Origin of the sequence: Streptomyces sp. Tu6071, assembly GCF_000213055.1 — a bacterium.
Taxonomy (GTDB): Bacteria; Actinomycetota; Actinomycetes; order Streptomycetales; family Streptomycetaceae; genus Streptomyces; species Streptomyces evansiae.
Genome location: NZ_CM001165.1, coordinates 5947579 through 6062014, shown reverse-complemented (window position 1 = coordinate 6062014; position 114436 = coordinate 5947579). Strand labels below are relative to the sequence as shown.

The 114436-nt window shown below is 73.6% G+C and carries 99 protein-coding genes and 2 riboswitches (1 of these 101 cut by a window edge); of the genes, 46 read left to right on the top strand and 53 right to left on the bottom strand.

Annotated elements, in window-relative coordinates:
* The first annotated feature begins 356 nt into the window (after window positions 1-356).
* The 4 genes from STTU_RS25635 (at window position 357) to STTU_RS25620 (ending at window position 6298) form a co-directional block, all read left to right on the top strand.
* The gene (locus STTU_RS25635) at window positions 357-887 is read left to right on the top strand and encodes a beta-class carbonic anhydrase (protein ID WP_007828224.1); all 531 of its coding nucleotides are present in this window, start codon (window positions 357-359) and stop codon (window positions 885-887) included.
* Between the two features lie 325 nt (window positions 888-1212).
* Complete coding sequence (locus STTU_RS25630; RefSeq protein WP_043256343.1) at window positions 1213-2226, top strand: AAA family ATPase; 1014 nt, start codon at window positions 1213-1215, stop codon at window positions 2224-2226.
* 101 nt (window positions 2227-2327) lie between these two features.
* Entirely contained in the window at window positions 2328-3920 is a 1593-nt protein-coding gene (locus STTU_RS25625; RefSeq protein ID WP_007828221.1) for a DUF58 domain-containing protein, read from the top strand.
* Complete coding sequence (locus STTU_RS25620) at window positions 3917-6298, top strand: transglutaminaseTgpA domain-containing protein (RefSeq protein WP_043256342.1); 2382 nt, start codon at window positions 3917-3919, stop codon at window positions 6296-6298. Before STTU_RS25625 ends, STTU_RS25620 begins: the two co-directional genes overlap by 4 nt.
* Before the next feature lie 225 nt (window positions 6299-6523).
* Here the strand turns inward: STTU_RS25620 and STTU_RS25615 are convergent, their stop codons facing one another.
* From STTU_RS25615 to STTU_RS35685, 3 genes are all read right to left on the bottom strand, one after another.
* Window positions 6524-6940 carry a DUF3040 domain-containing protein gene (locus STTU_RS25615; protein WP_029396617.1) on the bottom strand — a complete coding sequence of 139 codons (417 nt, stop codon included), beginning with the start codon at window positions 6938-6940 and terminating at the stop codon, window positions 6524-6526.
* A gap of 253 nt (window positions 6941-7193) precedes the next feature.
* A complete protein-coding gene (locus tag STTU_RS25610; RefSeq protein ID WP_010264455.1) occupies window positions 7194-7946 on the bottom strand; it encodes a methyltransferase in 753 nt (250 codons plus the stop codon).
* Between the two features lie 199 nt (window positions 7947-8145).
* Window positions 8146-8829: an SAV_6107 family HEPN domain-containing protein gene (locus STTU_RS35685; protein ID WP_234019319.1), complete on the bottom strand. Its 684-nt coding sequence runs from the start codon at window positions 8827-8829 to the stop codon at window positions 8146-8148.
* Window positions 8830-9445: 616 nt separating this feature from the next.
* Between STTU_RS35685 and STTU_RS25600 the strand changes: the two genes are divergently transcribed.
* The 3 genes from STTU_RS25600 to STTU_RS25590 are packed head-to-tail and all read left to right on the top strand — an operon-like array spanning window position 9446 to window position 12942.
* Window positions 9446-10168: an ATP-binding cassette domain-containing protein gene (locus STTU_RS25600; RefSeq protein ID WP_007828212.1), complete on the top strand. Its 723-nt coding sequence runs from the start codon at window positions 9446-9448 to the stop codon at window positions 10166-10168.
* A complete protein-coding gene (locus tag STTU_RS25595; protein WP_043256339.1) occupies window positions 10140-12281 on the top strand; it encodes a YhgE/Pip family protein in 2142 nt (713 codons plus the stop codon). Before STTU_RS25600 ends, STTU_RS25595 begins: the two co-directional genes overlap by 29 nt.
* Window positions 12282-12318: 37 nt before the next feature.
* Window positions 12319-12942 carry a TetR/AcrR family transcriptional regulator gene (locus STTU_RS25590; protein ID WP_007828207.1) on the top strand — a complete coding sequence of 208 codons (624 nt, stop codon included), beginning with the start codon at window positions 12319-12321 and terminating at the stop codon, window positions 12940-12942.
* 37 nt (window positions 12943-12979) lie between these two features.
* Here the strand turns inward: STTU_RS25590 and STTU_RS25585 are convergent, their stop codons facing one another.
* Window positions 12980-13513: a hypothetical protein gene (locus STTU_RS25585; RefSeq protein WP_043256338.1), complete on the bottom strand. Its 534-nt coding sequence runs from the start codon at window positions 13511-13513 to the stop codon at window positions 12980-12982.
* Window positions 13514-13904: 391 nt separating this feature from the next.
* Here STTU_RS25585 and STTU_RS25580 point away from each other — a divergent pair, with 391 nt between their 5' ends.
* Window positions 13905-15398: a phytoene desaturase family protein gene (locus STTU_RS25580; protein ID WP_199785047.1), complete on the top strand. Its 1494-nt coding sequence runs from the start codon at window positions 13905-13907 to the stop codon at window positions 15396-15398.
* Between the two features lie 217 nt (window positions 15399-15615).
* Here STTU_RS25580 and STTU_RS25575 read toward each other — a convergent pair whose 3' ends face one another.
* From STTU_RS25575 to STTU_RS25555, 5 genes are all read right to left on the bottom strand, one after another.
* Complete coding sequence (locus STTU_RS25575) at window positions 15616-16788, bottom strand: hypothetical protein (protein WP_199785046.1); 1173 nt, start codon at window positions 16786-16788, stop codon at window positions 15616-15618.
* Between the two features lie 43 nt (window positions 16789-16831).
* The gene (gene metF / locus STTU_RS25570; RefSeq protein WP_007828198.1) at window positions 16832-17752 is read right to left on the bottom strand and encodes a methylenetetrahydrofolate reductase [NAD(P)H]; all 921 of its coding nucleotides are present in this window, start codon (window positions 17750-17752) and stop codon (window positions 16832-16834) included.
* 57 nt (window positions 17753-17809) lie between these two features.
* Complete coding sequence (gene thiE / locus STTU_RS25565) at window positions 17810-18517, bottom strand: thiamine phosphate synthase (protein WP_007828196.1); 708 nt, start codon at window positions 18515-18517, stop codon at window positions 17810-17812.
* Window positions 18518-18595: 78 nt separating this feature from the next.
* A complete protein-coding gene (locus STTU_RS25560) occupies window positions 18596-18961 on the bottom strand; it encodes an Rv2175c family DNA-binding protein (protein WP_007828188.1) in 366 nt (121 codons plus the stop codon).
* Window positions 18962-19049: 88 nt separating this feature from the next.
* Window positions 19050-20267: an NAD(P)/FAD-dependent oxidoreductase gene (locus STTU_RS25555; RefSeq protein ID WP_007828185.1), complete on the bottom strand. Its 1218-nt coding sequence runs from the start codon at window positions 20265-20267 to the stop codon at window positions 19050-19052.
* Window positions 20268-20504: 237 nt separating this feature from the next.
* Window positions 20505-20615: riboswitch (TPP riboswitch) on the top strand.
* Between the two features lie 16 nt (window positions 20616-20631).
* Between STTU_RS25555 and thiO the strand changes: the two genes are divergently transcribed.
* Genes thiO through STTU_RS25540 form a run of 3 tightly spaced genes read left to right on the top strand, consistent with a single transcriptional unit; the run spans window position 20632 to window position 22777 of the window.
* Window positions 20632-21768: a glycine oxidase ThiO gene (gene thiO / locus STTU_RS25550; protein ID WP_043256334.1), complete on the top strand. Its 1137-nt coding sequence runs from the start codon at window positions 20632-20634 to the stop codon at window positions 21766-21768.
* Window positions 21765-21977, top strand: a complete 213-nt coding sequence (gene thiS / locus STTU_RS25545) for a sulfur carrier protein ThiS (protein WP_009064436.1) — start codon at window positions 21765-21767, stop codon at window positions 21975-21977. The genes thiO and thiS overlap by 4 nt, the downstream gene beginning before the upstream one ends.
* Window positions 21978-21982: 5 nt before the next feature.
* The gene (locus STTU_RS25540) at window positions 21983-22777 is read left to right on the top strand and encodes a thiazole synthase (RefSeq protein WP_007828181.1); all 795 of its coding nucleotides are present in this window, start codon (window positions 21983-21985) and stop codon (window positions 22775-22777) included.
* 92 nt (window positions 22778-22869) lie between these two features.
* Here the strand turns inward: STTU_RS25540 and STTU_RS25535 are convergent, their stop codons facing one another.
* Window positions 22870-23280, bottom strand: coding sequence for a hypothetical protein (locus tag STTU_RS25535; RefSeq protein WP_043256332.1), 411 nt, complete (start codon window positions 23278-23280; stop codon window positions 22870-22872).
* Window positions 23281-23416: 136 nt separating this feature from the next.
* Between STTU_RS25535 and pknB the strand changes: the two genes are divergently transcribed.
* The 3 genes from pknB to STTU_RS25520 all read left to right on the top strand — a co-directional run bounded on the left by pknB (window position 23417) and on the right by STTU_RS25520 (window position 26744).
* Window positions 23417-25321, top strand: a complete 1905-nt coding sequence (gene pknB, locus STTU_RS25530) for a Stk1 family PASTA domain-containing Ser/Thr kinase (RefSeq protein ID WP_007828176.1) — start codon at window positions 23417-23419, stop codon at window positions 25319-25321.
* Window positions 25322-25481: 160 nt separating this feature from the next.
* A complete protein-coding gene (locus STTU_RS25525) occupies window positions 25482-25835 on the top strand; it encodes a hypothetical protein (protein WP_007828175.1) in 354 nt (117 codons plus the stop codon).
* A gap of 45 nt (window positions 25836-25880) precedes the next feature.
* Complete coding sequence (locus STTU_RS25520; RefSeq protein WP_007828174.1) at window positions 25881-26744, top strand: deoxyribonuclease IV; 864 nt, start codon at window positions 25881-25883, stop codon at window positions 26742-26744.
* Window positions 26745-26751: 7 nt separating this feature from the next.
* Here STTU_RS25520 and STTU_RS25515 read toward each other — a convergent pair whose 3' ends face one another.
* Window positions 26752-27417 carry a sulfite oxidase-like oxidoreductase gene (locus STTU_RS25515; protein WP_007828173.1) on the bottom strand — a complete coding sequence of 222 codons (666 nt, stop codon included), beginning with the start codon at window positions 27415-27417 and terminating at the stop codon, window positions 26752-26754.
* 196 nt (window positions 27418-27613) lie between these two features.
* Between STTU_RS25515 and bfr the strand changes: the two genes are divergently transcribed.
* On the top strand, window positions 27614-28132 hold the full coding sequence (gene bfr, locus STTU_RS25510) for a bacterioferritin (protein WP_007828172.1): 519 nt from the start codon (window positions 27614-27616) through the stop codon (window positions 28130-28132).
* A 43-nt stretch (window positions 28133-28175) separates the two neighbouring features.
* On the opposite strand, the gene STTU_RS25505 is transcribed toward bfr, so the two are convergent.
* Together STTU_RS25505 and STTU_RS25500 are read right to left on the bottom strand one after the other, a co-directional pair.
* On the bottom strand, window positions 28176-28511 hold the full coding sequence (locus tag STTU_RS25505; protein ID WP_007828171.1) for a (2Fe-2S)-binding protein: 336 nt from the start codon (window positions 28509-28511) through the stop codon (window positions 28176-28178).
* Window positions 28512-28709: 198 nt separating this feature from the next.
* Window positions 28710-30065 carry a class II 3-deoxy-7-phosphoheptulonate synthase gene (locus STTU_RS25500; protein WP_007828169.1) on the bottom strand — a complete coding sequence of 452 codons (1356 nt, stop codon included), beginning with the start codon at window positions 30063-30065 and terminating at the stop codon, window positions 28710-28712.
* 255 nt (window positions 30066-30320) lie between these two features.
* Between STTU_RS25500 and STTU_RS25495 the strand changes: the two genes are divergently transcribed.
* Window positions 30321-32243 carry a phenazine-specific anthranilate synthase component I gene (locus STTU_RS25495; protein ID WP_007828168.1) on the top strand — a complete coding sequence of 641 codons (1923 nt, stop codon included), beginning with the start codon at window positions 30321-30323 and terminating at the stop codon, window positions 32241-32243.
* Between the two features lie 31 nt (window positions 32244-32274).
* Here the strand turns inward: STTU_RS25495 and STTU_RS25490 are convergent, their stop codons facing one another.
* The 4 genes from STTU_RS25490 to STTU_RS25475 all read right to left on the bottom strand — a co-directional run bounded on the left by STTU_RS25490 (window position 32275) and on the right by STTU_RS25475 (window position 36041).
* The gene (locus STTU_RS25490) at window positions 32275-33279 is read right to left on the bottom strand and encodes a 2-hydroxyacid dehydrogenase (RefSeq protein ID WP_007828165.1); all 1005 of its coding nucleotides are present in this window, start codon (window positions 33277-33279) and stop codon (window positions 32275-32277) included.
* Between the two features lie 33 nt (window positions 33280-33312).
* Complete coding sequence (locus STTU_RS25485) at window positions 33313-33993, bottom strand: response regulator (RefSeq protein ID WP_043256331.1); 681 nt, start codon at window positions 33991-33993, stop codon at window positions 33313-33315.
* Window positions 33990-35186 (bottom strand): MacS family sensor histidine kinase, encoded by a 1197-nt coding sequence (gene macS, locus STTU_RS25480; protein WP_007828160.1) that lies wholly within the window; start codon window positions 35184-35186, stop codon window positions 33990-33992. Before macS ends, STTU_RS25485 begins: the two co-directional genes overlap by 4 nt.
* 126 nt (window positions 35187-35312) lie before the next feature.
* A complete protein-coding gene (locus STTU_RS25475; protein ID WP_007828158.1) occupies window positions 35313-36041 on the bottom strand; it encodes a lysophospholipid acyltransferase family protein in 729 nt (242 codons plus the stop codon).
* A 251-nt stretch (window positions 36042-36292) separates the two neighbouring features.
* Between STTU_RS25475 and STTU_RS25470 the strand changes: the two genes are divergently transcribed.
* Both STTU_RS25470 and STTU_RS25465 read left to right on the top strand, forming a co-directional pair.
* Window positions 36293-37090 carry an alpha/beta hydrolase gene (locus STTU_RS25470; protein ID WP_043256329.1) on the top strand — a complete coding sequence of 266 codons (798 nt, stop codon included), beginning with the start codon at window positions 36293-36295 and terminating at the stop codon, window positions 37088-37090.
* Window positions 37047-37658, top strand: coding sequence for a hypothetical protein (locus STTU_RS25465; RefSeq protein ID WP_399047672.1), 612 nt, complete (start codon window positions 37047-37049; stop codon window positions 37656-37658). The genes STTU_RS25470 and STTU_RS25465 overlap by 44 nt, the downstream gene beginning before the upstream one ends.
* A gap of 93 nt (window positions 37659-37751) precedes the next feature.
* On the opposite strand, the gene STTU_RS25460 is transcribed toward STTU_RS25465, so the two are convergent.
* From STTU_RS25460 to STTU_RS25435, 6 genes are all read right to left on the bottom strand, one after another.
* On the bottom strand, window positions 37752-38504 hold the full coding sequence (locus tag STTU_RS25460) for an endonuclease/exonuclease/phosphatase family protein (protein WP_007828147.1): 753 nt from the start codon (window positions 38502-38504) through the stop codon (window positions 37752-37754).
* Between the two features lie 136 nt (window positions 38505-38640).
* Entirely contained in the window at window positions 38641-39582 is a 942-nt protein-coding gene (locus tag STTU_RS25455) for an ROK family glucokinase (RefSeq protein WP_007828146.1), read from the bottom strand.
* A gap of 56 nt (window positions 39583-39638) precedes the next feature.
* Window positions 39639-40106, bottom strand: coding sequence for a DUF5304 family protein (locus STTU_RS25450; RefSeq protein ID WP_007828144.1), 468 nt, complete (start codon window positions 40104-40106; stop codon window positions 39639-39641).
* A 109-nt stretch (window positions 40107-40215) separates the two neighbouring features.
* Complete coding sequence (locus tag STTU_RS25445; protein ID WP_007828143.1) at window positions 40216-41316, bottom strand: ArsA family ATPase; 1101 nt, start codon at window positions 41314-41316, stop codon at window positions 40216-40218.
* 8 nt (window positions 41317-41324) lie between these two features.
* Window positions 41325-41780, bottom strand: a complete 456-nt coding sequence (locus tag STTU_RS25440; RefSeq protein ID WP_007828142.1) for an SRPBCC family protein — start codon at window positions 41778-41780, stop codon at window positions 41325-41327.
* Window positions 41781-41880: 100 nt separating this feature from the next.
* Window positions 41881-42651, bottom strand: coding sequence for a metallophosphoesterase family protein (locus STTU_RS25435; protein WP_007828141.1), 771 nt, complete (start codon window positions 42649-42651; stop codon window positions 41881-41883).
* Window positions 42652-42910: 259 nt separating this feature from the next.
* On the opposite strand from STTU_RS25435, the gene STTU_RS25430 reads away from it, so the two are divergent.
* Window positions 42911-44704: an AMP-dependent synthetase/ligase gene (locus STTU_RS25430; protein ID WP_043256320.1), complete on the top strand. Its 1794-nt coding sequence runs from the start codon at window positions 42911-42913 to the stop codon at window positions 44702-44704.
* A gap of 73 nt (window positions 44705-44777) precedes the next feature.
* Here STTU_RS25430 and STTU_RS25425 read toward each other — a convergent pair whose 3' ends face one another.
* Window positions 44778-45920, bottom strand: a complete 1143-nt coding sequence (locus STTU_RS25425; protein ID WP_007828139.1) for a glycosyltransferase family 4 protein — start codon at window positions 45918-45920, stop codon at window positions 44778-44780.
* 176 nt (window positions 45921-46096) lie between these two features.
* Between STTU_RS25425 and STTU_RS25420 the strand changes: the two genes are divergently transcribed.
* Window positions 46097-47353 (top strand): glycosyltransferase 87 family protein, encoded by a 1257-nt coding sequence (locus STTU_RS25420; RefSeq protein ID WP_199785045.1) that lies wholly within the window; start codon window positions 46097-46099, stop codon window positions 47351-47353.
* 73 nt (window positions 47354-47426) lie between these two features.
* On the opposite strand, the gene STTU_RS25415 is transcribed toward STTU_RS25420, so the two are convergent.
* The 5 genes from STTU_RS25415 to STTU_RS25395 form a co-directional block, all read right to left on the bottom strand.
* On the bottom strand, window positions 47427-48647 hold the full coding sequence (locus STTU_RS25415; protein ID WP_007828137.1) for a hypothetical protein: 1221 nt from the start codon (window positions 48645-48647) through the stop codon (window positions 47427-47429).
* 89 nt (window positions 48648-48736) lie between these two features.
* Window positions 48737-49801: a C40 family peptidase gene (locus STTU_RS25410; RefSeq protein WP_007828136.1), complete on the bottom strand. Its 1065-nt coding sequence runs from the start codon at window positions 49799-49801 to the stop codon at window positions 48737-48739.
* Between the two features lie 343 nt (window positions 49802-50144).
* Complete coding sequence (locus tag STTU_RS25405; protein ID WP_175417863.1) at window positions 50145-51191, bottom strand: C40 family peptidase; 1047 nt, start codon at window positions 51189-51191, stop codon at window positions 50145-50147.
* Between the two features lie 327 nt (window positions 51192-51518).
* Window positions 51519-52973, bottom strand: a complete 1455-nt coding sequence (locus tag STTU_RS25400) for an NYN domain-containing protein (protein ID WP_007828134.1) — start codon at window positions 52971-52973, stop codon at window positions 51519-51521.
* Between the two features lie 33 nt (window positions 52974-53006).
* Window positions 53007-53246, bottom strand: coding sequence for a hypothetical protein (locus tag STTU_RS25395; RefSeq protein WP_007828133.1), 240 nt, complete (start codon window positions 53244-53246; stop codon window positions 53007-53009).
* A 177-nt stretch (window positions 53247-53423) separates the two neighbouring features.
* Here STTU_RS25395 and STTU_RS25390 point away from each other — a divergent pair, with 177 nt between their 5' ends.
* Window positions 53424-53705 carry an Lrp/AsnC family transcriptional regulator gene (locus STTU_RS25390; protein ID WP_007828132.1) on the top strand — a complete coding sequence of 94 codons (282 nt, stop codon included), beginning with the start codon at window positions 53424-53426 and terminating at the stop codon, window positions 53703-53705.
* 94 nt (window positions 53706-53799) lie between these two features.
* Here STTU_RS25390 and STTU_RS25385 read toward each other — a convergent pair whose 3' ends face one another.
* From STTU_RS25385 to STTU_RS25360, 6 genes are all read right to left on the bottom strand, one after another.
* The gene (locus tag STTU_RS25385) at window positions 53800-55164 is read right to left on the bottom strand and encodes an aminotransferase class V-fold PLP-dependent enzyme (RefSeq protein WP_007828131.1); all 1365 of its coding nucleotides are present in this window, start codon (window positions 55162-55164) and stop codon (window positions 53800-53802) included.
* Window positions 55165-55407: 243 nt separating this feature from the next.
* A riboswitch (SAM riboswitch) is annotated at window positions 55408-55525 on the bottom strand.
* Between the two features lie 114 nt (window positions 55526-55639).
* Complete coding sequence (gene trpD, locus STTU_RS25380) at window positions 55640-56704, bottom strand: anthranilate phosphoribosyltransferase (RefSeq protein ID WP_007828130.1); 1065 nt, start codon at window positions 56702-56704, stop codon at window positions 55640-55642.
* 159 nt (window positions 56705-56863) lie between these two features.
* A complete protein-coding gene (locus tag STTU_RS25375) occupies window positions 56864-58513 on the bottom strand; it encodes a cytochrome b (RefSeq protein WP_009064489.1) in 1650 nt (549 codons plus the stop codon).
* A complete protein-coding gene (locus STTU_RS25370) occupies window positions 58510-59562 on the bottom strand; it encodes a ubiquinol-cytochrome c reductase iron-sulfur subunit (RefSeq protein WP_043256313.1) in 1053 nt (350 codons plus the stop codon). The genes STTU_RS25375 and STTU_RS25370 overlap by 4 nt, the downstream gene beginning before the upstream one ends.
* Window positions 59559-60368 carry a c-type cytochrome gene (locus tag STTU_RS25365; protein WP_007828124.1) on the bottom strand — a complete coding sequence of 270 codons (810 nt, stop codon included), beginning with the start codon at window positions 60366-60368 and terminating at the stop codon, window positions 59559-59561. Before STTU_RS25365 ends, STTU_RS25370 begins: the two co-directional genes overlap by 4 nt.
* 62 nt (window positions 60369-60430) lie before the next feature.
* Window positions 60431-61051: a cytochrome c oxidase subunit 3 gene (locus STTU_RS25360; protein ID WP_007828123.1), complete on the bottom strand. Its 621-nt coding sequence runs from the start codon at window positions 61049-61051 to the stop codon at window positions 60431-60433.
* Window positions 61052-61226: 175 nt separating this feature from the next.
* Here STTU_RS25360 and STTU_RS25355 point away from each other — a divergent pair, with 175 nt between their 5' ends.
* Window positions 61227-61628, top strand: coding sequence for a chemotaxis protein CheY (locus tag STTU_RS25355; protein WP_007828121.1), 402 nt, complete (start codon window positions 61227-61229; stop codon window positions 61626-61628).
* A gap of 101 nt (window positions 61629-61729) precedes the next feature.
* Here the strand turns inward: STTU_RS25355 and STTU_RS25350 are convergent, their stop codons facing one another.
* The 4 genes from STTU_RS25350 to coxB all read right to left on the bottom strand — a co-directional run bounded on the left by STTU_RS25350 (window position 61730) and on the right by coxB (window position 66208).
* The gene (locus STTU_RS25350) at window positions 61730-62983 is read right to left on the bottom strand and encodes a L,D-transpeptidase (protein WP_043256312.1); all 1254 of its coding nucleotides are present in this window, start codon (window positions 62981-62983) and stop codon (window positions 61730-61732) included.
* 131 nt (window positions 62984-63114) lie between these two features.
* On the bottom strand, window positions 63115-63513 hold the full coding sequence (locus STTU_RS25345) for a cytochrome c oxidase subunit 4 (RefSeq protein ID WP_009064497.1): 399 nt from the start codon (window positions 63511-63513) through the stop codon (window positions 63115-63117).
* Window positions 63510-65246, bottom strand: a complete 1737-nt coding sequence (gene ctaD / locus STTU_RS25340; protein ID WP_043256310.1) for a cytochrome c oxidase subunit I — start codon at window positions 65244-65246, stop codon at window positions 63510-63512. Before ctaD ends, STTU_RS25345 begins: the two co-directional genes overlap by 4 nt.
* Window positions 65243-66208 carry a cytochrome c oxidase subunit II gene (coxB, locus tag STTU_RS25335; protein ID WP_029397150.1) on the bottom strand — a complete coding sequence of 322 codons (966 nt, stop codon included), beginning with the start codon at window positions 66206-66208 and terminating at the stop codon, window positions 65243-65245. Before coxB ends, ctaD begins: the two co-directional genes overlap by 4 nt.
* 579 nt (window positions 66209-66787) lie before the next feature.
* Here coxB and STTU_RS25330 point away from each other — a divergent pair.
* Complete coding sequence (locus STTU_RS25330) at window positions 66788-68170, top strand: cysteine desulfurase/sulfurtransferase TusA family protein (RefSeq protein ID WP_007828114.1); 1383 nt, start codon at window positions 66788-66790, stop codon at window positions 68168-68170.
* 45 nt (window positions 68171-68215) lie between these two features.
* On the opposite strand, the gene STTU_RS25325 is transcribed toward STTU_RS25330, so the two are convergent.
* Window positions 68216-69193 (bottom strand): carbohydrate kinase family protein, encoded by a 978-nt coding sequence (locus STTU_RS25325; RefSeq protein WP_007828113.1) that lies wholly within the window; start codon window positions 69191-69193, stop codon window positions 68216-68218.
* A gap of 547 nt (window positions 69194-69740) precedes the next feature.
* Here STTU_RS25325 and STTU_RS25320 point away from each other — a divergent pair.
* The gene (locus STTU_RS25320; protein WP_007828112.1) at window positions 69741-70907 is read left to right on the top strand and encodes a hypothetical protein; all 1167 of its coding nucleotides are present in this window, start codon (window positions 69741-69743) and stop codon (window positions 70905-70907) included.
* Between the two features lie 622 nt (window positions 70908-71529).
* Here the strand turns inward: STTU_RS25320 and STTU_RS25315 are convergent.
* Window positions 71530-71886: a HesB/IscA family protein gene (locus tag STTU_RS25315; protein WP_008748399.1), complete on the bottom strand. Its 357-nt coding sequence runs from the start codon at window positions 71884-71886 to the stop codon at window positions 71530-71532.
* 284 nt (window positions 71887-72170) lie between these two features.
* On the opposite strand from STTU_RS25315, the gene nadA reads away from it, so the two are divergent.
* Complete coding sequence (gene nadA, locus STTU_RS25310) at window positions 72171-73361, top strand: quinolinate synthase NadA (protein WP_007828108.1); 1191 nt, start codon at window positions 72171-72173, stop codon at window positions 73359-73361.
* A gap of 165 nt (window positions 73362-73526) precedes the next feature.
* Here nadA and STTU_RS25305 read toward each other — a convergent pair whose 3' ends face one another.
* The 5 genes from STTU_RS25305 to STTU_RS25285 form a co-directional block, all read right to left on the bottom strand.
* On the bottom strand, window positions 73527-76667 hold the full coding sequence (locus tag STTU_RS25305) for an efflux RND transporter permease subunit (protein WP_007828106.1): 3141 nt from the start codon (window positions 76665-76667) through the stop codon (window positions 73527-73529).
* Window positions 76668-76970: 303 nt separating this feature from the next.
* Complete coding sequence (locus STTU_RS25300; RefSeq protein WP_009064514.1) at window positions 76971-77651, bottom strand: response regulator; 681 nt, start codon at window positions 77649-77651, stop codon at window positions 76971-76973.
* The gene (locus tag STTU_RS25295; RefSeq protein WP_007828102.1) at window positions 77648-78943 is read right to left on the bottom strand and encodes a sensor histidine kinase; all 1296 of its coding nucleotides are present in this window, start codon (window positions 78941-78943) and stop codon (window positions 77648-77650) included. The genes STTU_RS25300 and STTU_RS25295 overlap by 4 nt, the downstream gene beginning before the upstream one ends.
* A 264-nt stretch (window positions 78944-79207) precedes the next feature.
* Window positions 79208-79489, bottom strand: coding sequence for a PspA-associated protein PspAA (pspAA, locus tag STTU_RS25290; protein WP_007828100.1), 282 nt, complete (start codon window positions 79487-79489; stop codon window positions 79208-79210).
* A 130-nt stretch (window positions 79490-79619) separates the two neighbouring features.
* Complete coding sequence (locus tag STTU_RS25285) at window positions 79620-80423, bottom strand: PspA/IM30 family protein (RefSeq protein WP_007828098.1); 804 nt, start codon at window positions 80421-80423, stop codon at window positions 79620-79622.
* Window positions 80424-80726: 303 nt separating this feature from the next.
* On the opposite strand from STTU_RS25285, the gene STTU_RS25280 reads away from it, so the two are divergent.
* The 3 genes from STTU_RS25280 (at window position 80727) to STTU_RS25270 (ending at window position 83446) form a co-directional block, all read left to right on the top strand.
* A complete protein-coding gene (locus STTU_RS25280) occupies window positions 80727-81350 on the top strand; it encodes a DUF3043 domain-containing protein (protein WP_009064523.1) in 624 nt (207 codons plus the stop codon).
* A gap of 170 nt (window positions 81351-81520) precedes the next feature.
* Window positions 81521-82333, top strand: coding sequence for a class I SAM-dependent methyltransferase (locus STTU_RS25275; protein WP_007828092.1), 813 nt, complete (start codon window positions 81521-81523; stop codon window positions 82331-82333).
* A gap of 51 nt (window positions 82334-82384) precedes the next feature.
* On the top strand, window positions 82385-83446 hold the full coding sequence (locus tag STTU_RS25270; RefSeq protein WP_007828091.1) for a S1C family serine protease: 1062 nt from the start codon (window positions 82385-82387) through the stop codon (window positions 83444-83446).
* Window positions 83447-83573: 127 nt separating this feature from the next.
* Here the strand turns inward: STTU_RS25270 and STTU_RS25265 are convergent, their stop codons facing one another.
* Window positions 83574-83915: a hypothetical protein gene (locus STTU_RS25265; RefSeq protein WP_007828090.1), complete on the bottom strand. Its 342-nt coding sequence runs from the start codon at window positions 83913-83915 to the stop codon at window positions 83574-83576.
* Window positions 83916-83995: 80 nt separating this feature from the next.
* On the opposite strand from STTU_RS25265, the gene STTU_RS25260 reads away from it, so the two are divergent.
* Both STTU_RS25260 and cobT read left to right on the top strand, forming a co-directional pair.
* On the top strand, window positions 83996-85237 hold the full coding sequence (locus STTU_RS25260) for a bifunctional adenosylcobinamide kinase/adenosylcobinamide-phosphate guanylyltransferase (RefSeq protein WP_007828089.1): 1242 nt from the start codon (window positions 83996-83998) through the stop codon (window positions 85235-85237).
* 76 nt (window positions 85238-85313) lie between these two features.
* On the top strand, window positions 85314-86390 hold the full coding sequence (cobT, locus tag STTU_RS25255) for a nicotinate-nucleotide--dimethylbenzimidazole phosphoribosyltransferase (protein ID WP_007828088.1): 1077 nt from the start codon (window positions 85314-85316) through the stop codon (window positions 86388-86390).
* Window positions 86391-86399: 9 nt separating this feature from the next.
* On the opposite strand, the gene STTU_RS25250 is transcribed toward cobT, so the two are convergent.
* Window positions 86400-87158, bottom strand: a complete 759-nt coding sequence (locus STTU_RS25250) for a hypothetical protein (protein ID WP_007828087.1) — start codon at window positions 87156-87158, stop codon at window positions 86400-86402.
* A 90-nt stretch (window positions 87159-87248) separates the two neighbouring features.
* Between STTU_RS25250 and STTU_RS25245 the strand changes: the two genes are divergently transcribed.
* The 8 genes from STTU_RS25245 (at window position 87249) to STTU_RS25210 (ending at window position 98781) form a co-directional block, all read left to right on the top strand.
* Complete coding sequence (locus STTU_RS25245; protein WP_007828086.1) at window positions 87249-88016, top strand: adenosylcobinamide-GDP ribazoletransferase; 768 nt, start codon at window positions 87249-87251, stop codon at window positions 88014-88016.
* Between the two features lie 248 nt (window positions 88017-88264).
* Entirely contained in the window at window positions 88265-89770 is a 1506-nt protein-coding gene (locus tag STTU_RS25240; protein WP_007828085.1) for a leucyl aminopeptidase, read from the top strand.
* A 375-nt stretch (window positions 89771-90145) separates the two neighbouring features.
* A complete protein-coding gene (gene lpdA / locus STTU_RS25235) occupies window positions 90146-91534 on the top strand; it encodes a dihydrolipoyl dehydrogenase (RefSeq protein WP_010279769.1) in 1389 nt (462 codons plus the stop codon).
* A 52-nt stretch (window positions 91535-91586) separates the two neighbouring features.
* A complete protein-coding gene (gene sucB, locus STTU_RS25230) occupies window positions 91587-93407 on the top strand; it encodes a 2-oxoglutarate dehydrogenase, E2 component, dihydrolipoamide succinyltransferase (RefSeq protein WP_007828079.1) in 1821 nt (606 codons plus the stop codon).
* A 174-nt stretch (window positions 93408-93581) separates the two neighbouring features.
* Window positions 93582-94205, top strand: a complete 624-nt coding sequence (locus STTU_RS25225; protein ID WP_007828077.1) for a GntR family transcriptional regulator — start codon at window positions 93582-93584, stop codon at window positions 94203-94205.
* Window positions 94206-94459: 254 nt separating this feature from the next.
* On the top strand, window positions 94460-97156 hold the full coding sequence (gene aceE, locus STTU_RS25220; protein WP_007828075.1) for a pyruvate dehydrogenase (acetyl-transferring), homodimeric type: 2697 nt from the start codon (window positions 94460-94462) through the stop codon (window positions 97154-97156).
* 181 nt (window positions 97157-97337) lie between these two features.
* Window positions 97338-98123 carry a VOC family protein gene (locus STTU_RS25215; protein WP_043256305.1) on the top strand — a complete coding sequence of 262 codons (786 nt, stop codon included), beginning with the start codon at window positions 97338-97340 and terminating at the stop codon, window positions 98121-98123.
* A 130-nt stretch (window positions 98124-98253) separates the two neighbouring features.
* On the top strand, window positions 98254-98781 hold the full coding sequence (locus tag STTU_RS25210) for a DUF4240 domain-containing protein (RefSeq protein ID WP_029396840.1): 528 nt from the start codon (window positions 98254-98256) through the stop codon (window positions 98779-98781).
* A gap of 165 nt (window positions 98782-98946) precedes the next feature.
* On the opposite strand, the gene STTU_RS25205 is transcribed toward STTU_RS25210, so the two are convergent.
* Together STTU_RS25205 and STTU_RS25200 are read right to left on the bottom strand one after the other, a co-directional pair.
* A complete protein-coding gene (locus STTU_RS25205) occupies window positions 98947-100176 on the bottom strand; it encodes a PP2C family protein-serine/threonine phosphatase (protein ID WP_007828069.1) in 1230 nt (409 codons plus the stop codon).
* Window positions 100177-100290: 114 nt separating this feature from the next.
* The gene (locus STTU_RS25200; protein ID WP_007828067.1) at window positions 100291-100845 is read right to left on the bottom strand and encodes a GNAT family N-acetyltransferase; all 555 of its coding nucleotides are present in this window, start codon (window positions 100843-100845) and stop codon (window positions 100291-100293) included.
* A 70-nt stretch (window positions 100846-100915) separates the two neighbouring features.
* Between STTU_RS25200 and STTU_RS25195 the strand changes: the two genes are divergently transcribed.
* Both STTU_RS25195 and STTU_RS25190 read left to right on the top strand, forming a co-directional pair.
* Complete coding sequence (locus tag STTU_RS25195) at window positions 100916-101896, top strand: TIGR01777 family oxidoreductase (RefSeq protein WP_007828064.1); 981 nt, start codon at window positions 100916-100918, stop codon at window positions 101894-101896.
* Between the two features lie 285 nt (window positions 101897-102181).
* Window positions 102182-103498: an NAD(P)/FAD-dependent oxidoreductase gene (locus tag STTU_RS25190; RefSeq protein WP_164990849.1), complete on the top strand. Its 1317-nt coding sequence runs from the start codon at window positions 102182-102184 to the stop codon at window positions 103496-103498.
* Window positions 103499-103868: 370 nt separating this feature from the next.
* Here STTU_RS25190 and STTU_RS25185 read toward each other — a convergent pair whose 3' ends face one another.
* Window positions 103869-105455, bottom strand: coding sequence for a hypothetical protein (locus STTU_RS25185; RefSeq protein WP_007828051.1), 1587 nt, complete (start codon window positions 105453-105455; stop codon window positions 103869-103871).
* Window positions 105456-105935: 480 nt separating this feature from the next.
* Between STTU_RS25185 and lipB the strand changes: the two genes are divergently transcribed.
* The 4 genes from lipB to STTU_RS25165 all read left to right on the top strand — a co-directional run bounded on the left by lipB (window position 105936) and on the right by STTU_RS25165 (window position 109168).
* Entirely contained in the window at window positions 105936-106721 is a 786-nt protein-coding gene (gene lipB, locus STTU_RS25180; protein WP_007828047.1) for a lipoyl(octanoyl) transferase LipB, read from the top strand.
* Between the two features lie 248 nt (window positions 106722-106969).
* Complete coding sequence (lipA, locus tag STTU_RS25175) at window positions 106970-107938, top strand: lipoyl synthase (RefSeq protein WP_009064559.1); 969 nt, start codon at window positions 106970-106972, stop codon at window positions 107936-107938.
* A gap of 304 nt (window positions 107939-108242) precedes the next feature.
* Window positions 108243-108443: a hypothetical protein gene (locus tag STTU_RS25170; protein WP_043256304.1), complete on the top strand. Its 201-nt coding sequence runs from the start codon at window positions 108243-108245 to the stop codon at window positions 108441-108443.
* Between the two features lie 29 nt (window positions 108444-108472).
* Complete coding sequence (locus STTU_RS25165; RefSeq protein ID WP_007828045.1) at window positions 108473-109168, top strand: DUF4191 domain-containing protein; 696 nt, start codon at window positions 108473-108475, stop codon at window positions 109166-109168.
* 225 nt (window positions 109169-109393) lie between these two features.
* Here STTU_RS25165 and STTU_RS25160 read toward each other — a convergent pair whose 3' ends face one another.
* The gene (locus STTU_RS25160) at window positions 109394-109861 is read right to left on the bottom strand and encodes an RDD family protein (protein ID WP_175417745.1); all 468 of its coding nucleotides are present in this window, start codon (window positions 109859-109861) and stop codon (window positions 109394-109396) included.
* Between the two features lie 266 nt (window positions 109862-110127).
* On the opposite strand from STTU_RS25160, the gene glnA reads away from it, so the two are divergent.
* Window positions 110128-111537 carry a type I glutamate--ammonia ligase gene (glnA, locus tag STTU_RS25155; protein ID WP_007828043.1) on the top strand — a complete coding sequence of 470 codons (1410 nt, stop codon included), beginning with the start codon at window positions 110128-110130 and terminating at the stop codon, window positions 111535-111537.
* Window positions 111538-112790: 1253 nt separating this feature from the next.
* Here glnA and STTU_RS25150 read toward each other — a convergent pair.
* Window positions 112791-113567 carry an alpha/beta fold hydrolase gene (locus STTU_RS25150; RefSeq protein ID WP_031033694.1) on the bottom strand — a complete coding sequence of 259 codons (777 nt, stop codon included), beginning with the start codon at window positions 113565-113567 and terminating at the stop codon, window positions 112791-112793.
* A gap of 94 nt (window positions 113568-113661) precedes the next feature.
* Between STTU_RS25150 and STTU_RS25145 the strand changes: the two genes are divergently transcribed.
* Window positions 113662-114436, top strand: partial view of a helix-turn-helix domain-containing protein gene (locus STTU_RS25145; protein ID WP_234019317.1) — the 5' portion only. The gene runs 71 nt beyond the window's last position; 775 of the gene's 846 nt are visible here — the first part of the coding sequence; the start codon lies at window positions 113662-113664; the stop codon falls past the right edge of the window.

Genomic DNA, 114436 nt, shown 5'->3' with positions numbered 1-114436 from the left:
CCCCTTGCGCGGCGGGACGCGCGGCCTGGTCCCCTCCCGCTCGGAAGGGGAGTGACCCGCCGGCGCCTCGCGGCACCGGCCGGCCGGAACGGGAGGGGGCCGGGTCGTACGTGTCCGCCGCGCGTCGTGGAGAAGCGGCCCCGGGACGCGGGGCCGCGGCGGGCACGGGACCGCGACAGTCTCCGGCGGGGTGTCCGGGGTCCCGCTTCGCGTCACTTTAGTCCACCCTGTCGCCCGGTCAATCAACGACCCTGCGCGTCGCGGAGCCCGTGAAACCCGGGCCCGCGCGCCATGATCACGTTCGTACGGATACGCGCGCGACGGGCCCGCCGCCGCGGTTCGGTACCGTCTGGAGCATGACTTCCGCCCCCATCACCCCCAACACCTCGGTCACCGACCGGCTCGTCGCCGCGAACGAGGCGTACGCGAAGACGTTCACCGACCCCGGCATGGACGCCCGGCCCGTGCAGAAGGTCGCCGTCGTGGCGTGCATGGACGCCCGTCTCGACCTGCACGCCGCGCTCGGCCTCGACCTCGGCGACTGCCACACGATCCGCAACGCGGGCGGTGTGGTGACCGATGACGTGATCCGGTCCCTGACCATCAGCCAGCGCGCGCTGGGCACCCGCAGCGTCGTCCTCATCCACCACACCAACTGCGGCCTCGAATCGCTGACGGAGGACTTCCGCCACGAGCTGGAGCGCGAGGTGGGCCAGCGTCCCTCGTGGGCGGTCGAGGCGTTCACGAACGCGGAGCAGGACGTGCGGCAGTCGATGCAGCGGGTGCGCACCTCGCCGTTCCTGGTCGAGGCGAACGACGTGCGCGGCTTCGTCTTCGACGTGCACACGGGGCTGCTGCACGAGGTCGACCCCGCCCCGGCGGCCTGAGCCGGTCCCTCCCCCGGCCGCGCGGCGTCCGGACCCGTGCCCAGGGTCCGCTGGCCGTCGCGGCCGGGTACCGGCGGTCGCGCTGGTCGCAGCGGCCGGGTACCGGCCGGATCCGGCGGACAAATGCCGCAAGGACTGACAAGCGGTGAGCTGTTGTCCGCGGGCGAGTGACACGAACCGATAACGGCAACAAGAATGCGTGGGGAGCCCGCGTGGAGTGGTCCGCGCGGGGTCCAGGACATGTCGGGTGCCGGCTCGCCGCGAGCCGGGCGCAACCCGGTGGACGGGGTGGCCCCGCTCGGGGCCGTGGGCCGAGGAGGGCCGGGTGACGACCTTTGACGAGCGCGCCGACGCGCGGGGGGACCTGAGAGAGCTGAGCGGGACGGCGGGCCGGGTGCGGAGCGCCGTCGAGACGGTCATCGAGGGCAAACCGGACGTCGTCCGGCTCGCGCTGACCGTGCTGCTCGCGGAGGGGCACCTGCTCATCGAGGACGTGCCGGGGGTCGGCAAGACGATGCTCGCGCGGGCGCTCGGGCGTTCCGTGGACGCCTCCGTGCGCCGTATCCAGTTCACGCCGGACCTGCTGCCCTCGGACATCACCGGCGTCTCCGTCTACGACCAGGTCTCCGGCACCTTCGACTTCAAGCCCGGGGCCGTCTTCGCGCAGATCGTGATCGGCGACGAGATCAACCGGGCCTCGCCGAAGACGCAGTCGGCGCTCCTGGAGGCGATGGAGGAGGGGCAGGTCACGCTCGACGGCGAGACCTTCCCGCTGCCGCGTCCCTTCATGGTCGTCGCGACGCAGAACCCGGTCGAGATGGAGGGCACCTACCCGCTCCCCGAGGCGCAGCGCGACCGCTTCATGGCGCGCGTCTCGATGGGCTACCCCTCCGCCGAGGCCGAGTTGAAGATGCTCGGCTCGCACGGCGCCGCCTCGCCGCTCGACGCGCTCGTCCCCGTCGCGCACGTCGACGAGATCGCCAAGCTCGTCGAGGCGGTGCGCGGCGTGCACATCGCGGAGGACATCGAGCGGTACGCGGTCGCGCTCACGCAGGCGACCCGGGCCCACCCCGAGCTGCGGCTCGGCGCCTCGCCGCGCGCCACGCTCCACCTCGTCCGGGCCGCGCGCGCCTCGGCCGCGCTCGCCGGGCGGGACTTCGTGCTCCCCGACGACGTGCAGGCGCTCGCGGTGCCGGTGCTCGCGCACCGGCTGCTGCCGACGACGCAGGCCCAGCTCGGGCGGCGCAGCGCCGAGGCGATCGTCGTCGAACTGCTCCAGCAGGTGCCGATCCCGGACAGCGGCGGTCGCGGGGGCCGCCCCGCGAGCGGCGGCCGGTGAAGGGCCGGGGGGCCGGGCGGGGCACGGCCGTACGGGGTCCCGAGGACGAGGCCGTACGGACGTCCGGCGGTCCCGTCCCCCCGCAGCGGTCCGGGGGCCCCGTGCCCCCGGGCGGGCAGCCCGCGCTCGCGCCGGTCGCCGAGGACCAGGAGGAGGGCGCGGCGCGCGGGCCGTTGCGGACCGCGTTCGCGGGGCTGACGACGCGCGGCCGGTCCTTCCTCGCCGCCGGGGTCGCCGCCGGGATCTGCGCGTACGTCCTCGGGCAGGGCGAACTGCTCCGGGTCGGGGTGCTGCTCGCGGTGCTCCCGCTCGTCGCCGCCGCCGTCCTCTTCCGCACCCGCCACCGCGTCACGGGCAGCCGCAGGCTCAGCCCGCTGCGGGTGCAGGCGGGCGAGGAGGCCCGCGTGCACCTGCGCGTCGAGAACGTCTCGCGGCTCACGACCGGACTGCTCATGCTCCAGGACCGGGTCCCCTACCAGCTCGGGCCGCGCCCGCGCTTCGTCCTGGACCGCGTCGAGGCGGCCGGGCGCCGCGAGGTCTCGTACCGGGTGCGTTCCGACATGCGGGGGCGCTTCCCGCTCGGTCCCCTGCAACTGCGGCTCAGCGACCCCTTCGGGATGTGCGAGCTGAGCCGTTCCTTCAGCGCGCGCGACACCCTCACCGTGCTCCCGGCCGTCGTCCCGCTGCCCGCGGCGGGGCTCGGCGGGCAGGCCCCCGGCGAGGGCGGCGGGCGGCAGCGCGCGCTCTCGTTCACCGGCGAGGACGACGTCATCCCGCGCGGCTACCGGCACGGCGACGACCTGCGCCGGGTCCACTGGCGCTCGACGGCGCGGTACGGGGAGCTGATGGTGCGGCGCGAGGAGCAGCCGCGCAGGTCGCGCTGCACGGTGCTGCTCGACACGCGGCGCGCGGCCTACGCGGGCGGCGGCCCGGACAGCGCCTTCGAGTGGGCCGTCTCGGGAACCGCCTCGGTGCTCACGCACCTCCTCGAACGCGAGATGGACGTACGCCTCCTCACCGACGAGGGCGCGCTCGACGCCGTCCCGGGCAGCGACGGCTTCGCGACCGCGCGCCACGAGGCCGCCGAGGCCGCGGGCGCGCTCCTCGACGTCCTCGCGGTCATCGACCACTCGGCGGGCACGGGCCTCGCGGCGGCCCACGACGCCCTGCACGGCGGTACGGAGGGGCTGCTCGTCGCCTTCGTCGGCGCGCTCGACGCGGAGCAGACCGCGCTGCTCGCGCGGGCGCGCGGCCGGGGCGCGAGCGCGGTCGCCTTCCTCCTCGACGGCCCCGGGTGGGGCCGTCCCGCGGACCCCGAGCAGGCGGAACCGGGACCGGAGGAGTGCGCGCGGGCCCTGCGCGAGGCGGGCTGGACGGTGCTGCGCGTCCCGCGTGGCGCCGCGCTCGCCGAGCTGTGGCGCCAGGCGGGCGCGCTCCACGCGGGACACGAGCCGGAGAGCGCGGGGCCGTACGGGGGCGGCGGCACGTACGGGAGCAGTGGCACGTACGGGGAAAGCGCCCCGCGCGGCGAGAACTTCGGGGGCGGTGCGTACGGGGGCGGGGGCGCCCCGGGCGCGTACCTTCCGCCTCCCGATCCCCCGGGGCCCCGCACGCCCTCGTCCTACGAGCGGATCGAGCGTGTCGCGCGGTGGGAACGGGACCGGCGGCCGGACGACAGGGAGCGGGAGTCATGAGCGGGCGGGGTCGGGTCACTCTCGCGGCGACGGTGGCGACGGCGCTCTCCGCCGCCGCGCTGCTGCCGCTCGTGGAGAGCGCGACGTGGTTCGCGCTGTGCCTCCTGCTGCTCGCGCTCGTGGCCGGGGCGGGGGCGCTCGCGCGCCGGGCGCAGTTGCCGCGCCCGCTCGTGGTGGCGATCCAGGCGCTCGTGGCGCTGCTCCTGCTGACCGTCGTCTTCGCGCGCGCGCAGGCCCTGGCCGGTTTCGTCCCCGGGCCGGAGGCGATGCGGCACTTCGGGCAGCTCTTCGAGGCCGGGCAGCACGACGTGCGCGGGTACACGATCCCCGCGCCGCTCACCGACGGCATCACGTTCCTGCTGATCGGCGGGGTCCTCGTGGTGGGCCTGCTCGTCGACACGCTCGCGGTGACGTTCCGCGCGGCCTCCGCCGCCGGGCTGCCGCTGCTCGCGCTCTACTCGGTCGCCACCGGGATCGCCGAGGAGGGCTCGGGCTGGCTCCTCTTCCTCCTCGCCGCGGGCGGCTACCTGCTCCTGCTGCTCGCCGAGAGCCGCGACCGGGTCGCGCGCTGGGGGCGGGTCTTCGGCGTGCGCGGCGCGGACGGGCGGGGGAAGCCGCCCCAGCTGTCCCCGGTGCGCAACGGCCGCAGGATCGGTGTCCTCGCGCTCGGCGTCGCGCTCGTCGTACCGCTCGCGCTGCCCGCGCTGGACGGCGGGCTGCTCGACGGCAGGGGCGGCGGCGGCACGGGCGGCGGGGGCGGCACGATCTCGGCGGTCAACCCGCTCGTCTCGCTCCAGGACGCCCTCAACCAGCCCGACGACCGCGAGGTCCTGCGCTACCGCACCGACGCGGCGAACATCTCCGACCTGTACCTGCGGATCGTCTCGCTCGACAGGTTCGACGGCACCTCCTGGTCGCCGTCCGAACGCCGCATCACCGAGGTCCCCGACCAGCTCCCGCAGCCCACCGGGCTCTCCCCCGACGTCGCCACCGGGACCGTCACGACGTCCGTGCAGGTCGCGGGCGACTACGGGCAGGACTGGCTGCCGCTCCCCTACCCGGCCAGCTCCGTGGACATCAACGGGCGCTGGCGGTACGAGCCGGAGGGGCGCACCCTCGTCGGCGAGCGCGGCCAGACGACGCGGAACGCCTCGTACCGCGTTGAGAGCCTCGACGTCCGTCCCACGGCCCGCCAGCTCGCCAACGCCCGGCCGGCTCCCGAGGACATCCGCCGCGCGTACACCTCCGTGCCGGGCAATCTGCCCGACGTCGTCGCGGCGACCGCGCGGAAGGTCACGAAGGGCGCCGCCAACGACTACGAGCGCGCGGTGCGGCTCCAGGACTGGTTCGCCTACGACGGCGGCTTCACGTACAACACGCGGGTCGGCGCGGGCAGCGGCCCGCAGGCGATCGCCCGGTTCCTGCAGCAGAAGGAGGGCTTCTGCGTCCACTTCTCCTTCTCGATGGCGGCGATGGCCCGCACGCTCGGCATCCCGGCGCGGGTCGCGATCGGGTTCACGCCCGGCACGCAGACCGGGGACGAGGGCACGATGTCGGTGGGCCTGCGGGACGCGCACGCGTGGCCGGAGCTGTACTTCCAGGGGGTGGGCTGGACTCGTTTCGAGCCGACCCCGAGCCGGGGCACGACCCCGGAGTACACGCAACCGGAGGCGCCCGAGGGGGGCGCGGCGAGCACGGCGCCCGAGCAGCCCGAGACGAGCGAGTCGGCCGCGCCCTCGACCTCGGCCTCGACGGACGCCACCTGCCCGGCGGCCGACCGGCGCCTCGGCGAGTGCGGCGGACCGAGCCCGCAGGCGGTCGTGGCGCACGGCGACGACGGACCGCCCACGGGCACGCTCATCGGGGTGGGGCTTCTCGTGCTCGTGGTCCTCGCGGTGCCGCTCCTGCCGGTGCTGTGGCGGCGCAGGCTGCGCGCGCGGCGGCTCGGCGGGGGCCCGGGGCGCGACGTCTCCGCGCTCGGGGAGCGGGTGCGGGCGGCGTGGGCCGAGGTGCTCGACACCGCCTGGGATCTCGGCATCCCGCCGGACGAGACGCTCAGCCCGCGCGCGGCGGCGGCACGGCTGGTCCGCGCGGGTCACCTGGACGAGGAGTCCGCCGCCGCCCTGGGCCGACTGGTCGACGCCCTGGAGCACGTGCGGTACGCCCCCGCGGCGACCCCGCCGCCGGTCGCCGCCGACGTCCGCCGGGTACTGGCGGGGCTGCGGGCGGGCTCGGGCCGCACCGACCGGCTCCGCGCCCTCTTCACCCCCCGCTCCTCGGCGGGCCGCCTGGGCCGCGCCCTGTCGGCGCGGAGCGCGGCGGTACGGGAGCGGCTCGCGGGGTGGCGGCGGGTGCGCGGGACGCGCGAGGCGAGCTGAGGAATCACCCGCGGATACGCGGGTACGCGGAAGGGGCGGACCCGAGCGGGGTCCGCCCCTTCCGAGGCTTGCGGGGACGAGCGGCGTCGGCCGAGTCCGGGGAGCGCGACGGCGCCGGGACACCCGTCGCGCGGGCGGGTGAGGAACGAGCCCACCGATCACGTCAGGTCCCCCGACACCGGCACCGGCGCTCCCGGAGGCGAAGCCGACGCGACAGGAAAGCTGCTACTGGCCGGATTCGTCGCGGCGCCGTTGCCAGCGCTGTTCGATGCGGTCCATCATTCCGCGCTTCTGGCGGGCGGTACGGCCGCGTGGGGCCGTCGCCTCGCCGCCGGGCGCCGGGGCCTGCTGCTCGCCGGGCTTGGGAGCCTTGCGCCAGCCGGTGATCGCGAGTACCGCGCAGACGAGCATCACGAGGAAGCCGATGACGCCGAAGACGACGCTGCTCACACCGCCCTGGCCGACTCCGCCGACGAGGAGCGCGATGCCGACCAGGAAGCCCACGACCGACAGGTACACCCGGCGACGGGTGTACGTGCGCAGCTTGCTTCCCTCAAGCGCTGTCGCGAATTTGGGATCTTCGGCGTACAGCGCTCGCTCCATCTGCTCGAGCATTCGCTGCTCGTGCTCTGAGAGCGGCACGGGAGTCCTCCTCATCGTGCAGTCGCCGGAGCGACCGGGGGTCCCCTTCAGGATAGGCAGGGAATCGCCCCCGTGAAACCCGCCCCTCTCCGCCAATTCACCGGACGCGACCGGCCGGACACCGAGGGTCCGCCGGCACACCGGTTGTCACCAGCATTCCCGCGAACCCCGACGCCATGCCGGGCGGCCTCCTCCGATCATACGGCGCCTGTGCCGAGGACGGCGGGTCGAGGAATGCCGATCCCCCGGCGGCTCAGTCGCGGGCCGGGCTCTTGCGGCCGAGCACGTGCAACTGGGTGGCCACCGCATGGAACTCGGGGCGGGCCGCGGCGGCGGCTTCGAGGCGCAGGAGGGCGTCGAGCGCGCCGGGTTCGGTGTCGACGAGGACGCCGGGCACGAGGTCCGAGAAGACCCGTACGCCGTGCACGGCGCCGGCCTCGACACCGGCGTCCGCGACGAGCGCGGTGAGCTGCGCGGCGGTGAAGCGGTGCGGTACGGGGTCGGCCGCGCCCCAGCGCCCCTCGGGGTCGTCGAGGGCTTCGCGGGCCTCCGAGAAGTGCCCGGCGAGCGCGCGCGCGAGGACGGCGCCGCCGAGCCCGGCGGCGAGGAGGCTCAGCGTGCCGCCGGGCCGCAGCGCGGCGACGACGTTGCCGAGCCCGGCGGCGGGCTGGTCGAGGTATTCGAGGACGCCGTGGCACAGCACGACGTCGAAGCTCTCGCGGCCGACGACGTCGAAGAGCCCGTGGACATCGCCCTGCACCCCGTGCACGCGAGCGGCGACCCCGGCCTCGGCGGCACGGCGTTCGAGCGCGAAGAGCGCGTTGGGGCTGGGGTCCACGACGGTGACCCGGTGGCCGAGCCCGGCGACGGGCACGGCGAAGTTCCCGGTGCCCCCGCCGGTGTCGAGCACGTCCAGGGTCTGCCCCGCACCGTCGACGGCGTCTTTGAGGACGTCCCAGACGACGGCGGTACGAAGGGCGGCGCGGGGGCGCATCGGGTCGGACACGGTGCTCCTGCGGAGGGGTGGGCGGAGTGGTGGGGCCACCTTATTCCCTGGTGAGCCCTTCCCGCGGGGTGGGCCTCGCGGCGGCTCCGGCCCCGCGCCCCCGCTCCCGATCGGCGCGGGGGTCGGAGGTGCGGGGCGAGCGGGTTGCCGTGGGCGCGGGGGCGTCGAGGGCTGGGCGGGGCTTCGGGGAGCCGGTGGGTCAGGGGATCGTGTGGGGTTCGGGGAGGGCCAGGAGGGTGGTCGCCTTGTGCGTGAAGTCCTCCGCCGCGCGGAGGAGTTCGTCGGCCTGGTCGCTGCTCGCCGGGTCGTGGAGGCCCGCCTCGGCGCGGGCGCGGTGGGCGGCGCTCGCGGTGAAGAGGAGGGTCCACGGGGCGAGGTCCGGGACCGCCTCGGCAAGGGTCTCCCAGGCGCTGCGGATGCCCCGGCGGCCACGCGGCCGGGTGCCCGGCGGCGGTCCGTGCACGGCGAGTACGGCCGAAGCGGCCCGCAGCGCGGCCCGGTGCGCGGCGGCGTAGCGCTCCGGGCCGGTCCCGTCCCGCGCCACCGCCAGTTCCTCGCGGGCCCGTTCGAGCAGGTCCCGCGCGGCGGGCGGTGCCCCGGCCTTGCGCAGCACGGGGTGCACGTCCTCGCCGGGCGGCGTGGGCTGCCGGGGGATGACGGCCGGGGGGACGGGCACGGGACCGGGCGCCACGGCTTCGGGCGCACCGGCAGGGGGGCCGGAGGCCGGGACGTCCCCCGCCTCCCGCGCGGACTCCTTCGCCGGGCCGGGCTCCTCGCGAGGGGGCTGGGCCTCGGCGGGCCGCACCTCGACACGTCGCGGGCGCTCCGCCTCGGCGGGGCGCACCTCGGCACCTCCCGGGCGCTCCGCCTCGGCGGACCGCACCTCGCCACCTCCCGGGCGTCCCGCTTCGCCGGGGGACCCGGCCGAACGGGCCTCCTCCGCAGGCGTACGGGGCTCTTCGGCGAGTACGTCCCGGGAAGGCGCGCCCGCCCGCGTCGCCGCCGGGCGGTCGCGCTCGCCGGGGCGCGGGGTCCTCGCCGCCGGGCCGCGCGGTCCCGGGCGCACGGGCTGGGCGGGAGCGACGGGGAAGGCGAGCTGACGGGCGACGCGGCGGGGCGTGCGGGGAGAGCGGGGCGCCGTGGGAACGACAGTCGTCTGGGCGGGCTCCGGGAGCCGCAGTTGCTCCGGCGGCTCACCCCGCTCCTCACGGACGCCGCGACCGCGCCTCCCCTCCTCGCGGGCTCCGCTCTCCGGTCGAGGGGTTGCGGCGTCACCGCTGGGCGTGTGGGCCATGGCGTACCTCCTCCGTCCTGGAGCGCGCTCCGCTCCCTGTCACCGTGACCGCGTGTGCCCCCATCCTCGCTTCCCGCACTGACAATCGGCCCTGAGCTGGACATTCGCCCCGATCGGCGGACTCTCTCGCGCGGATGTGCATACTGGTGGGGGTTTTTTGTACTGACTGGTCAGAACAAGAGAGAGCGAAGGAAAGGGGTCCCGCATGGAGACGGAGCACCGCGGTGCCGCTCTCGACGTCCTCGGTCTCGGGCTAAAAGGGCCCCGCGGCTGGGTCTTCCGCGGGATCGGGTTCCACGCGGAGCCGGGGGCGCTGCTCGCCGTCACGGGGGCCTCGGGCAGCGGGCGCACGTGTCTCCTGCTCGCCCTCTGCGGCCGTATGCGCACGCACGAGGGCTCCGCGCGCGTCGCGGGGCTGCCGCTGCCCCGGCGGCTCGGGGCCGTGCGGCGGATCGCGGCACTCGCCCACGTGCCGGGCGTCAGCGAGCTCGACCCCGCGCTCACCGTCGCCGAGCACGTGCGCGAACGCGCCCTCCTCGAAAGGGGGTTCGCGCTGCTCCCCCGGCGCCGGGCCGAGCGCGGGGCGCGGGCGGAGGCCGCCCTCGCCGCCGCGGGGCTCGATCCCGGCGCGCTGCCGAAGGGGCCCCGTACCGCCGTGCGCGACCTGGAGCGGGTCGAGGCGCTGCGCCTCGCCCTCGCGCTCGCGCTCTTCGGGCGGCCCCGGCTGCTCGCCGTGGACGACGTCGACCTCAAGCTCTCCGACGACGAACGCGCCGAGGTCTGGGCGCTGTTGCGGACGCTCGCCGCCTCCGGCGTCACGGTGCTCGCGGTGTGCGGCGAACCTCCCGAGGACGCCCAGGTGATACGTACCGACTCGACAGGGAACGAGGTGGACGACCGTGCGGTCCCCGCGACTCGCGGCGCTTGAGCTGCGGCGGTTCGGGCGCGGGCGGCTGCCGCGCGCGGCGCTCGTGGCGCTCCTGCTGCTCCCGCTGCTCTACGGAGCCCTCTACCTGTGGTCGTTCTGGGACCCGTACGGGCGGCTCGACAAGATCCCCGTCGCCCTCGTCAACGAGGACACCGGCGCGAAGGCCAAGGGCCAGGAGGTGGACGCGGGGCGGCAGATCGTGCGGGGGCTGCGCGACAGCGACACCTTCGACTGGCAGGAGACCGACGCGCGCCACGCCCGCGAGGGCGTCGAGAACGGCACGTACTACCTCTCGCTCACCCTCCCCGCCGACCTCAGCTCCCGCATCGCGTCGAACGCGGGCGACAAGACCGGGACCGGCACGCTCGACGTCCGGACCAACGACGCGAACAACTACATCGTCGGGCAGATCTCGCGCACCGTCTTCTCCGAGGTCAGGTCCGCCGCCTCGACGCGCGCGACCCGCTCCTTCCTCGACCGGATCTTCGTCTCCTTCTCCGACCTGCACGACCAGACGTCGAAGGCCGCGAGCGGCGCGGACAAGCTGAAGAACGGCAGCGACGAGGCGGGGAGCGGCGCGGGGAAGCTCGTGTCCGGGCTCGCCGACGCGCAGGACGGCGGGGACGGGCTCGTCCGCGGTCTCGGCACGCTCGACGCGGGCGCGGCCGACCTCGCGAGCGGCGCGGGGAAGGTCGCGGACGGGACCGGGGAACTGGCCGGGAAGGTGAACAAGGCCGCCGGGCAGCTCGGGCCCTTCCTCCGCGAGAACCAGAAGTCCCTGGGCGAGGCCGCCGGGCTCGTCGCGGACGGCGCGGGCACGGTCCGCGCGCACCTCGACGACCTGGTGAAGGCCGCGCCGGAGGCGGCGCGCGAGGCCCGTACCGCCTCGGCGACGCTCGACAAGGTGTACGCCGAGCAGTGCGGCGCGCGACGGTCCGCGAGCCCCGCTCCCGGCGCCACGCCCTCCGGAGCGCCGTCGCCGTCCGGCGCCACCGACCCCTCCCCCGCCTGCCCCGCCCTCGCGGAGGCGAAGAAGGCGGCGGCCCAGGTCGCGACGGTCTCCGGCGACCTCGACACCCTGATCGGCGAGCGCGGCGGCGTCGACGGGCTCGACCACGACCTCGCCACGCTCACGACGCAGGCCCGCGCCCTCCAGAAGCAGGCTCCGCACCTCGCCGACGACCTCGACACGGCGGTGGCGAGAATCAACGCGCTCGACAAGGGCGCGCAGCGCGTCGCGGACGGCGCGGACCGGCTCCGGACCGGTCTCGGCACGGCGCGCACGGGCGCGACGACGCTCGACGAGGGACTCGGCGCGCTGCACAGCGGCGCGGGCGACCTCTCCGCCGGGCTGCGCCGCCTCTCAGACGGCTCCGGGACGCTCGCGAACGGGCTGCACGAGGGCGCGGGCAAGATCCCCGACTACGGCGACGACGCGCGCGCCGCGCACGCCGGGGCGATGGCCGACCCGGTCCGGCTCGCCTCGCACGACCTGCACAAGGCGCCCAACTACGGGACGGGCTTCGCCCCGTACTTCATCCCGCTCGCCTTGTGGGTCGGCGCGATGGTCGCGTACATGCTCATCGCCCCGCTCAACCGGCGGGCGCTCGCGACGGGTACCGCCGCGGCGCGCGCCACGCTCGCGTCCTGGCTGCCGGTCGTGGCGCTCGGCTTCGCACAGGCCGGGGCGCTCATGGCCGTACTGCACTGGGGCATCGGGCTCGACCTGGAGCGACCGGTGGCCACCATCGCGTTCCTCTTCCTCGTCACGGCGTGCTTCGCCGCGCTCGTGCAGTGGCTCAACGCGCAGTTCGGCGCCGCGGGGCGCATCCTCGTGCTCGCGCTGCTCATGCTCCAGCTCACCTCGGCGGGCGGGACGTACCCGGTCGAGACGAGTCCCGCCTTCTTCCACGCGCTCCATCCCTTCCTGCCCATGAGCTACGTCGTCGAGGCGCTGCGGCGGCTCGTGACGGGCGGCGGGCTCGGCCCGGTGTGGGAGGGCTGCGCGGTGCTCGGCGGCTTCACCCTCGCGGCGCTCGCGCTGACGGCGTGGCGGGCGCGGCGGGCGCAGGTGTGGACGGTGGAGCGGCTGCACCCGGAGCTGAGCCTGTGAGCGACGGGTGGGGGGCGGGCCTGTGAGAATCGGGGGTATGGACAGCAGCAGCACCGGCGGCGACCGGCGGCAGGCGACGCGGCAGAAGCTCTACGAGGCGGCGGTCACGCTCATCGCGGAGCAGGGTTTCTCCTCGACCACCGTCGACGAGATCGCGGAGCGGGCCGGCGTCGCCAAAGGCACCGTCTACTACAACTTCCAGAGCAAGGCGGGGCTCTTCGAGGCGCTGCTGCGGCACGGCGTCGGGCTGCTCACGGCGGCACTGCGCGAGGCGGCGGAACGGACGGCCGCGGCGGGCGACGGCCCGGTCGTCGCGCTGGACGCGATGATCCGGGCGGGGCTCGTCTTCATCGACCGCTATCCCGCGTTCACCCAGCTCTACGTGGCGGAGCTGTGGCGCACGAACCGGGCCTGGCAGGCCACGCTCGGCGTCGTGCGGCAGGAGGTCGTGGCGGTCGTCGAGGAAACCCTCACGGAGGGGGTCGCGGCCGGGGAGCTGAGCGAGGAGATCGACGTCCCGCTCACGGCGGCGGCACTCGTCGGCATGGTCCTCGTCGCGGCACTCGACTGGCAGGCGTTCCAGCCGGAACGCTCACTCGCCGAGGTGCACGGGGCGCTGTCGCTGCTGCTGCGGGGGCGGGTGGCGGGACGACCGGGGTGAGGGGGCGGTCGCGTCGGGAGGACGAGGACCCGGGGAATCAGCGCCGGGGCGCAGGGGGCCGCACCCCAGCCGGACCGGTGTCCGCCTCGTGCACTTCGCGGGTCAGCCAGTCCAGCCACTCCTCCACGCCGCGCCGGGCCCAGATGCTGAGGCCCGTGGCGGCGCTGTTCGCCCACCAGACGAGCGCGAGGAACCAATTGCCGCCCAGCGCCCACACCAGGCCGAGGACGACGTAGAACGCAGGCAGGCCCCACCGCCAGCGCCCGCGCGGCCACTGCTCGCGCACCGGCCGCCGCTGGTCCTCCTGGAGCACGAACCAGGCGACCCGGTGCCCGGCACTGTCCCGGGGCGGGTAACCGCACATCAACCGGCGGCGCGTCCTCAGGAAGGCGAGCGGCCCGAGCCCGGTGGTCCGCACGGCTCGACGGAGGCGGAAGAGCACCACGACGGCCATCCCGGCCGCGAGAACGCCGCAGCACGGAAGCCAGAAGATCAGCAGGTTGTCCCCGCCCGCCCACAGAGCCGTACTGAGCAGGAGCGCGAGACCGCACGCGGTGAGGGCGAGGCGCATCCACCGCGGCTGAGCGCGCGGACCGGTCGGCCGCTCCACTTCCGCCGGTACCTCTTCTCCCCGCGCGCCCTGTCCCACCACGGCCACCCCCGTCGTCCGTCCGCCGTCATGCGCGGTTCCGGGTACCCGTACAGCGGCGAGGTAACGGGCGCTCTTGGGCCAAGGAGCCCACCGCGCCGTTCCGCCGCCCCGTGCCGGCGGTACGGGGCGGCAGGCCCCGATCCGTGCACCACTGTGCCGTCCGCGCAGGTCGGGGCCCATCCGTCGCCGTACTCAACCCGGGGTCTGAGTAGCGGTACTCAGGGCCTGGGGGCGGGGGCCCGGTCGGGTCCGCGCGGGGGACGCGGGACGGGGCGCGGGGCGGGTGTGAGGGGCGGATAAAGTCGCTGGCATGGCACGGATTGTGGTGATCGGCGCGGGGCTCGGCGCCATGGCGGCGGCGGCGCGGCTCGCGATCGCGGGGCACCGGGTGGTGGTGCACGAGCGGGGCGCGACGTACGGGGGCGCGCTCGGCGAGTACGCGCGGGACGGGTTCCGCTTCGACACGGGGCCGGGGCTCCTGACGCTGCCCGCCGTGTACCGGGACCTGTTCGTGAAGACGGGCCGCGCCGAGCTGGAGGACCGGGTCGTCCTGGAACAGGTGGACCCCGCGGCACGCCACGTCTTCGCCGACGGTACGGAGTTCGCGCTGCCGAACGCCTCGCGCGGCGGCGTCGCGCAGGCGCTGGACGCCGCCCTCGGCGCGGGTACCGGCGCGCGGTGGACGGACTTCCTCGGCCGGGCGCGCGAGGCGTGGGACCGTACCCGCCGCCCGCTCCTGGAGGAGACCCAGTGGCCCAACTGGCAGGTTCTCGCCGCGCGCGAGCCGTACCCGGCGCTCCCCGTGCGCAGGCTGCTGCGCCGCGAGCGGCGCGCGACGACGCTCGCCGAGGTGGGTGAGCTGGAGCTGCGCGAGCCGCGGCTGCGGGCGCTCCTGGAGAGCTACGCGCTCGCCGCCGGACTCGACGCGGAGCGGGTCCCGGCGAGCGCGGCCGTACTGCCGTTCATCGAGCACACCTTCGGGGTGTGGGCGGTACGGGGCGGCCTGCGCGCGCTCGCGGACGCGGTGCACGCGCGGTGCGTCGAGCGGCGCGTGGAGTTCGTGTTCGGCTCCGAGGTGACGCGGATCGTCGAGAAGGACGGGCGTGCGGCCGGTGCCGAACTCGCGGACGGCTCGGTCGTGGAGGCGGAGCACGTCGTGGCGGGGGTCGCCCCGGCAGTGCTCGCGCGGCTGCTGGGCGGTACCGCGCCGTGGCCGGCGGACGGCGTGCCGCCCCGTACGGAGGGTGCGGCGCGTCTCCTCGTACTGCTCGCGCTGCGCGGGGAGCGCCCCGAGGGGACCGTCGTGCGCACGGTGCTGCACAGCCCCGACGCGGCGGCGGAGCGCGCGGCGCTCGCGGCGGGGAGGCTGCCGGACCGGCCGACCGTGACGGTGCTGCGCCCCGACGACCCGGACCGGGTCCCCGGCGCGGGGCACGAGGCGGTGACGCTGACGGTGACGGTCCCGGCGGGCGCCGAGGTGCCGGAGGGGTACGTGGCGGAGCTGATCGACCGGGTCGGGGCCGCCGTCGTACCGGAGCTGCGCGCGCGTCTGCTGTGGCACGAGACGCTGACCCCGGCGGCGGCCGAGGAGGCGACGGGCACGCCGGGCGGCGCGGTTCCCGCCCCGGCGCTCGCCGCCGGCGGCGGCCGGTGGCTCCACCCGGCCAACTCGACGGCGCTGCCGGGCCTCCACGCGGTGGGCGGCTGGTCCCACCCGGGCGGCGGACTGCCGCACGCGGGGATGTCGGGAGCGCTCGTCGCGGGGCTGATCGTGGAGGGGGCGGGGTTCACGGGGTCGACGTGAGGGGGTGGTGCCCCTCGCAGGGGGCGTGGCCTTCGCGCGGGGGGGTGAACAGCCCCCTCCCGCCCGGGGGGCGACCCCAATACCATCCTCCCCCAACCCCACCCCCCACCCGCGCCATCCACGAACATCTGTGGATAACTCGGGGAAACCCGCACAACGTCTCACCCGAAAGCGTGAGCGCTTTTCCCGGAAGCTCTGGGCAGGGCCGAGGCTGCCCTCACCCCCGGTACCCGTACCCCTCGCTCCCCTCGTACGAGCCCGCCGGCCACGCCCCGCCCTGCTCCTCGCCCTCGCCGCGCTGGCGCGGCACCCACACCCCGCCGGGCGGGGTCTCCTGCGGGGAGGGTTCCTGCACGGGGTAGCCGTAGCCGGATGTCGCGTACGGGTCGGCGTAGGGATCCGCGTACGGGACCGCGTAGGGGTCCGCCGCGGGCTGCTGGTACTGCTCCTGGGGGGCCGCGTACTGCTGCTGCCCGTACTGCTGCCCCCAGCCGTCCGTCGTGGTGCCCCACGTTCCGGTGGCGTCGCCCTGGACGAGCCCCGCCCACGTGCCGCTGGGGTCCTGGGGCTGTTGCGCGAACGCGCCGCCGAAGGGGGACGCGTGCGCGAAGGAGCCGGTGTCGTACGCACCCGCACCCGCACCCGGGTCGTACGCGCCCGTGCCGTACGCCCTCGCTTCGTACATCCCGGCCGGACCCGTGCCGTACGCGACGGCGCCCGCCCCCGCGTCGTCGTAGGCGGGCTGCTGCTGCGCGCCGTTGGGGTCCCACGCGGCGGGCGGCGCCTCGGGGGCGTAGCCGTGGGCGGTGTATGGGTCGTACCCGGACTGGTAGCCGGGGGTGTGGTCGGCGGCCGGGGCCCGCCAGTCGGCCTCCGCCGGTGAGGACGACTCGCTCAGGACGCCCCGGCCCTCCGCGACGTTGACCGCGTCGAAGACCGCCGAGGTGGCGGCCTCCCCGGCTTCACCGGACTCACCGGCACCCGCGGCGCCCCCGGTCGGCGCGGAACCCGTGGAACCCGCCGCCCCCGGCGCGACCGCGTCGCTCTCGTCGCGCAGGTCCGAGACCTCCAGCGCGGGGCCCCGCTCCCGCTCGCCGCGCACGCGGTCGCCGAGCGCGCCGAGCTTCTCGCCCGCCTTGCCCTTGAGGGCCCAGCCGGCCGCGAAGCCGCGCCGGAAGGAGAGCGTGACGAGGGTCTGTCCGGCCGCGAAGGCGAGCGCGCCGAGGACGATCACGAAGACCGAGGCCATGAGCACGCCGAGCACGACGCCGAGGAACCCGGCGAAGGCGAGCAGGCGCCAGCGCAGCCGCGCCTTGTACTGGAGCAGCACCTCCCCGAGGAGCCACAACGCCACTACGGCAAAAGCGAAATAGAGGACCGCCCAGCCCATGTACGCCCCTCTCGCCCCGGCATGGGGGCCGGGGTCCGTCGGATCAGGGCCTGTGGTGGGGCAGGCCCAGATTCTCGTGGATCTCCAGTGTCGCCGTGGAGTTGTTGAGCGTGATGAAGTGCAGCCCCGGGACATCCTCGGCCAGCAGTCGCGCGCAGAACTCTGTGGCGAACTCGATTCCCAAGGAGCGTACAGCCGCCGGGTCGTCCTTCGCCGCGAGCATGCGTTCTTTCACCGTCTCGGGGAAGACGGCGGTGCTCAGCCGCGAGAGCCGTTCGAGCTGGCGCACGCTCGTCACCGGCATGACCTCGGGAATCACCGGGGTCTCGCACCCGGCGGCGGAGAGCCGGTCGCGCAGGCGCAGGTAGGAGGCCGGATCGAAGAACATCTGCGTGATCGCGTAATCCGCCCCGGCACGGCACTTGTCGACGAAGTACCGGACGTCGGAGTCCCAGTTCTCGGAGCGCGGATGCATGTCGGGGAAGGCCGCGACACCCACGCAGAAATTTCCCGATTCCTTGATGAGGCGGACGAGTTCGGCGGCGTAGGTCAGTCCGTCCTCGCGCGCCACCCAGTCCCCGAGCGGGTCCCCGGGCGGGTCGCCGCGCACGGCGAGGATGTTCCGGACGCCGCCGTCCGCGTACTGCCCGATCATGTGGCGCAGTTCGGCGACCGAGTGCTCGACGGCGGTGAGGTGGGCGACCGGGACGAGGGTGGTGTTCTCGGCGATCGCCTGCGTGGCGCGCACGGTGCCGGTACGGGTGCTGCCGCCCGCGCCGTACGTCACCGAGACGAAGCTCGGCGCGACGGCCTCGACGCGGCGCAGCGCGTTCCACAGGTTGCGCTCGCCCTTCGGGGTCTTCGGCGCCCAGAACTCGAAGGAGTAGGAGCGTTTGCCGCTCGCGAGCACCTCCGCCACGGTCGGGTGCTCGGAGGTCCAGGTGGATGCGGTGCCGGAGGCCATACGGGCAGGGTAGCCAGTAGCCGCCGGTCAGGGCGCTACGGAAGGGCGTTATGCCCGTTACGCGGACTTCTTGTCCACGCTTTGGACGGAGGGCGTCCCCAGGGGCAGCGCGCGCAACCGGCGGGCGAGCTCGCGGGCCGCGTGCTCCGGGTCCTCGGCCTCGGTCAGCGCGCGTACGACGACGACGCGGCGCGCGCCCGCGTCGAGGACCTCGTCGAGGCGGGCCGCGTCGATGCCGCCGATCGCGAACCAGGGGCGCGTGGTGCCGAGGGCGGCGGCGTACCGCACGAGGGGAAGGCCGGGCGCCGGGCGGCCCGGCTTGGTGGGGGTCGGCCAGCAGGGGCCGGTGCAGAAGTAGTCGACGCCGTCCTGCACGGCCGCCGCCGCGGCCTCCGCCTCGCTGTGGGTCGAGCGGCCGATGAGCGCGTCGGGGCCGATCAGGGCGCGCGCGGCGGGGACGGGGAGGTCGCCCTGGCCGAGGTGGAGCACGTCGGCGCGGGCGGCGTGGGCGACGTCGGCGCGGTCGTTCACGGCGAGGAGTTTGCCGTGGCGGCGGCAGGCGTCGGCGAAGACCTGGAGCAGTTCCAGTTCCTCGGCGGCTTCCAGGCTCTTGTCCCGCAGCTGGACGATGTCGACGCCGCCGGAGAGGACGGCGTCGAGGAAGGCGGGGAGGTCGTTCCGGTGCTTGCGGGCGTCCGTGCAGAGGTAGAGACGGGCGTCCGCGAGTACGGTGCGCGCCGCCGCGTGCGGTGTCCGGTCCGGCATGTCCCACCCCTGTTCGTATGACCTGACGATCATGCCACTCGCCCAGGGGTGGGCGTCACCGTGGTCCCGCGGCCCGGCTCAGACGGCCAGGGCCTGGGCGCGGCGCTTCACCTCCGTGCCACGGTTCTCGCTCATGGCCTGGGCGGGGGTGCCGGGAAGCGTCGGGTCGGGGGTGAACATCCACTGGATGATCTCCACGTCGTCGAAGCCGTCGTCGCGCAGCAGGGTCAGCAGCCCGGCGAGTCCCCGCACGGTGCGGTTGCCGTCGAGGAAGGCGGCGGGCACGTAGAGCGCGTTGTTCTCGCCCCGGCGGACGGCGACGAGCTGGCCCTCCTTCACCAGCTGGCGCACCCGGGTCACCTCGACGTCGAACCGTTCGGCGATGTCGGGGAGGCTGAGCCACTCGGGGACGAGCGCTTCGGTCTTGGCATCAATCTGGGTCACGGGACAAGCGTGCCATCCCGGGCGGCCGGGCGGTAGCGGGAGGGTCCCCGCGGGCGACGGGCCCGGGGAACGGGGCCCGGTGAGCGGCTCAGCGCACGGCCGTCTTCAGGGGTCGCGCCGGGTCCGCGAGGAGCGCGGGGTCGAGCGTCGCGCCCGAGGCGATGAGCTTGCGGCCCTGGGCGAGGTCGCGGGGGCGGCCGACGGCGAGCACGGCGGCGAGCCGCCCGTCCTCCTCCAGCCAGCACACGGACCAGGCGGGCCCGTCCGGGGCGCCGCGCCACACGAGGCGGCTCGCGCCCGCGTGGTCGCCCGCGTACTGCACGAAGCGGCCGAACTGCTCGGACCAGAAGTAGGGCACCGGGTCGTAGGGCTCGGCGCGCTCGCCGGTGAGGACGCCGGCCAGGGTGTGCGGGCCCTGGAGGGCGTTGTCCCAGTGGTGGACGAGGAGGCGCCGCCCGTACCGCCGCGACGGGAAGGAGGCGCAGTCGCCGACGGCGTGGACGTCGGGCAGCGAGGTGCGCAGCCAGGCGTCGGTGCGGACGGAGCCGTCCGGGGCGAGGTCGATGCCGGAGCCTTCGAGCCAGCCGGTGACGGGGCGGGCGCCGATGCCGACGAGGACGGCGTCGGCGGGTACGCGCTCGCCGCCCTCCAGCACGACGGCCGTGTCCTCGACGGCGGCGACGCGGGAGCCGGTCCGCAGCCGGGCGCCCGCCTCGGCGTACCACTTCGCCATCGGCGCGGCGACCTCGGCGGGCAGCGCGCCGCTGAGCGGGTGCCCGGTGGCCTCCAGGACGGTGACGGCGCAGCCCGCCTCGCGCGCGGCGGTCGTGAATTCGGCGCCGATCCAGCCGGCGCCGACGACGGCCACCTCGGCGCGGCGCGCGAGCACCTCGCGCAGGGCCCGCACGTCGTCGAGGGTGTGCAGGAGGTGGACGTGGGGGTGCTGGGCCGTGCCGGGGAGCCGTACGGGCGCGGCGCCGGTCGCGAGCACGAGGTGGTCGTAGCCGAGCGGGCCCTCGCTCGTGTCGATCTCGTGCGCGGCGGCGCGCAGTCCGCTCGCGCGGACCCCGAGGCGCAGTTCGGTGCCGAGCGCGGCGAAGTCGACGTCGAAGGCGGAGGTCTCGGCGCTGCCGAGGAGCACGGACTTGGAGAGCGGCGGGCGGTCGTACGGGGCGTGCGGCTCCTCACCGAGCAGTACGACGTCCCCGCCGTACCCCTCCTCGCGCAGCGCCACGACGGTCCGCACGCCCGCCATCCCGGCGCCGACGACAACGACCCGCCCCTGCTGCTCCCGGTCTCCGCTCACGCCCGCAACTCTAGGCCGCCCACCCCACCCCCCGGGCCCGAGCCCGCAAGAGATCCCGCCCACACCGACCCTCCGCCCACGATCCGGGACCGGGGACCGGGGGCCATCGGGACCGGGGCCGGGGCCTCCCGGCGGAGGCCGTACGACCGGGGCCGAGGGGCCGGGACGGGACGGCCCGTGGCCCGGGTGGAGCGGGGACCGCCGCCGGGGGCCGCGCCCGCACCGCCTAAGCTGTGCCGCGCACACCGCGGGAGTCCGGGCGGACCGGGCTGAGAGGGGGGCTGCGGCCTCCGACCGTATGAACCTGATCCGGGTCATTCCGGCGAAGGGAGGGGGCTTGGTGGCCAGTGGTGGGGATGTCCTCGTGGTCGGGGGCGGGATCGTCGGGCTCGTGACGGCGTGGCGGGCCGCGCTCGGCGGGGCGCGGGTGACCGTGGTCGATCCGGAGCCGGGGGGCGGGGCGGCGCAGGTCGCCGCCGGGATGCTCGCCGCCGTCACCGAACCGCACCACGGCGAGGAGGCGTTGCTCGCGCTCGGGCTCGCCTCGGCGCGGCGGTGGCCGGAGTTCGCCGCCGAACTGGGCGAGGCGAGCGGGCGGGACCTCGGGTACCGGACCTGCGGGACGCTCGCCGTCGCGCTGGACGCCGACGACCGCGCCGAACTGCGCGAACTCCACGCCCTGCACACGCGTCGCGGGCTCGACGCGCAGTGGCTGACGGGGCGTGAGTGCCGTCGTCTGGAGCCGATGCTCGCGCCGGGGATACGGGGCGGGCTGCGTGTCGAGGGCGACCACCAGGTCGATCCGCGCCGGGTCGTGGGGGCGCTGCTCGTCGCCTGCGCGCGGGCCGGGGTGGAGTTCCGGCGGGCGAGGGCGGCGCGGCTCGTGGTGGAGGCGGAGCGGGCGCGCGGGGTCGTCCTCGCGGACGGCGCGCGCCTCGACGCGGCGCGCACGGTGCTCGCGGCCGGGTGCTTCAGCACGGACCTGGAGGGGCTGCCGCCCGAGGTCGCCGTGCCCGTACGGCCCGTGAAGGGGCAGGTCCTGCGGCTGCGGATGGACGGCGCGTACGCGGACTTCCTGCGGCGCACGGTGCGCGCGGTCGTGCGGGGCGGGAGCCTCTACCTCGTGCCGCGCGAGAACGGCGAACTCGTGGTCGGCGCGACGAGCGAGGAGCGGGGCAGGGACACGACGGTCACGGCGGGCGGCGTGTACGCCCTGCTGCGCGACGCGCACGAACTGCTCCCCGGCATCACGGAACTCGCCCTCACCGAGACCCGTGCCGGGCTGCGCCCCGCCTCGCCCGACAACGCGCCCCTCCTCGGCCCCACGGCGCTCCCCGGGCTGCACCTCGCGACGGGCCACGGCCGCAACGGTGTCCTGCTCGCCCCGGAGACGGGCGCCGTCATGGCGCACGCGCTGGCGCACGACGCGCTGCCCGAGGCGGCGCTCCCCTTCAGTCCCCGGCGATTCACGCGTACCCACACCCCGGAGCCCGTGCTGTGAACCTCGACCTGACCGTGAGAGTCAATGGCGCCGAGCGTGCCGTTCCGCCGGGAACGACGCTCGACGCGCTCGTCGCCGGGCTGAGCCGGGCCCGTACGGGCGTCGCCGCCGCCGTCAACGAGACGGTCGTCCCGCGCGGCGACTGGCCCGCGACCGTGCTCGCCGCGGGGGACCGCGTCGAGATCCTGACCGCTGTACAGGGAGGCTGAGCACCATGGCCGACGATCCTTTCGTCCTCGGCGGCACCACGTACGCCTCGCGCCTGATCATGGGGACGGGCGGGGCGCCCAGTCTCGACGTCCTGGAGCGCGCGCTGACCGCCTCGGGCACGGAGCTGACGACGGTCGCGATGCGCCGCCTGGACCCGGGCACGCAGGGTTCGGTGCTCTCGGTGCTCGACCGGCTCGGCATCCGCGTGCTGCCGAACACGGCGGGCTGCCACACGGCGGGCGAGGCGGTGCTCACGGCGCGTCTCGCGCGGGAGGCGCTCGGCACGGACCTCGTGAAGCTGGAGGTCGTCGCGGACGAGCGCACGCTGCTTCCCGACCCGGTGGAGCTGCTCGACGCGGCCGAGGTCCTCGTCGACGACGGGTTCACCGTGCTCCCGTACACGAACGACGACCCGGTGCTCGCGCGGAAGCTGGAGGACGTGGGCTGCGCGGCCGTCATGCCGCTCGGCTCGCCGATCGGCTCCGGGCTCGGCATCCGCAATCCGCACAACTTCCAGCTCATCACGGAGCGGGCGCGGGTCCCGGTGATCCTCGACGCGGGCGCCGGAACGGCCTCGGACGTGGCGCTCGCGATGGAGCTGGGCTGCGACGCGGTGATGCTCGCCTCGGCCGTGACGCGGGCGCGCGAGCCGGAGCTGATGGCGCGCGCGATGCGGCACGCGACGGAGGCGGGGCGCCTGGCCCGCCGCGCGGGCCGCATCCCGCGCCGCCACTTCGCCGAGGCGTCCTCCCCGCTGGAGGGCCGCGCCGAGCTGGACCCGGAGCGTCCGGCGTTCTGAGGTACGGGGACGGGGCTGCGGTCCACGGACGGGGCTGCGGCGCGCGGGCGGGGCTGCGATCCGCGGACGCGTCGGCCCCGCCCCGTCCCGCCTCACCCCCCGCTCCGCACCCCCGTCAGGTGGTCCCGGAACTCCTGGAAGGCGTGCCACCCCGACGTGTCGCCCGCCTCGGTGAGCACCCAGCCCGCCGGGTCGCAGGCGCGCGCGCCCAGCGCCTCCGCGATGCGCAGGACGACGGGGAGGACGTCGTCCCCGCCGCCGCGCACGTGGAGCATGACCGCGTCGACCGGCTCCGCGTCCCCGATGTTCAGCTCCATGGACCAGCCGGGCCCCTCCAGTTCCCCCCAGGCCGGGTCGGAGAGGTCGGCCTCGGGCACGGCCCCCGCGAGCGCGGCGAGCACGTCGGCGCGCGGGCCGAGGGGAAGCCCGGGGGAGCCCTCGGGCAGGTCCTCCACCGAGGCGCAGCCCTCGGGCAGCCGCAGCACCAGCACGTCCCAGCTCATGTCCAGTTCCTTCCGTCCGGCCACGTGGGGGGGCGGGCGAGCGCGCCCGGTGACCGCCTCCACCGTGCCACCCGCCACTGACACCGCGTGACACGGCCGCCCCGGACGGCTCCGGTCGGCCCCGTAGACTCGCCGGGTGGACACAAGGCCGGCCGATCACAACGCCCCGCTCGTCGGGAAGGTCCTCGACGGGCGGTACCGGGTGGACGCGCTCATCGCGGCCGGGGGCATGTCGACCGTGCATCGCGCGGTCGACCTGCGCCTGGACCGGGTGGTCGCGCTCAAGGTCATGCACCCCGAACTCGCGACGGACGCGCTGTTCGTCGAGCGGTTCATCCACGAGGCGAAGTCGGTCGCGCGGCTCGACCACCCGAACGTGGTGGGCGTCTTCGACCAGAACGCGGACGGCGCCTCGGTCTACCTGGTCATGGAGTACGTGCCCGGCTGCACGCTCCGCGACGTGCTGCGCGAGCGCGGGGCGCTGAGCCCGCGCGCCGCGCTCGACATCCTGGAGCCGGTCCTCGCGGGCCTCGGCGCCGCGCACCGCGCGGGCCTCGTGCACCGCGACATGAAGCCGGAGAACGTCCTGATAGGGGACGACGGCCGGGTCAAGGTCGCGGACTTCGGTCTCGTACGGGGCGTGGGCACCACCTCGCGGTCGACGGGCGCCGTCCTCGGCACCGTCTCGTACCTCGCCCCCGAGCAGATCAGCGACGAGGCGGTCGACGAGCGCGCCGACGTGTACGCGTGCGGCATCGTGCTCTTCGAGATGCTGACCGGCGGCAAGCCGTACCACGGGGACTCGCCCGCGCAGGTCCTCTACCAGCACCTGAACACCGACGTCCCCGCCCCCTCCCACTTCTTTCCCGGCCTCGACCCGGCCTTCGACGCGCTCGTGGCCGCCGCCGCCGCGCGCGAGCCGGCCGCGCGTCCGCGCGACGCGGTGGCCCTCCTCGCGGCGGTACGCGACACGACGGCGCACCTCGACGGGGCGGCGCTCGACGCGGAGCCCCCGGCGGCGCGCGCGGGCGGGCACGACAACGCCGAGGACCGTACGAGCGTGCTGCCGCGCGCGCTGACCCTGCCGCGCCCGGGGGCCGCGGCCGAGGACGTGGGGCACACGAGCGTCCTGCCCACGCCCGCGCCCGCCCGCACCGGGCGGCCCCGGCGCAGGCTGTGGTCCGCGCTCGTCGTCGCCGTCGTCGTGCTGTGCGGCGGCGCGGGCGTCTGGTACGTCAACGCGGGGCAGTTCACCGAGGTCCCGCGCGTGCTCGCGAAGAGCGAGAAGGAGGCGAAGGGGCGCCTCGACGAGGCGGGGCTGCGGGTCAAGGACGTCAAGGGCCGCTACAGCGCCACCGAGCCGCGCGGCACCGTGCTGGGCACGGACCCGTCCCCGGGCGCCCGCATCCGCGACCACGGCGAGGTCACCCTCACCGTCTCGCTCGGCCCGCGCACGGTCGACGTGCCCCGGCTCACCGGCAAGACCCTCGCCGAGGCACGTACGGCGCTGCGCGGGCGCGGGCTCGACCCGGGCCTGGTCACCGAGCGCTTCGACCAGGACGTCAGCCAGGGCGCCGTGATCGGCACGGAGCCGCAGGCGGGCGAGAACGTGAAGGCCGGCTCGACGGTGCGGATCACCGTGAGCAGGGGCGCGCCCGTGGACGTACCGGACGTGAGCGGCAAGGACGAGGCGGAGGCGCGCGAGGAGCTGTCCGACGCGGGACTCGACGTGAAGGTGGCCGCCGAGCGGGTCTTCTCCCAGGACGCCGACGAGGGCGCCGTCGCGAAGCAGTCCCCCGGAGCGGGCAAGCGGCTCGCGGCGGGCGACACGGTGACGCTGACGCTCTCCAAGGGCCCGGACCTCGTGGAGGTCCCGGACGTGGAGGGCAAGCAGGAGGACGAGGCGAAGGGGCTCCTGGAGGACGCCGGGTTCGAGGTGAAGGTCTCCCGCTGGTTCCTCGGGCACACCGTGTGGGACCAGTCGGTGAGCGGCGGGGACACGGCACCGCGCGGGAGCACGGTGACGATCCGGGTGCGGTGACGGGCCGGGCGGGCGCCGGTCCGGCGGCCGTCACCGTCCGGAATCGCATCCGCACACCTGAACGACTCCTTCACCAAAAAAGTCCTCCGTGCCCGTATTTCACAGGGCAGACTTCTTCTCCCGGCCTCCACCGGAGAGGCCGTTTCGTGTGGGGGGAACCATGCGTCTGCGCACCGTCGCCGTCAGTGCCGTACTCGTCCTGAGCGCGGGTGTCACCGCGACCGCCTGCTCGTCCTCGGACAGCGGCCCGGCGAGCGAGGGGAAGCCGGCGCGCACCGCCGTACAGCCCGCCGCCGCCGATCCTTGCGCCGAGCGGTACCCCGACGAGAAGGACTGTCTGGTCGAGATGCCGGCCGACCTGGAGATGGGAGAGGCGCGGTTGGCGAGCGGGCCGCCGCCCCTGGATTCGCGGGCCGATGCCTCCGAGGGCTCGCCGACGCCCGCACCCGACCCCGGCTTCGCGGAGGTCGAGATCGGCAAGCCCGCCGGCTCCGAGGGCCCGTCCCTCCCGTAACCCCCGCGGGCGGGCCGCGCCCCCGGTCCGTGTCACCCTGGACGGGTGAACACCACCCCCCGCAACCCGGTCGGCGCGCACATCCCCGTCGCCGGGGGCCTTGCGAAGACCGGTCTCTCCTACGCGCGCGAGCTCGGCGCCGAGGTCGTGCAGGTCTTCGTCGCCAATCCGCGCGGCTGGGCGACCGGGCCCGGGGACCCGGCGCAGGACGAGGAGTTCCGTACGCGCTGCGCCGCCGAGGGCCTGCGCGCGTACGTGCACGCCCCGTACCTCATCAACTTCGGCTCGCACACCGGGGCCACCGTCGAGAAGTCGGTGGTCTCGCTGCGGCACTCGCTGCGCAGGGCGCGCGAGATCGGCGCGCGCGGTGTCGTCGTGCACACCGGCTCGGCGACCGGGGGCCGCACGCGCGAGGTGGCGCTCGCGCAGGTGCGGGAGCGGATGCTGCCGCTGCTCGACGAGCTGGACCACCCCGACGACCCTGACCTGCTCCTGGAGCCGACCGCCGGGCAGGGTGCCTCGCTGTGCGCGCGGACGTGGGACCTGGGCCCGTACGTGGCCGCCCTCGACGCGCACCCGAAGCTCGGCGTGTGCCTCGACACGTGTCACGTGCACGCGGCGGGGCACGACCTCGGCGCCCCGGGCGGCGCGAAGCAGACGCTCGACCTGCTCGTGGGAGAGGTCGGCGAGGGCAGGCTCAAGCTCGTCCACGCCAACGACTCGAAGGCGGGGTGCGGCTCGCACCTGGACCGGCACGAGAACATCGGCGCGGGCACTATCGGCGCGGAGGCGTTCGCGGAGCTGTGCGCCCACCCGGCCATGGCGGGCGTCCCGCTCGTCATCGAGACCCCCGGCGGCCCCGAGGGGCACGCGGCCGACGTGGCACGCCTCAAGGAGCTGCGCGGCTGAGCGGCGCTCACAGCCCCGGCCCGTCCCCCGCCTCCTCCTGGTAGGAGTACCGCTGCTCGCGCCAGGGGTCGCCGATGTTGTGGTAGCCCCGCTCCTCCCAGAAGCCGCGCCGGTCGGCGGTCATGTACTCGATGCCGCGCACCCACTTCGGGCCCTTCCAGGCGTAGAGGTGCGGCACGACGAGACGCACCGGGTAGCCGTGCTCGGCCGTGAGGGGCTCGCCGTCCTTGTGGGTCGCGAAGACGGTGTGGGGCGCGGTGAAGTCGGCGAGCCGCAGATTGGCGCTGTAGCCGTACTCGGCCCACACCATGACGTGCGTGACCGACGGCGCGGGCGGTACGAGGCCGAGCAGCGTGCGGGCGGGGACGCCGCCCCACTCGGCGCCGATGACGCTGAACCGCGTCACGCAGTGCAGGTCGGCCTCGACGGTGGCCCAGCCGAGCGCGGTGAACTCCTCGTGGCTCCAGCCGCGCTTGTCGCCGTCCGCCGTCGCGCCGAAGACGCGGAACTCCCAGCGCTCGGGCCGGAACTTCGGCACCGGGCCGTAGTGGGTCACCGGCCAGCCGCGCTGGAGGCGCTGGCCGGGGGGCAGCCGGTCCGTCTCCGCGGGACGGTCCGGGGAAGGCCCGCCCGGGGAAGGCAGGCCGTCTCTCTCGCTCTCCGCCTGGCCCATGCATCCATCCTGACAGACCGGGCGCGGTGCCGCCGACCGGGCAGCCGTTACCCGAGTGGCTTCGGGGGCAGACGTGACTAAGCGTGCACTTACTGGACTCCGCGGAAGCGGTGATGCGACGATGCGCGCGTTCCGTAGCAGGCCGGACACCAGACGTACCCGCCGCCTAGTCGTACTCCTGGAAGGAGCCCGGACGATGCAGGGCGACCCCGAGGTCATCGAATTCCTGAACGAGCAGCTCACGGCCGAGCTGACGGCGATCAACCAGTACTTCCTGCACGCGAAGCTGCAGGACCACAAGGGGTGGACGAAGCTCGCGAAGTACACGCGCGCCGAGTCCTTCGACGAGATGCGGCACGCGGAGATCCTCACGGACCGCATCCTGCTCCTCGACGGCCTGCCGAACTACCAGCGGCTCTTCCACGTCTCGGTGGGGCAGACGGTGACGGAGATGTTCCGCGCCGACCGGGAGATCGAGGTGGAGGCGATCGACCGGCTGCGGCGCGGGATCGAGCTGATGCGCTCCAAGGGGGACATCACCTCGGCGAACGTCTTCGAGGCGATCCTCGCGGACGAGGAGCACCACATCGACTACCTGGACACGCAGCTCGACCTGATCGAGAAGCTGGGCGAGGCGCTGTACCTGTCGACGGTGATCTCGCAGGAGCAGCCGGACCCCTCGGGTCCGGGCACGAGCGGCTTCAAGACGGACTGAGGCGGGACGCGGTCGGGCTGGGACGGCGTCGTACGGCTCGGGCTCAGGCGGCGTCGTCGAGACGCGCGGCCGGTGCGGGGAGGTGCGGCGGCAGCGGCACGGGTGCCTGTGCGGCCGGTACGGGGACGGGCGAGGGCAGCGGTACGGGCACCTGCGCGGCCGGTACCGGGACGGGCAGGAACACCGGCTCGTCGCGGTCCGCGGCCTCCCTGCGGGGGCACGCGCCCCGGCCGAGGAGGGCCTGGATGCGGCGGACGCAACCGCCGCAGTCGGTCCCGGCCTTGCAGGCGGAGGCGATCTTGCGGGGCGTGACGGCCCCGTTCTCCACGTGCGCGCGCACGTCCGCCTCCGTGATGCCGAAGCACGAGCACACGTACACGCGGGTCACCTCCTGCCGGAACCGCCGGTCGTCCGGTCCGTTCGGGCCGGCTGCCCCCTCGTGCGGGAGAAGTACCCACCCGCCTTGCTGAGGCAAACCTAACCTAACCCTCCCGGAGCGCGGCGAGGAACCCCGGATACGCCGATGGGGCACGGATCACAGCGATCCGTGCCCCTCGGCCGTACGGTCCGGCTCACCTCACTGCGAGCGGTACATCTCCGCGACGAGGAAGGCGAGGTCGAGCGACTGGCTGCGGTTCAGACGCGGGTCGCAGGCGGTCTCGTAGCGCTGGTGGAGGTCGTCGACGAAGATCTCGTCGCCGCCGCCCACGCACTCCGTGACGTCGTCGCCGGTCAGCTCCACGTGGATGCCGCCCGGGTGGGTGCCCAGCTCCTTGTGGACCTCGAAGAAGCCCTTGACCTCGTCGAGCACGTCGTCGAAGCGGCGGGTCTTGTGGCCCGAGGCCGCCTCGAAGGTGTTGCCGTGCATGGGGTCGGTGACCCAGGCGACGGTGGCGCCCGAGGCGGTGACCTTCTCGACGAGCGTCGGGAGCTTGTCGCGGATCTTGTCCGCGCCCATGCGCACGACGAAGGTGAGCCGGCCCGGCTCGCGCTCGGGGTCCAGACGCTCGATGTACTGGAGCGCCTCCTCCGGGGTCGTGGAGGGGCCGAGCTTGACGCCGATGGGGTTGCGGATCTTCGAGGCGAACTCGATGTGGGCGCCGTCGAGCTGGCGGGTGCGCTCACCGATCCACACCATGTGCGCCGAGACGTCGTAGAGCCGCCCGGTGCGCGAGTCGACGCGGGTGAGCGCCGACTCGTAGTCCATGAGCAGCGCCTCGTGCGAGGAGTAGAACTCGACGGTGCGGAACTCCTCGGGGTCGGTCCCGCAGGCCCGCATGAAGTTCAGCGCGTTGTCGATCTCGCGGGCGAGCTGCTCGTAGCGCTGGCCCGAGGCCGAGGTGCGGACGAAGTCCTGGTTCCAGGCGTGCACCTGGCGCAGGTCCGCGTAGCCGCCGGTGGTGAAGGCGCGCACGAGGTTCAGCGTGGAGGCCGAGTGGTGGTACATGCGGCGCAGGCGGTCCGGGTCGGGGACGCGCGCGGCCTCGGTGAAGTCGAAGCCGTTGACGGAGTCGCCCCGGTAGGTCGGGAGCGTCACGCCGTCGCGGGTCTCGGTGTCCTTCGAGCGCGGCTTGGAGTACTGCCCCGCGATCCGGCCGACCTTCACGACGGGCACGGAGGCCGCGTACGTGAGCACGGCGCCCATCTGGAGGATCGTCTTGAGCTTGGCGCGGATGTGCTCGGCGGTCACGGCGTCGAAGGACTCGGCGCAGTCGCCGCCCTGGAGGAGGAACGCCTCGCCGCGGGCGACGGCTCCCATCCGGGTGCGCAGCTCGTCGCACTCGCCGGCGAAGACGAGCGGGGGATACGACTCAAGGTCCGCGACGACTTCGCGCAGGGCCTCGGCATCGGGGTACGTAGGCTGCTGCGCCGCGGGCAGGTCTCGCCAGCTCGCCTTGGTGGCGAGGGCGTCAATATCAGCGTTCACGGTCACACGGCCACCATACGGGGTCCTTATGCCCGGCCGACGGGGCGGCCGAGGTGTGAGACAACGGTTCCGTCGTCTGGACGCGCGCCGGGAATCCGGTACTCTCCCCCTCATGTTCGCGACTCTTTCCACGTGGTGGTGGTCCGCTCCCTAGCGGTCCACCTCTGTCGCGTACGTCGCGAGAAGGCCGCCCGAGGGCGGCCTTCGGTGTTTCCGGGGTCGGGCCCTCAGCGGCTCCCGTTCTCCCCCGGAAGGAATCCGATGACCACCACCGCGCGGGTCCTCGCCCGTCTCACCGCCCCCGGCGCCCCGCCCTTCGCGCTGCTGCGGCGCCGTACCCCCGGGCTGGAGCCCGACACCGTCGAGGTACTGCTCGGACAGGTGCGCGAGGTGGAACGGCTCGCGGACATTCCTGACGAGGACGCCGCCCACCCGGTCCTCGCCCTCGTGCCGTTCGGGCAGATCAGGGAGCGCGGCTTCGCGGTGCGCGAGGACGGGACGCCGCTCGCGGTGCTCGTCGCCGAGGAGACGTACCGGCTGCCGCTCGACGAGGTGACGGCGCTGCTGCCCGCGCACCGCCCGGATGTCGTCGACCACGGCTTCGACCAGGACGACGAGGCGTACGCCGCGTCGGTGGGGCGGGTGCTGCGGGACGAGATCGGCTCGGGCGAGGGCGCGAACTTCGTCGTGCGCCGCACGTACCGGGCGCGGATTCCCGGCTTCGGGCGGCGGGACGCGCTCGCGCTGTTCCGGCGGCTGCTCGTGGGCGAGCGGGGTGCGTACTGGACCTTCGTCGTGCACACAGGGGAGCGCACGCTCGTGGGCGCGAGCCCCGAGGCGCACGTACGGATGACGGGCGGGACCGTCGTCATGAACCCCATCAGCGGCACGTACCGCTATCCGGCGGGCGGCCCGGACACCGAGGACCTGCTGCGTTTCCTCGCGGACGCGAAGGAGCGCGAGGAGCTGTCGATGGTGGTGGACGAGGAGCTGAAGATGATGGCGACCGTCGGCGACCTCGGCGGGGTCGTCGTCGGGCCGCGCCTGAAGGAGATGGCGCACCTCGCGCACACCGAGTACGAGTTGCGCGGGCGCTCGACGCTGGACGCGCGCGAGGTGCTGCGCGAGACGATGTTCGCCGCGACGGTGACGGGTTCCCCGGTGCAGAACGCCTGCCGGGTCATCGCGCGCCACGAGCCGGACGGCCGCGGCTACTACGCGGGCGCGCTCGCGCTCATCGGCCGCGACGCCTCGGGCGCGCAGACGCTCGACTCGCCGATCCTCATCCGCACCGCCGACATCGACCCGGCGGGCCGGCTGCGCGTCGGCGTCGGCGCGACGGTCGTGCGCGGCTCGGACCCGCACGGCGAGGTCGCCGAGACGCACGCGAAGGCGGCGGGGGTGCTGACGGCGCTGGGGGTACGGGAGGGGGCGGCGCGGACGGCGGCGGCGCCCGCGCGGCTCGCGGACGATCCGCGGGTGCGGGCCGCGCTCGACGGGCGGCGCGCGGGGCTCGCGCCGTTCTGGCTGCGGCTGCGCGAGGCGCGGGGCGGGGCGCCGGGGGCGCGGGTGCTCGTCGTGGACGCGGAGGACACGTTCACGGCGATGCTCGCGCACGTGCTGCGCGCGACGGGCTGCGAGGTGAGCGTGCGGCGGCACGACGAGCCGGGCCTGCGCGAGGCGGCGCTCGCCCACGAGGGGCCGGTCGTGCTGGGCCCCGGGCCCGGCGACCCCGCCGACCGCGCGGACCCCCGGATGCGGCGCCTCGGCGCGCTCGCGGACGCCCTGCTCGCCGGGCACCGGCACGGCGTGCTCGGCGTGTGCCTGGGCCACGAGCTGATCGCGGAGCGCCTCGGCCTCCCCCTCGTCCGCAAGGAGGTCCCGTACCAGGGCGCGCAGAGCGAGATCGGCTTCTTCGGCCGCAGCGAGACGGTCGGCTTCTACAACAGCTTCGTCGCCCGCTGCGACGAGGAGGCGGCCGGGGAACTCGCGGCCCACGGCATCGAGGTGAGCCGCGACCCCGCGAACGGTGAGGTGCACGCCCTGCGCGGCCCCGGCTTCGCGTCGGTCCAGTTCCACCCGGAGTCGGTCCTGAGCCTGGGCGGGGTGGAGGTGGTGCGGGAGCTGGTGGAGCGGGTCCTCGCCCCGCGGGCCGGGCACCGGTTCAGCCTCTCCGGGGACTGAGGAGCCGGGGGCCGGGGGTGGCGTCCCCGGCTCACGCCTCCCCGGCTCGGGGCACGATGACGTTCGGGGTGCGCCGCCCCGCCTCCCAGTCCCGCACGTTCTGGAGGGTCGTCGCGATGATCTGCCCCACCGCGTCCTGCGTGTAGTACGCCTGGTGCGAGGTGACGATGACGTGCGGGAACGTCATGAGGCGGGCCAGCACGTCGTCGTCCACGCCCTCCAGGGACTTGTCGAGGAAGAAGAGTCCGCTCTCCGCCTCGTACACGTCGAGCCCCACCCCCGAGAACCGGCCCTTGCGCAACTCCCCCACCAGCGCCTCCGTGTCGATGAGGCCGCCCCTGCTGGAGTTGACGAGGAGCGCGTCGTCCTTCATGAGGCGCAGCGCCGCCGCGTCGAGGAGGTGCGCGGTGGTGGGCAGGAGCGGCACGTGGAGGCTGACGAGGTCGGACTCGCGCAGGAGGTGTTCGCGGTCCACGTACTCCATGCCGAGGGCGAGGCAGTCCGGGTTCTCGTGGACGTCCCAGCCGAGCAGCCGCATCCCGAAACCGCGCGCGATGGCGGCGAAGGCGGCGCCGATCCTCCCGGTGCCGATGACACCGGCGGTGCGGCCGTGGAGGTCGCGGCCCATGAGGCCCTGGAGGCGGAAGTCGAAGTCGCGGGTGCGGGTCGCGGCGCGCACGAGGTTGCGGTTGACGGCCATGGCGAGGGACCAGGCGAACTCGGCGACGGAGTACGGGGAGTAGGAGGAGACGCGGAAGACGGTGAGGCCGAGCTGTTCGGCGACGTCGAGGTCGATGTTGTTGAAGCCGGTGGAGCGCTGGGCGATCATCCGCGTGCCACCGGCGGCGAGGGCCCGCAGCGTGGCGGGACCGAGGTCGGCGTTGACGCTCGTCGAGACGACCTCGTGCCCGTGGGCGATGGCGGCGGTGTCGGGCGTGAGGAACACGTCGACGCACCGCAGGCCGAAGTGCCCGGCGAAGGCGGCCTCAAGCAGCGGCCGTTCGTCGGCCTGCACCCCGAAGGCGAGAATTTCCACGTCGACTCCCTGGATTCGCGACCGGTTCCCGTATCACCGCGGGTCGTCGAGGCCCTGCTCGATCGCGTAACGGACCAGTTCCACACGGTTGTGCAGCTGCAACTTGCCCAAGGTGTTCTGTACATGGTTCTGCACGGTCCGGTGCGAGATGACGAGCCGCTCCGCGATCTGCTTGTAGCTCAACCCCTTCGCCACGAGCCGCAGGACCTCGGTCTCGCGCTCGGTGAGACGCGGGGTCTCCGGCCCGCCGCCGGAGGTCTTCGGCTCGGGCTCGGCGGCGAGCCTGCGGTACTCGCCGAGGACGAGCCCGGCGAGTCCGGGGGTGAAGACCGCGTCGCCGACGGCCGTGCGGCGCACCGCCTCGATCAGTTCCTCCGTGCTCGCCGACTTCACGAGGTAGCCGGTGGCCCCGGACTTCACGGCCTCCAGGACGTCCGCGTGCTCGCCGGAGGCCGAGAGCACCAGGACGTGCAGCTCGGGCCGTTCGCCCACGAGCCGCTTGCAGACCTCGACGCCGGGCAGGCCCGGCAGGTTGAGGTCCAGGACGAGGACGTCGGGGCGCGTGGCGGTCGCGCGGCGGACGGCCTGCGGTCCGTCCCCGGCGGTCGCGACGAGTTCGAAACCGGCCGCCTCCAGGTCGCGGGCGACGGCGTCCCGCCACATCGGGTGGTCGTCGACGACCATGACGCGGGCGGGCTGGGCGGGCGCGTTCATCGGGCGCTGTCCTTCCGGTCGTTGGTGCTCTCGGGCGGGCGCGGCAGGCGGAGTTCGACCTCGGTGCCCTGGCCGGGGACCGAGAGGAGCGCGGCGGTGCCGCCGAGGTCGGCGAGGCGGCCCCTGATCGACTGCGCGACGCCGAGGCGGCCCTGCTCGGCGGCTTCGGCGAGGCGGCCCTCGGGGATGCCGGGGCCGTCGTCCCGCACGGTCACGAGCACCGCGTCCGTCTCGTCCTCGACGAGCAGCCAGGCCCGCGCGTCCTCGCCCGCGTGCCGCGCGACGTTGTCGAGCGCCGCCGCGACCGCCGCGGTCAGCTCGCGGGCGGCGTGCGCGGCGAGCGGTACGGGGGTGCCGGGGCCGGCGAGGCTCGTCCGGGCGTCCGCGAGCGGGGCGAGGAGCGTCATGAGGTCGAGCGGGGCGCCCGGGTCGCCGGGGCGCGGCGCGGCGGGCGGCGGTCCGCCCCGGACGAGCGCGCGCAGGGCGGTCTCCTGCTCGCCCGCGAGCCTGCCCAGCTCCGCGGCCTCGCCGCCGAGCGCGGTGCCGCGCCGCTGCACCATGGCGAGGACCTGGAGGACGCCGTCGTGGATGTCGCGGGCGAGGCGTTCGCGCTCGCGGGTCGCGGACTCGATCTCCAGGGCGCGGGCGAGGGTGCGTTCGGAGGCGCGGGCGACCTCGACGACGTATCCGATGGCGATCGCGGCGATGCAGACGAGGAGCACGTTGTGCAGGGTGCTCTGGCTCGGGGTGCCGCGCTGCACGACGTTCGCGACGCCGACGAGCACGGAGGCGGCGGCGGCCGGGCGCCAGCCGCCCTTGAGCGCCCAGGCCAGGACGGCGCCCGCCGTCCATATCGAGGGCAGCGTCGGCACGCCGCTCGCGACGCGCGCGGCGCCGTCCGCGAGGGGCGTGAGGAGGATGCCGGTGAGGGCGAGGAGGAGGTCGGCGACGAGGAAGGGGCGCGTGCAGCGGGCCTCCGCGCGGACGCGGGGCAGGGTGAGGAGCGTCCAGGGCAGGAGGACGGCGTAGAAGGCCCAGGCGACGGCGGGGCGGGCGAAGTGCTCGCGCTCGGCGAGGAAGAGGGCGAGGGCGTAGCAGGCGGTGAGGGGGCGGTAGACGGTGAGGGCCTGCCACAGGGGCCGCTCGACGAGGCGGTTCGCCGCCTTCGGCGGCGCGGGCTCGGTCGTGGCCATGGTGCGGTGTCCCCCGTCTCTGCGCGCCGGGCCTGCGCCCGGTCCCCGGAGCACCCTACGAGAGGGGCCCGGAGGCGGAGACGGTGCCGCCCGCCGCGGGGTTCCACCGCACGCGGGGGAACGGGCTCAGGCCGCCTTCGCCCTGCCGTTCTTCGCGGCCTCCGCCTTGGCGGCCTCCGCGAGTTGGCGTTTGGCGGCGGTGGCGTAGATGTCGACGTACTCCTGGCCCGAGAGCTTCATGATCTCGTACATGACCTCGTCGGTGAGGGCGCGGAGGATGAACCGGTCGCCCTCCATGCCCTCGTAGCGGCTGAAGTCGAGGGGCTTGCCGATGCGGATGCCGGGCCGCATGAGCTTGGGGACGGCCTTGCCGGGGGGCTGGATCTTCTCGGTGTCGATCATGGCGACGGGGATGACGGGAGCGCCGCTGCCGAGCGCGACGCGGGCGAGACCGCCCGGCTTGCCCCGGTAGAGGCGGCCGTCGGGGGAACGGGTGCCCTCCGGGTAGATCCCGAAGAGTTCGCCGCGCGCGAGGACGTCGATGCCGCTCTTGATCGCGGCCTCGCCCGCGCCGCGCCCGCCCGAGCGGTCCACGGGGAGCTGCCCGACGCCCTTGAAGAAGGCGGCCGTCAGCCTGCCCTTGACCCCGGGGGTGGTGAAGTACTCGGCCTTCGCGATGAAGGTCACCCGGCGTTCCAGGACGGCGGGGAGGAAGAAGGAGTCGGAGAAGGAGAGGTGGTTGCTCGCGAGGATCGCGGGGCCTTCGTCGGGGACGTTCTCCATGCCCTCGACCCACGGCCGGAACGCCACCTTGAGCGAGGCACCCAGGGAGTGCTTCATCGCGTTGTAGATCACCGGTCCGCCTTCCGTCCTCCGTCTTGGCCGACCATACCGGCCGGTGCCCTCGCACGGCCGTTCCCGGCCGCCCGGGACCCTGGTCGGTGTCGGTCCGGTCGCGTACGGTGAAATACGCCGCGACACCGTACTGTGCCTGTTCCCCCGGGCGTGAGGGTCATGTCCGGCCCCGCGTGTCCGGGCCGTCGCGCCGCCCGTTCCGTCCGTTCGTCCTCCCGTTCCTCCCCGATCGTTCACCGAAGGAGCCCGTCGTGCCGGTCATCGCCGGAGCCGAGCCCTACCGCCACGAGGGCGGTGCCACCGGAGTCCTGTTGTGCCACGGTTTCACGGGGAGCCCGCAGTCGCTGCGGCCGTGGGCCGCGTACCTGGCGGCGCGCGGGCTGAGCGTGTCGCTGCCGCTGCTGCCCGGCCACGGCACCCGCTGGCAGGACCTCCAGGTCACCGGCTGGGAGGACTGGTACGCGGAGGTGGACCGGGCCTTCGCGGAGTTGCACGAGCGGTGCGCGACGGTGGTCGTGGCGGGGCTCTCGATGGGCGGGGCGCTCGCGCTGCGGCTCGCGGAGCGGCACGGCGACGCGGTCGCGGGCCTCGTCCTGGTGAACCCGGCGCTCAAGGTGCACGGTCTCGCGGCGCACGCGCTGCCCGTGGCCCGGCACCTGCTGCCCTCGACGAAGGGGATTGTCAGCGACATCGCGAAGGAGGGCGTCGAGGAGACCGGTTACCCACGCGTCCCGCTGCACGCCGCGCACTCGCTGCGGCGCTTCTTCCGGATCGTGGACCGCGACCTGCCGCGCGTGGAACGGCCGCTGCTCCTCCTGCACAGCGCGACCGACCACGTCGTGCCGCCGGCCGACTCGGCGCGCGTGCTCGCGCGGGTCTCCTCGGCGGACACCACCGAAGTGGTGCTGGAACACAGTCACCATGTCGCGACGTTGGACCACGACGCGGACCGGATCTTCGCGGAGAGCGAGTCCTTCGTGGCCCGGATCGCCCCCGAGTACGCCCATGTCGGCCTTGTCGGCCAGGAAGGGACGGCCAGCGGTGGCTGAGAACGGCGCGGAGCGCGAGGAGAGCAGGGAACCGGAGGAGAGCGGCGTGCCCCCGCTCGACGAGGAGGCCGCGTGGGCGGCGATCGTCGCGGGGTACGGCGAGGAGCCGGACGACCCGCCGGGCACGAAGCCCTTCAAGTCGGTCGAGGACCTCGCGGGCCTGGAGGCGCGCTCGCGGAACACCACGGCTCCGCCGGAGGACGAGGGCGAGAAGCCGCCGGAGAGGCCGGTGCTCGGCGGCTCGGTGGCCTTCGCGCCCGGCGTGCGCGGCACCCCGGCGCCCCCGGGCCCGCGCGACCACACCCCGGCGGAGGAGGACGAGGGCCACTTCGTCCCGCCGGACCCCGAACTCCCCGAGTCCGACGTGACCTCGAAGTTCGCGTGGCTCGCGGTGATCGGCGGCCCAATCCTGACGCTCCTGGCCGTGCTCCTCGACTGGGACATGACCTGGTGGCTCGCGACCCTGTGCATCGGCGGCTTCGTGGGCGGCTTCGTGACCCTGGTCATCCGCATGGGCGCGGGCGACGACGAGGACGAGGAGGACCCGGGCAGGGGCGCGGTGGTGTGACCGGTTCCCGCCTCTCCTGGGGTACCTCCCGGAGGGGCGGGGGGAGAGCGAGGGGCGGAGCCGGTGAGGCCCCGCCGCCCCGGCACGGGGCGACTACCCCTCGGCGGGCAGCCGCAGCACGGCCAGCACCGGCATGTGGTCGGAAGCGGCCCGCACGTCGGCGTCCTCCAGCGTCGGCACCCCGCACCCCAGCACCTCGACGCCCTCGCTCACGAACATCGCGTCGATGCGCTGGTACGGGTTCTCGGCGGTGGAGGTGAACTCCCCGCCCCAGGGCCGTACCGCCCACGCGTCGCGCAGCCGCCCCGCCACGTGCCGGAAGGCTTTCCCCTCGGGCCCCTCGTTGAGGTCGCCCCCGACGAGGACGTGCGGGGCTCCCAGCCGCTCCGCCCGTTCCGTCAACAGCCGGGCCTGCGCGAGCCGTTCGTCCTTCGCCAGACTCAGGTGGCAGCTCACGACGCCGAGGCGCGCGGCGCCGAACCGCACGACGGCCGTCGAGAACCCGCGCCGGTGCAGCCCGGGGGTGAGCGGCAGCAGGACGTCCTCGGTGCGCTCGACGGTCGCGCGCAGCGAGCAGAGCAGCGCGGGCCCGGCGGCGGTCGCGCCGCCGGCGAGGGTGACGAGCCCGGCGGAACGGGCGAGGCGGGAGAGGGCCTTGCGCCAGCGGAAGAAGCGCGGGGCCTCCTGGATCAGGACGAGGTCGGGATCGCAGGCGCGGATGACACGGCCGAGCGCGGCGGTGTCGTCGCGCATCGAGCGGATGTTGTAGCTGAGGACCCGTACGACGGCCGAGCCGTCCTCCTCGGTACGGGACGCGGGCAGGCCCTGGGGCGCGGCGGTGCTCATGGCGCCCAAGCTAACCACTCGCCCCCCACTCGTGATCACGGGCCCCGGGAAGCGGGACCGGTGCCGCGCGGAGCCGGGTGCCGCCCCGCTGCGAGCGGGACGGCACCACGTCGACAGGCTCTCGTACGGGGCGGGTTCAGCCCTGGCGGGCCAGGTCGGCGGCGCCGACGAGTCCTGCCTTGTTGCCGAGCTGGGCGGCGAGGACCTGGGCGTGCGGGCGCCAGGCGCCGCCGATGAGCCAGCGCCGGAAGGAGCGGCGGATCGGGTCGAGGACGAGGTCGCCCTCGTCCGAGACGCCGCCGCCGACGATGAAGGCGGAGGGGTCGAAGAGCGAGGCGAGGTCGGCGAGCCCGGCCCCGGCCCAGCGGGCCAGTTCGCGGAAGGAGTCGACGGCGACCGGGTCGCCCTGGCGGGCGGCCTGGCTGATGTGCTTGCCCTCGATGCCGTCCGGTGTGCCGTCGCCGAAGCCGAGCAGGACCTCGGCGTTCTCCGGGGTCGCGTTGGCGCGCTGCTTGGCGTAGCGGACGAGGGCGCGCCCGGAGGCGTACTGCTCCCAGCAGCCCTGGCTGCCGCAGCCGCACAGGAGGCCGTCGGGGACGACCCGGATGTGGCCGAACTCGGCGGCGACGCCGAAGCGTCCGCGGCGCAGCTTGTTGCCGATGATGATGCCGCCGCCGAGGCCGGTGCCGAGGGTGATGCAGATGACGTCCTCGTGCCCCTGGCCCGCGCCGAAGCGGTACTCGCCCCAGGCGGCGGCGTTGGCGTCGTTCTCGACGACGACGGGGAGGCCGACGCGCTTCTCGACCTTGTCCTTGAGCGGCTCGTGCCGCCAGTCGATATTGGGTGCGAAGAGGACGGTGGCCCGTTTGTCGTCCACGTATCCGGCCGCGCCGATGCCCACGGCCTCGATCTCGTGCCCCTTGCTGGCCCCGGCGACCGCGCTGGAGATCGCGTCGACGATGGCCTCGGCGGTGGGCGGCGTGGGCACGGTGAACGTGGAGAGGATCGTGCCCTCCTCGTCCACCACTCCTGCCGCGATCTTGGTACCGCCGATGTCGACGCCGATGGTGAGTCCCATGTGTCCCTCAGTTTTCGGTCGAGCCCCGCTGAGGCTCAACCTTACGCGAGGGCCTGTCAGTCGAGATCGATGCGCTCCCCCCGGCCGCCGTCGCCCTCCTCGGGCGGGCGCTTGCCCCGGGGATCGTCCGCGGGGCCCTGGGAGGGCTTCTCGCGCGTCCAGCGGGCCTCCTGGCCGGTGACGGCGGAGCGGTAGGCGGCGAGGAGTTCGGAGCCGGCCGCGGCGAGGTGGTCGAGCACCTCGGGGTTGCGGGCCAGGACGGGCTCGACGAAGGAGCGGGCCTGGCCGACGGCCTGGCGCACGGCCTCGCCCTGGAGGGGGCCGGCGGCGCGGGAGGTGAGGCCGGTCAGTTTCTCGGCGAGGGTGTCGGCGAGGCGCAGCAGTTCCTCGGCGGCGGAACCGGTCTCGGTCCGTCCCTCGCGGGCACGGCGCGCGCGCTCGGCGGCGAGGTCCTCGGCGCACGCCTCGGACCAGGCGTCGTCCGCGGCGTCCTCGGGCGGCTGGGACGGTGGGGCTTCGCTCATGGCGGACTCCTGGGGCACGGGTGTACCTCCGAAGGTACCGGACCCGCCCCGCCGGGCGCCGGGCCCGGGAACGTACCGGGTGGCGACCGGCGTTCCGTCCGGCGGGCGTCTACCCCCGCGGCCACAGGCCGGGCGTCGGCCGGAACCTGACGCGCAGCGCGTCCTCGCGCAGGGCCGCTCCCGTGACGTCGCAGCGGCGCAGGGCGGAGGGGAGGGGGCGGGTGCGGCGGAAGGGGCCCGCCGTGACGGCGAGTTCGTCCTCGAAGCGGTAGAGGTCGAGTTCCGCGCGGTCCGCGCCGGGCAGCGGCACGTGCCACTCGATGAGGCCGGTCTCCGCGCGCAGGTCGTGCAGGGTCCACTGCGGGGCCGGTACGGGCTCGCCGGGCGGCGGGGCGCCGAGCGCTTCGAGGTCGGCGGGCCCGGCCGGTTCGGCGCCGAGGTGCGGGATCTCGCGCACGTCCCCGCAGGTCCCGAGGGCCGCGCGCTGGGCCGCAGCGCCGAAGGCGCCTTCGGGCAGGACGCGGTTGGCGAGCGGGCGGTCGAGCGCGACGCCGTGCAGGCTCGCGGCGACGCGGGTCAGGCGCAGCGCCTCCGTCCCGGCGCGGCCCGGTTCCACGACGGGCAGCAGGCTCGTGCCGGGCCCGGTGAGGAGCGCTTCGCTCGCGGCGAGCGCGGCCTCGGCGCGCGCGGCGGCCTCGTACCACTCCTCGCCGGGCAGCGGGACGCCCGCGAGCCTGCCGAGCACGGGGCGCAGGGCGCGCGCCGCCTGGCGCTGCCGGGGCAGCAGCCGGTCGAGGTAGCGGCGCAGCAGGGCGGGGGCGGCGAGGAGCCCGAGCCCTTCGGTCCCGGCCGGGAGGTCCACGACGAGGAGGTCGTACGCGTCGCTCGCGTGCCGGTGGAGCGCGCCGAGGAGGGCGTACGGGGCGAGTCCGGGCGGCGGCGCGAGTTCGCCGTCCTCCAGGGGGGCCGCGCCGAGCAGTCCGAGGAGGGCGCCCGCGCGGTCCTGGAGGCCGCCGACGCCGTCGCGGAACGCGGCGGCGGGGTCGGCGACGACGACGCGCAGGCCGGGGACGGGGGCGGTGCCGAGGGGCGCCGGGCCCGGGGTGAGGAGGAGGGTGGGGGTCCCGGCGCGGGCCGCGGCAAGCGCGGTGGCGGCGGCGAGCGTGGTGCGTCCGGCCCCGCCGGGTCCGGTGACGAGGACGGTGCGCACGGAGGGGGTCAGCCCTCGGTGCCGGGCGCCGTGCCGGACTCGACGCGCTTCTTCAGCCCGGCGAGGGCGCGGTCGATGATGACCTTCTCGGCCTTGCGCTTGATCATGCCGAGCATGGGGATCTTGACGTCCACGGTGAGCTGGTAGGTCACCTCGGTCGCCTCGTCCTTGGCGCGGAGCCGGTAGGAGCCGTCGAGGGAGCGCAGCATCTGGGACTTGACGAGGGTCCAGGTGACCTCGTCGGGGCCGACCCACGTGTAGGCGAGGGTCTGGTCGTCCTTGATGGCGCCCGCGTCCATGACGAGGCGGACCTGCTCGGCGCGCCCCTGGGCGTCGCTCGCGAGGACGTCGGCCTCCTTGACCTCGCCGGTCCAGTCGGGGTAGCGGGCGAAGTCGGCGATCACACCCATGACCGCGGCCGGGGCGGCCTCGATGGTGATGCTTGAGCTGGTGTGTTCGGCCATCGCCGTGACTCCTCCGTGCTGCCGGGTGGCGGGGACGCGGTGCGGGGCCCGCGCGGGCAAGGCTACCGCTCCCCGGCAGGCGTCTCGTCAGGGCCCGTGCTCACCACGTGAGGGCCCAGGGACGGCCCGTCGACGCGAAGTGGCCGACGTTCACGCACTCGGTGGCGCCGATCCGCGCGCGGCGCACGAGGGGCTGGTGGACGTGGCCGAAGAGGTGGTAGCGGGGGCGGGTGCGGCGGATCGCGGCGAGCAGGGCGCCGCTGCCGCGCTCGAAGCGGCGCGCGACGGTGTCGTAGCAGAGTTCGGGCACGTCGGGCGGAATGTGGGTGCACAGCACGTCGACCTCGCCGAGTTGCTCGACGAGGGCCGCGTACTCCTCCTCGTCGCGCTCGTAGGGGGTGCGCATCGGGGTGCGCAGGCCGCCGCCGACGAAGCCGAAGACGCGACCGCCGATCTCGGCGCGCTGCCCGTCGAGAACGGTGACGCCCGCGTGCGCGTACTCGGGCCACAGGTAGGGGAGGTCGACGTTGCCGAAGGTCGCGTACGTGGGGGTGGGCATCGCGGCGAACAGGCGCGCGTACTGGCCGCGGGCGGCGCGCTCGATGGCGGGGCCCGGCTCCTCGCCGAGCGCCTCCCACAGGGAGCGGCCGAAGGCGTGCGCCTCGGTGAAGCGGCGCGCGGTGCGCAGTTCCACGATCCTGTCGGCGGCCTCGGTGCCGAAGAGGTCGGGGAAGATGCCGTGCGAGTGGTCGGCGTAGTCGAGGAACATGACGAGATCCCCGAGGCACACGAGCGCGTCGGCCCCGTCTCCGGCGTGCGCGAGGTCCCGCGCGTTGCCGTGCACGTCACTCACCACATGAACCCGCGTCATGCGTGCAGCCTAGTACGCCCCCGACGCACGGCCCTCACCTGCGGTTACTCCCCAAAGCACCGCACGGGGGACTACCCTTCCCCGCAAGCCCCGTCCGGGGAGTGTGACGGAGTGAACATCTCTCCGGACCCCCCTATCGGAACCGCTTACCGGTGGGTAACGTCCGGGCAGTCCGTCCCGCCCCCGCCGGGGGCACCCGCACCGTCGCGGCGCACGCGCACTCCACGTGGTGGCCACCGGTGCCCTACGAGGAGCAGCTTTGCGCGAGTTCAGCCTTCCGGCCCTGTACGAGGTCCCCGCGGGCGGCAACCTGGCCGACATCGTCCGCCGCAACGCCGCGCGCCACCCGGACGTCGCGGTGCTCGGCCGGAAGGTCGACGGGGTGTGGCGCGACGTGACGGGGACGGCGTTCCTCGCCGAGGTCACCGCGGTGGCGAAGGGGCTCGTCGCCTCGGGCGTGGGCCCGGGGGACCGCGTCGGGCTCATGTCCCGCACCCGCTACGAGTGGACCCTCGTCGACTTCGCGATCTGGATGGCCGGAGCGGTCACCGTGCCCGTCTACGAGACCAGCTCCGAGGAGCAGGTGCGGTGGATTCTCGGCGACTCGGGCGCGGTCGCGTGCCTCGTGGAGACCGGGGAGCACGCGCGGTCGGTGGAGGCGGTGCGGGGCGGGCTCTCCGGGCTGGAGCAGGTGTGGCGGCTCGACGAGGACGCGATCGGCGCGCTGACGGCGGCGGGCGCGGACGTACCGGACAGCACCCTGGACGAGCGGGCCGCGGCGGTCGGCGCGGACGACCCGGCGACGATCGTCTACACCTCGGGCACGACGGGCCGCCCCAAGGGCTGCGTCCTCACGCACCGCAACTTCTTCGCCGAGTGCGGCAACGTCGTGGAGCGCCTCAAACCGCTCTTCCGCACCGGCGAGTGCTCCGTCCTGCTCTTCCTGCCCGTCGCGCACGTCTTCGGGCGGCTCGTGGAGGTCGCGGCGCTCATGGCGCCGATCAAGCTCGGCCACGCGCCCGACATCAAGCACCTCACCGAGGAACTGAGCGCCTTCCGGCCGACGATGGTGCTCGGCGTCCCGCGCGTCTTCGAGAAGGTCTACAACGCGGCGCGCGCGCAGGCGCGGGCGGGCGGCAAGGGCCGCGTCTTCGACCGCGCGGCCGATACGGCGATCGCGTACAGCCGCGCCCTGGACACGCCGCAGGGGGCCTCGCTCGGGCTGCGCCTGCGCCACAAGCTCTTCGACAAGCTCGTCTACGCGAAGCTCCGCGCCGTGCTCGGCGGGCGCGGCGAGTACGCGATCTCGGGCGGCGCCCCGCTCGGCGAGCGGCTCGGGCACTTCTTCCGCGGCATCGGCTTCACGGTCCTGGAGGGGTACGGACTCACCGAGTCCTGCGCCGCGACGGCCTTCAACCCCTGGGACCGGCAGAAGATCGGCACGGTGGGGCAGCCGCTGCCCGGCTCGGTGGTGCGGATCGCCGACGACGGCGAGGTCCTGCTGCACGGCGAGCACCTGTTCACGCGGTACTGGAACAACGAGGAGGCGACGGCGGAGGCGCTCGCGGACGGCTGGTTCCACACCGGCGACCTCGGGACGCTCGACGCGGACGGCTACCTCGCGATCACGGGCCGCAAGAAGGAGATCATCGTGACGGCGGGCGGCAAGAACGTCGCGCCCGCCGTCATCGAGGACCGCATCCGGGGCAACGCGCTCGTCGCCGAGTGCATGGTCGTCGGCGACGGCCGCCCCTTCGTCGGCGCGCTCCTCACGCTCGACGAGGAGTTCCTCGCCCACTGGGCGAAGGACCACGGCAGGCCGGCCGCGTCGGTCGCGGCGCTCCGCGAGGACCCCGCCCTGCTCGCCGCGCTCCAGGAGGCCGTGGACGAGGGCAACCTCGCGGTCTCGAAGGCCGAGTCGGTGCGCAAGTTCCGCGTCCTGGACACGCAGTTCACCGAGGAGTCCGGCCACCTGACCCCCTCGCTCAAGCTCAAGCGCTCGGTCGTCACGAAGGACTACGCGGAGGAGATCGAGGCGCTGTACCGGAAGTGAGGCGGCCGTCCGCCGGAGGCGCGGGGCGTCTCCCGGAAGCGCGGCGGCCGGGGGCGGCCCCGCGCCGCCCCCTCTACAGCAGTTCCCTCAGCCGCTCCGCGAGCAGGTCCCACCGCCACTTCTCCTCGACCCACGCGCGTCCCGCGGCCCCCATCCGCTCCCGCAGCCCCGCGTCCCCGAGCAGCGCGACGATCCGCTCCGCCGTCTCCGGGACGCTCTCGCCCCGTACGACGAACCCCGTCTCGCCCTCCTTCACGGCGTCCGGCGCACCCCCGGAGTCCCCCGCCACGACGGGCAGACCCGTCGCGGACGCCTCCAGGTACACGATCCCGAGCCCTTCCACGTCGAGCCCCCCGCGCCGCGTGCGACACGGCATCGCGAAGACGTCTCCCGCCCCGAAGTGCGCGGGCAGTTCGGACCACGGGACGCCGCCGGTGAACCGTACGGAGTCCGCGACGCCCGTCTCGCGCGCAAGACGCCGCAGGTCGTCCCCGTACGGGCCGTCCCCGACGATCAGGAGCACGGCGTCCGGCTGCGCGCGGAGCACGGCGGGCCAGGCCCGGAGGAGCGTGTCCTGCCCCTTGCGCCGCACGAGCCGCGAGACGCACACGACGACGGGCCGGTCCGCGAGCCCCATCGCGGCGCGCAGCGCGGGCCCTCCCGAGCCGGGGTGGAAGACCTTCTCGTCGACGCCCGGAGGCAGTTGGACCATGCGGGCGGCGGCCTCGGGGGTGAGCGCGCGGGCGATCCTCGCCCGCGTGTAGGCGCCGAGGTACGTGAGCGTGTCGGTGCCTTCGCCGATCCGCCGCAGCAGCGCGCGGGCCCCGGGAAGCTGCGCCCAGCCCGCCTCGTGCCCGTGCGTCGTGCCGACGAGCCGCGTGGCCCCGGCGGCGCGCAGCGCGGGCGCCATGAGCCCGAGCGGGGCGGCGGCCCCGAACCACACCGAGGTCGCCCCGTGCCGCCGCAAAAGCAGTTCGGCGCGCGCGGTGGTGCGCGGGGTGGGGAGCAGCATCGTGGTCTGGTCGCGGTACACGCGGAAGGGCTGCTCGGCGTCGAAGGCCGCCGTGGCCTCGCGGCCCTCCCGGCTCCGTTTCCACGTCGAGGCGTAGACGACGAAGCGCTCGGGATCGAGGCGGAGCGCCATGTTGTGCAGGAACGACTGAATACCGCCGGAACGTGGCGGGAAGTCATTGGTGACGATCAAGGTCCTGTCCATCGTCGCTGAACAGTACCGGTCGGCGGGCGGACCGGGCGCTCGCCTCCGCTTCCGCCGCCCGGCGGGCGAACCGGGACACAGTGCCCGGCACGGTGGCCCGGGACGGGTACGGCAGGCATCATGACCCGGGTGCCCGAGGGCGTGGCGGCGACGACGAGACGAGAGCGGGACGGTACGTGAGCGGACGGACTGGGCGGGCGACGTGGACGCGGACAGGGGGCGCGCTCGCGGTGTGGGCGGCGACACGGACGCTGCTCCTGCTCTGGGTGCTCAGGGTGATCGTGCCCCCCGGTCTCGACGTGACGTACGACGTCTCGGGCTTGTACGTGAAATGGGCGAAAGTACTGTCGGGCGGCGTCTTCCCCGAGCACGACGTGACGTGGCAGTACCCGCCGGGCGCGGCCCTCGCGGTCCTCGCGCCGAAGCTGCTGCCCTTCCTGTCGTACGCGACGGCGTTCTACGTCCTCGCGCTGGTGTGCGACGCGCTCGTCACGGCGCTGCTGCTGTACGCGGCGACGCGGCCGGGGCGCCGCTTCGCCGGGGTGTGGGTGTGGGTCGTGGGGGTGGCGCTGCTCGGGCCGGTGGTCTTCGCCCGCTACGACGTGATGGTCACGGCGCTCTCCGTCGCGGCGCTGCTCGCGGGGACGCGCCGGGCGCGCGCTTTCGGGGCGCTCGCGGCGCTCGGCGCCGTCGTCAAGGTGTGGCCGGTGCTGCTGCTCGTCGGGACGCCGCGCGGGGAGGGGACGCGCCGCTCGTGGACGAGCGCGGCGGTCACGGGACTCGTGCTGCTCGCCGGCTTCGGGCTCCTGATGCCGGGCAGCCTCTCCTTCCTGACCGCGCAGCGCGACCGGGGTACGGAGGTCGAGTCGCTGGGCGCGCTCGTGTTCCACTTCGCGCGGCACTTCGGCTGGGACGGGCGCGTCGCGTTCCACTACGGCTCGATGGAGTTCCTGGGCACGGGCGTGCCGCTCGTCTCGGCGCTCGCGCAGGTGCTCAGTGTGCTCGCGCTCTGCTGGCTCGTGCTGTGGCGGATGCGGGCGCGGGTGTGGAGCGAGGCGACGTTCGCGGACGCGGCGTTCACCGCGCTGCTGCTCTTCACGACGACGAGCCGGGTCATCAGCCCGCAGTACATGGTGTGGCTCCTCGGCCTCGGCGCGGTGTGCCTGCTGTACCGGGGCGGGCGGATGACGCTCCCCGTGGTCCTCACGGTGATCGCCTCGTTCGTCACGTGGCTGGAGTTCCCCGTGTACTTCGGCGACGTGATCGGCTCGACGCCGTTCGGCATCGGGCTGCTCGTCGCCAGGAACGGGCTGCTCGTGGCGGCGACGGTGCTCGCCTGCCGGGCGCTGTGGCGGGAAACGGTACGGGCCGTGCCGCGCGGCGGGAGTGCGGAGAGCGAGCGAATGCCGGGCTGGGCGACGACGGACGCCTAAGGGTTCGGGTGCCGGACCGCGGGCCGGTCCCGGGCCGGGCAGGGGCCGCGGCGGGCCGAACCGTCGGGGGCGTCTAGGCGAGTTGCTCGCGCACGTAGCCGCGCCACCTGCCCACGAGTTCCGCCTCGTCCACCCCGAGCACCTTGCGGGCGGCGGCGGCGACCGCGCCGTCGCGGCCCTCGTGCTCCCCCACCGCGCGGTAGAAGTCGCGCAGTTTCGGCTCGCCCCACTGCTCGGCGATCATCCGGCAGGCGAGCCAGCCGCCCTCGTAGGCGCGGGCGAGCCGGCCGGGGTCCCCGGAGAAGGCGAAGTCGGCGTCGGTGGGCAGCGTGTCGGGCGCCTCGCCCTCGCGGACCGCCTCGGCGAGTTCGGGGGCCACCTGGCGGGGGGTGCGCCCGCTGCCGTGGTAGCCGCTCCAGTCGGCGAAGCCCTCGGAGAGCCACAGCGGGGTCGCGGCGGTCGTGGCGGAGCGGGTCGCGACGTGCGTGGCCTCGTGGATGAGCACGAAGCGCTTGCCGAAGGCGCCGAGTTCCTCGTACGCCTCGGGGTTGACGGTGACGCGGTCGGCGGGCACGTGGGCCGCCGAGCCGAGTTCGCCCGTCGTGACGGCGGCGATGCCCCGGTAGTCGGCGGGCTTCTCGCCGAGGAGCGCGGCCATGCGGTCGAGCGAGGCGGGCAGCAGCACGATGAGCCGCCCCGCCCACCGCTCGGGCCACACGCGGCGCACGGCGGGCACCGCGTCGTCGGCGAGCCCCGCGACGTCCGCGAGCTTCGCGCGCGGCTGCCCGACGCCGAGCACGAGCGAGTCCGCGCCGCGCACGGCGGTCATCCTGCCCTGCTCCCAGAGCTGTTGCGGGGCCCCCGGCGCGGGCTTGTCGGCGCTCACGTACCACCGGCCGGAGACGCGGCGCAGGGTGAGGGCGCGCCGCACGGTGACGGGGGCGCTGTCGTAGCCCTCGACGCGGTACGAGAGCGTCGCGCGGACCGCTGCCCGGTCCCCCTCGGGCCTGACGGAGGTGACGCGGTAGGCCCAGGCGGTGGGGCGGAGGGCGTCGAGGTTGGTGAAGACGGTCCCGGCGCGCTCGCGCGCGGGGCCGGGCGCGGCGGTCGCGAGCCAGTCGGCGCGGTCCCCGTCCCGTACGGCGTCGCCGCGCGCGTCGAGCACGGCCCGCACCCGCGTGCCCGTGTCGCCGCCGCTCTCGCCCCCACCGCCCGCGCAGCCGCCGAGCAGCAGCAGGAGGGCGAGCGCCGCGGCGCGTCCGGGGCGGGGGCGGAGGGGTCGGCTTCGGGCCACGCGGCGAGCATACGGCGAGGCGCCGCCCCTCCCCCGGCACCCCCGCCCCGCGTCCCCGGCACCGCCCGGGAACGCGTCCCTCCCGGGGCTCAGGGCCGGGTCACCGAGTTGATCGGCAGCATGTGGACGGACTCGTAGCGCACGGCCGCGCCCGGGTGGGGGGCGTGGATGACCTGGCCGCCGCCGACGTACATGCCGACGTGGCTCGCGTCCGAGCGGTATGTGACGAGGTCGCCGGGGCGCGCCTGCGAGAGCGGTACCCGCTGCCCCGCGCCCGCCTGGGCCTGCGACGTGCGGGGCAGGCCGACCCCGGCCCGTGCCCAGGCCCACTGCATGAGCCCGGAGCAGTCGAAGGCCCCGGGCCCGGAGGCGCCCCACACGTAGGGGCGGCCGAGCGCGGAGCGGGCCGCCGCGACGGCCGCGGCGGCCCGCCCGGAGACCGCCGCCGTCCCGGGCGGCACGTCGAGGCCGGCCCCGCGCGCGGCCCGCGAGTACGCGCCCGCGAGGTCGCCGACGCCCCCCGCGGCGCCGTCCCGCACCGCGGCGCGCTCCCCGGCCGGCAGCCCGTCGAGGAGCCGGCGCGCGGCGGTGAGCTTCGCCTCCACCGTGCGCTTGTGCCGGGCGATGTCCTCACGGGTGCGCTCCAGGCGGCGCAGCGCCTCCCGCGCCTCGGTGCGGTCCTGCGCGAGGACGCGCCGCGCCTCGACGAGACGGCCGAGTTCGGCGGCGCGCTGGTGGCCGACCTGGTCGAGGAGGGCCGCGTGGCTCAGGTAGCGCTCGGGGTCGGAGGTGAGCAGGAGCGCGAGGGCGGGGTCGATGCCGCCGGAGCGGTACTGCGCGGCGGCGAGCGAACCGACGGCGCCGCGCATCGTGTTGACGCGTTCCTGGGCGCGGGCGACGGCGTCGGTGGAGCGGCGCACGGTGACGCGGAGCTTGTCGGCACGCTCGTCGGATTTGTTGTACGCCTCGGTGGCGCGCTCCGCCTGGGCGTAGAGCCGGTCGAGTCCCGCCCGGACCTCCTGGCGGTCGGGGTGCGGGGCGGCCTCGGCGGGGGCCGCGGCCGGGACGGCGGCGAGCGCGGCGGCTGCCGCGGCGGTGAGGACGGCGCCGCGCGCGGTGCGCCCGGTGGAGAGGGAACGGCGGTGAGACGCCACGGCGTTCGCTGTCCTTTCGCTGGGGCACGGGCGCGGGCGCCCGGTGCGTCGGGGCGGGTCCCGGACGCGCGCCGGGCCGGAGCCCGGCGGCGGTGCCGGAACGCGCGCCGACAGTAGCCCCACCCCGGGACGGGCACCAACGACCGACGGACTTGCGCTTTGGGCGAGTTCGTCCGCCTTCCGCCGCCCCCACGCAGGTCACAGCGGGTCCCCCGGGTCAGCACGGGGGCGCGGGATTCCCCCGATCGGGCGGGTGTGGCGCGGCCGGTACGGGACACGACGGAGCCCCGGGAAGCGGGTGCTTCCCGGGGCTCCGGTGAACGCCGTCGCGGCCGTCAGGGGTTCAGACGCGCACGCCGAACTGGAAGGGCATGTTGCCGATCGACTCGTAGCGCACGACGGTGCCGGTGCGCGGGGCGTGCAGCACCTGGCCGTTGCCCGCGTAGAGACCGATGTGGTGCAGGTCGCCGTAGAAGAGCACGAGGTCGCCGACCTGGAGCTGGCTCTGCGAGTAGATGCGGGTCCCGGCGTTCGCCTGCGCCTGCGAGGTGCGGGGCAGCGAGACCCCGGCCTGCCGGTAGGCCCAGGAGGTGAGGCCCGAGCAGTCGTAGGAGCTGGGGCCCGTGGCGCCGAAGACGTACGGCTTGCCGAGCTGCGACTGGGCGGCGGAGAACGCCGCGCCCGCCATGCCCGAGCCCTTGCCGGGGTTGGCGACGGTGCCGGGGGCCGAAGTGAGCGCGGTGCGCTCGCTGGCGCGGTTGGCGCGGTCCTGCTCCGCCTGCATCGCGGCCTTCTCGGCGGCCGTCATCGAGTTGAGGATGCGCTGCGCCTCGGCGAGCTTGGCCTTGACCTCGCTCTTCTTCTTGCCCAGTTCCTTGCGCGTGTCGGCGAGGTCGGCGAGCTTGTCGGCGGCCTCCTTGCGCTCCTGGGCGAGCTTGCGCTGCTTGGCCTGGATCTGCTTGAGCTGCTGCGTCTGCTGCGCGCTCAACTGGTCGAGGGCACCGGCCTGCTGGAGGAAGGAGTCCGGGTCGGCGGAGAGGAAGAGCTGCACGGAGGGGTCGATGCCGCCGGACCGGTACTGGGCGGCGGCGACGGCGCCGAGCGACTGCCGCTGCTCGTTCAGCTCGTCCTGGCCGCGCGCCACCTTGTCCTGGATGGCGTCGACCTCCTTCTCCAGCTTCTTCTGCTTCTCCGTGGCCCCGTTGAGCTTCTCGGTCGCCTGCTCCGCTTCGTCGTAGAGCTTGTCGACCTTCGACTTCACCTCGGACTTGGTCGGCTTGGGGTCTGCGTGCGCGGCCTGCGAAGTGAGGGCCACGGCAGCAGCGGCGGTCGCGGTGAGCACGGTCACGCGGGCGCGGCTCGGCTGCTTCGGTCGACGGTGGGACGCCACGAAGGCGAGCTCCTTCTTCCTCCAGCCGCCTACCGATCCACCGGTGGGCGGTGCCCTCTCACCGCCACCCCGGATGGGTGATCAACCGAGCGAGAGTTCGGGCCGACAGTAGTGACCTTCTTGTGATCAGTTCAAATCCTCACCGGTAAAAACCTGCGACTCCGGGGTTTCTTTACCCACAAGCCACCTGCGGTGACGAAGAACTGACCGAGCGTCGCGCCCCAAGCCCCACGAAGCACACCAGATAACGCGTCGGTCACAGATCATACGAACCGAGCCGCAACAGCCATACCGGGCACATGTGTTCCCCGGCCCCCCGCAGAGGGGTCACCCCCGCGACAACCGCTTCAGGAGCATGACGCTCGGCACCGGGCGCGCCCCCGCCTTCGCGATGCCGTCCGCCACTTCCTTGTCCGTGGAGACCACGACGACGGGCCGCCCCGGCGGCTCGGCCCGCACGAGCTGCCGGATCAACTCGTCCGCCGTCACCCCGGCCTTGCTGAACAGCACGCGCACCCCGCGCGGCGGCGCGAGCAGCACGGGGGCCGCGAGTTCGGCCCCGTCGAAGACGCACGTCACCTCGGCCCCGCTCTGCGCCGCGAGCTGCGAGAGCCCGCCGAGCAGCCGGAGCCGCTGCTTCTCCAACGGCATCATCGGATAACCGGTTTTCGTGACGTTGTACCCGTCCACGACGAGATGCGCCTGCGGCAGCGCGAGCAACTGGTCCAGGATCGCCGGATCGTCCTCGGCGAGCGCGCGGGCCGCGATGTCCTTCGGGCTGAACTTCGCCGGCTCCCGCGCGTCCACGGTCTCCGCGGGCCGTACCGAGACGGGCGGCAGCGCCAGTTCGCGGCGCAGCCCCTGGGCCGCGTCGAGTACGGTGTCGAGCAGCAGCCGCAGCCGCATGTCCTCGACGCTGCGCCCCTCGCGCGTCGCCTTCCGGCTCGCCTCAAGGGCCGCCTCGACCTCGCCGAGCCGGGCCCGCACCCGCCGCGTCTCGCTCTCGGCGGCGCTCAACTGCGCCTGGAGCTCGGCGCGCTGGGCCTCGGCCCGCTCCTGCTCCTTGCGCAGCGCGGCCTCGCCGCGCTTGATGTCGCTCTGCGCGGCCCGCAGCTTGCGCCGCACCGCGTCGCTCTCGCGGCGCAGCCCCTCGACCTCGCCGCGCAGCCGCTCGCTGTCCGCGCGCCCGCGCTCGCGCGCCTCGTCGCGCTCCGCGCGCAGCCGGTCCAGCTCCTCCCTGGCCGCCTCGTCCATCCGCTCGGCCCCGGCCCGCTCGGCCTCCTCACCGGCCGCGGCGACGAGCTTGAGCCAGCCCGGGGGACGCAGCAGGTACGCGACGGCGGCGACGTCCACGGGGTCGGCGGCGGGCGGCGGAGTGCCCTCGTTCAGCGCCGCGCACAACTCCGGCTGCGCGGCGCACAGCCGCTCCGCGACCCGGGCCCGGAAGGCGGCGTCGTTCTCGACCGCGGCGGCCATCGCGTTGCCCGCGTACTTGAGCCGCCTGCTCGGTGTGAACCGCGCGTACTGGCGCAGCTGCGCGGGGAGTTCCCCGACGGTGAGGCCGCCGAATCCGGTCGCCACGTACCGTACGACCCGGTGCCTGACACCTTCGGGCAGCGGCCCGTCCAGCGCCTCGCCCTCGCGGTCCCCGCCGTGCTCCCGCGCCTCATGCCCGGCCTCGTCCTCCGCGTGCCCCGCGCCCTCCCGGGCGCCGTCCCCGTGGCCGTCCCGCTCCGCGCCGTGGGGCGCACCGGCGGGCTCGGCGTTCGCTTCCTCCACCATGTCCTCACCCCACTCGCTCGTGCGGGCCGGCTCTCAGGCGGCCGGCCCCGGCCTGTCCACCAGTTCGATCTGGTCCACCGCGTTGCACCAGCGGCAGCGGACCGAGTCGATCGTCTCACTCACGACTTCGCGCTCCTCGACGTTCGGTTTCCCGGCGAGGTCGAGGTGGACGTACTCGACGACCTTCGATGAACGGCTCACGTCGAACCTGGTGAGATTGCCGCACAGCGTGCAGCGCCAGCGCGTGGTCTCCGTCGGCAGGGGAACGGTCATCGTCTGCGTCGCTTCCTTCTCGTCGTCGTGCGCTTGAGGGTGCGGGTGCCCGTGCTCGTGCGGCCGGATCGTGTCTATGTTGCCCGTAACCCTACGGCCTGTGGACGGGACCGCGCGGCGGGGACGGAGGCCCGGACTAAAGTGGGCCCACCAGGACAGCGAAGGGGACCAACAGCCGTGATCACCGCGATCGTGCTCATCAAGACCAGCGTCGACCGAATCCCGGAGATCGCCGAGTCCATCGCCGCGCTGGACAGCGTGAGCGAGGTCTTCTCGGTCACCGGCTCCTACGACCTCATCGCGATGGTCCGCGTCGGCCGCCACGAGGACCTCGCCGAGATCATCCCGAACCGGATCAGCAAGATCCCCGGCGTCGCCGCGACCGATACGCACGTGGCCTTCCGCACGTACTCGCAGCACGACCTGGAGGCCGCCTTCGCGATCGGCCTCGATTCCTGAGGCCCGCCTCCCGGGCGGAGACCCGCCTCCCGCCCGCGTACGTACGAGGGAGGGGCGCCGGTCCCACGACCGGCGCCCCTCCCCCGCGTCCCGCTCAGACCGCCGGCACGCAGCGCCCGCCCTCGGTGCGGTAGGTCCACCGCGCGCCCTGCTCGACCAGCTCGCGCACCGCGCCGAGGAAGCGCTCCACGTGCTCGTCGGGCGTCCCGGCACCGAAGCTGACCCGCACCGCGTTGAGCGAGCCGCCCTCGGGCGCCCCGCACTCGCCGGGCGCCCCGGCGTCCGCGCCGAGCAGCGTGCGGACGAGCGGGTGGGCGCAGAAGAGCCCGTCGCGGACGCCGATCCCGTACTCGGCCGAGAGCGCCGCCGCGAGGTGCGAGCTGTTCCAGCCGCTCACGACGAAGGAGAGCACGCCGACCCGCTCGGCCTCCGGACCGAAGAGCCCGAGGACGCGGATGCCCTCGATCGCGGCGAGCCCGTCCCGCACCCGCGCCACGAGCTGCTGCTCGCGCGCGACGAGCGCGTCGAAACCGGCCTCCGTAAGCGCCTTGCACGCGGAGGCGATCGCGTAGGCGCCGATGACGTTCGGCGAGCCCGCCTCGTGGCGCGCGGCGCCCGTGTGCCACTCGACGTCCACGCCGCCGTCCGCGCGCCTGCTCACGGCGCGGCTCGCGCCGCCGCCCGCGAGGTAGGGCTCCGCGTCCTCCAGCCAGTCCGCGCGGCCCGCGAGGACCCCCGCGCCGAAGGGCGCGTACAGCTTGTGGCCCGAGAAGGCGACCCAGTCCACGTCCAGTTCACCGAGCGAGACGGGGTGGTGCGGGGCGAGCTGCGCGGCGTCGAGGACGATCCGCGCGCCGTGCGCGTGCGCGACCCGGGCCAGCTCGGCGACGGGCCACAGCTCCCCGGTCACGTTCGACGCGCCCGTGACGCAGACGAGCGCGGCCCCGGTGCCGGTACGGGCCTCCAGCGCGCTCTCCAGCGTCGCGACGGCCTCGGCGGGGCTGCGCGGGGCGTCGAGGTGGGTGACGGCGGCGGTGCGCCAGGGCAGCAGCGAGGCGTGGTGCTCGGTCTCGAAGACGTACACCTCACAGCCCTCGGGGAGCGCGGCGGCGAGGAGGTTGAGCGAGTCGGTCGTGGAGCGCGTGAAGACCAGCTCGTCATCCGCCCGGCAGCCGAGGAAAGCGGCGACGTCGGCGCGGGCGGTCTCGAACAGCTCGGTGGACAGCTGCGAGAGGTAGCCGGCCCCGCGGTGCACGCTGCCGTAGTACGGGGCGTAGGCGGCGACGTCGTTCCAGACGCGCTCCAGGGCGGGGGCGCTCGCGGCGTAGTCGAGCGCGGCGTACTCGACCTCACCCCCGGTGACGAGCGGCACGCGCACCTCGCGGCCGAGGACGGGCAGCGGCGCGGCGGGGGCGGTGGCAAAGGAGGTGGCAGCGGCGGAGGCGGCGGAAACGGACATGGCGAACTCCCGTACGTGAGGCGGAGGGCAGCGGAAGGCGAGCTGCGAAGGCGGGGGGTTCCGGGCGGTACGCGGTGCCCGGCGACGTATGACGGCGAAGGGCGCCGCACCCTGACGTGGTGAAGGGTGTGCGCCCTACGACATTCGCTTGCTCACGGAAAACCGCTCCCTCGACGACCAGGACCCCTGGTGCCTGACGCCCGCGAAAGGGAGGTGTGCCAACGCCCCTGACGGGCGCGGAGGGGTCCGCGCTTGCCGCAGACCTCGCTGCCTGCGGCCAGGTCTTCACCCGGGGCACCCCGCCACGGACGGAGGGTTGCCGGACAGCAGGCCGGGGCCGTAGGCGCTGTCACTCATGACCTGCCAGCATCCTGCCACAGCGCCCCGGCCCGCGCCCAGGGGGTTCCAGAATGCGGAACGGGCGGTACGGGTCCTCGTCCCGTACCGCCCGTACTGCCCGTACCGTCGCGGGCCTTCAGGCGTTGCTGGCGCGCACCCACCGCTCCAGCGCCGCCTCCGCGGCCCCCGAGTCCAGCGACTCGGCCGCCCGCCCCATGCCCTCCCTGATCCGGTCCACCAGCGGCTCCCCGCTCGGGCGGAGCGCCGCGAGCGCCGCCGCCGAGTTGAGGAGCACCGCGTCCCTCACCGGTCCGCGCTCGCCCGCGAAGAGGCGGCGGGCCACCTCCGCGTTGTGCGAGGCGTCCCCGCCGCGCAGGGCCGAGACCGGGGAGAGGGCGAGGCCGACGTCGCGCGGGTCGAAGCCCTCCTCGCGCACCGCGCCGTCCTGGACGATCCACACCCGCGAGGTCGCCGCCGTCGTGAGTTCGTCGAGGCCGTCGTCGCCCCGGAAGACGAGCGCGGAGGAGCCGCGGGCGGCGAGCACCCCGGCCATGATCGGCGCCATCCGGGCGTCGGCGACCCCGGTGGCCTGGGCCCGGACGCGAGCCGGGTTGGTGAGCGGGCCGAGGAAGTTGAAGGTCGTGCGGATGCCCAGCTCGCCGCGCGCCGCCGCGACGTACCGCAGCGCCGGGTGGAACTTCACGGCGAAGCAGAAGGTGATCCCGGCCTCCTCGGCGACCCGCGCGACCCGCTCCGGGCTCAGCTCCAGGTTGACGCCGAGCTTCTCCAGGACGTCGGAGGCCCCGGAGGCGGAGGAGGCGGCGCGGTTGCCGTGCTTGACGACCTTCGCCCCGGTCCCCGCGACGACGACGGCGGACATCGTGGAGATGTTGACGGTCTTGGCCCCGTCCCCGCCCGTCCCGACGATGTCGACGGTCTCGCCGGGGACCTCGATGGTGCGGGCGTGCGCGTACATCGCCTCGACGATGCCGCTGATCTCCTCGACGGTCTCGCCCTTGGCGCGCAGGGCCACGGCGAAGCCGGCGATCTGCGCGTCCGTGGCCTCGCCCCGCATGATGCGGTCCATCGCCCAGGCGGTGTCGGCGGCGGACTGGTCACGGCCGGAGAGGAGTCCGTCGAGTACGGCCGGCCAGGAGCGGTCCGCCGCGGTGTCGCCTCCGACGGGGTGCACAGCGCTCATGGCCGCTCCTGGTGTGTGGGTACGGGGGGGCGGCGCCGGCCGCCTTTCGTCGTCCCCCACCTTATCGGCGCGCGGGCAGCGCGAAGGGCCCCGTCCGCCCACCGGGAAAGTGGGACGGGGCGGGGCCCTCAGGTGGCGTGTCGCGTGACAGTGCGGGGATCAGTGGTGGCCGTGGCCGCTCGTGATCTCCTTGTACTCCTCCTCCGTCGGCTTCGGGATCTGCGTCCCGTCGCCGTAGTAGCCCTTGGAGAGCTTGGAGCGGAGCTTCTCCGCGCCGGAGACCTTGCGCCGGACACCGTTCTCGTCGGTGGTCGCGCCGATCTCGAAGGGCGCGACCTGCTCGTGCGCGGTGAGCGTGTAGCGCTGCTCGGCGCTGAGCGGCTCGTGCACCTCGATGAACTCACCGTGCGGCAGGCGCTTGATGACGCCGGACTCGCGCCCGTGCAGCACCTTCTCCTTGTCGCGGCGCTGGAGGCCGAGGCAGATCCGCTTGGTGACGATGAAGGCGATGACCGGGCCGACGAAGAAGCCGATCCGCACGAACCAGCTGATCGCGTTGAGCGACAGGTGGAAGTGGGTGGCCCACAGGTCGTTGCCGCCGCCGACGAGCGTGATCATGTACATCGTCACCCAGGCGACGCCGAGGCCCGTGCGGACCGGGGCGTTGCGCGGGCGGTCGAGGATGTGGTGCTCGCGCTTGTCGCCGGTGACCCAGGACTCGATGAACGGGTAGACCGCCATCGCGCCGAGGACGAGACCGAAGACGACCAGCGGGATGAACACACCGAGGACCAGCGTGTGGCCCCACAGGTTGATCTCCCAGCCGGGCATGACACGGATGAGACCTTCGGCGAAGCCCATGTACCAGTCGGGCTGGGCGCCGGTGGACACCTGGTCGGGCCGGTACGGGCCGATCGCCCAGATCGGGTTGATCGTCGCGATGCCCGCGATGGCCGCGATGACGCCGAAGACGAGGAAGAAGAAGCCTCCGGCCTTCGCCATGTACACCGGGAGCAGCGGCATGCCGACGACGTTCTTCTCGGTGCGTCCGGGACCCGCGTACTGCGTGTGCTTGTGGTAGAAGACCAGGATCAGGTGGCCCACCATGAGCCCCAGCATGATGCCGGGCAGCAGCAGGATGTGGATCGAGTAGAACCGGGCGACGAAGTCGCCGCCGGGGAACTCCCCGCCGAAGAGGAACATCGAGATGTACGTGCCGACGATCGGCACGGACAGGATCGCGCCCTGCGTGAAGCGGACACCGGTGCCGGAGAGCAGGTCGTCCGGGAGCGAGTAGCCGGTGAACCCGGTGAACATGCCCAGGGCGAAGAGCAGGAAGCCGAACAGCCAGTTGATCTCACGCGGCTTGCGGAAGGCGCCCGTGAAGAAGACGCGCATCATGTGCACGAACATGCCGGCGAGGAAGATGAGCGCGGCCCAGTGGTGGATCTGCCGGATGAGCAGACCGCCGCGGACCTCGAAGCTGATCTTCAGCGTGGAGGAGAACGCCTCCGACATGAGCTGGCCCTGCATGGGGCCGTAGACGCCGTGGTACTCCACCTCGTTCATGCTCGGGTGGAAGAACAGCGTCAGGTACACACCCGTGAGGATGATGATGAGGAAGCTGTACATGCAGATCTCGCCGAGCATGAAGCTCGGGTGGTCCGGAAAGATCTTCCGCATGTTGGACTTGGCCAGGCTGTAGATGCCGAGCCGTCCGTCCGCCCAGTCGGCGAGCCGTTCCCCGGCGGGCGCCTGACTGCGGTCCGGGGCGTCGGCGCCCGGTGCGTGCGTGGTCTCGGTGCTCATCCGCGCTCCCAGAAGGCAGGGCCGACGGGCTGGTCGAAGTCGCCGAGCGCTTCGAGGTAACCCTCGTCGTTCACACCGATCCGCAGCTGCGGCAGCGGGTGACCGGCCGGGCCGAAGATCACTCGGGCGCCGTCGGAGAGGTCGAAGGTGGACTGGTGGCACGGGCAGAGGACGTGGTGCGTCTGCTGCTCGTACAGGCTGATCGGGCAACCGACGTGGGTGCAGATCTTGGAGTACGCGACGATGCCCTGGTGCGACCAGTCCAGCTCGCGCTTGTCCTTGATGTTCTCCGGGGCGATCCGGATGATCATCAGGGCGGCCTTGGCGATCTGGTTCTGGAAGTCGTGGTCCGTCTCCTCCAGGCCCTCGGGCTTGGCGAACGTCAGCGAACCGGTGATGACGTCCTCGGGACGCAGCGGCTCGTTGGTGTTCATGTTGACGATGACCGAGCCCTTTTTCCACTTCGTGGAGCGGAGCTTCTTCTCGGGCAGCGGACCGAGGTCGCGCAGCAGCACGACGCCGGAGAGCGGCACGAGGGCCAGCGCGCCGAACATCGAGTTGCGGATCAGCTTGCGGCGGCCGAGGACCGAGTCCTTGGCGCCCTGCTTGAAGTCCGCGATGACCTTCGCCTTGGTGTCGGCGTCGGCCTCGATGTCGTGCCGCTCGTCGACCAGCTCGACGTCCGACATCAGGGTGCGCGCCCAGTGGACGGCGCCCGCGCCGATCGAGAACAGCGCGAGACCCAGGGTCAGGCCGAGCGAGAAGTTCAGCGCGCTGACGTGCCCGAAGGGCCAGATGTAGACGATCTTGCCGGGCTTGAAGATCACGTACGAGGCGATGAAGCCGGCCGTCGCGAGCATCGACAGGGTGAAGAGGAAGGCGACCACGCGCTCGCTGCGCTTGGCGGCCCGCTCGTCCAGGTCCTGGATGCGGTGCTCGTGGGGCGGCAGCCCCGGGTCGGCGAAGGGGTTCTTCGCCAGCTCGGCCGAGTGCTGCTCGGCGCCCTGCCCGGCGGGCAGGTTCTCTTCGGGATTGTCTTGGCTGCTCATGACTTCTTGGCCTTTGCGGTCCGGACGGCGACCCACGTGGCGACGGCGATCAGCGCACCGAGCCCGAAGACCCAGGCGAAGAGACCCTCGCTCACCGGACCGAGACCCCCGAGGTCCAGACCACCGGGGTTGGTGGCCTTGTCCCCGTTGACGTCGCGCAGGTAGGCGATGATCTGCTTCTTCTGCTTCTCCGGCATCGTGGTGTCGGGGAAGGAGGGCATGTTCTGCGGGCCGGTCTGCATGGCCTCGTAGAGGTGCTTCGGGTCGACGCCCTCAAGTGAGGGAGCGAACTTGCCGTGCGTCAGCGCACCGCCCTCACCGGTGAAGTTGTGGCACTGCGCGCAGTTGGTGCGGAAGAGCTCGCCGCCCTTGGCGCTGTCCGACCCGGCGGGGTCGTACTGGTTCTTGGTCGGCACCTCGGGGCCCGCGCCGAGCGAGGCCACGTAGGTCGCGAGCTGGTCGATCTCCTTCTCGGAGTAGATGACCTTCTTGCGGGGCGCCTGGGCGCCCTGCTGCTGGAGCGGCATACGGCCGGTACCGACCTGGAAGTCGACGGCCGCGGCGCCCACGCCGACGAGGCTCGGGCCGTCGCTGCTGCCCTGTCCACCGGTTCCGTGGCAACTGGCGCAGCCGACGTCGTAGAGCTTCTTGCCCTCGTCGATCTTCAGGGACTGGGCTGTTTCCTCAGCCTGTGCCTTGTCCGCAGGCGCGAACGCGGCGTACAGCCCCCCGGTGGCCGCCAGCGCGAGGAGTAGGACGACGACCGCCGCCAGCGGATGGCGTCGTCGTACGGAGAGCTTTTTCACGGATTACCCCGGTGTCAGGATCTTCTGCGTCGGTGCTACTGGATGTGGGCTTCTCGCCCGGGTTACTTGATCAGGTAGATCGTGGCGAAGAGGCCGATCCAGACAACATCGACGAAGTGCCAGTAGTAGGACACGACGATGGCCGCAGTGGCCTGGTGATGTGTGAACCTCTTGGCCGCGTACGTCCGGCCCAGGACCAGCAGGAAGGCGATGAGGCCGCCCGTCACGTGCAGTCCGTGGAATCCGGTCGTGAGGTAGAAGACGGAACCGTAGGGGTCGGAGGAGAGCGAAAGGCCCTCTTCCTTGACCAGGTCCGTGTATTCGAAGATCTGACCTCCGATGAAGATCGCGCCCATCACGAAGGTGATCGAGAACCACGTGCGGAGCTTCTTCACATCGCCTCGCTCGGCGGCGAAGACGCCGAGCTGGCAGGTGAGTGAGGAGGCCACCAGGATGGCGGTGTTGGTACCCGAGAACGGAACGTTCAGGGCATCCGCCATTTCCTTCCAGTGTTCCGGTCCGGTCACCGATCGCAGGGTGAAGTACATCGCGAAGAGGGCCGCGAAGAACATCAGCTCGGAACTCAGCCAGATGATGGTTCCGACGCTGGTGAGGTTCGGCCTGTTGACCGACGGGTGCGCGGGCCCGGTTTCTACTGTCGTTGCTGTCGCCACGACCGACATTATGTCGGTCGCTTATCCCGCCCTCACTCCCGGGGGTGCCGTTCGGTGTGTCCGCCCCGTGTGTCGGGCCCGAACGGCCCATCGTTGAGCTGTTCGCAGCGGTGTTGACGGGCAGTCGGACGGAGTAGCATCCGGCCCACCGGGGACCCGGTCACACCCGAGGCCAGGAGGAGAAATGCAGCCGATCGCCACCGTGCTGATCTACAGCGACAACGCCGAAACCCGCACCCAGGTACGGCTCGCCACCGGTCGCAGGCCCGCCCCGGACGCGCCCGAGGTGCAGTTCGTGGAGTGCGCGACGCTCCCGGCCGTGCTCAAGGAACTGGAGCGCGGCGGCATCGACGTCTGCGTCCTGGACGGCGAGACGGCCCCCGCGGGCGGTATGGGCGTGTGCCGCCAGATCAAGGACGAGATCTTCCGCTGCCCGCCCGTCCTCGTCCTGATGGGCCGCCCCCAGGACGCCTGGCTGGCCACCTGGAGCCGCGCGGAGGCCGCCGTGACCCTCCCGGTGGACCCGGTGGAGTTCGCGGGGGCCCTGGCGGGACTGCTGGGAAAGTCCAGCCTCTCCGGCGTGTGAGGAGCGGCGTGGGGGGGGAGCCCCACCAGGCCCGCGAAAGGCCCTCCCCGCGCCACAGCGGCGCGGGGAGGGCCTTTCGGGATTTCACTCCCCCGGGTGATTTACAGCTGCGGCCTGAGCCGCGCCTGCTCCACCCCGCCGGGAGCCGTGTTGCGCCCGCTCCCGGTCACCGCACTGCCTTCCCCCCACTTGGCCCAGCTCAGGTTCCAGTCCCCGAACCCGTTCCCGAACGGGGCCATCTCCTCGCCCTCGCTGTTGACGACCCGCACGACGTCCCCCTCCCGCACGGTGTCGAAGAACCAGTGGGCGTTCCCGGTGCTCATCCCGACGCACCCGTGGCTCGTGTTCGCCGAGCCCTGCGAGCCGACCGACCACGGCGCGGCGTGCACGTACTCACCGCTCCAGGTCACCCGCGTGGCCCAGTAGACGGGCAGGTCGTAGGACTCCGAGCTGCCCGCGGCGATGCCGACGCTGCCGCTGCGCATCCGGACGAACGACTCTTTGCCCAGGATCACCTTGATCCCGTTGCGGGTCGAGAAGCCCGGCTTGCCGGTGGTCACCGGCAGGGTCTTTATCTCCTTGCCGTTCCTGCGCACCGTCATGTGGTGGCTGCCGGAGTCGACGAGCGCCTCGACGCGGTCGCCGAAGGTCAGGGAGAGCGGCTTCGCGTCCGCGCCGCGCAGGGTGTCGGTGACCTTCACGCCGTTGAGGTTGGCGCTCACGTTCACCGTGGAGTGCGCGGGCCAGTAGGTGCGCGGCCGGTAGTGGAGCTCCTTGGAGTCGACCCAGTACCAGGCGCCCTCGACGTTCTGCGAGGACCGCACCTTGAGGGAGCGCTCGACGACGGCGCGGGCCGCCTTGTCCTTGACCGGGGCGCTCAGCTGGGCGGTGATCGGCTGGCCGACCCCGTAGGTGCCGGCCTTGGGGCCGAAGGTCACCTTGAGGCGGTTCCTGCCCGCGTCGGCGGTGTGGAAGCGGAGGGTCTTCAGCCCGGGCGCGCCGTCCTTGTTCTCGGTGGCGACGCGCACCGTGTAGTCGGCGGCGGCGGCGAGGGGTCCTGTCGAGTGCCAGCGGGTCCCGTCCGCGGAGAGGGCGCCCGCGACCTGGCGGCCGAGGCCGTCGCTGGCGGTGACGTCGGTGATCCGGCTGTCCTTGCTGGTCACCTCCAGCGGCTTGTCCGGGTCGACGCGTTCGGCGCCCGCCGTGTTGAAGGTGACGTGCCCCGCAGCGTCGTACGGCCGGGCGGTCAACGAGTTTCCACGGGCGTCGCCGCCGCAGGCCGAGAGGCCGGCTCCAAGAGCGGCCACCAGCACAGTGCAGCTCAGTACCGTACGGGTTCGCGGTGTGTGGCTCATGGCCTCAACGTACGAAGCCGACGCCCGTTCAGCGCGGTCGGCTGAGCTGTTCGGGTGGCCCGGCGGAGCGCGAAAAGAGGGGCCCGGACCCACCGTGCGGTGTGTCCGGGCCCCTCCTGACGCGGCATGTGCTACTGGTTCTGGTTCTCTCCGCGGTAGTACTCGAAGACCCAGCCGAGAAGGCCGATCAGGAGGATCGGGGCCGAGAAGTAGAGCAGCCACCAGCCGACGGCCACCGAGAGGAAGGCCAGCGCGCCGCCGACGCCGAGGGCGAGCGGCTGCCAGCTGTGCGGGCTGAAGAAGCCCACCTCGCCGGCGTCGTCCGCGACGTCGGCCTCCTTGTTGTCCTGCGCGCCCGCATCGATCCGCCGGGCGGTGAACGCCAGGTAGTAACCGATCATGATGCAGAGCCCGAAGGCGAGGAAGAGCGCCGTGGTACCGGCCGGCTCCTTCGACCACACGCCATAGACGACCGCCATGGCGAGGACGAAGACGCTCAGCCAGATGAACATCTTGCCCTGGACCTTCACCGTCCGACCTCCTTGCCGCCGACGAGCGCGGTGTCGCGCTGGTCGCCGTTCTCCAGCTGGTCGAGAGCCGCGATCTCCGGGTGGTGGAGGTCGAAGGCCGGGGATTCACTGCGGATACGGGGCAGCGAGGTGAAGTTGTGCCGCGGGGGCGGGCAGGAAGTGGCCCACTCCAGGGAGCGGCCGAAGCCCCACGGGTCGTCCACCTCGATCTTCTTGCCGTACTTGGCGGTCTTCCAGACGTTGTAGAAGAACGGCAGGATCGACAGGCCGAGCAGGAAGGAGCTGATGGTCGAGACCGTGTTCAGCGCGGTGAAGCCGTCGGCCGCCAGGTAGTCGGCGTACCGGCGCGGCATGCCCTCGGCGCCCAGCCAGTGCTGGACGAGGAAGGTGCCGTGGAAGCCGACGAAGAGGGTCCAGAAGGTGATCTTCCCGAGCCGCTCGTCGAGCATCTTGCCGGTGAACTTCGGCCACCAGAAGTGGAATCCGGCGAACATCGCGAAGACGACGGTGCCGAAGACGACGTAGTGGAAGTGCGCGACGACGAAGTACGAGTCCGAGACGTGGAAGTCCAGCGGCGGGGCCGCGAGGATCACGCCGGTGAGACCGCCGAAGGTGAAGGTGATGAGGAAGCCGATCGACCAGAGCATCGGTGTCTCGAAGGACAAGGAGCCCTTCCACATCGTCCCGATCCAGTTGAAGAACTTCACGCCTGTGGGCACGGCGATCAGGAACGTCATGAAGGAGAAGAACGGGAGGAGCACTCCGCCGGTCACGTACATGTGGTGCGCCCACACCGTCACCGAGAGACCGGCGATGGCGATGGTCGCGCCGATGAGGCCCACGTAGCCGAAGATCGGCTTGCGCGAGAAGACCGGGATGACCTCGGAAATGATGCCGAAGAACGGCAAGGCGATGATGTACACCTCTGGATGGCCGAAGAACCAGAAGAGATGTTGCCAGAGCAATGCCCCGCCGTTTGTCGCGTCGAATACATGCGCCCCGAATTTTCGGTCCGCTTCGAGCGCGAAGAGCGCGGCGGCGAGCACCGGGAAGGCGAGCAGCACCAGGACACCGGTGAGCAGCACGTTCCACGTGAAGATCGGCATGCGGAACATCGTCATGCCGGGTGCGCGCATGCAGATGATCGTGGTGATGAAGTTGACCGAGCCGAGGATCGTGCCGAAGCCGGAGAAGGCCAGGCCGAGGATCCACATGTCGGCGCCGACGCCCGGGGAGCGGACGGCGTCCGAGAGCGGCGAGTAGGCGAACCAGCCGAAGTCGGCCGCGCCCTGCGGGGTGACGAAGCCGCCCACCGCGATGACGGAGCCGAAGAGGTACAGCCAGTACGCGAACATGTTCAGCCGCGGGAAGGCCACATCGGGGGCACCGATCTGGAGCGGCATGATCCAGTTGGCGAAACCGGAGAACAGCGGCGTCGCGAACATCAGCAGCATGATCGTGCCGTGCATCGTGAACGCCTGGTTGAACTGCTCGTTCGAGATCAGCTGGTTACCGGGCCTGGCGAGCTCGGCGCGCATGATGAGCGCGAGCACACCGCCGATGCAGAAGAAGACGAACGAGGTGATCAGGTAGAGCGAGCCGATCGTCTTGTGGTCGGTGGTGGTCAGCCACTTCACCACGACGTTTCCGGGTTCACGGCGGCGGACCGGGGGCTCGGAGACGAGCGTCCCTTCCGCGGTCGCGACCCGCTGAGGGTCGTTGTCGATACTCACAGGTTCTTCGTCTCCCGGTTCTTCTCGTGGCCCGACTGCTCGATACCGGCCGGGATGTAACCGGTCTGGCCGTCCTTCGCGAGCTGCTTGAGGTGGGCCTCGTAGCGCTCGGGGGAGACGACCTTGACGTTGAAGAGCATCCGGGAGTGGTCGACGCCGCAGAGTTCGGCGCACTTGCCCAGGAAGGTGCCCTCCTTGTTGGGGGTCACCTCGAAGGCGTTGGTGTGACCCGGGATGACGTCCTGCTTCATGAGGAAGGGAACCACCCAGAAGGAGTGGATGACGTCACGCGAGGTCAGGACGAAGCGGACCTTCTCGCCCTTGGGGAGCCACAGGGTCGGACCCGGGTTCCCGGTCTGGGGGTTCTTGTCCGCCGGGGTGCCGGCGATGTGGACGCCTTCGGCGCCCTTGGGGAAGTCCGCCGCGAAACGGTCCGGGATCGCCTTGAGGTCCGCGGACTTCGCGGCATCGCCGGTGGAGTCGTCCCCGTCGACGTTCTCGACGTAGTTGAAGCCCCAGCTCCACTGGTAGCCGACCACGTTCACCGTGTGGGCCGGCTTGTCCGAGACGTCCAGCAGCTTCGACTCGTCGCGGGCGACGAAGTAGAAGAGGACGGAGACGATCAGCAGAGGGACAACCGTGTACAACGTCTCAAGAGGCATGTTGTACCGGGTCTGCCGGGGCACCTCGACCTTGTGGCGGCTGCGCCTGTGGAAGAACGCGCTCCACAGGATCAGCCCCCAGACGAGGACACCCACGGCGAGGGCCGCCGCCCAGGAGCCCTGCCACAGCGAAAGGATGCGCGGCGCCTCCTCCGTGGTGGGGGTGGGCATACCAAGGCGGGGGAAGTCCTTGTATGAGCAACCGGTAGCGGTTACCAGGATCAGGCCCGCAGTCAGCACCTGCGGCAGCTTCCGCCGCATCGGGCGCCGCGACGAGCGGTCGGAGCCGTTGGGACTCACGTAGCGCCTTCCCGAGAGTCTCGCCCGCACCGAGGCGTACGCGGCCTCCACGCTGGTCGGTCGCCGTGCCCCCGCGGCGGGCAGGGTTTGGATGTTTATGCGGACCAAACCCTACTGGACTCAATTTGGGGTCGCGCGGGGAGGGTCCCCAACGCGCCGCAGCACTCCCCGAAGGGGTGGAATCGCCCCTCGCACAGGCCATCTGACGCCCCTTCTCCCGGGCGGCTCCGGCGTGTCGCACAGGGGTACGGGGCGGGGCCCCGGAAAGAAGGAGCGCGGGACCGGGCGTGTCGCGGCGGGGGCGGGAGGCGCGGGGGACGGAAGCGGTGTGCTTGTCGTACGGGGCGGGGAAGGGCGCCGGGGGCAAGGGACCGGGGAAAGGAGCTTGCTCGTGCGGGGGCGGGACAGCTCTCGCGCGCGGGGGCCCTTTCCTCGGGAGCCCTTTCCGCGGGAACCCCTTGGCGCGGAGCCCCTGCGCGCGGGCGGTGCGGAGCGGCCGGTACGGGCGGGGGCGGCGCGTGCGGGAGGCGGGCGGGGGCTGGCGCCCGGGCGCTGGTGGGGCGGGGTTAGTTTGGGCGCGTGCCGTACTTCGACGTGGCCTCGGCCGCCCCGCTCCATCCGGTCGCCCGGCAGGCGCTGCTCGCGGCCCTCGACGAGGGCTGGGCCGATCCGGCCCGGCTCTACCGCGAGGGACGGCGGGCGCGGCTGCTCCTGGACGCGGCCCGCGAGACGGCGGCCGAGGCGGTGGGCTGCCGCCCGGACGAACTCGTCTTCACGCCCTCGGGCACCCGCGCGGTCCACGCCGGGATCGCCGGGGCGCTCGCCGGCCGGCGGCGCGTGGGCGGACATGTCGTGGTCTCGGCGGTCGAGCACTCCTCCGTACTGCACGCCGCCGAGGCGCACACGCGTACGGGTGGTGAGGTGACGGAGGTCGGCGTGTCCCGTACGGGCGCCGTCGAGCGGGGGGCGTTCGCGGCGGCGCTGCGCGGGGACACCGCGCTCGCCGCGCTCCAGTCGGCGAACCACGAGGTGGGGACGGTGCAGCCGGTCGCCGAGGTGGCCGAGGCGTGCCGCGCGGCGGGGGTGCCGCTGCTCGTGGACGCGGCGCAGTCGCTGCTGTGGGGACCCGTGGAGGGCGACTGGTCGCTGCTCGCGGCGAGCGCGCACAAGTGGGGCGGCCCGGCGGGCATCGGGCTGCTGGTGGTGCGCAAGGGCACGCGCTTCGCGCCCCCCGGACCCGCCGACGAGAGGGAGAACGGTCGGTCTCCCGGCTTCGAGAACCTGCCCGCGATCGTCGCGGCGGCGGCCTCGCTGCGCGCGGCGCGCGCCGACGCGGTCGCGCGGGCCGGGGAGTTGCGCGCGCTGACGGAGCGGCTGCGGGAGCGGGTGCCGCTGCTCGTGCCGCGTACGGAGGTGGTGGGCGAGCCGGAGCGGCGCCTGCCGCACCTGCTCACCTTCTCGTGCCTCTACGTGGACGGCGAGAGCGTGCTCAGCGCCCTGGACCGGGCCGGTTTCTCCGTCTCGTCCGGTTCGTCCTGCACCAGCTCGGCGCTGACGCCGAGCCACGTCCTGCGCGCGATGGGTGTCCTGAGCGAGGGCAACGTACGCGTCTCGCTCCCCCTGGACGTGCGCGCGGAGGACGTGGACCGCTTCCTGGAGGTGCTGCCGGGGGTGGTCGCGGGGGTACGGGAGCAGCTCGGCGCCCCGATGGACGAGGAGCCGCCCGCCGTCCCCTCCCCCGCGCCTCTCGTCGTCGACACCCTCGGCAAGCGCTGCCCGATCCCGGTCATCGAACTCGCCAAGGTCTTCCCGCGCGTCGCGGTGGGCGCCACGGTCACCGTCCTGTCGGACGACGAGGCGGCGGCCCTGGACATCCCGGCCTGGTGCGAGATGCGGGGTCAGGAGTACGTGGGGAGAGAGGGAACGGCGTACCGGGTGCGGAAAACCGGTCCCGGCGCGTGAGGAGCGGTGTGCGGGGCGGAGCCCCGCGCACCCCCGCTGCCACGATCAGCCCGCGAGATGCGCCCGCACCTCGTCCCCGGCCTCCAAGCCGTACCGCTTCGTGAAGCGGTCCATGAAGTGCGTCCGCTCCAGCTGGTACTCCTGGGTCCCGACCGTCTCGATGACGAGCGTCGCGAGCATGCAGCCGATCTGCGCCGCGCGCTCCAGGCTCACGCCCCACGCGAGACCGGACAGGAAACCGGCCCGGAACGCGTCGCCGACGCCCGTCGGGTCCGCCTTGCGCAGCTCCTCGGGGACGCCGACCTCGATCGGCTCGTCGCCGACCCGCTCGATCCGTACGCCGTTGGCGCCGAGCGTCGTGACGCGGTGGCCGACGCGGCCGAGGATCTCGGCGTCCGTCCAGCCGGTCTTCGACTCGATGAGGCCCTTCTCGTACTCGTTGGAGAAGAGGTACGTGGCGCCGTCGAGGAGCGTGCGGATCTCCTCGCCCTCCATGCGCGCGATCTGCTGCGAGAAGTCGGCGGCGAAGGGGATGCCCCGGCCGCGGCACTCCTCGGTGTGGCGGAGCATCGCCTCGGGGTCGTCCGCGCCGATCGTGACGAGATCGAGACCGCCGACGCGCTCGGCGACGGCCTGGAGCTCGATGAGGCGGGCCTCGCTCATCGCGCCCGTGTAGAAGGAGCCGATCTGGTTGTGGTCGGCGTCCGTCGTGCAGACGAAGCGGGCGGTGTGCAGGACCTCGGAGATGCGCACCGAGGCGGTGTCGACGCCGTGGCGGTCGAGCCAGGCGCGGTAGTCGTCGAAGTCGGGGCCCGCCGCGCCCACGAGGATCGGCGCGGTGCCGAGCTGGCCCATGCCGAAGGCGATGTTGGCACCGACCCCGCCGCGCCGGACGTCGAGGTTGTCGACGAGGAAGGAGAGGGAGACCGTGTGCAGCTGGTCGGCGACGAGTTGGTCGGCGAAACGGCCGGGGAAGGTCATGAGGTGGTCGGTGGCGATGGAGCCGGTGACTGCGATCCGCACGGGTACTCCTGGTGGGGGCGGGATGGACGGGGTTCACGGTATCCGGCGGAGAGTGGCCCTGCGCCGGGTGGGCCTCACGGGGCTCTGCCCCGGGACCCCGCTCCTCAAGCGCCGGAGGGGCTGGATTTGTGGGCGGCGCCGTGGATCGGGATGCCCTTGCGCGGAGCTGACCTCACGGGGCTCCGCCCCCGGCCCCGCTCCCCAAGCGCCGGAGGGGCTGGATTTGTGGGCGGCGCCGCCGATCGGGACGCCCCTGCGCCGAGCTGACCTCACGAGGCTCCACCCCCCGGCCCCGCTCCTCAAGCGCCGGAGGGGCTGGATTTGTGGGCGGCGCCGCGGATCGGGATGCCCTTGCGCGGAGCTGACCTCACGGGGCTCCGCCCCCGGCCCCGCTCCCCAAGCCGGAGGGGCTGGTGAGTGGCGCGCGCTGGTGAGTTGGGTGCGCGCTGGATTCCGGGTTCGTGTGGAAACCGGGTCTCCTGGTGGGGAACCGGACCGGGTGGTGTGGCGTCAGAGGTTTGTCTCGTCAGCGAAGGAGTGGGTTGGCATGAGCATGAAAATTCGGGTCTTCGCGGGGGTCGCCGGAGTGGGGCTGCTCGTCGCGGGGTGCGGCGGGAACGGGGACGGGGGCTCCGCGCCCGCCGGGAGTGTGGCCGCGAGTGAGTCGCCTCCGGGAATCGCACCCGGGGAGCCGGACCCGCACGGGGTGCGGTACCGGGCGGCGGGGGCCCTGCCGAAGGGGCCGGAGAAGGCGGGGGTCTACGGGGTCGACGGGAGCGTCTCGCGGGGCGCGGCGGAGCGGCTGGCGCGGGCGCTCGGGGTCCCGGGGGGCGTGCGGGCCGAGGGGGGCGAGTGGCGGGGTGACGGGCTGACCGTCGCCCGGCAGGCGCCCGGAGCCTGGAGCTATGTGGCCGAGGGCGGCAAGTGCGCCCAGGGAAAGGGGTGTTCGGCGCCCGGCGAGACCGAGGCGCGGGAGGCCGCTCGGCCGGCGCTCACCGCGCTGGGGCTCGCGGGGGCCGAGGTCGGCGCCGACGAGGTACGGGGCACGAGCCGGGTCGTGGAGGCCGATCCCGAGGTCGACGGGCTGCCGACGGACGGCTGGTCGACGCGGCTCCAGTTCGCGAGCGGGGGCGAGGTCGTCGGCGGTACGGGGCGGCTCGACGTGCCCCGTACCGCCACCGGGGACCGGTACCCCGTGCGGTCCGCCGCCGACGCGCTCGCCGCGCTCAACGAGGGCGCGGGGAAGGACGGAACGGCCGTTCCCGTCTCGCGGGCGCGCTTCGGGCTCGCGGCGCGTACGCGAGAGGGGCAGCCCGTCCTCGTACCGGCCTGGCTCTTCTCGGTGCCCTCGCAGTCCGCGACGCTCGCGCAGACCGCGATCGACGAACGGCACCTCGGCTCGGGCGAGCCCCGGCATCCGGGCGGGCCGAGTTCGGCGGGGCCCGGGGCCACGAGCCGTTCGGTGCCGCCCGTCTCGTACGCGGTGGCCGGGCGCGAGCTGAGCCTGCGCTTCACGGGCGGCGTGTGTGCCCACTACCGGGCGCACGCGGAGGAGAAGGGCGGGCAGGTGCGCGTCCACCTCACGGAAGAGAAGGAGCCGGGGAAGGTGTGCGTGATGATCGCGAAGGACCTGACCCGCTCGGTGACCCTCGACCGGCCGCTCGGGGACCGGACCGTCGTGACGACGGCGGGAAAAACGGTCCCGGCGGCGTGAACCCCTGAGCCCGTGAGCCGGTGATCCCCTGAGCCCGCGAGCCCCGGCGCCCCCGCTCCCCTGGGGCCCAGCCGAGCGTGGCCCGCTCCCCCACCGGCCCGGGTGCGAGGGCCGCGCGCAGGCGGTCCGTCGCGCCGTGACAGGACGGCGCGCCCTCCCACAGTCCGAGCGGTTCGGACGGTGCGGTGAGGACCCGGTCGACCGCTTCGAGGGCGAGGGGACGCGGGGCCGTGAGGTCCGGGAGCGGTCGCCGGGGGCCGTAGACGGACTCCGCGGGCTCCCCGCGCGGGTACTGGGCGGCGAGAGCGCGGCGGCGGCCGCCGCGTGTTCGCCATCGTCGAGGTACGTGCCGGGCGGGGTATCGGCGGCTGGGCCGGGGCGGCTCCCACCAGCCCGGCGCGGGCGGCCGGTTCGGCGTCGTCCGGGCCACGGCACCCAGTCGGCCGCCGCGTCGTTGCCGAACGGTCCGCTGTCCCAGGTCCCCAGGGGCCCTCCCCTGTCGTCGTGGCGCCCGCATCCTGGCAGCCGACACCGGCACCGGTCCGGACACGACGAAGGCGGCGACCCCCCGGAAGGGGTCGCCGCCTTCTTCCTGCTCGCGCTCGCGCGGAACGCGGGCGGCTCAGTGGAAGGAGTCGCCGCAGGCGCAGGAGCCGGTCGCGTTCGGGTTGTCGATCGTGAAGCCCTGCTTCTCGATCGTGTCCACGAAGTCGATCGAGGCGCCGCCGAGGTACGGGGCGCTCATGCGGTCGGTGACGACCTTGACGCCGCCGAACTCCTTGACGACGTCGCCGTCGAGCGAGCGCTCGTCGAAGAAGAGCTGGTAGCGCAGGCCGGAGCAGCCGCCGGGCTGGACGGCCACGCGCAGCGCGAGGTCGTCACGGCCTTCCTGGTCCAGCAGGGCCTTGACCTTCGACGCGGCGGCGTCGGACAGGAGGATGCCCTCGCTCACGGTGGTGGTCTCGTCCGATACGGACATCTGCTTCTCTCCCGGGTTGTACGGAGACTGCTTGCCGACGTTCCAACCGGCACGGTCGGGGAGTTATTCCCGCGCGGCCACGGACCGCGTTCCCTCATCGTCGCATACGCCACCGGGACGGGTCAGGGGCCGCGAAGGGGCACACATCACATCGGGCCGCACAGTGTCGTCAACCTGACGGTAAGCGGATATCATAGATAACGTCAATACGACGAAAAGGGGTCCGACGTCCTAGGGCGACGTCCCCGACGCGGCCACACCGCCGCCTGTCCAGAGAAGAAAGGGTGCGTGACGTGACCACGGCCCAGCCCCCCGTCGATCTCGATGTGCAGCCCACCCCGCTCGCCCTGCTGCTGCTCGGCCGCGAGGCCGACCCGCGCAGCGAGCGCGGAGTGGAGTGCCCGGGAGATCTCCCCGAACCCTCCGACCCGGACCTCGTGGCCCGTGCCCGCGCGGCCAAGGAGAAGCTGGGCGAGAAGGTGTTCGTCCTCGGCCACCACTACCAGCGGGACGAGGTCATCCAGTTCGCCGACGTCACCGGCGACTCCTTCAAGCTCGCCCGCGACGCCGCCGCGCGCCCCGAGGCCGAGTACATCGTCTTCTGCGGCGTGCACTTCATGGCCGAGTCGGCCGACATCCTCACCTCCGCGCGCCAGCGGGTGATCCTCCCCGACCTCGCCGCCGGCTGCTCGATGGCCGACATGGCGAGCGCCGAGCAGGTCGCCGAGTGCTGGGACGTCCTGACCGAGGCGGGCGTCGCCGAGCAGGTCGTCCCCGTCTCGTACATGAACTCCTCCGCCGACATCAAGGCGTTCACCGGGCGCCACGGCGGCACCATCTGTACCTCCTCGAACGCGAAGCGGGCCCTGGAGTGGGCCTTCGCGCAGGGCGAGAAGGTGCTCTTCCTCCCCGACCAGCACCTCGGGCGCAACACCGCCGTGCGGGACATGGGGATGTCGCTCGACGACTGCGTCGTCTACAACCCGCACAAGCCGAACGGCGGGCTCACCACCGAGCAGCTCCGCGCGGCGAAGATGATCCTGTGGCGCGGGCACTGCTCGGTGCACGGGCGCTTCTCGGTCGACTCGGTGAACGAGGTGCGGGAGCGGATTCCGGGGGTGCGGGTCCTCGTCCACCCCGAGTGCAAGCACGAGGTCGTCTCCGCCGCCGACGAGGTGGGCTCGACCGAGTACATCATCAAGGCGCTCGACGCCGCCCCCGCCGGGTCGAAGTGGGCCATCGGGACCGAACTCAACCTCGTACGGCGGCTCGCGAAGGCGCACCCGGACAAGGAGATCGTGTTCCTCGACCGGACCGTGTGCTTCTGCTCGACGATGAACCGGATCGACCTGCCGCACCTCGTGTGGACGCTGGAGTCGCTGGCGGAGGGGAAGGTCGTCAACCGGATCGAGGTCGACGCGGAGACGGAGTTCTTCGCGAAGGCGGCGCTGGAGCGGATGCTGGCGCTGCCGTAGGAGTGGCCCCGGGTGGGGGCGGGCCCTTTGTGGGGCTCCGTCCCACGCCCCGCTCCTCAATCTCCCCCAGCCTCCCGCCGGGGGCCCCCGGAGGGGCTGAAATGCGGGCGGGCCTCTTGCCACAGCGACTGTGGCAAGAGGCCCGCCCGTTTGTGTACCGCTTGCTCAGACGTTCACCGGTTCCCTCGGGGTCGGGACCTCCGTGCCGTCCTCGCCCTTCTTCTTCGCCTTCTTCGCCGCCCTGCGCTCCTTCCTCAGCTCGACCATCGCGTAGAGGGTCGGGACGAGGAGGAGGGTCAGGAGGGTCGAGGTGATGAGGCCGCCGATGACGACCACCGCGAGGGGCTGCGAGATGAAGCCGCCCTCGCCGGTGATGCCGGTCGCCATCGGGATGAGGGCGAAGATCGTCGCGAGCGCCGTCATGAGGATCGGGCGCAGGCGGTGCCTGCCGCCCTCGGTGACCGCCTCGATGACCCCGTAACCGCGGTCGCGGTACTGGTTGATGAGGTCGATCAGGACGATCGCGTTGGTCACCACGATGCCGATGAGCATCAGCATGCCGATCATCGCGGGGACGCCCAGCGGCGTGCCCGTGACGAGGAGCAGGCCGAGTGCGCCGGTCGCCGCGAAGGGGATCGAGACGAGCAGGATCAGCGGCTGGATCAGCGAGCGGAAGGTGCCGACGAGGAGCAGGAAGACGATCGCCACGGCGGCGAGCATCGCGAGCGCCAGCTTGCCGAGCGAGTCGTTCTGGTCGGCCGTCACCCCGCCGATCTCGGTGGTGGCACCCTGCGGGAGCTTCAGCTCGTCGAGCTTCTTGGTCAGCTCCGTGCTGATCGAGCCGGTGTCGTCGCCGACCGGCTTGGCCGTGACGGTGGCGGCGCGGGCGCCGTCGATACGGGTCATCGAGACCGGGCCGTCGACGAGCCTGACCGTCGCGAGGTCGCCGAGCTTCGCGCCGCCGACCGGGAGGGCCTTCAGCTCGGCGACGGTCGTCGCCGGGTGCGCGGAGCGGACCACGACATCGCGCTCGGTGTCGTCGAGCGTCGCCGTGGTGGTCCTCGTGCCGTTGACCTGCTCGGCGACGAGCGCGCCGAGTGCCGCCTGGCTGAGACCGGCGTCGGCCGCGGCGGGCTTCGCGGTCACGGAGACCCGCGGGACCGAGGTGGCGAGGTCGTTCTCGACGGACTTGACGTCGTCGATCTTCTTGACGGCGTCGGTGACCTGCTGGGCCGCCTTCGCGAGCGAGTCGCGGTCGGGGGCCTTGACGACGACCGAGAGGTCCTGGTCACCGAAGCCGCCGCCCGCCGAGACCTTCAGCTCCCCGGCGCCGTCGAGCTTCTTGAAGCCGCTTTCGAGCGCGTCCTGGACCTTGTCGGCGTCGTCCTCGCTCTGGAGCTTGATCTGGTACGAGGCGTGGTTGGAGTCGGTCGAGCCGCCGAAGGCCGCCATGAAGCCGGAGGAGCCGACGGTGACCTGGACGTCGCTGACCCCGTCGACGCCGTCGAGGAGCTTCTCGACCTTCTTCGCCGCCGCGTCGGTGCTCGCGAGGCTCGTGCCCGGCGGGAGTTCCTGCGTGGCGCTCAGCGAGTCCTGGCCGCTGTCGTCGAAGAAGTTCGTCTTGAGCTGCGTGGCCATGCCCAGTGTGACGACGAGGACGAAGACCGCGATGAGCAGCGAGGTGACCCTGCGCCGGGTCGCGAAGCCGATGACCGGCAGGTAGGCGCGCTGGAGGCGGCCCTGGGACTCCTTCTCCTCGGCGGCGCGGCGCGCGGCCTCGGCCGCCTCGGGGCTCGTGATGTCCTTCGGGCCGCGCAGGAACCAGTACGAGAGGACCGGGACCACGGTGAGCGAGACGAGGAGCGAGGCGAGCAGGGCCGTCGTGACGGTGAGTGAGAAGGAGCTGAAGAGTTCGCCGACGATGCCGCCGACGAGACCGATCGGCAGGAAGACCGCGACGGTGGTGAGCGTCGAGGCGGTGACCGCTCCGGCGACCTCCTTGACCGCGGTGAGGATCGCCTCCTTGCGCTCCTCGCCGTAGCCGAGGTGCCGCTTGATGTTCTCCAGGACGACGATGGAGTCGTCCACGACGCGGCCGATGGCGATGGTCAGCGCGCCGAGGGTGAGCATGTTGAGCGAGAGGTCCCGCGTCCACAGCACGATGAGCGTGAGCAGCACGGAGAGCGGGATGGAGACCGCGGTGACGAGCGTCGAGCGGATCGAGGCGAGGAAGACCAGGATCACGACGACGGCGAAGCCGAGGCCGAGCGCGCCCTCGGTGGTGAGACCGCTGATCGCCTTGGAGACCGGCGGGCCCTGGTCGACGACGACCTTGAGGTCGGCGCCCTTGCCGAGCGAGTCCCGCAGGTCGCCGAGCTTGTCCTTGACGGCCTTGGAGATGCCGACGGCGCTGCCGTCCTTGTCCATCGTCACCGCGACGGCGAGACTCGGCTTGCCGTCGGTGCGGGTGATCGAGGTGGCGGTCGCCTCCTGCTGCTTCACGCTCGCGACGTCGCCGAGGCGGACCGGCTTGGGCGCCTCGCCCTGGGCGCCGCCCTGACCGGCCTGGCCGACGACGCGCAGGTCCTCGATCTGCCGCAGCGAGGTGAAGGGCGTGCCGACCTGGACGGTGCGGTTCTCGCCGCCCTCGTCGAAGGAACCGGCGGGCATCGTGACGCCGCCGGACTTGAGCGCGTCACCGAGCGCCGCGGCGCTCAGGCCGGCGCGGGCGAGCTTCGCGGTGTCCGGCGTGATGGTGACCTGGAGGTCGCGGACCCCGTCGATGGTGACCTGCGAGACCCCGTCGATCTCCTTCAGCTCGGGCACCACGGTGCGGTCGAGCTGGTCGGAGAGGGCCTGCTGGTCCCTGGGCGAGGTGGCGGCGAGGACGACGGTGGGGATGTCGTCGGTGGAACCGGCGACGACCTGCGGGTCCACGTCGTCGGGGAGCTGGGAGCGGGCGCGGTTGACGGCCTGCTGGACGTCGGCGACGAGCTGCTTGGTGCCGCTGCCGAAGTCGAACTGCGCCATGACGACGGCGTTGCCCTCGCTGGCGGTCGACGTCGTCGTGGAGAGTCCGTCCACGGCGTCGAGCGACTTCTCCAGCGGCTCGACGACCTGCTTCTCGACCACGTCGGGCGAGGCACCCTGGTAGGGCGCGATGACCGACACCATCGGGAGTTCGATATTGGGCAGCAGTTGCTGCTTGAGCTGAGGTATCGCGATCGCTCCGAAGACGATCGCGACGATCGACATCAGCCCGATGAGGGCGCGTTGAGCGAGGCTGAATCTCGACAGCCAGGACATGTGTTCTCTCTCTGTGGCTACGCGGCAAGGGCGGGGCGCACGGTCCTGAACCGCCGGGTGCCGGGCGGGTCCCGGAGCGCTGGGGAAGACGGGGCGACCGTACTCCTCCACGATGGGCCATGCCGAAAGCCGGTTCGAGCGCTCCCAGGACCATTTCGTGGGGCCGCTCTACTGCGGTCGGAGTAGGCGGGAGCCCGCGCCGTGTCAACCCCCGGGCTGAGCGGGCGGGTGGAGACGGCCGGATGAGGCCGGTGCAACCAGGGGCGGAGAGCGGGCGTTTGCCCCGTTCCGTGCCGGACCGCGTCACTCCGTGCGCGGGCGGACGAGTCCCGTCTCGTAGGCGATGACGACGAGTTGGGCGCGGTCGCGGGCGCCGACCTTGGCCATGGCGCGGTTCACGTGGGTCTTGACCGTGAGCGGGCTGACTTCGAGGCGTGCGGCGATCTCGTCGTTGCTGAGCCCGGCGGCGACCTGCACGAGGACCTCGCGCTCGCGCCCGGTGAGCGCGGCGAGGCGCGCGCTGTCCACCCCGGCGGCGGGCCCGGCGCCGGGGGCCTGGGCGAGGAAGCGCGTGATGAGGCTGCGGGTCGCGGCCGGGGAGAGCAGCGCGTCTCCCGCCGCGGCGGTACGGATCGCGCCGAGCAGTTCGGAGGGCTCGGCGCCCTTGCCGAGGAAGCCCGCGGCCCCGGCGCGCAGCGACTGCACGACGTACTCGTCGACCTCGAAGGTCGTGAGCATCACGACGTGCACGGCGGCGAGCGCGGGGTCCGCGCTGATGTGCCGGGTCGCGGCGAGTCCGTCGGTGCCGGGCATGCGGATGTCCATGAGGACGACGTCGGGCAGGTGGCTCGCGGCGAGCCGGACGGCCTCCGCGCCGTCGGACGCCTCGCCGATCACCTCCATGTCGTCCTCGGAGTCGACGAGGACGCGGAAGGCGCTGCGCAGCAGCGCCTGGTCGTCGGCGAGCAGCACTCGGATCGTCATCGGCGCTCCTGGTCCCGGCCCGCGGCCGGTCCGGGAGCGCTCTGCCCGGGGACGGCGACGGGCGCGGTGGGGTCGGGTGGTTCGAGGGGCAGTATCGCGTGGACGCGGAAGCCGCCGCCGAAGCGGGGGGCGGCCGTGAGGTGGCCGCCGAGCGCGGCGGCGCGCTCGCGCATCCCGAGCAGCCCGTGCCCGCCGTCGTCCGCGGGGCCCGCGGCCTCGGCGCCGCGCCCGTCGTCGAGCACCGTCACCTCGACCTGGCTCCCGACCCGTACGACGCTGATCTCGGCCTGCGCCCCGGACCCCGCGTGCTTCTGCACGTTGGTCAGCGCCTCCTGCACGACGCGGTAGGCGGCGAGGTCGACGGCGGCGGGGAGCGGGCCGCCGACGAGGGGCTCGGGGGTGACGAGGCGGACGGGCAGCCCGGCGTCGCGGAAGGTGCCGAGGAGGTCGTCGAGGCGTTCGAGCCCGGCGGTCGGCTCGGTGGGCGCGGTGGGGTCGCCGGACTGGCGGAGCAGGCCGACCGTGGCGCGCAGTTCGTCGAGCGCGGAGCGCGAGGCGCGGCGCACGTGCGCGAGGGCCTCCTTCGCCTGGTCGGGGCGGCGGTCCATGACGTGCGCGGCGACCCCGGCCTGCACGTTGACGAGGGCGATGTGGTGGGCGACGACGTCGTGGAGGTCGCGCGCGATGCGCAGGCGCTCCTCGGCGACGCGGCGCCTGGCCTCCTCCTCGCGGGTGCGCTCGGCGCGGTCGGCGCGCTCGCGCATCGCGGTGATGAAGGCGCGGCGGCTGCGCACCGCGTCGCCCACGGCGACGGCCATCGCGGTCCAGGCGAGCAGCCCGAAGTTCTCCTGCGCGTACCAGGGCAGCGGCCCGGTGAGCATCGCGACGCCGACGAGCACGGCGCTCGTGAGCAGCCCGATGCGCCAGGCGGTGGGCCGGTCGGTGTGCACGGCGAAGGTGTAGAGCGCGATGCCGCAGGCCACGACGACGGGCGCGCGCGGGTCCCCGGTGGCCAGTTCGACGGCGGTGCACAGCGCGGCGGCGACGAGGACCGCGACCGGGTACCTGCGGCGCAGCACGAGGGAGAGGGCCGCGAGGGTCATGAGGACGACGCTCAGCGTCTCGGGCGGCTGCTCGGCCCAGCGCGGGCCCTCGGGCTGGTGCGGGTTGCCGAAGCTGCCGACGATCATCCCGCAGAGCACGAAGGCGGCGAGCAGCGCGTCGGGCCCCGTCGGGTGCGCCTTCGCCCAGCGGCGGACGCCGTGCAGGGACGGGGGAAGGTGGTCGGCCATGGCGGTCCTTTGCTGGCTCCCCCGGGCTGGCGGTCGGGCGGTCGGCGCGGCGGGGAGGGGTGGCGTCGGGGCGGGTACGGGCCCGGCCCCTGTCCGTACGGGCTCCCCCTGTCGTACGGACCCGGGCGGGCCGCTCCCGCCGGGTGCGGGCGCGTACCGACCGGCCCGTACGGTCCCGGGAGTGGTCCGCCCCCGGTGCGCGTACGCCTCGGGGCGCCCCCGTCCGTGTCGGCGGGTGGCGCCCCGAGGAGGGTTTGGGCGGGCTCAGCCCGGGATCAGGCCCTCGTCGCCGCTGAGCAGGTCCCGTACCTCGTCGAGGCTCGCGTCGGGGGACGGGAGGATGAGTTCGGAGGGCTCCAGGGCGTCGTCGGGCAGCGGGCTGCCGAGCGAGCGCACCTTGTCCAGCAGGGCGTGCAGGGTCTTGCGGAAACCGGGGCCGTCGCCGTTCTCCATCTCGGCGAGCAGCTCCTCGTCGAGCGTGTTCAGCTCGGCGAGGTGGCTCTCGGCCAGTGCGAACTGGCCCTCCCCCATGATCCGGACGATCATGACCTCTCCTCGGGCGGCTCGTGGGGGACCCCGCCTGGCGGTCCCCCGGCACTGCGGGGAAGCGACGGGCCCGTACCTACCGGCGGACGCGCCGCTGCCCGGGCCCCCGGCGGGGACCCGGGCGTGGGGCTCACTGCTTGTCGAAGCGCGGGTCCCGCTGCGGGGACTGCTGTCCCTGCTGCTCGGCGGAGCCGGGGCCGGACTCGATCGCCTGCTGGCCCGAGGAGCTGCCCCCGGCCAGTTCCGCCTTCATCCGCTGGAGCTCCAGCTCGACGTCGCTGCCGCCGGAGAGGCGGTCCAGCTCGGCCTGGAGGTCGTCCTTGGCGAGCCCCGACGAGTCGTCGAGCGCGCCCGAGGCGAGCAGTTCGTCGAGGGCGCCCGCGCGGGCCTGGAGCTGCGCGGTCTTGTCCTCGGCGCGCTGGATCGCGAGGCCGACGTCGCCCATCTCCTCGGAGATGCCGGAGAACGCCTCACCGATGCGGGTCTGCGCCTGCGCCGCGGTGTAGGTGGCCTTGATGGTCTCCTTCTTGGTGCGGAAGGCGTCCACCTTGGCCTGGAGGCGCTGCGCCGCGAGGGTGAGCTTCTCCTCCTCGCCCTGGAGCGTCTCGTGCTGCGTCTCCAGGTCGCCGACCTGCTGCTGGAGGGCGGCCCGGCGCGAGAGGGCCTCGCGGGCGAGATCCTCGCGGCCCAGCGAGAGCGCCTTGCGGCCCTGCTCCTCCAGCTTGGCGGAGTCCTTGCGGAGCCCGTTGAGCTGGAGTTCGAGGCGCTTGCGCGAGGTCGCGACGTCCGCGACGCCCCTGCGCACCTTCTGGAGCAGTTCCAGCTGCTTCGTGTACGAGTAGTCGAGGGTCTCGCCGGGGTCCTCCGCCTTGTCGAGGGCCTTGTTAGCCTTCGCGCGGAAGATCATCCCCATACGCTTCATCACACCGCTCATGGGCTTCGCGCGCCCCCTTCTGACGGCTTTCGGCTCTCTGCGTTTCCAACAAGACCCACAGTACGGGCCCTGGGTCTATTACCGCACTGTCCGAGCGGCTTTCCGCTCCTCCCCAAGAACGACTGGCGCCCCGTGACTCTCAGGCGTGAGGAGTAGCCGCCCGGCTCCCGCGCGGTGTCCCGCCCGGTTCCTCCCCGGCCCCGCACCCCGCTCCCGTGGCCGGAATTCCCCGGTAAATCCCCGCTGTGCCCGCTTATGCGGACGCTCGGCGTTGCGGGATCGTTCCCCGTCCGGCCCTCGCCCATGCGCCGCGACCCCTTACCCTTGGGTTTTGTGTTCCGTAGCCGTACGAAGGATGAGAAGGCACCCGCCTCCGCGCCGGTGACCGACTCCAAGCTGCCCCGTGACCCTCAGGCGCCCAAGGGCCGCCCCACGCCGAAGCGGAGCGAGGCCCAGGGCCCGCGCCGCAGCGTGACCAATACGCCGTTGTCGCGCAAGGACGCCGCCAAGCGGCAGCGCGAGACGCGGCGGGTCGCGCTCCAGAAGCAGCGGGAGGCGATGGACAGCGGCGACGAGCGGTACCTGCCGGTCCGCGACAAGGGCCGTGTGCGCAAGTTCGCCCGCGACTACGTGGACTCGCGCCGCGTCGTCGCCGAGTGGTTCCTGCCCGCCGCCGTCGTGATCCTCGTCTTCAGCATGGTGCGCGTCGGCGCGCTCCAGAGCGTGGCGCTGCTCTGCTGGCTGCTGCTGATCGTCCTGATCGTGGCCGACTCGCTGCGCCTGGCCTTCGGCCTGCGCAAGGAGCTGAACACGCGCTTCCCCGACGACCGCCACAAGGGCGCGGTCGCCTACGCGCTCATGCGCACCCTCCAGATGCGGCGGCTGCGGCTGCCCAAGCCCCAGGTGAAGCGCGGGGAGAGGCCCTGAGTACAGCCCCTTCCGGATACTCCGAACACTTCGACGGTTTCGACGGTTTCCCGGGGCAGGGGCGTACGGGCCTCGCCGGGCAGGGGCGCACGCACCTCCCGGCACAGGGGCGCGCGGACGGTGACGCGCGGGCGGCGGGTGATGACACCCCGCCGCCCCTCCCGCACCAGGTGGGCGGCGTCCCCGGGCAGCGCGGCGCCTCCCGCGAGGCGTCGCCCACCGAGCTGTGGCTGCGCACGCTCGGCGGCGTGGCGGGGGCGGTGCGCCAGGTCCTCGTCGCGCGCCAGCTCGACGAGCGCCTCGCCGCCGCCTTCCCCGCCGGGCGCCGGCTGCGGGTCCTCGACGTCGGCACGGGGCAGGGCACCCAGGCACTGCGGCTCGCGCGCGCGGGGCACGAGGTCACGGGCATGGAGTCCGATCCCGAGATGCTGACGACGGTCCGCGCCGTCCTCGCCGCCGAGGCACCGCAGGTACGGGAGCGGGTCCGGCTCCTGGAGGCCGAGAGCACCAGGACCGGAGCACACTTCACCCCGGGCAGCTTCGACGTCGTCCTGTGCCACGGGGTCCTCATGCACGTCGAGGAGCCCGACGCGGTCCTCGCGGGGCTCGCGCGGGTCCTCGCGGCGGGCGGGCTGCTCTCGCTGCTCGTACGGAACGCGGACGCGCTCGCGCTGCGTCCCGGGCTCGACGGCGACTGGGACACGGCGCTCGCCGCCTTCGACTCGCCGCTCACGCGCGACAGCGCGGGCCGCACGGTACGGGCCGACCGGCTCGGCCGCCTCACCCAGACCCTCGGCGGCATCGGCGCGCCGCTCGCCGCCTGGTACGGCGTCCGCGTCTTCACGGACCGCTATCCGGCGCACGCGGCCCCGCCCCGCGCCGAGGAGTTCGACCGCATCCTCGACGTCGAGGACCGCGCGGGCCGCACCGATCCCTACCGCCGCGTCGCCGCGCTGCTGCATCTGTGCGGGGTACGCGGCTGAGCAGCCGCGCGCCGCCCGTACGAAACCGCCCGCTTCCGCATAATCCGGGCCATGAACTCCCTCTCCGCCCGGCCCCGAGTCCTGCTCGCCGCCCTCTGCGCCACCGCTCTGCTCACCGGCTGCTCGGCACAGGCCGGGACGCCCCGCGAGAAGACGGCGGGGGCCCCGCGCGCCGGGCTGCCGCGCGCGTCGAGCGAGTTGCAGAGCGACTACGAGAAGGTCATCAAGGACGTCCTGCCCTCGGTCGTGCAGATCACCGCCGGGGACTCGCTCGGCTCCGGGATCGTCTTCGACGACAAGGGCCACGTCGTCACGAACGCGCACGTCGTCGGCGAGGAGAAGTCCTTCGAGGTCACGACGGCGACGGGCGAGCAGGAGCTGAGCGCGGACCTCGTGAGCAGCTACCCGCAGCAGGACCTCGCGGTGATCAAGCTGAGCAATCCGCCCAAGGGCCTCGAGGCGGCCTCCTTCGGCGACTCGGGAAAGGCCGCCGTCGGGCAGATCGTCCTCGCGATGGGCTCCCCGCTCGGCCTCTCCTCCTCCGTGACGCAGGGCATCGTCTCGGCGACGGGCCGCACGGTGACGGAGGGCCGCTCGGGCGGCGGCACGGGCGCGACGATCGCGAACATGGTGCAGACCTCGGCGGCGATCAACCCGGGCAACAGCGGCGGCGCGCTCGTCGACCTCGACGGGAAGGTCATCGGCATCCCGACGCTCGCGGCGACGGACCCCGGCCTCGGCAACAGCGCGGCGGCGGGCATCGGCTTCGCGATCCCGGCGGCGACGGTCCGCTCGATCGCGGGCCAGATCGTGCGGGACGGCAAGGTCACGAACTCCGGCCGCGCGGCGCTCGGCATCACGGGCCGCACCGTCCTCGACCGCGACCTCGAACCGGCGGGCGTCGCGATCGCCAGCGTCCGCGACAACGGCCCCGCCGACAAGGCGGGCCTGCGCGCGGGCGACATCCTCACCCGCCTCGGCGACGACGAGCTCACCACGATCGACTCGCTGACGTCCCTCCTGACCGCAGAAAGCCCCGGGGACCGCGTGGAGTTGACGTACACGCGGAACGGGGACGAGAAGACGGCACGGGTGACGCTCGGGGAGATGTAGGCGCGGCGCGGCTCCCGGGAGGCGGTACGGGAGCGGGCGGCCGGTGCCGGAGGGGCGCGGGCCCGCGGGGCGGCCGGTACGGGGCGGGGCGCTCCCCCGCCCCGTACCGGCCGCCCCGTTCAGGTGTTCAGCCGAGGCCGCCGATGCCGAGGCCCTGGCCCGGCTCGACCGGCTGGGAGTCCCGACCCGGCGGCTGGGAGGTGTCCCCGGGGACGGCCGTCTCCTCGTCCGCCGTCAGGGCGGGCTCGGAGACGTCCGTCGCCGCGGCCTCGCTCAGGCTCAGGGGGCCGTAGACGAGCTTGTCCTCCTCCAGGAGGTGGACCCGGTCGGTGCCGCCGGCGAGCAGGGCGCGCCACTGCTCCCCCAGCCACGACTCGGCGTCCCCCTGCGTCGTGAACTCCTCGGGCTGTACGGCGGGCTGGGTCTCCGCCCCGTCAGCGTTCTCGAACCGCCACGTCCATGCCGCCATTGAAAGCCTCCATGATCCGGGTCCTCCCCGAAGCGTAGCCGGACGGGCGGCCGGTGGAAGGGCAGGCGAAAATCAGCACCGTGGATGTGACTCTGCTCGGCACCGGCGCCCCCGCCGGACTGCCCAGGACCGACTGCCCCTGTGCCCGCTGCGCCCGCGCCCTCGGGGCCGGGGCGCGCGCGGCCACCGCGCTGCTCGTCGACGGGACGCTGCTCTTCGACCTGACCCCGGGTGCCGCCTTCGCCGCCGCCCGCGCGGGGCACGCGCTGAGCGGGGTGCGGCAGGTGCTCCTCAGCCATCCGCACGAGGGCCCGCCCGTCGAGGTGCCGCCGGGGCTGCCACAGCCCGCGCGCGTCCCGGACGGGCGTGAGCTGGCCCTGATGAGCGGTCACCGGGTGCGCGCGCTCGCGATGGACGCCCCGGGGACCGGCTACGCCGTGACGGGCCCCGAGGGCGAGCGGCTGCTCTACCTGCCGCCGGGCGGCGCGGTCGCGGGGATGCGCGGCACCGTCGACCCGTTCGACACGGTCGTGATGGACGTGACGGGCCGCCCGGACGGCGTCGCGCTGCTGCGCCGCGCGGGCGCGATCGGCGAGGACACGGTGCTCCTCGCCGTCCACCTCGACCACGACGTCCCGCAGGGCGCCGAGCTGGCACGCCGCCTCGCCGCCGCCGGGGCGCGCGCGGTGCCCGACGGGACGGCCGTGCGGACCCGGCCGGTGCCCGGCACGGGCGTCCGGGAGCTGTCGCGCGACGAGGGCCCCTACCGCGCCCCGCGCGTGCCGCGCCGCACCCTCGTGCTGGGCGGCGCGCGCTCGGGCAAGTCGGTCGAGGCGGAGCGGCGCCTGGAGACGTACCCGGACGTGGTGTACGTCGCGACGGGCGGCACGCGCGCGGGCGACCCCGAGTGGGCCGAACGGGTCGGCGCGCACCGCGAGCGGCGCCCGGCGAGCTGGCGGACCGTCGAGACCTGCGACCTCGTGCCGCTCCTCGCCGAGGAGGGCCCCCCGCTGCTCGTCGACTGCCTCTCGCTGTGGCTCACGGACGCGATGGACGAGGTCGACGCGTGGGACGACACGGCGTGGGCGGGGGGCGGGCGCGAGGCGCTGCGCAAGCGGGTGGCGGAGCTGGTCGAGGCGGTGCGGTGCGCGCGGCGGCGGGTCGTGCTGGTCTCCAACGAGGTGGGGTCGGGGGTGGTGCCCGCCACCGCGTCGGGGCGGAGGTACCGGGACGAGCTGGGGCGGGTGAACGCGGGCGTCTCCGGGGAGTGCGAGGAAGCGGTGCTCGTCGTCGCGGGGCGGGTGCTCCCGCTGCCGGGGTGACCTCTTCCCCGGCCCCGCCGCCCGATCGCCGGAGGGGCTGCGTACAGGCCCCCTTCGTTTCGGTACTGTCTGCCGAATGAGCGGCATTGATCTCGACGACTTCTCCGATCTCATTGAGCGGCCCGACGGCAAAGTGCGACGGGCCGCCGAGGAGCGGCGTGCGCGGCTGACGGTGCCTCAGGGGGCGCTCGGGCGGCTCGACGCGCTCGGGGAGTGGCTGTCCGCCGCGCGGTCGGCCGTGCCCGCGGCGCCCGTGCGGCAGCCCCGCGTCGTGTTGTTCGCCGGGGACCACGGGGTGGCCGCGGCCGGTGTGTCGCGGCGGCCCGCGGGCGGGGCCGCGGCGCTCGTACGGGCCGTGCTCGACGGGGCCGCGCCCGTCGCCGTGCTCGCGCGGGCGCAGGACGTGCCCGTACGCGTCGTGGACATCGCGCTCGACTGCGACCCCGCCGGGCTGCCCGCCGAGGTGACACGGCACCGGGTGCGGCGCTCCTCGGGGCGCATCGACCGTGAGGACGCCCTCACCGTCGAGGAGGCCGAGGCGGCGGTACGGGCCGGGATGGCCGTCGCCGACGAGGAGGCCGACGCGGGTACGGATCTCGTGGTGCTCGGGGACGTGAGCGTGGGCGGCACGACGGCCGCGGGCACGCTCGTGGCGGCGCTGTGCGGGGTCGACGCCTCGGTCGTCACGGGGCGCGGCGGCGAGCCGATCGACGACCTCACGTGGATGCGCAAGTGCGCGGCGATCAGGGACGCGCTGCGCCGGGCCCGGCCCGTGCTGGGCGACCAGCTCGCGCTCCTCGCGGCCGTGGGCGGCGCGGACCTCGCCGCGACGACGGGCTTCCTGCTCCAGTGCGCGGTGCGCCGTACCCCGGTGATCCTCGACGGGGTCGTCTCGGCGGCGTGCGCGCTCGTCGCGCAGCGGGCCGCGTTCCGCGCGCCCGACTGGTGGCTCGCCGGGCACACGAGCGGGGAGCCCGCGCAGGCCAAGGCGCTCGACCGGATGGCGCTCGAACCGCTGCTCGACCAGGGGGTGCGGGTCGGCGAGGGTGTCGGGGCGCTGCTCTCGCTGCCGCTCGTGCGCGCCGCCGCCTCGCTGACGGACGAGCTCCCGGAGCGCGCGGAGGGGACCGGGGCCGCCGACGCGGAGGAGTGAGCCGCGCGCTCACCCGCCCGTGGGCGGCACGTCCTCGTCCGGGGTGCCGCCCACGAGGTCCTGGAAGCGGCGCACCCAGCGCCGCCAGGTGCGGTCCGCGTGGTAGGCGCGCAGCAGGGCGCGGGCGCGGCGGTGGGGGCGGTCGGCGTAGCGGCGGCGGGCCCAGGGGGAGCCGGGGCGGGCGAGGCGGACCGCGCCGACGAGCGCGACGAAGGGCACGAAAACGCCGATCAGGCCCAGGCGGATCTTGCCCTTGGCGAGGCAGACGACGACGAAGCACAGGTCGAAGAGGATCGTGCCGATCGCCGTGGCGCGTCCGGCGGCCTCGCCCTGCGAGACCTGGTCGACGCCGATCGGCACGGCGCCCGCGACGACGAGCGCGCCGAGCGCGGCGGTGAGGACGACGACCTCGACGCTCTGCCTGCCCTGCTCGCTCCAGTAGACGTCGGCGAGGTGGAGGATCAGGGCGAACTCGTCGAGGACGAGTCCCGTGCCGATGCCGAAGACGACGGCGCAGATCCCGGCGGCGATCCCGTGCTTGCCGCTGCCGACGGCGCCGAAGCCGCCGACGACGGCGAGGATGATCCCGGGCACGCAGTGGTGGACGTGCACGCCGCCGGGGGTGAGGTTGCGGAAGGGGCCGCGTCCGGCGCGGATGAGGCGCGTGATGGTGCGCGTCACGAGGAAGGTCACGACGAAAGCGAGCAGGGCGAGCAGGAGGGGCAGTTTGCCCGGCTCGACGAAGTTGCGGTCCAGCCAGTGCCCCATACGCCCCTCCTCGTCCCGCCTCCCGCCCGTTGTATCCCCTCCGGCCGCCCGCTGCCCGTCCGCGGACCCCGTACCTGCGAAAATCCCCCCATGGACGGCATACGTTTCGCTTTCGGCACCCTCACCGTGCTGCCGGTACGGGTGCGGCGCTGGGATCGCGGGGCCGCACGCGCGGGGATGCTGTGGGCGCCGCTCGCCGGGCTCGTGGTGGGGCTCGGCGCGGGGGCGCTCGGCGGGGCGCTGAGCGCGCTCGGCGCGGGCGCGCTCCTCGCGGCGGTCGCGAGCACGGCCGTACCGGCGGTGCTGACGCGGGGGCTGCACCTCGACGGGCTCGCGGACACGGCGGACGGGCTCGGGAGCGGGAAACCGGCCGCCGAGGCGCTCGCGATCATGAAGCGTTCGGACATCGGTCCCTTCGGGGTCGTGACGCTGCTGCTCGTGCTCCTCGCGCAGGTCGCGGTCCTGGACCGGCTCTACGGGCTCGGCTGGGCCGAGGGCGCGCTCGGCGCGGCGGTCGCCGGGGTGACGGGGCGGCTCGCGATGACGCTCGCGGCGCGGCGCGGGGTCCCCGCGGCGCGCCCCGAGGGGCTCGGCGCGGCGGTCGCGGGGACGGTGCCCCCCGCGGAGGCGTACGGGGCCGGGGCGCTGTGCCTGCTCGCGTGCGCGGCGGCGGGGCTCGGCGAGGGGCCCGGCGCGGTCGTGCGGCTCGGTGCGGCGGTGCTCGGGGGCGCGGCGGGCGCGGCGCTGCTCCTTCGGCACTGTGTGCGGCGCTTCGGCGGGGTGACGGGGGACGTCTTCGGCGGCCTGGAGGAGACGGCCGCGACGGCGGCGCTCGTGGTCCTGGCGCTGGGGCGCTGAGCGTGGGGCGCCGAGTGGGCGCGAGCGCACGGGACTTGGCGGCGTGCGGGGCCGCGCGTCCCGTACCGCCCCGCCGGGCCCGTACGCCGTAGGCCCCGCCGCCATGGGCGAGAGCCGTCACGGAGCGTAGGCTCTGCCCCGGCGCCGGTCCCATCGGACCCCGCGCGCCGGGCCGTCACCCCTGCACGAGCACGCAGGCGCCTTCGCGCACCCGAGGCCCCGAGACACGAGAGAGAGATTTCACCACCGTGACTGCTCTGACACTCAGCACCGCCGCCGTTCCCGGCCTGCGGGCCGACGCGATCGTCGTCGGTGTGGTCAAGGACGACGAGGGCCCGCGGCTCGCCCCCGGCGCCGAGGCCGTCGACAAGGGCTACGACGGGAAGCTCGCCGATCTCCTGGAGACGCTGGGCGCCACCGGTGCGCCGGGTGAGCTGACCCGCCTCGCGGCGCCGAGCGGCTTCAAGGCCCCGCTCGTGATCGCCGTGGGCCTCGGCGCCGAGGAGGACGAGGGCGGTTTCGGCACGGAGACCCTGCGCCGCGCCGCCGGCGTCGTCGCCCGCTCCCTGGCCGGCAAGGCCAAGGCCGTCTACGCGCTGCCCGTCGGCGACGCGGACGACGTCGCCGCGATCGGCGAGGGCGCGCTGCTCGGCGCGTACGCCTTCACCACGTACAAGGACGACGAGGGCGTCAAGGCGCCGCTCGCCGAGGTGGTCCTCGTCGGCGCGAAGCCGCGCGACAAGGGGCACAAGGCCGCCGCCGAGCGCGCGCAGGTCCTCGCCGAGGAGCTGAACCGCGCCCGCGACCTCGTCAACATCCCCGCGAACGACCTCTACCCGGAGTCCTTCGCCGCGCTCGTCCAGGGCCTCGCCAAGGACTACGGCGTCAAGGTGACCGTGCTCGACGAGAAGGCGCTCACCAAGGGCGGCTTCGGCGGCATCATGGGCGTCGGCCAGGGCTCGCAGCGCCCGCCGCGGCTGGTCAAGGTCGAGTACAAGGGCGCGCGCGCCAAGGCGTCGCTCGCGTTCGTCGGCAAGGGCATCACGTACGACTCGGGCGGCATCTCGCTCAAGCCGGCCGGGCACAACGAGACGATGAAGTGCGACATGGGCGGCGCCGCCGCGGTGCTCGCCTCGGTCCTCACCGCCGCGAAGCTCAAGCTCCCCGCGCACGTCACCGGCTGGCTCTGTCTCGCCGAGAACATGCCGTCCGGTTCGGCGACGCGCCCGGGTGACGTGCTGCGCATGTACGGCGGCAAGACCGTCGAGGTGCTCAACACGGACGCCGAGGGCCGCCTCGTGATGGCCGACGCGATCGCGCGGGCGAGCGAGGACGGCCCCGACGTGATCGTGGACGTCGCGACGCTGACCGGCGCGATGATGGTCGCGCTGGGCAACGAGATGTTCGGTGTCATGGCGAACGACGACGAGTTCCGCGCGACGCTGCACGAGCTGTCGGAGTCGGTGGGCGAGCCGTCCTGGGAGATGCCGCTGCCGAAGTCGCTCCTCAAGGGCCTCGACTCCGGCGTCGCCGACCTCGCCAACGTGGGCGGCCGGATGGGCGGCGGGCTGACCGCCGGGCTCTTCCTGCAGGAGTTCGTGGGCGAGGGCATCCGCTGGGCGCACCTCGACATCGCGGGCCCCGCCTTCAACGAGGGCGCCCCGTACGGCTACACCCCGAAGGGCGGCACGGGCACCGCGGTGCGCACCCTGGTGCGGCTCGTCGAGGCGGCCGGCGAGGGCGAGCTGGGCTGAGGCCCGCACCCGTACGACGTGAGACGGCCGGTGTCCCCCGCGGGGGGCACCGGCCGTTCCCGTGCCCCCGTCCCCCGGGCCGTCCTCAAGCGCGGGCAAAGGACACCAGGGAATGACAAAGCGGCCCATTTCGTTGACGAGGGCGACGACATGGGCCCGGCCCGTCCGCCCTCCGCGAGCGGCGGGGCAGCCGCCGTCCCGCGTGTCGCACGTCTCACACCCCGGGGGCGCGTCCGTTCTCCCCCTGGTAGGTGCGAAGATGGGTGATTGGCAGGACAGGGCCCCACCCGAGGGCCGAAGTAACGAGCGGCCGACGACCGCCGCCGACCGGTCATCCACGACCGGAGCACGGCGCACATGCATGGAGGACGTGACGTGGCGAACGACGCCAGCACCGTTTTCGACCTAGTGATCCTCGGCGGTGGTAGCGGCGGTTACGCCGCGGCGCTGCGGGGGGCGCAGCTGGGTCTGGACGTCGCCCTGATCGAGAAGGGCAAGGTCGGCGGTACCTGCCTGCACAACGGCTGCATCCCCACCAAGGCGCTGCTGCACGCCGGTGAGATCGCCGACCAGGCTCGCGAGAGCGAGCAGTTCGGTGTGAAGGCCACCTTCGAGGGCATCGACATCGAGGCCGTCCACAAGTACAAGGACGAGGTCATCTCGGGCCTGTACAAGGGCCTCCAGGGCCTGATCGCCTCGCGCAAGGTGACCTACATCGAGGGCGAGGGGCGCCTGTCGTCCCCGACCTCGGTCGACGTCAACGGCCAGCGCGTCCAGGGCCGCCACGTGCTGCTCGCGACCGGCTCCGTCCCGAAGTCGCTGCCCGGCCTGGAGATCGACGGCAACCGGATCATCTCCTCGGACCACGCGCTCAAGCTCGACCGCGTCCCGAAGTCGGCGATCATCCTGGGCGGCGGCGTCATCGGCGTCGAGTTCGCCTCGGCGTGGAAGTCCTTCGGCACCGACGTCACGATCATCGAGGGCCTCAAGCACCTCGTCCCGGTCGAGGACGAGAGCAGCTCGAAGCTCCTTGAGCGCGCGTTCCGCAAGCGCGGCATCAAGTTCAACCTGGGCACGTTCTTCCAGGGCGCCGAGTACACGCAGGACGGCGTGAAGGTGACGCTGGCCGACGGCAAGACCTTCGAGGCGGAGGTGCTGCTCGTCGCGATCGGCCGCGGCCCGGTCTCGCAGGGGCTCGGTTACGAGGAGCAGGGCGTCGCGATGGACCGCGGCTACGTCCTCGTCGACGAGTACATGCGCACCAACGTGCCGACGATCTCGGCCGTGGGCGACCTCGTCCCGACCCTCCAGCTCGCGCATGTCGGCTTCGCCGAGGGCATCCTCGTCGCCGAGCGCCTCGCGGGTCTCGCGAGCGTGCCGATCGACTACGACGGTGTTCCGCGCGTCACGTACTGCCACCCCGAGGTCGCCTCGGTCGGCATCACCGAGGCCAAGGCCAAGGAGATCTACGGCGCGGACAAGGTCGTCGCACTCAAGTACAACCTGGCGGGCAACGGCAAGAGCAAGATCCTGAAGACCGCGGGCGAGATCAAGCTCGTCCAGGTCAAGGACGGCGCCGTCGTCGGTGTGCACATGGTCGGTGACCGCATGGGCGAGCAGGTCGGCGAAGCCCAGCTCATCTACAACTGGGAGGCGCTGCCCGCCGAGGTGGCCCAGCTCATCCACGCGCACCCCACGCAGAGCGAGGCGCTCGGCGAGGCCCACCTGGCGCTCGCGGGCAAGCCCCTGCACTCGCACGACTGACATCCCTCGGGATCACGGACTTTTTCCACTTTCGTAAGGAGCAACTGAAACCATGCCGGTTTCCGTCACCCTTCCGGCGCTCGGCGAGAGCGTCACCGAGGGCACTGTCACCCGTTGGCTGAAGGCCGAGGGCGAGCGCGTCGAGGCCGACGAGCCGCTGCTGGAGGTGTCGACCGACAAGGTCGACACCGAGATCCCCTCGCCCGCCGCCGGCGTCCTCTCCTCGATCAAGGTCGCCGAGGACGAGACCGTCGAGGTGGGCGCCGAGCTGGCGCTCATCGACGACGGCTCCGGCGCCCCGGCCGAGGCCCCCGCGCAGGAGGCCGCCCCGGCCGCCGAGCCGGAGCAGCCCGCGCAGGCCGCGCCCTCCACCGAGGCCGAGGCGCCCGCCCCCGCCCCGACCGCCGAGGCCGCCGCCGGCTCCGGCTCGGCCGAGGGCACCGACGTGGTCCTCCCGGCGCTCGGCGAGAGCGTCACCGAGGGCACCGTCACCCGCTGGCTCAAGGAGGTCGGCGACTCGGTCGAGGCCGACGAGCCGCTGCTTGAGGTCTCGACCGACAAGGTCGACACCGAGATCCCCTCCCCGGCCGCTGGTGTCCTCCTGGAGATCACCGTCGCCGAGGACGAGACCGCCGAGGTCGGCGCGAAGCTCGCCGTCATCGGTCAGCCCGGCGCCGCCCCGGCCGCCGCCCCGGCCCCGGAGCAGCCCGCCCCGGCGCAGGAGGCCCCGAAGCAGGAGGCTCCCCAGCAGGAGGCCCCCAAGCAGGAGGCGCCGAAGCAGGAGGCCCCGGCCCCCGCCCCGGCCCCGCAGCCCGCGCCGCAGCAGGCCGCCCCGGCGCCCGCGCCGGCCCCGCAGCCCGCCGCCCCGGCGCCCGCCCCCGCGCAGCCCGCCCCGGCCGCGCAGGCTCCCGCGCCCGCCGCCGCTTCGGCGAGCGACGAGGGTGCCTACGTGACCCCGCTGGTGCGCAAGCTCGCGCACGAGCAGGGCGTGGACCTCTCCTCGGTCAAGGGCTCCGGTGTCGGTGGCCGTATCCGCAAGCAGGACGTGCTCGCCGCCGCCGAGGCCGCCAAGGCCAAGGCGCAGCCCGCTCCGGCCGCCGCCGCCCCCGCCGCCCCCGCGGGCAAGCAGGCGCCGAAGCTGGAGGTCTCGCCGCTGCGCGGCCAGACCGTGAAGCTGACCCGCATGCGCAAGGTCATCGGCGACAACATGATGAAGGCCCTGCACTCGCAGGCGCAGCTCACCACGGTCGTCGAGGTCGACGTGACGCGGCTCATGAAGCTGCGCGCGCAGGCCAAGGACTCCTTCGCCGCGCGCGAGGGCGTCAAGCTCTCGCCGATGCCCTTCTACGTGAAGGCCGCCGCGCAGGCGCTCAAGGCCCACCCGGTCGTCAACGCCCGCCTCAACGAGGACGAGGGCACCGTCACGTACTTCGACTCGGAGAACATCGGCATCGCCGTGGACGCCGAGAAGGGCCTGATGACGCCGGTCATCAAGGGTGCGGGCGACCTGAACCTCGCCGGGATCGCGAAGAAGACCGCCGAGATCGCCGGCAAGGCGCGCGGTGGCGGCCTGACCCCCGACGACATGTCGGGTGCGACCTTCACGATCAGCAACACGGGTTCGCGCGGCGCGCTCTTCGACACCGTGATCGTCCCACCGAACCAGGTGGCGATCCTCGGCATCGGCGCGACCGTCAAGCGCCCGGCCGTCATCGAGACGGCCGAGGGCACCGTCATCGGCGTGCGCGACATGACGTACCTGTCGCTCTCCTACGACCACCGCCTGGTGGACGGCGCCGACGCCGCCCGCTACCTCGGGACCGTCAAGGCGATCCTGGAGGCCGGGGAGTTCGAGGTCGAGCTGGGTCTGTGACCTTCCCGCACGGACCGGTGCATACCGCAGCGGCCCGGGGAGCACGGAGGGTGGCGCACCGCCGCCGTCTGTAAGGTTCCTCACCCACGGCGCCCCCGTCCGGACCATGTCCGGGCGGGGGCGCCGCCGTATGGTTCGTACCGACACCCTGTCGAAGGAGTCGTAGGAGCCCCCATGACCGCGCCCGTCGTCCATTCGCTGCGTGACCAGATCCGCGAGCACATCGTGGAAGGGATCGTGAGCGGTCGCTGGAAGCCGGGCGAACGGATCGTGGAGCGGCGCATCGCCGTCGAGCTGGAGGTCTCGCAGACGCCGGTGCGGGAGGCGCTGCGCGAGCTGGAGAGCCTGCGGCTCATCGAGTCGGCGCCGAACAAGGGCGTCCGGGTGCGCAACATCACGGCGGCCGACCTGGAGGAGTCCTATCCGGTGCGGGCCGGGCTCGAACAGATCGCGGCGGAACTGGCCGCCGAACGCCTCGCCACGGACTGCTCCGCCCTGGAGCCGCACGTGACGGCTCTGTACGAGGCCGACAGTGCCTCGGACGGCACCGGGCAGGTCCGGCACACCGTCGCCTTCCACCGCGCCCTGGTCGGCGCGGCCGGGAACGCGGTCCTGCTGCACACGTGGGAGGGGCTGGGGATCGAGGTCTTCACGGCGCTGTCGATCCGCTGGCTGGGGACGCGGCAGCAGTCGTACGCGGAGGAGCACGAGCAGTTGGTGCGGGCCTTTCGCGCGCGGGACCCGCACATCGGGCCGCTGGTGAAGGCGCACGTCCTGGGGTGCGCGCCGCGGCCGTGAGGCCGGGGCTCACGTGAGCGTCCCGTACTCCCACCCGAGCGGCGAGTCCGGCAAATCACCCCAGGTCAGGCGACACTCGGTGCCGATTCGACGGGCACTGGATGCCAATTTCCCGTTCCGGGCAATTTTTTCCCTCCCAGCCTTTGATCGATCATCGATCAGCGGCTTACAGTCGACGACGGACTCCACCGAGTCCCGCGCCCTGTCCTGCCTCCACAGGGCTAACACCCCCCTTCGACACGGAAGGCGGCGACATGACCGACCCCACCCGCATCCAGCCCAGCGAGCTCGACCAGCTCCCGGACCGCGACCCCGAGGAGACCGCCGAATGGCAGGCGTCCCTGGACGCCGTGACCGAGGCGGCCGGGCCGCACCGCGCCGCGTACCTGATGCGGCGCACGCTGGAACGCGCCGAGGGCAACGGTCTCGCGCTGCCCGAACTCCTTGAGACCGACTACCTCAACACCATCCCCACGGCCGCCGAGCCCGAGATCGACGGCGACCCGGAGATGGAGGCCCGCGTCACCGCGTGGAACCGCTGGAACGCGGCGGCCATGGTGACGCGCGGCTCGAAGCACGGCGTCGGCGGCCACATCGCCACCTTCGCCTCGGCCGCGTGGCTCTACGAGACCGGCTTCAACCACTTCTTCCACGGCAAGGAGCGCGACGGCTCCGGCGACCAGATCTACGTCCAGGGCCACGCCTCGCCGGGCATCTACGCCCGCGCCTTCCTCGACGGCCGCCTCACCGAGGAGCACCTCGACCACTTCCGGCAGGAGGCGAGCGGCAAGGGACTGCCGTCCTACCCGCACCCGCGCCGCCTGCCGTGGCTGTGGGAGTTCCCCACGGTGTCGATGGGCCTCGGCCCGCTCTCCGCGATCTACCAGGCGCGCTTCAACCGCTACCTGACCAGCCGCGGCATCAAGGACCTCTCGAACGCGCACGTGTGGGCCTTCCTCGGCGACGGCGAGATGGACGAGCCCGAGTCGACGGCCGCCCTCACGCTCGCGGCCCGCGAGGGTCTCGACAACCTGACCTTCGTCATCAACTGCAACCTCCAGCGCCTCGACGGCCCGGTCCGCGCGAACTTCAAGATCGTGCAGGAGCTGGAGGCCGAGTTCCGCGGCGCCGGCTGGAACGTCGTGAAGACGCTGTGGGGCTCCGCCTGGGACGAGCTGTTCCGGCTCGACACGACGGGCGCGCTCGTACGCCGCCTGCGCGAGGTACCGGACGCGCAGTTCCAGACGTACCAGACGCGCGACGTCGCCTACATCCGCGAGCACTTCTTCGGCGCCGAGCCGGCCCTCGTCGAGCTGGGCAAACTGCTCAGCGACGACAAGATCCTGGAGTGTTTCAAGACCTCCCGCGGCGGCCACGAGCCCCGCAAGGTCTACGCCGCCTACCGCGCCGCGCTCTCCCACGAGGGCCGGCCGACCGTCATCCTCGCGCAGACCGTCAAGGGCTACACGCTCGGCAAGGGCTTCGAGTCCAAGAACGCCAACCACCAGATGAAGAAGCTCACGGTGGACGAGTTCAAGGACATGCGCGACCTGCTCGGCCTGCCGATCCCCGACTCCGCCTTCGTCGACGGCCAGGTGCCCTACGGCCACCCCGGCGCCGACTCGCCCGAGGTCCGCTACCTGCACGAGCGCCGCGCGGCTCTCGGCGGTCTCGCCCCGGCCCGCCGCACGCAGCCGCTCGCGCCGCTGCCCGCCCCCGCCGACAAGGCGTTCGCCGCCTTCGACAAGGGCTCCGGCACGCAGCCGGTCGCGACCACGATGGCGTTCGTCCGCCTCGTGAAGGACCTCATCCGCGACAAGGAGACCGGCAAGCGCTGGGTCCCGATCGTGCCCGACGAGGCCCGCACCTTCGGCATGGAGTCGCTCTTCCCTTCCCTCGGGATCTACTCGCCCAAGGGCCAGACGTACGAGCCGGTCGACCGCGACCAGCTCATGTACTACCGCGAGGCGAAGAACGGCCAGATCCTCAACGAGGGCATCACCGAGGCCGGTTCGATGGCGGACTTCATCGCCGCCGCCACGTCGTACGCGACGCACGGCGAGCAGATGATCCCCTTCTACATCTTCTACTCGATGTTCGGCTGGCAGCGCACGGGCGACCAGATGTGGCAGCTCGGCGACCAGCTCGGCCGCGGCTTCCTCGTCGGTGCCACGGCGGGGCGCACGACCCTGACGGGTGAGGGCCTCCAGCACGCGGACGGCCACTCCCCGGCCATCGCGGCGACGAACCCGGCGGCGCTCACGTACGACCCGGCCTTCGCCTACGAGATCGCGGCGATCGTCAAGGACGGTCTGCGCCGGATGTACGGCGAGACGCGGGCGGACGAGGACCCGAACGTCTTCTACTACCTCACCGTCTACAACGAGCCGATGCCGCAGCCGGCGAAGCCCGAGGGCGTCGAGGAGGGCATCCTCAAGGGCCTCTACCGCTTCAACACGGCCGAGACCGCCGGGCTGAGCCTCGGCGAGAAGGCCCCGCGGGCGCAGCTCCTCGCCTCGGGCACCGCGATCCACTGGGTGCTCAAGGCGCAGAAGATGCTCGCGGAGGAGTGGGGCGTGGCCGCCGACGTGTGGTCGGCGACCTCGTGGGGCGAGCTGCGCCGGGACGCCATGGAGGCGGACGAGGCGCTGCTGCGCGGCGAGGAGCGCGTCCCGTACGTGACGCGCGCCCTCTCCGGGGCGCCGGGCCCGGTCGTCGCGGTGAGCGACTACATGCGCCAGGTGCCCGACCAGATCGCGCAGTGGGTCGAGCAGGACTGGACCTCGCTCGGCGCGGACGGCTTCGGCATCTCCGACACGCGTGACGCGGCCCGCCGCTACTTCGGCGTCGACGCCGAGTCCGTCGTCGTCGCGACGCTCGCCCAGCTCGCCCGCCGCGGCCTGGTCAAGCCGGCCGCCGTCAAGGAGGCCCGCGAGCGCTACGGCCTCTGAGCCGGGCGGGGCGTCCGAGCCCCCGGTACGGGACGGGGCGCGGCCTTCGGGTCGCGCCCCGTCCCGTACCCGTGTCCGCCCTTTTGCCCGCTTCCCCGAGCCGTGCGTGAATGGACTCGTCCCAGGGCGCCCGCGCACCGCGCCGCCGCCCGTGCCACCGACCGGAGCGGGAGCACGGTCCATGAAGATCGCCAACGTGTCCTCGACGCCCTGCTGGGCCGATCTGACGACGCCCGACACGAGCGCCGCGCGCCGCTTCTACCGGTCCGTCCTCGGCTGGGAGTCCGGCGAGCTGCCGGGGCGGGACGCCCGGGGCTACGGGCTCTTCGCGCTCGACGACGGGCGCACCGTGGGGGGCCTCGCGCCGACCGCGCGCCCGGACCGCCCGGCCGCCTGGCTGCCGTACTTCCAGGCCGAGGGCGTGGACGCGGTGACCGCGCGCGTCGAGGGCGCGGGCGGGACGGTGACCGCGGGGCCCTCCGACATGCTCGACCAGGGCAGGTACGCGGTGTGCGCGGACCCGGCGGGCGCGGTCTTCGGGCTGTGGCAGCGCCGCGCGCACCCCGGTTTCGGCGTCGTCAACGCGATCGGCGGTTTCTGCTGGTTCGAGCTGGCGAGCCGCGATCCCGCGGTGCCGACCGACTTCTACGCGACCGTGCTCGGCTGGGCGACGACGAGTCCGGACGAGAACGGCTACCGCATGTGGACGGTGGACGACGAGCCCTTCGGCGGACTGCTGCGCATGAACGACTCCTTCCCGCCGCACGTGCCCCCGCACTGGATGGTGTACGTGGCCACGGCGGACTGCGACGCGACGGCCGCGCGCTGTGCCAAGGCGGGCGGCAGCGTGCTCGTCCCGCCCCGCACGATCGCCTCGGGCCGCTTCACCGTGCTGAGCGATCCGCAGGGCGCGGTCTTCGGGGCGCTCGCGCTGAACCCGCTGAGCGGTCTGGCGGAGCTGGCCTGAGCCGGGCGCGGTTCCGCGTCGAGCCCGTACCCCTTTCTCGCCGTCCGTACCCGCACGTATGGGGCAGAACGCACGTTCCCGCCCGGCCCGGCGTGCGCGGGGCGCGGTGAGGGCGGATGCTGTGCTGGTGATGGACGAGACGCAGTTCTGGGAGCTCATCGACTCCGCCCGCGAGGCGGCGGACGGCGATCCGGAGGAGCAGGCCGACGTGGTCGTCGACCGGCTGCTCCAGCTCGACCCCGAGTCGGTCGCGGACTTCGCCCGTCATTTCACGGTGCGCTTCCGCCGGGCGTGGACGTGGGAGCTGTGGGGAGCGGCCGGGGTGCTGCTCGCCGCGCCCGAGGGGGCGGACGAGGAGAGCTTCGACTACTTCCGCTGCTGGCTCATCGCGCAGGGCCGCTCCGTCTTCGAGGGCGCGCTCGCCGACGCCGACTCACTCGCGGAGCTGCTGCCCGACTTCGACGAGGAGATCGACGGGGACGCGGGCGAGCTGGGCGAGGCGGCCGAGGACGCCTACGAGCAGCTCACCGGGGCCCCGCTGCCCGCGCTCGGCCTGCCCCCGGAGCCCGAGGTGCCCGAGGGCACGCCGTTCCCGCTCGACGACGAGGACGAACTGGAGTCGCGGTATCCGCGGCTGTGGGAGCGGTACGGGGGGTGAGGGGGCGGGACGGGGGTGCCCGGCCGCTGCGGTAGGGGCCGGGTGCCGTGGGGGTCGGGCGGTCGGGTGCCGTGGGGGCCGGGTACCGTCGGAGGCGGCCGAATGTCGCGCGGCCGGGCGGACGCGTGACGTACGCGCGCGACGGCCGGGGGCCCGCGCCCCCGCTCAGGCCGCGCCGCCCTCCGGTCCCACCACCGGGTCGGGCAGGTCCGGCGGGTCGGGGGCGAAGACGAGCATCGCGACGTCGTCCGTGATGTCGCCGCGCGCGTAGTCGCGCAGGTTGTCCCAGAGGGTGTCGGTGAAGGCGATCGGGTCGTCCGTGCGCAGCCGCGCCGCACGCTCGGTGAGCGGGTAGAAGGTGCCGGTGCGGTCGCGGGTCTCGGTGACCCCGTCGGTGTACGCGAAGAGCCACTCCCCCGTCCGCAGGGGCACCGTCAGCGTGCGGTAGCCCTCGGAGGGGACGCCGAGGCCGAGCGGGGGACCGGCGATGACGGGCAGTTCGCGGGCGCCCCCGGTGTGGAGGAGGAGCGGCGGCGGGTGCCCGCAGGAGACGATCCGCACCTCCGTGGAGCCGGGCGGGAATTCGAGGAGCACCGCGGTCGCGAAGAGTTCCGAGACGGCGTCGGTCTCGCCCTCGACCCGGCCCGCGGCGATCACGTCCTCGGCGTCGACGCTGAGCCTGCGGTCCAGTTGTCCGGCGACGCCCGTGAGGCGTTCCTGGTCGAGCACGGCCTCGCGGAAGGCGCCGAGCAGCGCGGCGACCGTACCGACCGCCTGGAGCCCGTGGCCCTGCACGTCGCCGACGAGCGCGCGCACCCCGTACGGGCCCTCGCGGACGTCGAAGAGGTCCCCGCCGACGAGCGTGCCGTGCTGGGCGGCGCGGTAGAGGCCCGCGCAGCGCACCGGGCCGACGCGCGGCGGCAGCGGGGGCAGGACGGCGAACTGGGCGGCCTGCGCGACCGTGCGGACGGTGACGAGCTGTTCGTCCCTGCGGCGCCGCGCCCAGGCGATGACGACGCTGAGCACGGCGACGAAGGCGACCGTGACGAGGTCGGAGTCGCCCGCGCGACCGAGCCGGATCGCGGGCACCCACAGCAGGACGAGCACGATGCCGCCGAAGACGGCGGTGCCGACGGCCTTGTAGGTGAGCGCGGCGAGCGGCGGGATCGCGCCGATGAGGAAGCCGAGCTCGAACCTGTTCCCCACGATCGCCTGCACCACGGCGAGCGCGAAGAGCAGGTAGACGGGGAGCCACCGCAGCCACCGGGAGGGGCGGGCCACGCGCAACGGGTCCCCGGTGCGGTCCTGGCGGCGCAGCACCGCGCGCGCGGCGACCGCGACCCGCCAGGGCCGGTTCTCGCCGCGGCTCGTGTTGTCGGGCTCCGGCCCCTGCATCGGGTGTGCTCCCTCCGGGCCCGCTGTCGATCCGGACCGTTCGCCCCGCCTTCGTGCGGCGCGGTCCCACCCTCGTACGGTGGCGCCCGCGTCGCACGCCGGGTGGCCCCCGCATCACTCCTCGGGGTGTACCACGAGACCCATGAGGACATCGTCCACGTACGCCCCGTCGAGGTACATCTCCCCCGGCAGGACGCCTTCGACGGCGAAGCCCTCGCTCTCGTAGAGGCGCCGCGCGGGCGTGTTGTGGCCGAGCACGCGCAGCGTGAGGCGGCGGGCGCCCTCGGCGCGGCAACGGGCGACGGCGGCGAGGAGCAGGGCGCGGGCGACACCCCGGCCCCGTACCGCGGGATCGACCGCGAGGCCCTGGATCGCGCGCACGTGGGCGTTCGCGGGCAGCGGGATGGAGGGGACGAGGCGGAGGTAGCCGACCGGGTGGCCCGGGTTCTCGGGGACTTCGGCGACGAGGTGGGCCTCGGGGCCGCGCTCCGGGCGGAAGAAGGACGGGAGCGGCGGGACGGGGCGCGGGGTGATGGCGTGGAGCGTGGACCAGGTGGCGGCGTCGAGGGCGGCGAGCGCGGGCTCGTCCCCGGCGCGGGCGGGACGGACGAGGGGAGCCCCGGGGGCGGGTGGCCGCGCGGACGCGGCTATGGGCTGTTCGGTCGGCATGGGGCCATCCTTCACCCGGGCCGCTCACCGCTCACGCCATTTTCCCGGCCCGGCGGGGCACGATGACGGCATGGAAGAGCACGAGGACGAGACGGGCGCGGCGGCGGGCTTGGGCTTCGCCGAGGACGAGGCGGCGGTACGGGAGGTGCCCGCGCGGCGGCGGGTGGCGATCGCGGGGGCCTCCGGGCTCATCGGCGGCGCCCTCGCCCGCTCGCTGCGCGCCGACGGGCACACGGTCGTGCGGCTGGTACGGCGCGAGGCGCGGGCCGAGGACGAGGCGCGCTGGGACCCGGAGCGCGGTGACGTGGACACGGCGGCCCTCGCGGGCTGCGACACCGTCGTGAACCTGGCGGGCGCGGGCATCGGCGACCACCGCTGGACCGACGCGTACAAGCGGACCATCCGCGACAGCCGCGTGCTCGGCACCGCCGCGCTCGCCGACGCGGTCGCCTCGCTCGACCAGCGGCCCGAGGTCTTCGTGTGCGGCAGCGCGATCGGCTACTACGGCGACACGGGCGAGCGCGCCGTGGACGAGAGCGCGGGCCCCGGCGAGGGCTTCCTGCCGGACGTGTGCGTGGAGTGGGAGGACGCGGCGGGGGCCGCGGCCGAGGCGGGGGTGCGGACGGTGTTCGCGCGGACCGGGCTCGTCGTCTCGCGCGGAGGCGGCGCGTGGGGGCGGCTCTTCCCGCTCTTCAAGGCGGGGCTCGGGGGGCGCATCGGGAACGGGCGGCAGTACTGGAGCTTCATCGCGCTCCACGACCACATCGCGGCGCTGCGCCACCTCATCGACACGCCCACGCTCGAAGGCCCCTTCAACCTCACGGCGCCCGAGCCCGAGACCAACCGCGAGGTCACCGCGGCGATGGGCCGCGTCCTGCGCCGCCCCACGCCCTTCCCCGTCCCGGCCCCGGCGCTGCGCCTCGCCCTCGGCGAGTTCGCGGGCGACGTCCTGGGCAGCCAGCGCGTCGTCCCCCGCCGCCTCCTCGACTCCGGCTTCCGCTTCGCCTTCCCAAGCGCGGAGGAGGCGATCGCGGCGGCGGCACGGGACTGAGGGCGGCGGGGGGAGCCGGAGAGGGCAGGGACGGAGGGCGAGGGGCGGCTGGGGGCGGCCCGCGACCGTACGGGAAGCGCCGGGGGCGGTACGGGGCCGCGGCGCTGCCGTCCCGACGGCCCGGCGTGCCCCGTACCGAGCCACCCCGTGCCACCCCGCGCCCCCGCACGAGCGCTCCCCCGGCCCGTACCCCCGCTCCTAGGCTCGTCGAGGAACTGGGCTCATAGCGCGGGCTGTTCGGGGCACACGCCCCAGCGGCAGACGCCCGACCCCGAGGGAGGGGCCGTGTTCGATACGGCACAGCAAGCGGATGTGATCATCGTCGGAGCCGGAGTGGCGGGCCTCTCGGCGGCGCACCACCTGGTCAGTGCGGGAGTGACGGTCTCCGTGCTGGAGGCGGGACCGCGCGTCGGCGGTCGTATGGCGACCGAGGAGGTGGACGGCTTCCGGCTCGACCGGGTGGGCCGGCTGCTGAGCACCGCGCACCCCGAACTGCGCCGCACGCCGGGCCTCGAAGGGCTCGCGCTGCGGCCCTTCGCGCCGGGCGCGCTCGTGCACAGCGCGGGGCGGCTGCACCGTATCGGCGACGGCAGGCGCACCAGGGGCGCACTGACGGCGGCACGCGCCCTCGCGAGCGCCCCCCGACCGTACGGGGCCGGGGTCCGCGCCCTCGACCAGGCGCGGCTCTCCGCCGTCCTCACCCGGCTCGCGCACGCCGACGACGCGCGGCTGAGCGCGCGCGAGGAGCGCACGGCGGCCGAGGCGCTCGCTGCGCAGGGCCTGCCGCGCCGTACCGCGCAGACGTTCCTGCGCCCGTTGCTCACCGCGCTGCTCCTCGACCCCGAGCTGTCCACGTCCTCGCGCGTCGCGGACTTCGCGCTGCGCGATTTCGCGCGCGGACGGCTCTGCGTGCCCGAGGGCGGCTCGGGGGCGCTCGCCGAACAGCTCGCCGCGACGCTCCCGGCGGGCACGATCCGTACCGGCGTGCATGTCACGGCGGTGTCGACGTCCGCCGTGACGACGAAGGAGCACGGCGAACTCGGCTGCCGCGCGCTGCTCGTGGCGACGGGGGCGCGGGACGCGGCGGAGCTGCTGCCGGGCCTTCGCGTGCCGCGCTTCCACGAGGTGACGGTCTTCCACCACAGCGCGCCCGTCGCGCCCGCCACGGGGTCCTCGCTCGTCCTGGACGGCGACCGCTCGGGCCCGGTCTCGCACACGGCGGTGCTGAGCGCCGTGGACCCGGGCCGCGCGCCCGCCGGGCGCGCCCTCGTCTCCTCAACGGTCCCGGGCCGCCCGCCCGCCGGCCTCGACGGCCCCGTCCGGGCGCACCTCGCGGCGCTGTACGGCGTACCGACCCGGGACTGGGACCTGCTCGCCGTGCACCACGACGCGGAGGCGGTCCCGGCGATGGCCCCGCCGCACGACCCGCGCCGCGTGGTCCGCGTCCTGGACGGCCTCTACGTGTGCGGCGACCACCGCGACACGGGCTCGGTCCAGGGCGCCCTCAGCTCAGGCCGCCGCGCCGCCCACGCGGTCCTGCGCGACTTCGGCGTGACGCCCACGGCGCGGACGCGGGGGTTGCCGGAGGTGGTGGCGGCTTGAGGGGGGAGGCGGGGCGGTGAGGGGGTGAGGGGACGGCGGGGACGGTGAGGGGGAGACGGGGGCGGTGGGGGGCTGAGGGGGAAGTCGGCGGCCTTGTCGCATGGGAGGACCGCAGGGCCGGGACAGCCGCCTCCCGCCGGGACGGCCGCCTCCCGCCGGGACGCTGGGCCGCACGCACCCGGCCCGGAACAGCCCCCTCCCACCCGGGGGGCTCCCCTGTTAACAGTCTTCCGCAAATCGCCCCCCTCCCCCGCCCACCCCACCAAATCTGTGGACAACTCCGGCGGACCCGCAACGCCCCTCACCCGATCCGGTGAGCGTTTTCCGTGCGGACCCCGAGTTGTCCACAGACCGCTTCCAGCCACCCCCGTTACTGATATGCCGCCACCCGGTCCCGGTACCCCCGGACCGGGCCCGCGTCGCGGTACGGCTCCAGGCGGCGCTCGAAGTCGCGTACGTACTCGACCGCGCGGACCGAGCGCATCTCGCCCGCCGCCTGCGCGGCCTCCGCCCCGTGGGCGCAGGCCGCGTCGAGGTCGCCGAGGCCGAGACGGGCCGTGGCGAGGACGACGCGGCAGAAGAGGCGGCTGCGGGCGTAGCCGCTCGCGCGCAGTTGCAGGGAGCGTTCGGCGTGCTGCGCCGAGGCCCGGTACTGCTGGAGGTCGCGGTAGCAGTGCCCGAACTCGTCGGCGAGCTGGGCCTCGTCGAAGAAGCGGGCCCAACCGGGGACCTCGTCGCCGGGGCGGGCCACTTCGAGCGCCCGCTCGGCCCGTACCAGTGAGGCCGTGCAGGACCGCGTCTCGCCCAGTACCCCGTGCCCCCGCGCCTCCGCCGCGTGCAGGAGCGCCTGCACGGCGGGCGGCACCGCGGAGCCGACGCCCTGCTGGGCGACCCGCGCGAGCTGCACCGCCTCCCGGCCGTGGCCGAGGTAGACGGCCTGGCGGCTCATCGTGATGAGGACGTACGCGCCGTAGACGCGGTCGTCGGCCGCCTGCGAGAGGCGCAGGGCCTGTACGAAGTAGCGCTGCGCGAGTCCGTGCGCGGCGATGTCGTACGAGGTCCAGCCCGCGAGCCTCGTCAGGTCGGCCGCCGCGGCGAAGAGCCGGCGGCCGGTCTGCTCGCCGTAGACGCCGCGCAGCATCGGCTCGGCCTCGTGCTCCAGGTAGCGCACGAGGGCCTGCCGGGCGTGGCCGCCGCCGTAGGTGTGGTCGAGGGAGCGGAAGAGGTCCGCGACCGAGCGCAGTGCGGCGATGTCGCCGCTCGTGACCTTCTGTCCGGGCCCGCGCTCGCTCCCCGAACGCCCCCACGAGGCGCCCGGCGCGGGGGCGGGACCGCGCAGGGCTCCCGGCCTGGCCTGCTGCGGGACCCGGCCCGCGCCCGCCGTCGGCTGCGCGGGGACGCCGAGTGCGCCCACGGCAACGGGTTCCTGCCGGGGGATCTCGGCGTTCTCCGCGCCCTCCTTGGGCTCCGTGCGCCCGGTCCGTCCGGCGCGTTCGTCCGCGAAGCGCCCGACCCGTTCGTCGGGGCGCCCGATGAGCCAGTCGCGGCTCGGGACGACGAGGCCCGCGGGCGTGAAGGCGATCTTGCGCAGTTCGGCATGGCTCCCCGAGTCCTTGCGCCACAGCCCGCCGACGATGTCGACGGCCTCCTCCGGCGTCCCGGCGAATTCGAGCCCCGCGTAGACGGGGGCGCAGGCGTCGAGCCCGAGGTCCTGGGCGCTGAGCCTGCGGCCGAGACGCCGGGTGAAGACCTCGGCGATGAGCGCGGGGGTCGTGCCGCGTGGCTGCTGGCCGCGCAGCCAGCGGGTCACGGAGGTCTTGTCGTATCTCAGGTCGAGCCCGTGTTCCAGTCCGAGCTGGTCCACCCGCCGGGCGAGCCCCGCGTTGGAGAACCCCGCCTCCGCGATGAGCGCGGCGAGCTGTCGGTTGGGGGTGCGCTGAGGGGTTCGGTCCGTCATCAGCTGTGCGGTCTCCTGCCTTCCGGGCCCGAAAGCAGCCCTCGTGGAACGGCGCGAATGTAACGGGCGGCGAACGCCCCATCACGCCCTTCGCCCCTCGTTCATCCGATCGTGTGAGGATTGCCTGGAAAACTGACGGAAAGCGGGCCCTGGAGGCCGTACGCGTTCACCCTTTCGTGGCGCGTCGGCTTTCGCTCTGAACCGGGCAAGTTCCGCGTACGTGAATCCTCCCTTCCGGACACCGCCCGCCCGCCCTTCACCCCGCCCCGCGGCCTTCCCGCCCTCGCCCGTCACGCCCCGCCCACCCCTTGACGTCACCGCCCACCCCGGGCCGTCCGCCACCCCACCCGTCACGCCCCGCCCCGGCCCCTTCGCGCCTCCGCCCCCTCCCCCGCTCCCGCCCGCCGCCCCGCGCGGCTGCCGCCGTACAGTGACAAAGGCACGCGTGGGTGCCGAAGGACGCTGGTGGGAAGGCACGCCGTGAGTGAGCTGCGATTCGTCCGTCTGGGCCTGGAGTCCGCCGAGACGGTGTACACGCCGTACCTCGACGCCTGGGAGGAGCAGCGCCGGGTGCACGCGGCGCGCGTCGCCGACGAGATCCCCGACACGTGCCTGCTCCTGGAGCACCCGCCGACGTACACCGCGGGCCGCCGTACCGAGGAGAGCGAACGCCCCCTCGACGGCACCCCCGTGATCGACGTGGACCGCGGCGGCAAGATCACCTGGCACGGTCCGGGCCAGCTCGTGGGCTACCCGATCCTGCGGCTCCCGAGCCCGGTCGACGTCATCGCGCACGTACGGAACCTGGAGGAGGCCCTGCTGCGCGTGTGCGCCGAGTTCGGCCTCGCCGCGACGCGGGTCGAGGGCCGCAGCGGCGTGTGGATTCTCGGGGACCCGGTCGAGAAGCGGCCGGGCGGCCTGACCCTCGAACTGGAGCGCACGGACCCGCTCTTCGACGCGCGCCTCGCGGGCCCCGAGTACGCGCCCTCGAACGCGGGCCAGCGCCACGAGGACCGCAAGCTCGCCGCGATCGGCGTCCGGATCGCGAAGGGCGTGACGATGCACGGCTTCGCGCTCAATGTGAACTCCGACACGACGGGCTTCGACCGCATCGTGCCGTGCGGCATCCGCGACGCGGGCGTCGCCTCGCTCTCGAGCGAGCTGGGCCGCGAGGTGACGGTGCGGGAGGTGCTGCCGGTCATGGAGCGTCATCTCACCGAGGTCCTCGCGGGCGCGGGCGCGCCGCCGCTGTCGACGGCGGTCTGACGGGGGCCCGGGGCGGTACGGCGAGAGCGGCCACCGCCCGTACGGGAGGGCCGTCCCCGCCCCCGCACCGGAGGCCCCTCCCGGACCCCTGCCGACACAGACCGGGACCGTTGGGCCGTACGGGGGAATGTGCCTGCGGTTCGGTGGGTTGGGCAGGAGGCGGGCCCCTGCCCTCACGGGCGTAGGCTGGGGCTCGCCGAAGAATCGAAAGCCACGACGCGCGATCGCAGCAGAAAGGGGCGCCGGGCATGTCCGCAGTCGCACCCGACGGGCGCAAGATGCTCCGCCTGGAGGTCCGGAACAGCCAGACCCCCATCGAGCGCAAGCCCGAGTGGATCAAGACCCGCGCCAAAATGGGCCCCGAGTACAACGAGCTGCAGAAACTCGTGAAGAGCGAGGGCCTGCACACGGTGTGCCAGGAGGCCGGCTGCCCCAACATCTACGAGTGCTGGGAGGACCGCGAGGCCACCTTCCTCATCGGGGGCGACCAGTGCACCCGGCGCTGCGACTTCTGCCAGATCGACACGGGCAAGCCGCAGGCGCTCGACCGCGACGAGCCGCGCCGCGTCGGTGAGTCGGTCCGCACGATGGACCTCAACTACGCGACCGTCACGGGCGTCGCGCGCGACGACCTGGAGGACGGCGGGGCCTGGCTCTACGCCGAGACCGTCCGGCAGATCCACGCGCTGACCGCCGAGCGGCCCCTGGGCGGCACGAAGGTCGAGCTGCTCATCCCCGACTTCAACGCGGACCCGGACCAGCTCGCCGAGGTCTTCGCCTCGCGCCCCGAGGTCCTCGCGCACAACGTCGAGACGGTCCCGCGCATCTTCAAGCGCATCCGTCCGGGCTTCCGCTACGAGCGCTCCCTCAAGGTCATCACCGAGGCCCGCGCGGCCGGTCTCATCACGAAGTCGAACCTCATCCTCGGCATGGGCGAGACCCGCGAGGAGGTCAGCGAGGCACTGCGCGACCTGTACGAGGCGGGCTGCGAGCTGATCACGATCACGCAGTACCTGCGCCCCTCGCCCCGGCACCACCCCGTCGAGCGCTGGGTCAAGCCGCACGAGTTCGTGGAGCTGAAGGAGGAGGCCGAGCAGATCGGCTACTCGGGGGTCATGTCGGGCCCGCTCGTCCGTTCCTCGTACCGCGCCGGGCGCCTCTTCCAGCAGGCGATGGAGCGGCGCGGCGCGATGGCGGGACCGCTGCCGACCGTGTGAGGTCCGGCACAGCGGCGCGCGCCTCGCGCGTACGGGGCGCGGGCCCGTCCCCGCGGCCCCCTCGGCCCCGGAGCCGTTCCCCCAGGTGGGGACGGTTTCGGGGCCGACGCCTTTCGCGGGTGCTCGCGGGTGCTCGCTCTCCTTGCGCGGAGGACGGTCTTCCGCCGCTTCATGACCGTTTGACCCTTCGGTCACCGGCTGGTAACACCGTGCTGTGACGCTGGGAGCGAGGCGCCGCGCCGGTCCGCGCGACATCCTCGCCCGTACGAGCGCGTCACCGCCGCCAGCCCCGGGGAGCCCCACCGTGCCGAGCGTCCACCACCTGCCGAAGGCCCGTACCACCCTCCTCACCCCGTTCTCCTCGGCCGTGCGCGCCGTGGAGTCCGCCCTGCTCAGCCGGTCCGCGCAGAACGCGCGGACGGCCGTGATCGCCGACCGCGCGCGGGCCAGGGAACGGGCCGAGGCGGAGGCCGTCCTGAGCGCGCTGCCCGCCCGCACGTCCTAGCGCGGGGCGCGCCACGTAAACTCCACAGCATGGCGAGGAAGGACACCGCAGAGAGCTCTGCGAATCAGGGGCGACTGAAACAGATCGCTCTCACTTACAAGATGACCCGACGGGTCGATCCGAGGATCGGCCTGGTGATCGGTGCCGTGGGGATCGTCGCCTTCGGCGTGCTCCTCGCGATCGGTTTCCTGATCGGCCACCCGGTCTACCTGGGCATTTTCGGCTTCCTCGTCGGCGTCCTCGCGATGGCGATCATCTTCGGGCGGCGCGCCGAGCGTGCGGCGTTCTCGCAGATGGAGGGACAGCCGGGCGCGGCGGCGGCGGTGCTCGACCAGATGAAGCGCGGGTGGACGACGACGACGGCGGTCGCGATGAACCGCAGCCAGGACGTCGTGCACCGCGCGGTCGGCAAGCCCGGCATCGTGCTGATCGCCGAGGGCAACCCGAACCGGGTCAAGGGCCTGCTCGCGGCGGAGAAGCGCAAGATGGCGCGCGTCGTCTCCGACGTGCCGGTGCACGACATGATCGTGGGCAACGGCGAGGGCCAGGTGCCGCTGAAGAAGGTCCGTACGACGCTCCTGAAGTACCCGCGCGTCCTCACCGGCCCCCAGGTCACCGAGACCACGGACCGGCTGCGCGCGATGGGCGACATGATGAAGAACATGCCGCTCCCGAAGGGGCCCATGCCGAAGGGCATGCGGATGCCTCGCGGCCCGCGCCGCTGACTCCTCCCACCCGTCACCACAACCGCCGAAGGGGCGGGCCCACCACATGGGCCCGCCCCTTCGGCGTGAGACAGCCTTGGGCGTAGGGGTTCCGGCCTTCGCCGGGGGTACGGACGCGCGGTGACGGGCGGCACCGTGAAGAACATGCCGCTCCCCACGGGGCCCGTGCCAAGGGGCGTACGGGCACTCACCCGGCATCCCGTCGACGCCGCGTGCCCCCGGGGCTCAGACCCGGATCTGCACCGCTCGCGCGAGGCGGTCGTGGAGGCCGCGGGAATCGCGGTCCCAGATGAGGGCGGGGATGGCGATGCAGAGGAGCACGCTGCGGATCAGGACGCGGACGATGCCGAGCCTGCCACCGTCCTCGGAGATGACGCGGAGGCGGAAGAGGGCCTTGCCGGGGGTGCCGCCCACCGTGCCGAGAGTGAGCAGGCTCAGGACGAAGAAGATCGCGAGCGCCCAGTTCCCCGCCGCCTGCTGGTCACCGCGCGCGATGAGACCGTATGCGATGAGCATGCACAGGGCCCAGTCCACGATGAGGGCGCCGAAGCGGCGGCCGAGGGGGGCGATGGAGCCGGGTCCGTCCTGCGGGAGGCCGAGGCGCTCGCCCCGGTACCCGAAGTCGACACCCATCTCCTCGGCGGCGGCACGCGGGCCCGAGAGCCACGATCCCATTGCATCCCTGTTGTCCACCGCTCCACGGTACTGCGCCCGCGCCCTGCGCTCCTTGGCAGCCCCCGCCCCTCGCGTCCGGGCGCGTGACGGCGGCGGACGCGGGTAGGCGCGCGCCGTGACCCGGGCCGTTCAGGAGCCCCGAGGTGGTTAACTTCGGTGAAACAAATGGGTCACGCTTGAGAAATCCCGTCTTTCTATGGTCGGCTCCACCGTGGGTCACCGCACTGACTACGGGCACGAGCTGAAACCCCCGCCCCTCCCCGGGTGGGAGGAGGAGGAGTTGGATGTTCCAGAACGCCGATGACGCCAAGAAGTTCATCGCCGACGAGGGCGTGGAATTCGTCGACGTCCGCTTCTGCGACCTGCCGGGTGTGATGCAGCACTTCACGGTGCCGGCGAAGGCGTTCGACCCGGCCGAGGAGCTGGCCTTCGACGGCTCGTCGATCCGCGGCTTCCAGGCGATCCACGAGTCGGACATGGCGCTGCGCGCCGACCTGACGACCGCGCGGGTGGACCCCTTCCGCCGTGACAAGACGCTGAACATCAACTTCTTCATCCACGACCCGATCACGGGCGAGCAGTACAGCCGCGACCCGCGCAACGTGGCGAAGAAGGCCGAGGCGTACCTCGCGTCGACCGGCATCGCCGACACCGCGTTCTTCGGTCCCGAGGCCGAGTTCTACGTCTTCGACAGCGTCCGCTTCGAGACCTCGGCGAACCGCTCGGTCTACGAGATCGACTCCGAGGCCGGCGCCTGGAACACCGGCTCCGAGGTGAACAACCGCGGCTACAAGGTCCGCTACAAGGGCGGTTACTTCCCGGCCCCGCCGGTCGACCACTTCGCCGACCTGCGTGCCGAGATCTCCCTGGAGCTGGACAAGGCGGGCCTCGAGGTCGAGCGCCAGCACCACGAGGTGGGCACGGCCGGTCAGGCCGAGATCAACTACAAGTTCAACACGCTGCTCGCCGCGGCCGACGACCTGATGCTCTTCAAGTACATCGTGAAGAACGTCGCCTGGCGCAACAACAAGACCGCGACCTTCATGCCGAAGCCGATCTTCGGCGACAACGGCTCGGGCATGCACGTGCACCAGTCGCTGTGGACCGGCGGCCAGCCGCTCTTCTACGACGAGCAGGGCTACGCGGGCCTCTCGGACATCGCCCGCTACTACATCGGCGGCATCCTCAAGCACGCGCCCTCGCTGCTCGCCTTCACCAACCCGACGGTGAACTCGTACCACCGCCTGGTCCCCGGCTTCGAGGCCCCGGTCAACCTGGTCTACTCGCAGCGCAACCGCTCCGCCGCGATGCGCATCCCGATCACGGGCTCGAACCCGAAGGCGAAGCGCGTCGAGTTCCGCGCCCCGGACCCGTCCTCGAACCCGTACCTCGCCTTCTCGGCGCTCCTCCTCGCGGGCCTCGACGGCATCAAGAACAAGATCGAGCCGGCCGAGCCGATCGACAAGGACCTCTACGAGCTGGCCCCCGAGGAGCACGCGGGCGTCCCCCAGGTCCCGACCTCGCTCCCGGCCGTCCTCGACGCCCTCGAGGCGGACAACGAGTACCTGCAGGCGGGCGGTGTCTTCACCTCCGACCTGATCGAGACCTGGATCGACTACAAGCGCACGGCCGAGATCGCCCCGATCCAGCTCCGGCCGCACCCGCACGAGTTCGAGCTGTACTTCGACATCTAAAGAGCACGCCGGGGGTACCTGGGCGAATACGTCGGGCACACGGGTTGACCTGCTAAAACGCTGCTCATTAGTGCCCGTTGTTTCCGTTCGCTTTCCACCCTGTCGTGCACCGCGTGTGCACCGCGCCCGGTGACGCCTGACGCTTCGTCAGTAAAGGTGAGGCCGCCATCCCTTCCGGGATGGTGGCCTCACTCAGTTCCTCGTCACCCCAGCGACGACATAGTTCGGGAGAGAAGTCCGTACGCCGACGCTCTCGCTCGCCGCGCCAGGCTGCCTGCTTCCTGGCTGCTCAGCGCCACCGGCGAGTCGCCGGATGTGGAGTGCCAAGAGTGCGCGTCAGATAGCGAGACCTACGCATTACGAGACCGGGAGCGATCGTGCCGGGGGGTGCCCTGCCGTACCGTCTCGTGACATTTTTCCTGGTCAGAGCATCTGCAGCAGCTTGGCCAGTGCCACCTCGTGCCGCACCGTCCAAAGGCGTCTGTCCACCGCCCGTCCACCGGCGAAGCCGATCGGCCGCTCATCCCCGTCCACCTCGCGGCTCTCACGGAGGACCGCGCACACTGGACCGAAGGCACCACGCCAACTGTGCCTTCCCTACGATGCGCGGCCCCCGACACCTTCGTAGGCACCGCCCCGGGCGACGCATCGGAGCCCTGGTACCAATGACGCCGGACCCCCGATGCACTGCTACACCATTTACCGGCCCTGATCCCGCGCCGGAAGGGCGTACTACTGACACCGCGAAGCACTGGCGAGCTCTCATAGCGCCACTACGGCAGTCCCGTGGCGTGCCCTGTGTCTGCCCCGGCTTCCGGACCCCACTGCCGAATCTCTCGACACGCGCGCTGGCTGATCAGCGTCGACGACAGCGGGCACGTCGTCTACGTCCTGGGCAACAACTCCTGCATGTTGAACACCACCACCCGCTACCTCGCCAAGGGCAGGATGCATAGCGGCGCATGCCGTTCCGTTCAAGACCCGTGAAGGCGCCGTCGTTCACGGCGTCGGCGCTGGCGGCCGCGGTGAAGAACCCAGTCCTCGTGGTGGCGACGCGCAGGCGCGGGCGGTCAGGGCAAGGGCGATGAGGGGGCCGCGCCTGGCCGGGGGCGGTGTCGATCCGCTGCCCGCCGGGGGCGACCGCACGGGCAGCCGCCTCCGGGACCGGCCGGCGCCGGTGGGTGCCCAGCGCGAGCTCCGCTGTTACAGCGGGCTGCCCACCGTCGCGGCCTGCCCGGCGACCGTGGGGACGGTCAGGTCACCGGCGCGAACGCGGTGATGGCGTCGACAAGGGCGGCCGGGGCTTCCAGCGGGATCAGGTGACCCGTGTGGGGGACCACCACGAAGTCGGGGTGGGGGAGGTAGGGCACCAGGTTGTCGCGGAGCACGCCGACGGGCTCGACCTGGTCGTGTTCTCCGGCGACGACGAGAGCGGGCACGCTGACCATGCGCGTGTGTTCGGTGATGTCCTGCGCGATGCCGTGCAGCGGCCACTCGGCGCGGGCGGCGTCGGCACCACTCCGCGAGTCCTCCACGATCTGCGCCTTGACCGGCTCGGGCAGCTCGGTCGCGGTGAGGACGTGATCCCGTGCCCCGGCCACGGACTCGGCGGAGTCGTAGGCGTGCGACAGGGCCTCCTGGTACTCGGGAGTGACCTGTGCGGCCGGCTTCGCCGGGCCGGAGCCGACGAGAACGATGCCGCGCAGGCCGGCGGGCCGGGTGGCCGCGACCAGCTGTGCGACCTTGCCGCCCATCGAATGCCCCACCAGGACGTAGTCGGTGACCCCCGCGTCGGCGAGCACGGCGAGCGTGTCATCGGCGAGCTGACCGAGCGTGTAGGGACCGGGCAGAGCGCTCGACCGGCTCCACCCGCGGAAGTCGACCGCAAGCACGTCACGGCCCGCCAGCCGGTCGACGACAAGGTCCCAGGTACGGGCGGAACCACCCCAGTAGTGCAGGAACACCAGAGTGGGTCCGGTCCCCGGCCGATAGTCGTAAGTGGGCAGTAGCGCCTGCTGCGCCGTATCCATGACAGTTCCTCCCGATCGATGTTCTGAGCGATTCATCTGTGTATCCATTGAACTGCTGCACCGCGGACGGGGCATCGGCCTGACTGGTCACCCGATGGTGGAAAATGGACACGTGAGCGTGATCCGGCAAATGACCTACCAACCCGTGGGACGCCGCGCCTCCTCGGTCGAGACGATGACCTTCGGCCGCCTTCGCGCGCTGAACGACGGCGGCACACAGCGCGCCGACTTCCATGTCCTCGCCGTCATCGACGCCGGACCCGGCTCGGTCACCGTCGATTTCCACCGCCACCCGCTCGAAGACCGCTCCGCGGTGTGGATTCCACCCGGCGCCGTGCACCAGTGGAATGACATCGCCGACGTGACAGGGCACCTCGTGCTGTTCGTGCCGACCGCGCCGGTCACCCACGCCACCCGAGAACTGGCCGCCTCCCCCGACCCGGCCGCACACTGGAGCATCCCCGACGCCGACTGGTCCTTCGTCGACACGGCACGCAGCCATCTCCTCCTCGAAGCATCCGCCCCACCCAGTGGCTCCCGGACAGAGCTGCCCGAAATCCTGCTCTCCGCGCTCATCACCCGGCTGCACCCCCCGCACGCCGAAGCACGGCTCGCCCCTGCGGTGTTCCGGTCGTTCCGCTCCAGCGTCGAAGCGCACTACCGGCAGCACCACGACGCCAGCTACTACGCCCGTGCGCTGGGATACGCGCCCCGCACCCTCTCACGAGCGGTGCAGCAGGCCACCGGCCGCACCGCGAAGGCGTACATCGTCGAACGGATCGTCCTGGAGGCCAAACGGCTCCTCGCACACGATCGCCTCACCGCCGCCCGCTGCGCCGACGTACTCGGCTTCCCCGACGCATCCAACT

Excerpts from the sequence above, each read along its gene's own strand:
- STTU_RS25635 (WP_007828224.1), top strand. The coding sequence starts at position 357 with ATGACTTCCGCCCCCATCACCCCCAACACCTCGGTCACCGACCGGCTC.
- STTU_RS25620 (WP_043256342.1), top strand. The coding sequence starts at position 3,917 with ATGAGCGGGCGGGGTCGGGTCACTCTCGCGGCGACGGTGGCGACGGCG.
- STTU_RS25600 (WP_007828212.1), top strand. The coding sequence starts at position 9,446 with ATGGAGACGGAGCACCGCGGTGCCGCTCTCGACGTCCTCGGTCTCGGG.
- STTU_RS25590 (WP_007828207.1), top strand. The coding sequence starts at position 12,319 with ATGGACAGCAGCAGCACCGGCGGCGACCGGCGGCAGGCGACGCGGCAG.
- STTU_RS25585 (WP_043256338.1), bottom strand. The coding sequence starts at position 13,513 with ATGCGCCTCGCCCTCACCGCGTGCGGTCTCGCGCTCCTGCTCAGTACG.
- STTU_RS25580 (WP_199785047.1), top strand. The coding sequence starts at position 13,905 with ATGGCACGGATTGTGGTGATCGGCGCGGGGCTCGGCGCCATGGCGGCG.
- STTU_RS25575 (WP_199785046.1), bottom strand. The coding sequence starts at position 16,788 with ATGGGCTGGGCGGTCCTCTATTTCGCTTTTGCCGTAGTGGCGTTGTGG.
- metF (WP_007828198.1), bottom strand. The coding sequence starts at position 17,752 with ATGGCCTCCGGCACCGCATCCACCTGGACCTCCGAGCACCCGACCGTG.
- thiE (WP_007828196.1), bottom strand. The coding sequence starts at position 18,517 with ATGCCGGACCGGACACCGCACGCGGCGGCGCGCACCGTACTCGCGGAC.
- STTU_RS25540 (WP_007828181.1), top strand. The coding sequence starts at position 21,983 with ATGGCCGACGATCCTTTCGTCCTCGGCGGCACCACGTACGCCTCGCGC.
- STTU_RS25535 (WP_043256332.1), bottom strand. The coding sequence starts at position 23,280 with ATGAGCTGGGACGTGCTGGTGCTGCGGCTGCCCGAGGGCTGCGCCTCG.
- STTU_RS25525 (WP_007828175.1), top strand. The coding sequence starts at position 25,482 with ATGCGTCTGCGCACCGTCGCCGTCAGTGCCGTACTCGTCCTGAGCGCG.
- STTU_RS25515 (WP_007828173.1), bottom strand. The coding sequence starts at position 27,417 with ATGGGCCAGGCGGAGAGCGAGAGAGACGGCCTGCCTTCCCCGGGCGGG.
- bfr (WP_007828172.1), top strand. The coding sequence starts at position 27,614 with ATGCAGGGCGACCCCGAGGTCATCGAATTCCTGAACGAGCAGCTCACG.
- STTU_RS25495 (WP_007828168.1), top strand. The coding sequence starts at position 30,321 with ATGACCACCACCGCGCGGGTCCTCGCCCGTCTCACCGCCCCCGGCGCC.
- STTU_RS25485 (WP_043256331.1), bottom strand. The coding sequence starts at position 33,993 with ATGAACGCGCCCGCCCAGCCCGCCCGCGTCATGGTCGTCGACGACCAC.
- macS (WP_007828160.1), bottom strand. The coding sequence starts at position 35,186 with ATGGCCACGACCGAGCCCGCGCCGCCGAAGGCGGCGAACCGCCTCGTC.
- STTU_RS25465 (WP_399047672.1), top strand. The coding sequence starts at position 37,047 with ATGTCGGCCTTGTCGGCCAGGAAGGGACGGCCAGCGGTGGCTGAGAAC.
- STTU_RS25460 (WP_007828147.1), bottom strand. The coding sequence starts at position 38,504 with ATGAGCACCGCCGCGCCCCAGGGCCTGCCCGCGTCCCGTACCGAGGAG.
- STTU_RS25455 (WP_007828146.1), bottom strand. The coding sequence starts at position 39,582 with ATGGGACTCACCATCGGCGTCGACATCGGCGGTACCAAGATCGCGGCA.
- STTU_RS25450 (WP_007828144.1), bottom strand. The coding sequence starts at position 40,106 with ATGAGCGAAGCCCCACCGTCCCAGCCGCCCGAGGACGCCGCGGACGAC.
- STTU_RS25440 (WP_007828142.1), bottom strand. The coding sequence starts at position 41,780 with ATGGCCGAACACACCAGCTCAAGCATCACCATCGAGGCCGCCCCGGCC.
- STTU_RS25435 (WP_007828141.1), bottom strand. The coding sequence starts at position 42,651 with ATGACGCGGGTTCATGTGGTGAGTGACGTGCACGGCAACGCGCGGGAC.
- STTU_RS25425 (WP_007828139.1), bottom strand. The coding sequence starts at position 45,920 with ATGGACAGGACCTTGATCGTCACCAATGACTTCCCGCCACGTTCCGGC.
- STTU_RS25400 (WP_007828134.1), bottom strand. The coding sequence starts at position 52,973 with ATGGTGGAGGAAGCGAACGCCGAGCCCGCCGGTGCGCCCCACGGCGCG.
- STTU_RS25395 (WP_007828133.1), bottom strand. The coding sequence starts at position 53,246 with ATGACCGTTCCCCTGCCGACGGAGACCACGCGCTGGCGCTGCACGCTG.
- STTU_RS25385 (WP_007828131.1), bottom strand. The coding sequence starts at position 55,164 with ATGTCCGTTTCCGCCGCCTCCGCCGCTGCCACCTCCTTTGCCACCGCC.
- trpD (WP_007828130.1), bottom strand. The coding sequence starts at position 56,704 with ATGAGCGCTGTGCACCCCGTCGGAGGCGACACCGCGGCGGACCGCTCC.
- STTU_RS25375 (WP_009064489.1), bottom strand. The coding sequence starts at position 58,513 with ATGAGCACCGAGACCACGCACGCACCGGGCGCCGACGCCCCGGACCGC.
- STTU_RS25370 (WP_043256313.1), bottom strand. The coding sequence starts at position 59,562 with ATGAGCAGCCAAGACAATCCCGAAGAGAACCTGCCCGCCGGGCAGGGC.
- STTU_RS25360 (WP_007828123.1), bottom strand. The coding sequence starts at position 61,051 with ATGTCGGTCGTGGCGACAGCAACGACAGTAGAAACCGGGCCCGCGCAC.
- STTU_RS25355 (WP_007828121.1), top strand. The coding sequence starts at position 61,227 with ATGCAGCCGATCGCCACCGTGCTGATCTACAGCGACAACGCCGAAACC.
- STTU_RS25350 (WP_043256312.1), bottom strand. The coding sequence starts at position 62,983 with ATGAGCCACACACCGCGAACCCGTACGGTACTGAGCTGCACTGTGCTG.
- STTU_RS25320 (WP_007828112.1), top strand. The coding sequence starts at position 69,741 with ATGAGCATGAAAATTCGGGTCTTCGCGGGGGTCGCCGGAGTGGGGCTG.
- STTU_RS25315 (WP_008748399.1), bottom strand. The coding sequence starts at position 71,886 with ATGTCCGTATCGGACGAGACCACCACCGTGAGCGAGGGCATCCTCCTG.
- STTU_RS25305 (WP_007828106.1), bottom strand. The coding sequence starts at position 76,667 with ATGTCCTGGCTGTCGAGATTCAGCCTCGCTCAACGCGCCCTCATCGGG.
- STTU_RS25300 (WP_009064514.1), bottom strand. The coding sequence starts at position 77,651 with ATGACGATCCGAGTGCTGCTCGCCGACGACCAGGCGCTGCTGCGCAGC.
- STTU_RS25295 (WP_007828102.1), bottom strand. The coding sequence starts at position 78,943 with ATGGCCGACCACCTTCCCCCGTCCCTGCACGGCGTCCGCCGCTGGGCG.
- pspAA (WP_007828100.1), bottom strand. The coding sequence starts at position 79,489 with ATGATCGTCCGGATCATGGGGGAGGGCCAGTTCGCACTGGCCGAGAGC.
- STTU_RS25285 (WP_007828098.1), bottom strand. The coding sequence starts at position 80,423 with ATGAGCGGTGTGATGAAGCGTATGGGGATGATCTTCCGCGCGAAGGCT.
- STTU_RS25280 (WP_009064523.1), top strand. The coding sequence starts at position 80,727 with ATGCGCCGCGACCCCTTACCCTTGGGTTTTGTGTTCCGTAGCCGTACG.
- STTU_RS25270 (WP_007828091.1), top strand. The coding sequence starts at position 82,385 with ATGAACTCCCTCTCCGCCCGGCCCCGAGTCCTGCTCGCCGCCCTCTGC.
- STTU_RS25265 (WP_007828090.1), bottom strand. The coding sequence starts at position 83,915 with ATGGCGGCATGGACGTGGCGGTTCGAGAACGCTGACGGGGCGGAGACC.
- cobT (WP_007828088.1), top strand. The coding sequence starts at position 85,314 with ATGAGCGGCATTGATCTCGACGACTTCTCCGATCTCATTGAGCGGCCC.
- STTU_RS25250 (WP_007828087.1), bottom strand. The coding sequence starts at position 87,158 with ATGGGGCACTGGCTGGACCGCAACTTCGTCGAGCCGGGCAAACTGCCC.
- STTU_RS25245 (WP_007828086.1), top strand. The coding sequence starts at position 87,249 with ATGGACGGCATACGTTTCGCTTTCGGCACCCTCACCGTGCTGCCGGTA.
- sucB (WP_007828079.1), top strand. The coding sequence starts at position 91,587 with ATGCCGGTTTCCGTCACCCTTCCGGCGCTCGGCGAGAGCGTCACCGAG.
- STTU_RS25225 (WP_007828077.1), top strand. The coding sequence starts at position 93,582 with ATGACCGCGCCCGTCGTCCATTCGCTGCGTGACCAGATCCGCGAGCAC.
- aceE (WP_007828075.1), top strand. The coding sequence starts at position 94,460 with ATGACCGACCCCACCCGCATCCAGCCCAGCGAGCTCGACCAGCTCCCG.
- STTU_RS25215 (WP_043256305.1), top strand. The coding sequence starts at position 97,338 with ATGAAGATCGCCAACGTGTCCTCGACGCCCTGCTGGGCCGATCTGACG.
- STTU_RS25210 (WP_029396840.1), top strand. The coding sequence starts at position 98,254 with ATGGACGAGACGCAGTTCTGGGAGCTCATCGACTCCGCCCGCGAGGCG.
- STTU_RS25205 (WP_007828069.1), bottom strand. The coding sequence starts at position 100,176 with ATGCAGGGGCCGGAGCCCGACAACACGAGCCGCGGCGAGAACCGGCCC.
- STTU_RS25200 (WP_007828067.1), bottom strand. The coding sequence starts at position 100,845 with ATGCCGACCGAACAGCCCATAGCCGCGTCCGCGCGGCCACCCGCCCCC.
- STTU_RS25195 (WP_007828064.1), top strand. The coding sequence starts at position 100,916 with ATGGAAGAGCACGAGGACGAGACGGGCGCGGCGGCGGGCTTGGGCTTC.
- STTU_RS25185 (WP_007828051.1), bottom strand. The coding sequence starts at position 105,455 with ATGACGGACCGAACCCCTCAGCGCACCCCCAACCGACAGCTCGCCGCG.
- lipA (WP_009064559.1), top strand. The coding sequence starts at position 106,970 with ATGTCCGCAGTCGCACCCGACGGGCGCAAGATGCTCCGCCTGGAGGTC.
- STTU_RS25165 (WP_007828045.1), top strand. The coding sequence starts at position 108,473 with ATGGCGAGGAAGGACACCGCAGAGAGCTCTGCGAATCAGGGGCGACTG.
- glnA (WP_007828043.1), top strand. The coding sequence starts at position 110,128 with ATGTTCCAGAACGCCGATGACGCCAAGAAGTTCATCGCCGACGAGGGC.
- STTU_RS25150 (WP_031033694.1), bottom strand. The coding sequence starts at position 113,567 with ATGGATACGGCGCAGCAGGCGCTACTGCCCACTTACGACTATCGGCCG.